The sequence below is a fragment of the Herpetosiphon gulosus genome, from assembly GCF_039545135.1.
GTDB classification, from domain to species: domain Bacteria; phylum Chloroflexota; class Chloroflexia; order Chloroflexales; family Herpetosiphonaceae; genus Herpetosiphon; species Herpetosiphon gulosus.
On the sequence record NZ_BAABRU010000009.1, the window covers coordinates 115,343 to 230,685 of the forward strand.

Consider the following 115,343-nt stretch of genomic DNA (forward strand, 5'->3'; position numbering starts at 1 on the left):
GCACGCGAAGCTTAATTTTTTAGCCACAGATTGCACAGATGGATGCGATTATTCTGTTGTGCCACGTGCTTGAACCCTAACCTCTGAATCCTGATCTCTGAATCCTAGCCCCTGGAACCCTCTGCGCCTCTGCGTTAACATCCGCCCCTTGTAAAAATAGAAAGGGGTCAGGAATGCAGGCTTTGCTTAAACCTGATCCCTGACCCCTGACCACTAGCCCCTAATTTCAGCGATTAACCATAATCACCGGAGCATAGATCGTGGTATTAATTGCCCACTTATAAACACTACCGGAACAGAGATCAGTCGATTTCGTGCCTGTGCCATCATCATCGCTGACCACTCGTAGGTTGGCACTCAGCGGCGCGTTAGCCCACGTATAGTTGAGCGTACGTGAGGCTCCCACTGCCAACGGCTGATCAAGCACAAAAGTTTGCAGCGCCGTATTACCGTGATACAAGGTCAATGGCATGCCAGTTGGAATCGCCAAATTGCCGCTGGCATTCTCCAAGATGATGCTGATTTGCTGATTTTGCTGTACAACCCGTACCAACAAACCATTGTCGCGACACATCGCATACAGCACAACCTCATCGCAGCCTTGGCCTTGATTATCGTCGGTCACACAAACTTTGGTCGTGTAGTTGCCAATTGCGCTAAAGCTATGGCTGGCACTGGTGCTAGTCACTTGGGCCGCCAATGGAATCGTATCAATCGCCCCATCGCCCCAATCGATGCTGGCGGTTTTGGTGTCATTGGCAAATGGGTCGGTCAAGGCCAAATCAAGGGTAAATTGCTGATCATAGATTTGGAACTGATCAGACCCAGCCGCGACGGTCGGCGCAACGTTGCGCACCAGCACCGTGCCATTGACAATGGTTTCAGCGCCATCATCATCAAGAATCTTGACCGCGACTGGACGGGTGGTAGTTCCGTCAAACGAGCGGGCATCGAAACGGGTGATCGCCGTAGTCGAATCGTCAAATGCGCCATCGTTATCGAGATCCCAAGCGACCGTCAATGGATCATACTCGTTGCCAGCATCATCGATCATCACGGCCAAAATGCCGAATTCGCCTTCGTTGACCACCATCGTATTGGTAAAGATGCCAGTTGGAGCCAGATTCGCCACAGTTACATCGACACTGGTTGCATTTACCTCGCTAGCTTCATCGGCAAAGGCAAAGGCTTCCACACTAATTGGCGTACCTGCATCATCCTCGGGGTAAAGAATGTCAACCGTTGCAGTTAATGTTGCACCTGGCTCAAGCGTCAATGCTTCCGGCACATCCAACACATTGCCAATCCGTACCTCAACAATATCGGCCTCGTCGGGCAAATCAAGCTCGATTTGCAGATTATTGGCCGTGGCTGAGCCTTGATTGACAAGCGTCAACAGATATTCGACAACTTCACCTTCATTGATTGCTGTACGATTTGGCTCAATCGTCATGCTCAAATCAGCCACCGCCACAACTTCCGCGAAGCTGTATACAGCGTTATTGTTCAAATCTTGGTCATACGAATCGCTATCAACGGCCACCAAGGTTTCCAGATAGTCACGTTGATTTGGGCCAACCGAAAGCTGAATCGCGAAGGTTTCAGCCTGATCAACGCTCATCATGCCAACCTCGCAATGCACCAACTCAGCTTCTTGAATACAGCCAACATCAGCCGATGCTAGGCTGGTTCCGGCTGGTAAGTAAAACTCAATAACTACATTTGCTGCATCCGAAGGGCCGGTATTGGTGATGGTAGCGGTCAGGGTGGTCAATTCACCAGCATTCACCATTTGATCGTAGTCTACAGTCAAGGCTAAATCCGATAAACGTTCGACGGTAAAAGCCAACTCGCCAACATTATCGATCGCCGAAGTTTCACTATACAAGCTCGTATCGTTGATAACCAATTCGCTAGTATGCGAGATCAGCGTGCCTTCGGCGACCTCGGGCTTGACCTGCCAAGTCAGGGTTGTAGCGCTATTTTGGCTGCCTGCCGCAATAGCGCCAAGGCTACAATTAATGGTTGTCGCAGCGCCATTCGTCGTAACCCCACAGCCATCAGGGTCATCCAGCGTGACCAGGCCATTTGCCAACATCCGATCGATCACGGCAACATCAAGCGCCGGATTCAAGCTGATATTCTTGGGAGCAAGCGTATAGCTGTAGCTTTCGCCAGCCACGATATAGCCGCCAATCAAGCCTTCATAGCCCATCACCAAATCGGTAGCCATGGCATTCGCTTCGACCGTGACATACAACGGTAAGGTTTGGGTATAGCCCTCGCTACTGGCATGCAGCAACACTTCATAGGTTCCAGGCGCAGTATCAATCAACGCGCTCAGTTCAAGGTTGACCAATTGACCAACTTCAGCCGTGGCGCTCGACAAGTTGACAAAGAACAATTCTTCATCGGCAGGCTCTTCGATGCTGAATTCGATTGGCGAAACCCATTCGTTGCCATCAATATTCAAAACGTAGGGCGCAGCAACTTCATGTGGGCGGGCGGCTTGATCTTCAGCAACTTCAATATAGAAGCCAGTGACGGCCAAAGTCAGGGTTTTGGTATAGGCATGCTCGTTATCAAAAGCTAGTAAGGTAATTGGATATTCGCCATACTCCAGATCGATCGTATCGGTTAAGATCAGGCGGGTCTGTTCACCTGGCATAAAACTTGAGCGGGTAAACGACCAATCGACCCCAAACGGTATATCCAGCACATCAACGAAAATCTCATCCTGTTCGCTGAATTGATAGGTTGCATCAATTTCAACGCTAGTGCTATTGAAGTTGGTCAAGGTCAGGTTATCAACGCTGGTACGCAACGTAAAATCAGGCTCATTCACCATCACCGGAATATCGAGATAGTGTGCGGTTCCATTCGATAGGGCCACCAAGGTTACGGTGTAGGTTCCGCCGAGCAAACTAGCGGCAGGCGTGAGCACCACACTCGATTGCACACCAGCCAAGGTCGGGGTTACGATTGGCGTGGTGATATGAGCGGCAAAACCCTCAGGCAAACCAGCAACTTCAATAAATATTTGCTCTGGATACGGATTGATGCTCGAAGCAAGCGTTAAGTTGCTTGTGCCCGCCACTCCCGCATCCAAGGTCAATTCGGTTGGATTGGCCGTGATACTGAATGGCGCAACCAATGGCGTAGCCGTAACGGGAGCAGCTGTCGAGGTTCGGCCAGTGCCTGAATCGTAGCCAATCACGGTTAGCTCATAGCTTTGATTGGCATTTAAGCCCGTGATTGTTTGGGATAAAGCATCGCCAATATCCACAATATAGCTATCTTCATCAAACTGATCGGCTTCATTGCGCACATGAATTTCATAGCCATCAACATCAGGATCGGGATGCTTGGTCCAAGCCAGATCCAAACTACCATAGCCTGGGGTAATCACGCTGGTGGTCGTCCAAGTTGGTTGCCATGTGTGCAATACGCTCACGGTGTTCGGGAAATAGTGGCGGCTTGGCGGATTTTGGCCGTCGTTGACTTCGAGCCACAGATTGTAAACCCCACTCTTGAGCGAGGAAAGATCAAGCGTTTCGTCGGCGTTTTGCAAGCCTTCAGCATAATCAAAGCTAACTAAAGGATACCCACTAAACTTGGTCACCGTGCCAACATCAACCGTAATCGTTTCGGTCGCCATAATCCCATCGGGGCGCATAAAGTTATTAGTTTTGGTATAGCTAGCAGTGTCAGTAATTGTATCTTGGCTAGCGTAAATCGTCGCAGTCGAAGTAAATGGCGTGCTTTGGGTCCAAGTCAAATCAACACTATTATTGCCATCGTTCTGGTTGGTCACGGCCAAATCACTAATCGGAGGGCCATAAACCGTGCCGCTAACATTGATAATAAAATCATAGGCGGGAGCGCGATTCAACACCAACTTCCATTCACCAAGCGCAGCATTAGTCACATTCAGGCTAGTTTGCAGCATTGGTGGTGCAGCAGCATTACCTTCTTGGGTAATTGGGTCGCGAATATCGCGTGGATCAACCAAGGTTTCGCTGAAATTTAGATTACCAGCTGCGTTACTGCCAGTCATTCGCAAGCCATCGGGGCGCACTAAGCTCACCTGAATATCGGTATCATAGCTTAAGCGCAACATATTGATCATCAAGTCGCCAGGGCGGGTCATTTCGACGGTACTGATGATAATTTCTTGGTTGTTGAAGCTATAGTCGTTAAATAACGCTAGATCTTCAGCGCTCAGGCTAGCGCGATTGAGTTGCTGTTGGGCATTCAGATCGTGCAAATATTTGGCGCGGCGCAGTGATGGCGCATCGATCAAACGATAATCATCAACATTGCCCACGCTAAATCGGCCACTGGTATCAACGTAAATTCCATAGTTGGCTCCGGCAATATTGACGCTGGCTTTGAAACCCCAAACATCACCACCGCCGCGCTTGAACTTGCCAAACTCCATGCCTGCGCCAAAAAACAGGTCGCTACCCGGCAGGGTCAAACAAACATCTTGATCATCGAAAGGCCAGGGCATCCAGATCCGCCAGCAGCGATCAACCAATGCGCCACGTTTAACTCCCACCTCGCCATAGATCCGCCCAACCAAGTTGAACGCACCATCTTTCGTCCAAGCGGTCAGTTTCATATTGCCACGAGCAATCACGGCATTAATATTCATTTCGGCGGTAAAGAGGAAGGGCACTGCACCATCGGTAAAGCGCATCTTGGCACTAGCCCGAGCAGCCTCAAACATCGAGAAAATCTTCATCGATGCGCCGATACCAATCTCAAATTTATAGGGGTTTTTGACATATTCCATGGACATATTGCCATCGGCAGTCACGGCGCGGAAGCTACCAATCCCCATTTTGCTCTCGATCGTGGCGCTCATCTCGATTTTGGTCACATTGCTAGTCAGGGTAACCGTGCCTGAAATCCGCGTGAGATCAAAGCCACTTGCGCCTAAAGGAATCGTACATTTAAGCACCACCCCAACTTTGCGCAATTGGAATTCGTTCAGGGCATCCGTCGAAGCGGGGGCGATCCGCATCGCGACGGTTTGATTGCTACCAGCAAAAATCTCGACACTCACGCCCAAGCCACTACAGCCAGCACCGCCCGAATTAGGCAATTTCAATTCACCACCAGCTGCGATGACCCAGCCGTTGCCTTCCTTTTTGAGCGTGCCTTCGAGAGTCAGCGACATGTCGCCAACTTTGATTTCAGGCAGCTTGAATGAGCCGCCACCAATCGAAAAGCCTTCTTTAGATATTTCGATGTTGTAGACCGAAACGGATAGCCCCCCCCATTCTTTGGGAATCGCAAAGGTTGCCTCGCGGGCCTTGACTGTACCATTTTCGATGCTGGCCTCTTTGATCGCCAACTTCATGCCAGCAATCGTCAACTCGAAGCTATCAACGTCGCCTGTTACCTTGCCATCTTTATCGATTCGCACAAGGCCTTCGGCTTCGGCAGTTTGCGAGGCCAGCGTGATTGAGACTTTGCCCGCAAACACAAAGCTATACGATTTATCTTGCTTATAATCGAGGCCGAGCGTGCCCGAAATCGTGACCGAATTGGTTGGGCTAGGCTCACCATTTTGCTTGCCAATCGTAAATCTGACCGGAATTTTGACCGCCGCATCACCAAACGACAGGCCGTTTTCATCAATCACCACTTTAGTTAAGGCAATTTGGGTGCTGCCAAGAATTGGTGGCAAGGTCAAGCTGGCCGAATTGGTCGCGAAGCGTTGAGTATTGAATTCAACATTTTTCAATTCCAGCTTCGAACTAGCCACCGTCAGGGTTAGTTCTTTGAGTTTGCCCGAGAATTTACCCTTTTTATCCCATTTCGCAGCAAATTTAGTTTCCATCTCGCTGCTCTTGATCAACACCTTGAGCGTGCCTTCAAGCTCTAGCTCCATGACTGGGCTGGTAATTGGGTTGGTTACCACAAATTTAACTTTATTTTTGGTAAAGCGAATACTCTCGCCAAGCCCAAAATCTGGTAAATCGGTGGCAACTGCGCCTTCGCCAATCGCCAAGCCCTGCTTGGTAATCGAAACTTTCTTGACCGTGATCGTTAGTTTTTTATCTTCTTTTTTCTTATCGCCTTCCTTAGGTGCAGCAGGCGGATCGCCAGCGGCAGGCGGTTTCGGTTCTTCCTTCTTCTCAGATGGGAAGGTGATCGTAAAACTGGCTTCACTGACTTTCAAGCCAGTATTGGTAATTTCGACTTCCTTCATTTCCAAGTCGTGGCCGGCAATTTTCAACTTCAGCTCTTTGATTGTGCCTTTGACATTCCCTTTCCAGTCAATTTTCAATTCGACCGGAATTTTGCGATCATTATCGGCAACATGCAAATCGAGGGTACTATCAATTTGCAGGCTAAAGCCATCTTTGTTGTCGTACATGATGGTGGCCGAGTTTTTGATAAACGAAATTGCTGGTGTATAGGCTCCAGTTTCGCTCAGCGCCACCGATTGCGCCAACAAACTGGTGGGGGTAAGCGGGTTTGTAGCAGTAATTGGCTTGCCCAAAGGATAAATATTGGGCAGCGGAATTTTAACCCCAACCCCACCAAAGTTGATCGAATTTGAGGTCACTTCGATCTCCGAGATAATTCCGGTTAGCTCACCTAGCTCCTTGGGCATAGTCAAAAGTGCTTGCTTAACTTTAATTTTATCGCCACTGAAGGTTGCATTTTTAACTTTAACCTTCAAGCCTGCAAAATACATTTCAAATTCATTGATTTTGGCTTCGCCCTTACCGCCTGGCTTGATCACCCCCGTCACACGCAAGGTGTTTTTCTTGACCGTCCCAGAAACTGGATTCGTCCCAGTGATTGGGTTCGTGCCAGTCAAAATACTGCTTGGTTGCAACAACGTGGTGGTGGTCATGTTGGTAGTTGGGGTCAAGGTCGAGGTGGTGGTAATGGCAGGCAGCGAAACTTTGAGTTCGGTCATAAAGCCCGCTTCGCCCGACAAAATTGCCACATCGCTAATCACGGCGCTCCCTAAAAGCTGGAAGCCCGCCAACTGCTTGATCGTTGGCGTAATTGTAGGACTTGGCTTGATAAAAGGCTTATCTTTGGTTACATCAATTGTAAAATCGCCCTTGAACAAAGGAAAATTTTCTTGAATTTGGGCAACATTGCCGTAGGTTTCAATAATTGTTGGCGTGCCAACGGCATCCCATTTAATTTTATCGTTGGGGCCGAGGCGAAGATGATAGGTATATTTGCCATCTTTTTTAAAGCCAATTTCGACCGCGCCGCTGGCTTCAGTCTGACCAAAAATAGTCGTAAATTCCTCGGCAGCAATTGCGATCTTGCCAACATCTTGTTGGGTACGATTGGTTGAATTAACTTTAGTGCTAATTTTGGCGGTAGCAGGTTTGGTATCGGGGTTGACAATAAAGGTATCTTTGACCGTCAAGGTACTGATCAAAGCCCCATTGCCCTTCATCAACACAGGCACTTGGTAGGTTTTGCTTTGGTTGACATTCAAATTGCCAACCGCACAAACTAGTTGTTCGCCATCTTTTAATACACAATCATTAACCGAGCCTTGCAAAATACCGTTGGCTGGCAAACGCTGGCTCAACTCGACTAAGGAAGCTGCTTGACCACCAGTATTACTAACGGTCACGGTATAAGTAATGATTGAGCCGAAATTGGTTTGCAACGGAGCCGTAGCGGTAACCACCAACTTGGCATGGGGCGTTTGCACTGGGTTATTCAAGGCTACTTGAGGCTGAATCCGCAAGCCACTAAAATCGGCTTCGGCTTGTTGGCTGGGCAAGTTGGGTACAAATTGGCTGGTAGCTGGGCGACTTGGAATAAAGGTTTGGGATTTAAGCTTAACTGGACTACTTGGGATGGCGGGCACAACCACCGTTTCTGCTGGGTCAAGCGCTGGTTGTGGGGCTGCTTCAACCACAGACGCACTTGGGGCAAACCCTGAATCTGGGGCAGTGGCAGGCATTTGGGCCGCCGCCAAAGCATCAAATTCTTGGGCAAATATACGCGGGTCGCCATCAGGTCGGGCAGTCATCTGCCAGGTTGCACCAATCGCGGCTTGGTTGCTCTCCCACAAATAGGTATCATCCTGTATAGCGGAACTCTGCGTCGGATCGTTGCTGCTTGGCTGCATCGGCAAACCCAAGGCAGCGCGATTCAGATAATAGCTAATTTGCTCCTCGATCGCTTTGTCGCCTGCAATTTCAGGCAAATTACCATTAAACACATCTTGGACGGCTAATAATGCAGCTTCTTGGAACAAATCGGGATCAGCAGCAGCAACCCGTTGCAAATAGGGATCAAGTTGCTCGTTACGGTCACGAATTAAGCCAGTGGCAGGGGATTGTTGGGAAGTTGCTTGATCGCTCGGTGCAGCAGACGATGCGTAAGGATAGACCATCATTTGGAAGGCTAACAGCAAAATCAAACTCATGCTCACGACTCGGGCAAGCTTACTAGTTTCGCGAATCATAGCAACCCCTTTATACAATCACCAAGCACACTCGCTAAAAAAGGCGCACTAAACTACCCAGCAAGCCTTAAAGCTGGCGCTGAAGCAACAACCAATACATAGGAGTGGAAGCAAGCTACACGATAAGCCCAAGCCCTAGGCCTGCCTATAGGCTATTCGTCCTGTCGAACGATTTATCCCCCTTTGGAAGGGAACAGCACTATAATAAAGCGTGGACTAATGAGGCATAGCTAGCTAGCAAATAGGTTATTTTAGCCAGCAAATTGAGGTGTTGTGTATGTTTACGGTCGGCGAATTTGCCCGCATTGCGCAGGTTTCCAAGCGTTTTTTGCGCTACTACGATGAATTAGGCCTGTTTCCGCCAGCAAGCATCGACCACGCCAATGGCCGACGCTACTACAGCGCTGAGCAATTACCAGCCTTGAACCGAATTTTGGTGCTCAAAGATTTGGGCTTTTCGCTCGATCAAATTAAAGATCTCGCCCACGATCAGATCTCTGCTGAGCAGATGCAACAGCTCTTACGTCAGAAAAAAGCTGAGATCGAAGCCCATTTGCGCGAAGAAACTCAACGTATTCATCGCATTGAATCACGCTTGAATGCACTGAATGATTTTGACAAGCCGCTGAATGTGGTGCTCAAGCCAATGCCCAGCCAAAACGTGCTCAGCACCCGCATCGTCGCCGAAAATTTCGAATCAGGCTTGCAGGCGATTCAACAGATTCGTCAACATCTGCCAACCAGCAAACGCTATGGCTTGTGCTTTTGTATCTGTCAAGATAGTACGACCTCAATCTATGATATGGATTTGGAAATTGGCTGTTTTATTGAGCAAACCAAGCATGCACCAATCAAAATTTCGCCCCAATTTGAATTACAGTTCAACCAACACCCCGCCAGCGAACTGATGGCCACCAGCGTGGTACAAGGCCCGCTTGAGCGCATTTTGACCAGCTACGAGCAAATTGGCCGTTGGGCCGAACTAAATGGCTATCGACCAATCGGCATGCCGCGCGAAATTTCGTTGCAACTGCCGCAAACCAGCGATGCCAGCGATTTACTGACCGAAGTGCAATTTCCGATCGAGCCAATTAAATGAGTAAACAATGAGAAGCCTAAAATAGGGCTTGCAGTTAACGTTACGTGAAGATTTAGACTGCTCATGGATTTGATTTTTATCGAGGAAAACACCCATGACAGCTAAAAATCTGGTTTTGGTCACAGGTGGCACGGGCAAAACAGGTCAGCGGATTGTCGCCCGCTTACAAGCCCAGGGCATCAAGCTACGCATTGGCTCGCGTTCAGCCAGCCCCAGTTTCGATTGGAATGATCAACAAACTTGGCCGGAAGCCTTGGCCGATGTGCAAAGCGTCTACATCTGCTACCAACCTGATCTGGCGATTCCGGCTGCAATCGATACAATTCGGGCCTTTTGCCAGTTGGCGGTTGCCAGCGGAGTTAAACATTTGGTGCTGCTCTCGGGGCGCGGCGAACCAGAAGCCCAAGCCTGTGAGCAAGTTGTGCAAACCGCAGGCGTAGCTTGGACGATTATGCGAGCAGGCTGGTTTATGCAAAATTTTAGCGAATCATTTTTTCACGAGCCACTGCTCAATGGCCAAATCTTCTTGCCCGCCAGCGATGTCAAAGAGCCATTTATTGATGCCGATGATATTGCCGATGTGGCGGTGGCCGCCTTGACTAACGTTGAACAACATCAAGGCCAATTGTATGAAATTACTGGGCCGCGCCTCATGACCTTTGCCGAAGCCATTAGCGAAATTGCCCAAGCCAATGGCCGCCCAATCGATTATCAGCCCATTCCGATCGAGGCCTATCTGGAAGCATTACGCGAACAACAGTGGCCTGCCGACATGCTTTGGTTGGTCGAATATTTGTTTAGCCAAGTGCTTGATGGCCGCAATGCCTACACAACCAATGGAGTCGAACGCGCCTTAGGTCGCCAGCCCAACGACTTCAGCAAGTTTGCGCGTGAGGCCGCAGCCCGTGGCGTTTGGCAACTTGCCAGCGTCAGTCGCTAGCGTTTCCGCATTACAACCCTGCTCTCACTGATTGGGAGCAGGGTTTTTAAAGGAGCAGGGTATGACGATTTTGGTAACCTATGCTAGTCGCGGTGGGGCAACGGCAGGAGTGGCCCAAGCGATCGCCAAAGTTTTGATTGAACAAGGTTTACAAGTAACGCTGCTACCAATGCAGCAAGTGCACGATCTGAGCAACTATCAGGCGGTCGTTGCAGGCAGCGCCATTCACAAAAATAATTGGTTGCCCGAGGCACTGACCTTTGTCAAACAGCATCAATCAGCGTTGCAAACCAAACCATTTGCAGCTTTTTTGACCTGCTTGGCCTTGGCAATGACCAAACAGCCTGAAAAAACTCGCACTGATGTAGCTCAATGGCTGCAACCAGTACGTAATTTGGTGCAGCCATGTAGCGAAGGCCTATTTGCTGGCGTATTGGATTTAAGCAAAATCAGTTTGGGCTACCGAATGTTATTTCGCGGCGCAATGCTAGTGCGACGCTGGCGCGAGGGCGATTATCGCAATTGGCCAGCGATTGAAGCATGGGCCGCTGCGCTACCAAGTCAACTAATCTGAAACACAAAGGGATGAAGGGTCAGAGTATTTATTTTAACCACGAAGATCACGAAGAACATGAAGGGCTGAAACCGCGTAGCACACTACGTTATGTTTATCCACAAATTATGCTTTTGCTATCCCTAGTGGGCTATAACATTGACTTAGCGCTATGCTCAATCCTAGCCCCTAGCCCCTGAATCCTGACCCCTATCCACCCTCTGCGCCGCTGCGTTAATTGATCCGATCCTTGATCAATGTTTAAGTCGTGGATCGAGGGCATCACGTAAGCCATCGCCAAGCAAATTAAAGCCCAGCACAGTCAGCATAATCGCGATCCCAGGAAACAAGGCATACCACCATTGGCCAGTACCGACATATTCGCGGGCGGTCGAAAGCATCGAACCCCACTCAGGTCGCGGTGGTTGTGCACCCAGCCCCAAAAAGCCCAAGGCCGCCACACTGGTAATCGATGAAGCCACGCTCAAGGTCATTTGGACCAAAATCGGGGTTAAGCTGTTGGGCAAAATATGCCGCAACAACATGCGCATTCGGCTCACGCCAACCGCCTCGGCAGCGTTAATATACTCTTGATTACGCACACTCAACACCGCTGCTCGGGCAATTCGCCCGAAAATTGGAATTTCGACCACCGCCACTGCCAACATTGCATTGAACAACGGTGGATCAAAAATCGTTTGCAAAATTGGCAATTCGGTAATTTGTTGACTAAATTTATACGAAAACGATTCACGGTTATTGCTAATTGCGGTCAATGCAATTGCCAAGAGAATCGAGGGAAACGCTAGCAAAATGTCCATTAGCCATGTCGCGACTGTATCAATAATGCCGCCGAAAAAGCCCGAAATCAAGCCCAGCAACGAGCCAAAAATTACCGCCAATATCACTGCAAATGTGCCCACCGTCAGCGAAATTGGCGCACCATGCAACACCCGAATAAAGATATCGCGACCTAATTGATCGGTGCCAAATGGCCGTTCAAATCTGCCCCACGGAATATCTTTGCGGGCTTTGTCGATGCTTTTGCTAGCAGCGTCGGCCCGTTCTTCGGCGGTCATCAGCCACGATGGCGGTTGTAGTTTGTTGGCAGTATCACGATTGAGCGTCTGATCGAGCGGTTGCACCAAGGGCGTGATAATCGCAATTGCAAACAGAAAAGCACAAATGACCATTCCCAAACGGCCAACCGTGCTACTAAACAGCCGCCGCCGCGCATCACTCCAAAGCGAACGCGGCTTACGCGAAAGTAACGCTTGATCGCTCGTTGGTTTATTGGTGATAGTTGGTTCAGTTGTCGCCATAATCAACCTTTACAAACAAGTTGCATCCACAACGCCGAGCAGCGTTACTTATATTGAATTCGTGGGTCAAAGAAGCGGTAGGAAATATCGACCAAGGTATTGATTAACACAAATACCAATGAAACGAACATTACGCCACTTTGTACCACCGGATAATCGCGGGCCAAAATGCCATCGAGCAACCAGCGCCCAATTCCAGGCCATGAAAACACCGTTTCAGTCAAAACAGCGCCGCCTAGCAAAAACCCTAATTGCAGCCCAATCACCGTAATGACTGGAATTAAGGCATTGCGTAGGCCATGGCGCAAAATTGTAATCCGCGCTGATAAACCTTTAGCACGGGCCGTGCGAATATAATCTTGATACAGCACTTCGAGCATGGCCGAACGAGTCATGCGGGCGATACTGGCAAGTGGCACAGTTGCCAAGGCAAGGCTAGGCATAATCAAATGCTTAAAAGCGTTCATGGTAATGTCGAAACGCCCAAGCAAGAGGCCATCAAGCAAATACAGGCCTGTGATTGGCTCGAACGAGCCTTGCAAGCTAGTATCAAGCCGCAAACTTGGATCAAGCCATTTCAGTTTGACCGAAAAGAGGTATTGCATCATCAAGCCCAACCAAAAGATCGGGATTGAAACGCCCAGCAAGGCTACAATCATGCTGCTGGCATCGATCCATGAGCCACGTTTGGTCGCTGCAACCACGCCTGTGGTCACACCAACCACCACCGCAATCAACAAAGCACTCAAGGCCAACTCGATCGTCGCGGGAAAACGCTGCTTTAATTCTTTGGAGATCGCTTGGCGGGTTTTGATTGAATCGCCAAAATCGCCAGTAGCAAAATTGGTGATATAGGTAACATATTGGCTTTCAAAGATGTTGCCGCTCTCAAAATTAAGAAACAAGGGGCGATCAAGTTTGAGTTTGGTGCGCAAGGCAGCGCGTTGTTCGGGGGTTGAGCGTTCACCGAGAATGATAATCGCCGGATCACCGGGGATCGTTCGCAGCAGGGTAAAAACCAAGAGCGAAATTCCAAGCAGGACGGGAATAATGCCAAGCAGCCGACGAAAAATATACCCAACCATGCATTCTTCCTTACTATACGCCGCTTGTTAGAGTTAAGTGCTAACAAGCGGCGTAGGCTCGGCTATTGGTTATTTGGTGATTGAGATCGGTGCGAATGATTCGCCACCAGTTGGATTTGGCACCCAGCCTTGCAAGGCTTTTTTAGCTGCCAATACTGGCGGAGCATGCACGATCGGAATCCGGGGCAAATCGGTGTTAATCAACTTGCCAGCTTCTTGGAACAAGCGGATCGACTCGGCGGGTGAGGAAGCACCACCTGCATCGGCCAGCAATTGCCAAACTTGCTCGTTGGTATAACCAGCTTCGTCGGCGTTGCCTGGACCAAAGTGAGTGAACAAGAAGTTGTTTGGGTCGCCATAGTCGCCCGTCCAACCCAACATGACCATCCCATTTTTCAGGCCAGCATCCCAGTTATCGAGATACACACCCCAATCTTCGGTTTTGAGTTCGACTTTGATCCCAACGTCAGAAAGTTGGGCCGCGTAGAGTTCGGCTACCGACTTAGCATCGGGGTAGTAAGGTCGTGAAACGGGCATATACCACAATTCCAAGGGCAATTCAGTACCATCGGTCAAGACCATGGTGCTAAAGCCATCGGCATAACCAGCTTCGGCCAACAAGGCTTTGGCCTTTTCAGGATCATAGGCATATGGTTCGAGGTCAGTCGCACGATATTCAGCCAAGCCATCGGGCAAGAAGTCGTCGGCAATTGAGCCAACGCCGCCATACGAGGCATCAAGAATTTCTTGCTTGTTGATGGCATAGGCAACCGCCTGACGAACCCGCACATCGTCAAAAGGCTTGTTGTTCATGTTCAACGACAAGTAGGCAATGTTGAACGGAGTCAAATCGACTACTTGCAAATCGGCGCTTGAAGCAATTTTATCGCGGCTATCAGCACTCAAGTTGATTGTGAAATCGATTGTGCCAGCTTCAAGCTCGGCCAAACGTTGTGGTGCTTCGGCGATAAAGCGGACAACCACACCTGGCATTTTGGCCTTGTCGCCCCAATAATCTTCGTTGCGCACTAAGGTGATACTTTGACCAGCATCCCAGCGCTCAAACTTGAAGGGGCCAGTTCCAACGCCACCAACTTCAGGTGAGCCATATTTTTCTTTGGCAGCCTTGACGGCATCAGGCGATGAAATCCCGAAGTATGAGGCGGCCAAATAGCTTGGCAACAACGGCACAGGCCGCGTCAACACAAACTTAACCGTGGTTGGGTCAACTGCCACAACTTCTTTGAAGGCACTGTTGGGGTCGCCAGCATAACCACCAAAGATGTCGGGCACGATATTGTATTGTTTGCCTTCAGCACGGAAGCCAAACTCAAAATCGGGCACAAACAAGCGCTGGAAGTTGAACACGACTGCATCAGCGTTGAAGTCGGTACCATCAGAGAATTTAACCCCTTCACGCAGCGTAAACGTCCACTCAGTCGCGTCGGCGTTTGGTTCCCACTTGGTCGCCAATTCTGGTACAACTTCCAACGTACCAGCTTTGAAACCCAACAACGATTCTTGGATTTGGCGGGTTACAATCAAAGCCGTACCCGTGGTTGTATCCATTGAATCGAGTGAATCGGGTTCGCCTGAGCCACCAAACACCAGATACTTATCAGCATCACCCATGGTTGGTTCTTCGGTTGCAGCAGCGGCTTCGGTTGGTGTGGCTGCGGCGGTGTCATCTGTAGGAGCGGTAGTTGGGGCGGCAGTGGGTTCGCCACCAGTAGCGGGAGTTGAGCCAACAGTCGCGGTTGGAGCGGCGGTTTCGCCACAGGCAGCTATCAACGGTATCATCAATACCAAGAGCAATAGCCAGCCAATCGAACGCTTACCCGGTTTACGGAAAGACATGAGACCTCCTTAAGCTATGCGTTCCTAAGATAGTCTTACTCTCGTCATCTCCACTGATACAGAGCGGTGCGGTTATCGTATTATAGGGCAAAATCCATGCAAGGTAAAATCTCGTTAACTTAATTTGGCAATCAACTGGCTCGTTTTTTAATATCTTCTCGGCTCCAGCAGCCAGCTTAGGCTTGAAGTAACGCTTCTTTTGTCGATTAATAGACTGCTACAGTACGCTTGCAGCGCTAGTTGTGATTTACCCGATTTAGCCTATAATACGGGGCAGTTACAACTAGGCACGGATTATTTAGAGCAAATTAGATTGCTCATCCTCAAATACTCCCTCATTAATTCTTTATCAGCCTTATCGAGGTATCAGGTATGCCGATCTATGTTGGACTTTTTCTGATCGCCTTTGCAACCCTGAGCGTAGAAATTTCGCTCTCACGGCTGCTAAGCGTTATGACATGGTATCATTTGGCCTTCTTCGCGGTTTCGACGGCGATGCTGGGAATGACTGCAGGAGCAACAACTGTCTATCTGCAACCAAACCGATTTAGTCGCGAACGTTTGGCTGACTCCTCTGCCAAAGCCTCGTTAGCCTATGCATGTGCTACTCCAGTTATGCTGCTGATTCTTTGTCGTATCCCATTTGATACGGGTTCAACAATCCAGCGGCTGTTGCAGATGGTGCTCGCAACCTTTGCCTGCTCCTTGCCATTTTACTTTTCAGGGATTGTGATTAGTGCGATCTTGACGAAATCGCCATTGCCAATCGGACGACTCTATGGCAGTGATCTAATCGGGGCCGCCTTGGGATGTTTGTTCGTTTTGGGTGGTTTAGCCTTCTTAGATGCCCCAAGTTTCATTTTGCTTTGCGGCGCAATCGGCGCGGTAGCGGCATTAAGTTTTGCTTGGAAAAGCAGCTCATCACGCCTACGTCAACTCTGCTATGGGATTGGAGCTGTCCTCATCCTCGCCGCTGGATTCAATCAATCAACAGGGGCACTCATCCGCCCACTTTATGTTAAAGGTCTCGCCGAAGATTCGACCAACCTGCTTTTAGAAGAATGGAATTCATTCTCGCGGGTTGTCGTCTTTAATCAACAAAACGCCAACCTCGAATATTGGGGAGCCAGTCCAGTCGCACCCCAAAACCTATTGCCCCAATATCAGATGAACATTGATGGCGCAGCGGGCACATCAGTTCGCCAATTTTCATCACTCGCTGATATTGAGCACTTGAAATATGATGTCACCAATATGGTGTATTACCTGCGCCCACAAGGTTCGGCTGCGGTAATCGGGGTCGGAGGTGGCCGCGATCTGCAAAGTGCGATCTTGTTTGGCCATGAGCAGGTCACTGGCATCGAACTTAACCCCATCTTTGTTGACTTGTTGCAAAATAGGTTCAAAGAATTCGCCGGACTCGCCAATCGGCCAGGTGTTTCCTTCGTGGTAGATGAGGCGCGTAGCTATCTTTCGCGCACTGACCAGCGCTATACAACCATTCAGATGTCGTTAATTGATACCTGGGCCTCAACCGGAGCCGGAGCCTATTCGCTCTCTGAAAATGGGCTTTATACGATTGAAGCATGGCAAGTCTTTTTAGATCGCCTGACCGATGATGGTATTTTTACTGTCTCACGCTGGTATTCGTCGGATAACGTTGATGAGACAGGTCGGATTGTCAGTTTGGCAGTGGCCACATTGCAACAGGCCGGAATCACCGATCCATCGCGCCATATTGCCTTAATCGGCTCGGGCAAAGTTTCAACCTTGCTCTTGAGCCGCCAGCCATTTAGCGAGCAAGATATTGCTCAATTACAGCAAGTAACCAGCGATTTACAGTATCGCCCACTGATTATACCGGGTACACCCCCAGAAAATGCGGTTTTACGCAGCATTGTCGAGGTCACTTCGCCTGAGGCACTGATCGAGGCTGTACGCGATCAGCCATTAAATTACACGCCAACGACCGATGAAAACCCCTACTTTTTCAACATGCTGCGCTTGGATCGCATGGATGTGGCGTTGAATAAGACCTCGGTCGATAATGGGGTTATCGACGGGAATTTAACCGCAACCCTCACCTTGGTTGGCCTAATTGTTTGTCTCTTAATCTTCGCCGTGCTTACAATTGTCATGCCACTCATTCTAAGGAGCCGCGCCAAAAACATTGATTCTGGCAAAATCGTTTGGTCAGCGGCAGCCTATTTTTCGCTGATTGGTTCGGGGTTTATGTGCGTTGAAATCGCGCTTATGCAGCGACTCTCGGTGTTTTTGGGGCATCCCGTTTATGCCTTGGGCATTTTGCTCTTTACGATCATTGCCAGCACTGGCGTGGGTAGTTTTTTCAGCGAACGCCTGCCCTTGACGCGCAAACCTTGGATTTTTGTTATGCCAATCGTCACAGCGTTGACAATTCTGATCATTCGGTTTGTGCTCTCAGAAGTTATCGCAGCCATGATCACCGCCCCAATGGCCACCAAGATTACCGTCTCGATCTTGCTGATGTTTCCTTTGGGGCTGCTGCTTGGCCTGTTCTTTCCAACGGGAATGCAACTGGTTCGAGCCAGCGGTGCGACTGAAACGCCTTGGTATTGGGCACTCAATGGCATCTTTGGCGTGCTTTGCTCGGCGTTAGCAGTCCTGATCTCGATTTATTTCGCGATTTCGGTCAACTTTTATATTGGCGTAGTTTGCTATAGCCTGTTGGTGCTGTGTCTGAACCATATGCGCAACCTCAAAGAGGCAAATTCAAGCTTAGTCCAAGAAACAGCAAATTAAGTCTACGATCAGCAATTGCCCATCACCAATACTTTTGCAGCGGCTGGTGATGGGCAATTTAATAGTTACTCGTGGCGCAAGGCATCAATTGGGTTCAGTTTGGCGGCTCGTTGAGCGGGGTAAATTCCAAAGAACAAGCCAACCCCTAGCGAGAAGCCGATCGCGACTCCGACAGTTTGTAAATCAATCGGCGCATCGAGCAAGCCCATTTGGGTTACCACAATTGGAATAATGCTCCCAAGCAGCAAGCCAATCATCCCGCCTGTCATACTCAACACCGCCGCCTCAACCACAAATTGCATCAAAATATGATGGCTACGTGCGCCGACAGCCTTGCGCAAACCAATTTCTCGAGTACGCTCGGTCACACTCACCAACATAATATTCATAATCCCAATTCCGCCAACCAGCAGCGAAATCCCCGCTACCGCCGCCAAAAACAGGGTCATCATTGAGGTGATCGTGGTGAGCGTGCCCAAAATTTCGGCTTGGTTGATCACATTAAAATCATCGGCACTGCCATCAAGTTTGAGATGATGGCGCTCGCGCAGCAGCATGCTCACCCGCGATTGTAGGGCATCAAGATCGCTGGCATTAATCGCCGAAAGTGTAATCGAGCCAACCCGATAGCCATTACCATCAGGAGTGCGGGCGTTAAACAGGCGTTTCTGGGCGGTAGTAATTGGAATATAAGCCCGATCATCTTCCGAGCCAAATGCGCTGCCACCCTGTGGCGTGAGCACCCCAACCACACGCAAACTTTGGTTGTTGATCCGCACGGTTTGACCAACGGCCTGACCATTGCCAAATAAATCTTTGGCCAAGGTCGAACCCAACACGATCACGGTATTTGCGCCTTGTAAATGCTCCTCAGTGATAAAACTGCCCTGTTGCATGGTCAAGTTGTTCACCACTTGAAACGACGGAGTTATGCCAACAATTTGGGCGCTTTTATCCGCCGATTTGGCGACAATTTGGGCATTTGAGTTAAGTTGGGGAGCCACGCCAATCACTGGCAGTTGCAAGGCTTCAATCGCCCGCGCATCGTCCATCGTTAAGTTTTGGGCGGCAGTTGCATTGCCAGGCCCACGATTTTGCGAGCCAGCCGAAATCGTCAGGACGTTCGTGCCAATCGCCTCAATTTCGCCAGTAATCGAGGCGCTGGCCCCATTACCGAGTGCCAGCAGCGAAACCACCGAGGCAACCCCGATAATTACGCCAAGCATCGTTAATAACGAGCGTACTTTGTTGGCCAACAAGCTGCCAAAGGAAATGCGCACCACTTCCCACAGGCTGCCAAGACCACTTGAGCTAGCTTCAATCGGCTGAAACAGAATGTCATCGCTGGCGGCGGGAGCGGGCGTGGGAACAGTTTGCACATCAAGCGTTGTCATCATTGCATCCTTTAATTACGCTGATCGCCAATCAACTGCCCATCGCGCATAGTCAGCACTCGCGCCGCATAGGCCGCCACATCATGTTCGTGGGTCACCAGCACCACCGTAATGCCTTGCTCACGATTCAAGCGCCGCAACAATTCCATAATTTCGATGCTGGTTTTGCTATCCAACGCGCCAGTTGGCTCGTCGGCCAAAATTACCGAGGGACTGCCAGCCAAGGCGCGAGCAATTGCTACTCGTTGTTGTTGGCCGCCACTCAATTCGTTGGGGCGGTGATCGACCCGCTGGCCCATGCCCACCAAATTTAGCGCAGCCATGGCGCGGCGTTGGCGTTCAGTGCCCGCAACCCCACGATAAATCATTGGCATTTCAACGTTGCGCAAGGCCGATTGGCGTGGTAATAAATTGTATTGCTGAAAGATAAAGCCCAATTTTTGGCCACGCACCAGCGCCAAATCGTTGCTTGAAAGCTGATCAACTGCCACGCCATCGAGCACATAGGTTCCTGAGGTTGGCGTATCCAAACAGCCAATCAAGTTCATCACGGTGCTTTTGCCGCTACCACTTGGCCCCATAATCGCCACAAAATCGCCTTTGTCGATGCTAAAACTCACACCTTGTAGCGCCGCTACCAGCACATCACCCATTTGGTAGGTTTTGTGAATATCATTCAAGTTGATCATTAACGGCCTCCGCCGAACAAACCACCATTGCCGCTATCCGAGGCGGCAGTTGGCACAGCGATAATCGTATCGCCTTCGTTCAGGCCGCTCAACACCTCGGTAAACGAGCCATCGCTAATGCCCGTAACAACATCGACTTCACGCACGCCAGCGCCATCGGGCACTTGCACCACCCGCCCGCTACCCTTGGGCAACAAGGCTGAATTTGGCACCAGCAAGACATCGCTTTTTTCGCTGAGAATAATGTTGGTGTTGACGGTCATGCCAACTTTAACCATTGGGTCGTTGCTGGGTACGCTAATTTTGACCCGATAAATCACCACGCCATTCGATACTTCAGCCACAGGTGAGATATAACTGACCGTGCCCTCGGCGCTCCATGCATCCAGCGCATCAATCGTTAATTCAACTTTTTGATTCAGCGTCACCAACGCCACATCGGTTTCGCTCAAATTCAGCTCTACATACAAGCCACTACGATCAAGAATGTGCATCACCACACCGCTCGAAGGGCCACCAGGCACAATCGAAACCGAGGTAATCACGCCAGCGAATGGGGCACGCAAGGTCGCATTATCTCGTTGTAATTGAGCCTGTTTCAATGATTGTTCACTCTGCGAAACTGCCGCTTCTTGAATGGCCAAATCGGTATCAGTTGGCGGGGCTGTCAATTTATCAAGGTTGGCATTGGCTTGATCAACATTGGCTTGGGCTGCCGCTACATCCGCCGCCGTGCCACCTTGGGTCAATTTGCGCAAATTGGCTTTGGCTTGGTCGAGGTTGGCTTGGGCTGCCGCTACATCATCAGCGGTTCCGCCTTGTTTGAGTTTATCGAGGTTGGCTTGGGCTTGGTCGAGCGCGGCCTCAGCTTGGGTAATTTCGAGCGCGGTTGCACCTTTCAGCACCGTTTGCAATTGCACTTCAGCATCACGAACTTTAGCTTCAGCATTGGCAATATCCAAGCCTTCTTGGGTTACTGCATTATCATAGGCCAATTGAGCCGCGTCGAGCTTGGTTTGGGCATCTTGCTCATCGCGCACCGCATTGTTATAGCGATCAACATCAGTTTGATAACCAAAATCATCGGGCTTTTTCTTCCAATTACCATCAGCATCGTGGGTTTCCCAATACACTTGGCTGAGGCTAGTTTGGGCGTTACGCACCGCATTGGCAGCAGTATCACGATCAAGGGCGGCTTGATTTTTGGCCTTCGAAGCATCAGATTTAACTTGCTCTAAGCTTGATTTAGCTTGATCAAGCGTAACTTGGGCGCTGGAAACCTTTTCAGGCTTAGGGCCAGCCCGTAGATCATCAAGTTTGGCTTGAGCCGAACGCACTGAGGCTTCGGCATTGGCCAAATCAGCCGGAGTAGCGGTGCCATTTTTGGCTTTGCGCAATTGGGCTTCGGCATTAGCAACACTGGCTTGGGCCGAGGCAATATCAGCGGCGGTTGCGTTGCCAGTTACAGTTTTTTGCAAATTAGCCTTGGCATTATCAACGCTGGCTTGCGAAGCAGCCAAATCCTCTGGGCGGGCATTACCCTCTTGAGTTTGGCGCAAACGAGCTTGGGCGCTTTGCAAATTGGCTTCTGCTGAAAGCACACTTAATGCCAAATTACGATCATCAAGCTCAGCCAGAATCTGGCCTGCGACCACCTGTTGGCCTTCGCTGACCAAGACTGTGCTAACAATTCCGGTGGTTTGAAAGGTCAAATCAAGGCTTTGCTTGGGGTTGATCGTGCCGCTGCCAAGCACCGACGAAACTAAGCGTCCCCGCTGAATCGTCGTGGTGGTGCTGGCCGAGACAGTTGAAGGGTCATCGCCACCAAAAACAAACGGCATTAAAACCAGCGCCAATAAGATCGCGCCGCTAATGACAAACCATTTATAGCCACGTTTTTTGGGCTGTGCTGAGCTTTCAGCCATTGGAAATCTCCTTATACGACAATTTCTAGCTATACTGTAGTGAATCCCGGCGCGATCAGCATCGATCTTTATTTCGATCATTCATTCGCACGTTTTGGTGAGGCGGCGATCATCCATTTGGGTGATGCCAGTGACCCAAGCTTGGTCAATAGTTAAGTATTGGCTTGTGATCAAAGGCGCTAGCGATGAGCAACAAACTCAAAATCGACCGCGAACAAACCCAATGGCGCAGCAGCACAATTTTGCGCTCACTGCCGATTATGTTAATTCCGATTGCCGTAGCAATCATTAGCGTGCTCTGGCTACGAATGAAACTTCCCGCCGAGCAATTCAATCAGCAACCGCAACGTGATGGCACGCCAATTACCGCAATTGTGGTGATCATTATGTTCGTGTCGGCTCTGATTATTTTTGTGCGTTTAGGCCGACCAACGATCTCAGCCTTTGCCTTGGTGGGCTTTTGGACGCTGATCACTACTAGTTTGGCAGTACGCAGCGGGATCACCAGCTTTTTTCCGGCGCTGTTGGTCTTGCCAATTTGCGCCGCAGGCTTATTGATTGATCGGAGTGCCAGCATTGGGTTGGCGGTATTAGCCAGTTTGTTGGTAACCAGTCTCGCTTGGGCCAAACTTCAAGGCTACGATTTAGCCCGCCAAGCGCCGCCCTCGGTATTTAATCGCTATCCTTGGCTGGTTTCAACCGTCTTTTGGATTACGCTCTTTTGGATGGTCGCAAGCATGACCTGGCTCTTAGCGGGGAATTTACAACGAGCCTTGCAGCAAAGCCGTGCTCATGCCCAAGATTTGGAGCAGTTGCGCAGCCAATTGGAGCAGCGGGTGCAAGCCCAAACTGCCGAGCTTGCCCAACGTACCCATCGCGCAGAAGCATTGTATAACATCAGTAGTGCCCTAGCCCTACCAGCAGATATTACCCAAATATTACCGTTGATTGCCGAGCAAGCCCATCAATTGCTGCATGTCGATTACACATGGATTATGCTCAATCACCAGTGCCTAGCGGCCTATCCTCACGCGGCTGCTCACGAACCAAACGTGCAAATAGAGCCAATTCCAGCTACAAAAGTTATGTCAATATCAAGCAAGTTTGGCGAGCATACCGCCTTGGTGTTGCCATTTCAACTTGAACATGATCAAGTGCTGCTGATTTTGGCAGGCGCAGCAATCGCCCAAGCCAACGCCGATGATCGGGCCTTAGCTGAGGGCTTACGTGATCAAGCAGTTGTGGCCTTGAACAACCAACGTTTATTAGCCCAAGTGCGCGATAAAGCCATGCTCGAAGAACGCACCCGTTTAGCCCGCGATATTCACGATACCTTAGCTCAAGGCTTAACTGGCATTGTGATTCAGCTTGGGGCAACTCAACGAGCCTTGGTGTATAGCCCAAGCGAAAGTAGCACTCACTTGGCTTTAGCTAGCCGCATGGCCCGCGAAGCCTTGGCCGAAGCTCGCGCCTCAGTTTGGAATTTACGTGCACCCTTGCTCGATGCCCATAGCTTAACCAAGGCCATTCAGGAACTCGCGGCCCATCCCATGCGCCCTGATTTACAGGTCGATGTGCAGATTGATGGTCAAGCCCTGCGGCTTGATTTGCACGACGAAACTGCGCTTTTACGGATTACCCAAGAAGCCTTGGCGAATGTGGTCAAACATTCCAAAGCCGAACATGTCAGCATTCAATTGATCTATGGGGCGAGCAGCGTGGAGTTATTAATTCACGACAATGGTACTGGCTTCGATCAGACGATTTTAACCAATCAAATGCAGATGACCAACCACTTTGGTTTGATTGGCATGCGCGAACGAGTAGCGCAAATCGGTGGCAGCTTAGAATTAAGCAATCAGCAAGGGGCAGTCGTTCATGTGCAAATTCCCTACAATCCGCCCCAAACAGTCTTGGTTGAAATGGAGTAACCCAATGATTCGTGTTTTAGTTGTTGATGATCATCCGGTTGTGCGCCATGGTTTGATGGCGATGCTGGGCTGGGAACAGGATTTCGAGCCAGTTGGTGATGCTGCTAATGGTCGGCAAGCAGTTAACGTGATCGAGCAACAACAACCTGATGTGGTGTTACTTGATTTGCGTTTGCCGCACCTGAGTGGCATCGAAGTGATGCGCCACACGCGGGCCAGCGCCCCCAATACCCGTTTTTTGGTGCTCACAACCTATGATACCGACGAGTACATTGGGCCAGCCTTGCATGCCGGAGCCGCCGGCTATTTGCTCAAAGATGCTAGCCCTGAGGAAGTTTTTCGGGCGATTCGTTCAATTCATGAGGGTGGCGCAGCTTTGCAATCGGGCATTGCGGCGCGAGTGCTCAAACGCCTGGCCACCGAGCCAGCCGAAGATGAGCTTTCGCAGCGTGAGCTTGATGTGTTGCAATTGCTGGTACGTGGCGAGAGCAACAAAGCCATTGCTCTTAAGCTCAACATCTCCGAAAACACGATCAAATCGCATGTTAGCCATATTTTCAGCAAGCTCGATGTGCGCAGCAGGGCTGAGGCTGTGGCGGTCGCCTTGCAACGCGGCCTCGTTAAATAGGACAGTCGATAGATGCAGGGGATTGCATTCCCCTGCGTGTCCAGCGAACAAAAGGCTAAAAAAAGGATTATTCAGCTGATTGTGGTGAATCCAACTGATTCAAAAAGCGATCGGTATAGGTTGCTTCGTTGGGGTCAAAATGCTTAGCAGCGCGGGAAAAATAGGGTGTGGTTACCCGCCGCGCAAACTCCAGCAAGCCCTCTTTTTGAATTGAAGTCAAGGCTTCACGGTAATATTCAAAAATATGAGTATTACCCAAACTCCAACCTGCTTGCAAGGCACCAGTTGCCACGACTGCCGAAACATCCAACAACGATTGGCCTTCGGTGCGAGCGGTTTCGCGTAATTGATCAAAGGTATCGGCCAAAGCAGTTGGTTCGGGTAAGCTGCTAGCATTGGCCTTGATCGTTTCCCATGAAGTGCGCAAGGCCGAAACATCAAGCGGCGGTAAATCAACCGCATCGGCAGCAATGCCTGAAGTTCCTTCCAAACTTTCGAGTAAGGCATCAACCGAGTTGATATTGGCTTCAGCTGGCAACAATTGGCGTTGTTGCAACTCGCTCACCAAAGCTGCCAAATAGGTGCGCGTACCGCTCGTTACATCCGAAGCGGCGGCTAAAAGCCATAACGGCGACCAACCAAGGCTCAAAAAGCCGACCAATTCAACCGCGTTGCCAGCTACTTTGCGCTTGGTCAGTTCTTCGATGCTCATTTTTTGGTCGGCATACACATTTGGCACATCGCCAATCAGCTCAATCGTGATCCGCAGCAAGCGATCGAAGGTCACTTGATAGAGCCGCGTATTGCGCAAACTCTTGGGAACGATCACATTGCTGGCTTCGTTGACCAAGCCGCCAACCAAGGCAGCGCCCGCTCGTAGCGTGCGTTCTGGCAACGAAATAACATAATTTAAGGGTTTTTCCATCGACATCTCCTTTGACAGCGCCTGATCTAGGCTAGTGCTAGGACGATTGTTGGCCGAAGTTTGTTTTAGCCGCGCTAATGTGATCCACATGCGAAACCACAACGGCCACGAAGATTTATTTTTTAGCCACGAATTGCACGAATTACACGAAATATGCTTCTATTGCCTAATCCCATCGCCCAACCCCTCATCCCTCATCCCGATTTTGCCTTCTGCCTTTTGGTTTTCCTTATGTTCTATGTGAAATGTTTTCATTGGGTTAATAACCAGTGCTTCCGTTCCCTCACCCCCAGCCCCTCTCCCACTGCGGCGGGCGAGGGGAGCACTCCTGGAGCGGTTCCCCCTCGCCTCGCGGGCGGGAAAGGGGGCTAGGGGGTGAGGGCATGCTGGCTTTTTATGAAATCGCCGAACGCGATCCGTATTGGCGGGCGGGAAAGGGGGCTAGGGGGTGAGGGCATGCTGGCCGTTGTTAACCTTATAATCCATTACAGCTATGTTCGTGCTCTCCCTCATCCTTCCACAAGATGTCGCCACAAAATCTGATAGACATCGGTTGCATGCAAAGCCGCCTCAGGCAACAGGCTTGGTTGGTTGGTCAGCAATAGCGGCGCATGCACCGGATCGCTGCTGATAATGCCATGTGAGCCACGCACCACACTTGGATCAAGCCCAATTACATCCATCAGATAGCGGAACCCAAGCTTTTTCTTGGCTAAGGTTAGGCCAATTTTAGCCATCGGCAAACGTAAATGCGGGTCAACAAACAATTCAGCAGGGTCATAGCCTGGCTTGCGGTGAATATCGACCGCCCGTGCAAAATCTGGCGCACGTTGATCATCAAGCCAGTAATAGTAGCTAAACCAAGCATCGGCCTCGGCAATCGCCACCAACTCGCCCGAACGTTCGTGATCTAAGCCATACTCGCGTTTACCCTCAGCATCAAGCACCTTGGCAATCCCAGGCGTAGCTTCAAGCAAGGCTTTGACTCGCTCCAGATAACTTAAATCGTTGACATAGACGTGGGCAATTTGATGATCAGCCACAGCAAAGGCTTTGCTCACGCCGGCATCGAGTAATTCGCGGCCCAATTCCTCGCGCACTGCAATCAAGCCTGCTGCCCGCAACAGCCGATTAATTGCAACTGGCCGATTAACGCTAGTAATACCATATTCCGATAAAATTACGATCCGCGCATTCCGTTGCTCATAAAAATCCAGCAAATCGCCAACAACTTGATCGATTTCGGCTAATTGGCTAGCACAACGCTCACTATCCGCACCATATTGCTGAAAACAATAATCCAAGTGCGGCAAATAAATTAAACTCAAGGTTGGATTATAACGTTGTTCAACAGTTTTGGCCGATTCGGCAATCCAGCGTGATGAGGCAATTGAAGAATTTGGCCCCCAAAAATTAAATAAAGGAAACTGGCCCAAATCACGTTGCAAATCATCGCGCAATTCGGCTGGCTGGCTATAAATATCAGGTAATTTACGCCCATCGGCTGGGTACATCGGGCGTGGTGTAACTGCAACATCAACCGATGAATACATGTTGTACCACCAGAACAAATTAGCGCAGGTAAAATTGGGATCAAGCGCTTTGGCCGCTTCCCAAATTTTGGGTGCTTGCACTAATTTGTTCGATTGCCGCCAAAATTTGATTTCACATTCATCACGAAAATACCAACCATTACCAACAATTCCATGATCGCTGGGCATTTTACCTGTGAGATAGGTTGCTTGCATGCTACAGGTCACCGCCGGAACGATCGGTTTAATCGAGGCTTGGGCAGTTTTTTGCTGCCATGCGTTTAAACGTGGCGTGTATTGCCCAATCAAGGCTGGGGTCAGTCCAACCACATTAATTACAACGGTTTTATGCATCTTAAGTTCCTTGAATCGAACGCTGCGCCAAACGGGTCAGCCCAAAGGCGGCGATGGCAAATGCACAGGCCCACAAATTGCCTGCCACAATGCACACCAAGGCATCAAACAGGCTAATGCCAGCAATCAGGCGGCCAATTGCTGGGCCGATTTGGCGCTGGCGATAGACCAAACGCATACTATGCAACGACCAACTTAGCAAAGCCACGCTCACCAGAATTGGGCTAAAATCGGGTGTAATCAAGGCGTAGCCAATTGGCAACAGCACACACATTGCTGGCCAAAGTGCCTTCAATTGCGGGCGTAACTCCGATTTGGCAATAAAGGTAAAGCCCATTACATAGCTAAACAATAAGCCAACCGCTAGCCATGCTTGCCACGAAAAGGCTGCACCCAAGGCAGCAATCGTGCTGAGATAGACTAAAATTCGCGTGCCAGCCATCAGAATCGGGCTGATTGGGTTGGTTTTGTGCCACAGATCGTAGAGCGCAATCAGCCCAACCAAACCACTTGCCCAAATCAGGCCTTGCCAACTGACCAAGGCTACACAGGCCAAGCCAATGCCGAATAAGCCGATTGTCAGTAACAAAGCGGACTTGCGGCTCACCCGACCGCTTGGCAATGGGCGTTCTGGGCGTTCGCGTTGGTCAATCGCGTAATCACACCAATCGTTAAAAACCATGCCAGCGCTATAAAACAAACTGAAAGCCAAAGCCAACAGCCAGACCCGCCAATCGCCAAGACTTACGCCCGCCAAAGCCACACCAGCAAGCGTGTTGCTGATCACGGTCGGATTATTGGAGATGCGCATGAGTTCGAGATAGGCCCACCAGCCAGATTTAGCGTTTGAGTTCATGCAACACCCACGCATATTCACGAGCGATCGATTCGGTCAGATCAAGCTTCAATTGACTCGGTAGCACATCCCAGGTATAGGTTTCAATCTCTAAATGCTGGCTGTAGGGCTGTTCGTTCAAGGCTTGCAAACTTTCAAGCAAAGCTGGCTGGGTAGCGTTGAGCAGGCCAAAACTAGCAGTAAAAATCGGTACATGAAAATGAATCCGCCATTCGCAAGCCGCTGGATCGTCAATCGCCGCCAAGGCTTGAGGCAAATCGCGATATTGCTGCAACGAGCCATCGTGGTTGCGCTGAATCACTTGATGCAAATAAATTGCTTCGCTGAATGGCGCTAAGGCGGCGGCGACGGCCTGGCGATTATCATTAAGCGTTACTTGCAAAGCTGAGCTAAGTTGCACTTTGGCAATGCTAATGCCTGCTGCTTGATAAGCGGCGATCACTTGGCGCGGCGCTTCGTAGGCCACGGCGCAATGACAGATATCCAAACAGGCTCCGACATGGCGACGAATCACATTCTGGGCTTCCAGCAACGAGCAATCGAGTCGAGCTGCTAATTCAACAGCGCCAACATCCAACAATTGCCCAACATAGCGAATTAATTCGCTGCTGGTTTCGAGCAAACCATCTGGCTCAGGCTCAAAGGCTAATTGAATCACAATCCCGCGTTGGCGTTCAAGTTGCACCAACGCGGCAACCACCTGCAAGACATGGCGATTCAACAATTCCCACGGCACAGCGGCCAAATCGGCAAACCATGGCTTATAGCTCAAAGGGCTGGTCGAAATCGAGCCGACCATGCCGTTGGGCAACAGTGCCGCTAAAATCTCGATCAGACGCAAAGTGTAGGCCACTCGTTCAGGCTCGCGCCAATCGGGAGCATGCACTTGATCTTTGACTGGTTGTTGGTGGAAGGGATGGTAGGGAAAGCCATTCAAGGTAAACACATACAGATTATGTTGAGTTAGCCATGCTTGAAAATCAGCAAGCGTAATTGGCTCAAGCAATTCGTGGCTTTCCTGGCCCGAAAGCCGCAAACCAATGCCAAAGGCTTGGTCGGGAGCGAGGCGCTGCTTGAGATCAAGCACATGCTGTTGTAAACCAGTCAAGACGGCTGGCCAGCCGTTGGCTGGATGAATATTGGTGCAATAGGTTAAATCGAGTTGAGGCGCTTGATTAAGCTGCATATGCTTCCATTTCTAACGCACAAGGGCGGGCTGCTCAAGCGACGCAAACTTAAATTTGGGGCATTGGCTCAGGAAACGGCAAGGATTGTTATAGACCACCTCGTGAATCCATTGGTTGGAATGGCCACGGCGGCGCATTTCAAACATACAATTGGGAATAGCCAGCGGTTGGCTTGGCCCCCAATCGCAGGCCGAAGCGACACACAAACGCTCAGTACCATAGATTTCGAGCATATCAATCGCGCGGCCTGGCGAAACTTTGGTCATCGGATAAAGCGTCAAGCCCGCCCAAAACCCATGTTCAAGCACCATGCGAATCGTATGTTCCTCAACATGGTCAACCATCACGCGGCTGGGATCGATGCGGCTGTTGCTAGCTAAAGTTTCGACAATCGCCTTCGTGCCTTTGTATTTGTCTTCAAGGTGCGGGGTGTGAATATGAATTAATTGGTTATGTTCAAGCGCTAATTCAACATGATCAATAAAGGTGGCTAGCTCATTGCGGGTCACCCGGTTGAGGCCAATTTCGCCAATCCCAAGCACAGTTGGTTGATCTAAAAATTGCGGAATGATCGCCAAAACTTCGCGAGCCAACTCACGATCTTCGCCTTCCTTGGGGTTTAAACAGAGCCAGGTGTAATGCTGAATGCCATATTTAGCGGCGCGTTGGGGTTCAAACTCAGTCAAATGTTTAAAATAATCGGCAAAGGCACTGGCTGAAACCCGATCATACCCTGCCCAAAAAGCTGGCTCAGTCACCGCAACACAGCCAGTCAAGGCCATGGCATGATAATCGTCGGTTGTGCGCGAAACCATATGCGCATGCAAATCGATGTAATTGATCATTGCTCGCTCTCCTTGGCAGCACCATAGGCACTTTGGCCGTCGCGTTCGGCGCGTAATTCGCTGCTCACATCGCTCAACAACATTTGGATGCATTCAACTCGGCCAAATTCATCGCTATTCAAGGCCTTGAGTGCTTCGCGAAAGGCTTTAATCCGAAAGTCATCGTTGGCGTTATGCTCAACTGAGCGATCAAAGCGATCCAAAAAAGCCGCAATATCTAAAATTTTGGTGCGATGCTCAATAAATTCCAGTTCAATCAACTCACGCTGGCTGCGTGGGCAAGAGCCTTCAATCTGCATAAAATCCTCGCTTTAAGCCCGTTCGGCTAAATATCGAATGGCTTGTTGCATCATTGTTAAATCAATCGTGTGAACATCGTAGGGTTGGCCGATGCCGCGAATCAAGGTAATGGTTAATTGGCCGCCAAGGTGTTCGCGAAATTCGGCCAAACCGCTTAGCAAACTTTGGGGATGTTCGGGCTGTTCAAGCTGGTTGCTAAGGGCTGGATGATACAGTTCAAAACCAACCGCCATTAAACAATTTAACACTCGTTGCCAATCGGCCTCGGCTAAATCACCCTTTAAATAACTGTAGGTACAATCCAAGGCGATGCCAATTGCTACCGCCTCACCATGCCGCAAACTATAATTGCTGAGCTGTTCAAGTTTATGCGCCGCCCAATGACCAAAATCCAAGGGCCGCGCCGAGCCACGCTCAAATGGGTCGCCCCCAGCAATGTGGACCAAATGCAATTCGGCACAGCGAAAAACCTGATCGGCCATTACCGCCAAATCACGTTGCTGTAGGGCAACAGCAGTGCGCTCAATCGTGGCAAAAAAAACGGAATCTTTGAGCAAAGCCACCTTGATTGCCTCGGCGATGCCGCTGCGCCAATCACGTTCGCTCAGCGTTGTGAGAAAATGGCTATCGTTGAGCACGGCATAGGGCGGGGCAAACGTGCCCAAGAAATTCTTTTTGCCAAAGGCATTGATGCTATTTTTGACCCCAACTGCTGCATCGTTTTGAGCCAAAACTGTGGTTGGCACACGAATTAAGCGCACCCCACGGTGAGCCGTCGCTGCTGCATAGCCAACCATATCGATTAATGCGCCGCCACCGATTGCCATTAGATACGAATGGCGATCGATCGCATAACGATTAATTCCATCGTAAACTGCTTGCAATGGCTCAGTGGTATGCTTGATCGCTTCACCACCAACTAAAACTAGGCTTGGCTTAACCAAGGTAAAGGCTTGACTGGCTTGGGCATAGGCTGCAATCTGAGTTAATAGATTTGGGTGATGCTCAGCCACAGCCTGATCAAGCACAACCCAAAGCTTGGGTACACTAGCGCTTGGTGCAAATAATTCATGGAGAATTGGGTTATCCAAGGCAAATAATCGCTGAGTACAATGCACTGGATAGGAATAGCGTACTTCAAATGCTTGCTGGATCGAACGCATAGCCATCTCGCCAACTAGGAGCAACTGCTCAAATAATCAATAGTATTACAATATTCTAATTTTAGCATAGCTCGTAGTAAGACGTTATTTTAGCGAGCGCCAAACAGCGCCGTGCCCACCCGCACAATCGTTGAGCCTTCTTCGATTGCTACCTCAAAATCGCCGCTCATACCCATCGAAAGCTCTGGTAATGGGCGATCAAGCCGCTGTTCAAGTTGGTCACGCAGCTCGCGCAAGGAGCGAAAGCATGGGCGCACCACGCCTTCAACATCATCAGAATAGGGCGCAATCGTCATTAGGCCACGTAAATCGATCAACGGCAATTCAGCGATTGCCCGCACTTCGCCTACAAAATCGAGCCATGCAGGGTTACGCACTCCACCAGCTAGCTCAAACCCATCCTTGGAGCGCTCACCTGAAACATTGACTTGCAACAAAATTGGCAAGGGCTGCGGAATCAGATTAGCTTCTTCATCAACAATTCGATTGAGAATTTCGGCCAACTTCACACTATCGATTGAGTGAATTAATGAAAAAAGCTTGGCAGCACGCCGAGCTTTATTGCGTTGCAAATGGCCGATTAAATGCCAACGGGTTTGGGCCAGGGCTTCGGGCGTTTGCAGGGCAATTTTCTCCTCGGCTTCTTGCACCCGATTTTCACCCACATCGTGAATGCCTGCCGCCAATACCGCATTAATCCGTAGTATAGGATGAGTTTTGGTGACTGCAATCAAGCGCACGCTGGCTGGATCACGCTGGCTGCGCTGGGCGGCTTGGATGATCCGCTGTTGAATCTGAGCGACCTGTTCCAACAATCGGGCGTGATCAAACGGCATGGTGTACCTCGCGTAGACCAATCACAGCGGCAAATCGACCAGTGGCTCCTCGTTCATGGCGATGCGAGAAGAAACGATCATGATGACAAGCAGTACACATATTCATCCGAATCAGGTTAGCTGGTTGAATGCCTGCTTGCAATAACCAATGGGCATTAGCCGCCCATAAATCAAAATGAGGGCGTGGCTTGCCAAGCTGGCGCAACAACATTTGGGCTGAATGTTCAGCAAAGGCCTGTTCAACGGCACCGATCACTGGCTGATCAACTTCATAGCAGCATGGGCCGATCGCTGGGCCAATTGCCGCCAAAATGTTGGCTGGCTGCGAGCCAAATTGGGCTTGCATCGTGGTGATCATTACCTGAGCAATGTTATTAACCGTGCCTTGCCAACCAGCATGGGCCACCCCAACCGCTTGAGCAACCGGATCAAAAAATAGCAGCGGGGTACAATCAGCAAAATTAGCCCAAAGCACCAAGCCTGGTTGATTAGTCACAAGGCCATCGGCAGGTGGTAGGGTTGTTTCACGCTCGATCGCGCCCCGCCCACGCTGCAACTCACCCACCACCGCGACAGTTGTGCCATGCACTTGGCCTGCTAAAATGGCATCATCCAAACGAAAGCCTACTCGGTCGGCAAAGCGCCGACGATTCGCCAAGACTGCGGCAGGGTCATCGGGCCGCGAAAAACCAAGGTTGAGGGTCGCATGCGGTGGGACGCTCACCCCACCTTGGCGGGTTGAAATACCATGGATCAACTCAGGATAACGCAATAAGCGTTGAATTTGCTCAATCATGCCAACCCCCGTGGATTGCTAAGATGCGCTTGCATTTAAGTAGCAACACTGCAAAAAGCGTACTAGCGCCAATCATAACACCAGATAGGCTGGAATTGCGCCACAAAAAAACACCTGTTATGGCGAAAAACCATAACAGGTGGATTGCACGTTGCTAAGCAGCAGCGCCTAGGGGTTAGGCATTGCGGCTTTTCTTCAATTCTTCGACGCGAGCCGAAAGTTGGGCAATTTTGTCGCTCAATTCGTCGATATCGCGCTTTGAGGGAATGTTCATGCGGTTGAGCACTTGTTCAAGCCGCGTTTCAACCCGTGATTCGGCTTCATCGGCGACGTGTTCAACTTCACGCTTGCGGCGTGAGAGCACATCATTCAACAAGGTTTTGGCTTCGCGTTCGGCAACTTCACCACGATCAACCAAGCGACCAACGAATTGTTCCATTTCGTCGCGGGTCATGGCTACAGCGCCAACAGCGGCCAGCATGAGCTTGCGCACACCATCGACAAATGGCACACCACGATCGCTCGCTTCATCCTTGATTTCATTCAAGCTTACTTCGATTTCATCAGCCATTACAAATACTCCTTTGGATTGACCTATCGCTCACCAGTGGTTCCAGTATAGCACCGCGCCAAATTAGCCGCGAAGTGCTTCAAGTCGGCGTTCAACTTCGCGTTGGACAGTCACACGTTTGGCATGGCTGGCCTCGAACAATTTGACATGATGCAATTCGGCGATGCCCAAGCCTTCAAGCTTGGCAATGGCTTCTTCAGCCCGTAAGGCTTCGTAACCAGCAAATGGTTCGCGAATTTCACCATCAACCGTCAGATGTTTAGCAATCGCTTGTTCGATTTCGCGTTGAACCGTCACTCGTTTGGAATGATTGCTTTCGTAGGCTTCCAAAGCAAACAGTTCGTCGAGACTCAAGGTTGGCATCAAGACAATAATTTCTTCAGCGGTCAGGCTATCGTAGTTGGCAACCGGGGCAATGCTGCCATCACTGCCAAGCTCGCGCAATTGAGCGTTAAGTTGGGCAATGCGGGCATCGAGTACGCGCAAGGTTTTGCGTGAAGGAATATTCAAGCCTTCCAAAACATCGCTAACCCCGCGCTCAACCGTTTGGCTAGCATCTTGCACATCTTCGTTCAAACTTTTTTGTTCGCGGCGCAAACGTTCGTTCAAATCTTTCAAATCGCCACGAACCCCAGCGGCAACTTTTTCACCACGCTTGATCAATTTTTTGAAGGTTTTTTCACCACTATCAATGGCCAAACCAGCAACCCCTAAGCCTGCCAACCATGAGCGGCGAGCTACTTTTTGGGCACTTTTAACTTGCTTTTCAGTTGTATCAGCAATTTGGCGAATGATCGTCATAGATCGCTCCTTTTGGGTGATCCAACCACCAGTTGGCAGTTGTCTATAGCACAGGTTGTTGTTTCGATGTCATGACGCGTTGCGTTATTGAGAATATAACACGCCGCGTCATGAATGTCAAGAGCTATGTAGATTGATCTTACGCCAGGGCAATGCTGATTGATAGGTACTAGATTGACTCAAGCACAGCGACCATGCGGTCGATCTCAGTGCGTGTGTTGTAATGGGCCAAACCAACCCGTACCATACCACCTTGCTCAAGCAAGCCTAAGCGTTCGACTGCTCGTAGCGCATAATAATGACCATCCCAAACGCAAATGCCTTCGTTACCAAGGGTTTTGGCAATCGCTTGGGGCATAACTCCAGCCTTGCGGAATGCCACAGTTGGTACACGCAAATGGCCGCGTTCAGGCTCCAAAATGCCATACAACTGCACCCCGTTGAGCGTTTGTAATGCTTGAATCAGATATTGACCAAGGCCTTGTTCAGCTTCGGCAATCGCATGCATCGCGGCCAACAAGACTGCACGTTGACCAACTGTCTCGCCAAGTTGTTGATCGTAGCGCTCCATATAGCCCACGCCTAAGCCACCGAGATATTCCAAGGCTCCGTTGATACCCGCTTGGCCCTCAAAATTTTGGGTGCCAGTTTCCCAGCGGCTAGGCAAGGTTTCGGGGGCAGGCCGCACTTTATAGGCAAACAGCCGCTCAAGATGTTCGCGTTTGGCCCAGAGCACTCCAACATGCGGCCCAAAAAATTTATAGGCCGAACATGCCACAAAATCGGCATCAAGCGCTTTGACATCGCATGGAATGTGGGGCACGCTCTGAACTGCATCAATAAAACACAACGCTCCCACGGCATGGGCTTGTTTGACAATTGTTTGAACATCATTAATCGTGCCAAAGGCATTTGAGGCCCAACCAACCGCAACGAATTTAGTGCGCGGCGAAAGATAACGCTCAAAATCGCTCATCAACAAGGTGCAATCATCGGGATTAATATCCACAAAGTGTACAGTAACCCCACGTTCCTCAGCGGCCAAGAGCCATGGCGTAACGTTGGCATCGTGGTCAAGCATGGTCAGAATAATTTCATCGCCAGCTTGCCATTCACGGGATAGCGAACGGCTAAGCGCAAAGGTCAATGAAGTCATGTTGGCTCCCAGCACAATTTCATCTGGCTCGCCGCCAAGCAAGGCCGCCAAACCTGCATGACATTCATCAATGACAGCATCGGTGCGCTGGCTCGTGATAAAAGCACCATGGGTATTGGCAACCGAACGCCGCAAATAATCGGTCATCTGGCCAATCACCTGTTGTGGTACTTGGGTTCCGCCAGGGTTATCAAAAAAAACTAAGGGTTTCCCCGCGTGAGTCTGGGTTAACGCTGGAAAGTGACTGCGAAATGGCGCTAAATCGACCGTCATGGTAACTCCTTGGCAACTATGCTAGGTCGCTTGCAAGCGGGCTAGCCAGTAAAACAAGCTTTATCATACAAGATCTAGCTAAGGACGATTTTAGGAGCATTCTGTTGGGATGTAAAAATGGGTTAATCCCGCAACCCAAGCGCTAAAAAGCCTAATCTGGACTTGCCAAAAGCCCTAACTATCGGTATACTCAGACTTGGGTTCTCATTTTAGATTAATCCTAAGGAGGAGGTATGCTCCCACGTTCGACCGTGCGGCGCAGCATGGCGTTAATCATTGTAATGATGCTTTTAACGCTCATTGCTGTCCGACCTCAAGCTTCTAACGCTGCCGACCCACCAACCTACTATCCTGAAACCGGTCACTACCTTGGTGGTGGTTTCCGTGATTATTGGAAGGCTAACGGCGGCTTGCAAATTTTTGGCTACCCAATTACTGAAGAATATCGCAACGCACAGGGTAAAACCATCCAATGGTTTGAACGTGCGCGCTTTGAGTTAGCCAGCAATGGCTCGATTGAGTTGGGGCTTTTGGGGCGCGAAGCAACCGTTAATCGGGTGTTTCCACAAATTCCACCTCAAGCCAACGATGCCAACCATCGCTACTTCCCCGAAACCAGCCATATGGTTATGTGGGGTTTCAAAACCATTTGGGAAACCAAGGGTGGTTTAGGTGTATTTGGCTACCCGATTAGCGAAGAGATGGATGAAATTCTCGCTTCGGATAATAAATGGCATACTGTTCAATATTTCGAGCGTGCTCGCTTTGAATTTTGGCCCGACTACCCAGCTGGACAACGGGTTGTTGTCAGCGATTTAGGTCGGCGCTTAGCTCCTCGCGAGTTGACAACACCATTACCACCAGGCAGCCCGCCAGGAAGTGCCCCTCCAGGTGCACCTGGTTTGCCACCGAACAAAGATGCAATTGTTACACCAAGTTCTGGACCAGAAGGCACAACTTTTAGTTTCAATGGTTTTGGCTTTGTTGCAGGTGAAGAAGTGGTTTTGTGGTTGACCTCACCTGATGGGACGGTCTATCCGGCCAACTCCACAACCTATGCTGATATTGATGGTTCATTAACCTCATCGGATATTTACGTCACGATCAACCAGGGGGTTGGGGTTTGGGCTATTACTGCCCAAGGTCGGCTCAGCGGACATGCCAGCATTGGGTATTTTGAAGTTACGCGAGCACCTGAGCAGCCACTTCCCTCCGATTATAACGCACGGGTTGACCCTCGCGAGGGTCGACAGGATACGATTTACAACTTCTATGCAGGAGGGTTTGTTCCAGGCGAAGTAGTTGCGGTTGGTGTACTCAACGAATATGACGAACTCGTAACCGAAGTTCTTGGCGTTTATGCTGATGGTAATGGATCGATTGATTATGCCAATATTCGTTTTATGCCAAATAATTCCTTCGATCCCGGCATTTATCAAATCTATTCAGTAAGCGAAAGTGGGCGTGAGGCATATGCCTTCTTGCGCATGCGCAGCAATAGTGTAACCAGCGTATCAACCTTGAGTATGCGTCAATCAGCAACTCCAAGCGGTTCCTTGAATCGTGGCGACGGGGCAGCAAGCGAAGGTAATCTCGATTTCTTCCAGAAATAGTTAACGAACCTCGCTTGATGATTAATAGGGATGCGCGATTGCGCATCCCTTTTTTGTCGCTTCAGCCCGCAGGATGCTATAATGCTGCTACGGTTCGACCGTACAAATGCAGGGGCTTTTGAATCGAAAGGATCAATCAATGGCTCATCGGGTTACCTTGATTCGTGGTGACGGAACAGGACCAGAACTTGCCGAAGCTACACGCCGGGTCTTAGAAGCTACAGGCGTGGCTTTTGATTGGGATATTCAGGATGCTGGGGTCGATGTGATGGAGCAATTAGGGACTCCATTGCCCGATTCTGTGCTCGAATCAATTCGTTCAACCAAAGTGGCGTTAAAAGCGCCAATTACCACCCCCGTTGGCACAGGTTTTCGCTCAGTCAATGTGGCGATTCGTAAAGAACTCGACCTCTATGCCTGTGTTCGGCCATGTCGTTCCTACCCTGGCGTGCGCTCACGCTTTGAAAACATCGATCTTGTAGTTGTGCGCGAAAACACCGAAGATCTCTACGCGGGGATCGAGTTTGAGCGTGGCACTGATGAAGTGGCCGAATTGCGCAACTGGCTGCTGCAAAAACGCCCAAATGCCTTGATCAAAGAGCCAGGTGGTATCTCGATTAAGCCCATGTCGGTGCCTGGCTCAGAGCGAATTGTGCGCTTTGCCTTTGAATATGCCCGCGCCAACAAACGCAAAAAAGTCACAGCAGTTCACAAAGCCAATATTATGAAGTTCAGCGATGGGCTGTTCTTAGAGGTTGCCCGTGAAGTTGCTAAAGATTATCCCGATATCGAGTTCGATGATCGGATTGTCGATAATATGTGTATGCAGTTGGTGCAAAAACCAGAGCTCTATGATGTGATGGTATTGCCCAATTTGTATGGCGATATTTTGAGCGATTTGTGCGCTGGCATGGTTGGGGGCCTTGGGGTTGCCCCAGGCGGCAACATCGGCGAACATGGCGCAGTTTTTGAAGCGACCCACGGCTCAGCTCCAAAATACAAAAATCTCAACAAAGTCAACCCAACCGCCTTGATCCTCTCAGGCGAGTTGATGTTGCGCCACTTGGGCGAAATCGAAGCCGCTGATCGGCTCAATGCAGCGGTTGCAACGGTGATTGCTGAAGGTAAGGATGTAACCTACGACCTGAAGGATGATCGTAACGACCCAAGCGCGGTTGGGACTGCCGAAATGGCCGATGCCATTATTGCTAAATTGCAAGCCTAATTGGGCTATCACTGGCGATCAGGTTAGGCTGATCGCCAGCTATCCCCATATTTAGAGACTATACCCAAGAATTAATTCAGCTTCATGGTACACTTCATCTCAGCCGACTGTACGCGAAATGGTAGGTAGATGTGCCGTGGTATGATCCACTGTTTGGCATTCTAGAACGTATATGACACAATCAACATGGCCAGCAACATCAGAATTACCTGCTATCCCCAAGGTACGGATCTTGGGCGAAATCGGACGGGGCTTACATAGCACTGTCTATCGTTGTGTGCGCGATGGCCAAACCTATGCCTTGAAAATTCCCCGCCTGAATGGCAACCAATCGCCAACTATGGCAGCGGCGGCATTTCGGCGCGAAGCCAGTGCCTTGGCATTGGTACGCCACCCCAGTTTGCCCGAGGTAATCGAGGTTGATCACTACAACGAGATGCCCTATATCATTATGGAGTTGGTTCAAGGCCAAACGTTGCTTGATTTGGTGGCACTTGGGCCGTTGCCTGAAAGTTTAGTCATTCGGCTGATCAAAGATTTAGCCAGTGCCTTGGCCGCAGTCCATCGCCAAGGCATCACGCACCGCGATATTCAGCCCCGCAATATGTTGATGCAGCCCTCAGGCAACATTAAATTAATCGATTTTGGCTTTGCTAGCCACAATAGCCTTGACCCTGAGCAAACTCATGTGTTGGGCACGCTGCGCTATAGTTCGCCCGAACAAACTGGCTATCTCAAACGCAACGTCGATGCCCGCTCCGATCTGTATGCTTTTGGCGCAGTCTTGTTTGAATGTTTGGTTGGCGTACCACCTTTCAATGCTTCAAATATTACCGATTTGATCCGCCAACATGCCGTCGTCTTAGCACCCGATGTACGTTCGATGGCTCCCCATGTCTCACCTGCGCTGGCCGAAATCGTCGCTCGCCTGCTAGCCAAAGATCCTGACGATCGCTATCAAACAGCCGAGGGCTTGCTCTCGGATATTAATCAAATTGATAGCTTAAATCTCATGTTGGCTGCTGGTCGCCCAATTCGCCTTGGAGCCGATGACCTCTGGACAGGGGCGCTCTACGATAATGATTTGATTGGGCGTGATGCCGAGTTGGCAATCTTACGTCAAGGCTGGAATAGTGCTCGCCAAGGCCATGGCAGCGTCATCGCCATCAAAGGCGCGATGGGTTTAGGCAAAAGCCAATTAGGCCGCGAAATGTTGCATCGAGCACGGTCGCTTGGTGGTTTGACCTTTGGCTCAACCTGCGTCAAAGATTCAGCCCTACCCTACAGTGCCTTGCGCAGCCCGTTTGAGCAATATGTGCATTATTTGGAATTGATGCCCGAAAGCCAGCGCCGCCATGCCGAGGAGCAACTACGCCAATTTGTGCAAGGCTACCAAGAGCTGATGTTGCGCACATTTCCATGTTTGCAACCAATTTTGCCCCACACCAAACAACCTGAATTGGCGACCGATTACGAGCGTTTTAATACGATCTTGGCCGATTTGCTACTTTGGATGACCCGTGTGCATCCTGCGGCTGTCTGGTTTATTGACGATCTGCAAGCGATTGATGATGCCAGTTTTAATGTTGTGCGCCGAATTATCGGACGGATTCAGCAAGTGCCCTTGTGTTTGATTATTTCTTTAAATGATAGTCTCGATAGCCAAATGGTCTATGAGCGACTCACGCTCAATCAGCCCATTCCCATCCAAGAGATTTTGCTGCAACCCCTAACCGATCAAGCTGCTACCCAATTTATTACCAGCTATTTAGGTGGCTATAACGTCGATCAGCAAATTATCAACGAGATCGTCGCTCGCAGTGTTGGCAGTCCGTTTGCCTTGCGCGAATATATCCAAACCCTGTTGGATACTGGGATGTTGCGCTTGGTTAACACTTGCTGGATGATCGACGATCAAAGTTTGACCAAATTGGCGTTGCCCTCGCATGTGGTGCGCTTGGTGCTGAGCCGAATCGATGAGCTAAGCCCCAAAGTGCGGGCAATTCTCGAATTAGCAGCAGTGCTGGGCTTTCAATTTCGCCGCAATAGCTTAATTGAGCTATGGCAAGGTGAGCCAAGCGAAGTCTACGAGGCCTTAACGATTGGCGGACGCAGCCATTTAATCGAGCGCAGCGCATCGGGCCATTATCATTTTGCTCACCAAAATATCTATCAAGTTTTTCTCGAAGGCATTACGCCTGAGCAACAGCAACAATTACATGCCCAAATTGCCAAAAATCTTGATCACGAGCAGCTTGAGCCAGAAGCAATGTATCAATTGGCCTATCACTATGCCCGAGCGAAAAGCAGCGACCCAACATTTTTGGCTCGTGGCTTTACGATTTTGAGCAATGCAGGGCAGGTGGCGCTAGAGAATTATGCCTACGATGAAGCTTATCATTTTTTCGAGCAGGCCTACCAGATTGCCCAAGGCCAATCATTAGCATTTCAGCCGCAACAACATGCCCAATTTGCCCAACTCTGCCTGCGTTTAGGCCAAAATCAAACTGCCTTGGTGCATTTGCAAGCAGCGCTCGAACAAACCAGCGAACCAGATCATCAGGCGCGGTTGCTCACGGCCATTGCCCATATTCACGCTTGGCAACAACAACCACGCGACATTTGGCGCTACTTTGATCAAGCATTTGAGGCATTAAACGAACCAGCCTTAGAACGTTCATTGCTTGGCTTGATCAGTGATATAGGGCGCTCACTTGGCCGCTTGCTCAAAAGTAGTGTGCCATGGTTACAACCAAGCTCGCCCCAACAGCAGCAACGCATCATCATTTTGCTGGAAATCTATGATACGGTGGGAATGTATGCCTACCTGAATAGCCAAATGTTGTTGTTGGTCAGCCTCTTTTTACGCTCGTTGGTTTGGGCACGCCGTGGGCGCACCCGTCCGGCTCGCGTGCGAGCGTTGAGCAACTATGCCAGTATGTGGGCAATGGTTGGTCAGCGCCATTTAGCCAAACGGGCCTTGAATAAAGCTAAAACCATCGCCACTACTCCGACCGCTGATCGTATGTTGCAGGCGCGGGTGGCCTTGTACGAAGGCTTTATTAGCCATATCATTGGCGATGAAGTGCAGGCTGAACGATTACTACGCACAACATTACGTCAACATACAACCACAATCGATTCGCTGGCTTATGGCCATGCCACAGCTGATAGTGTGCTCTTGCTCTTTTTACGCGGCCATGTACTGGAAGCATGGCAATTGGTGCAAGAAACCTTTGAGCGCTTCGAGCAACATAATCATCGCAATGAACAAACCTGGTTTTTAGAATTATGGGCTGCGCCGCTGCTGATTACGCTTGGTTCGACTGCTGAAGCCCAACGCTACCCTGTACCCGACATCAAAGAGCGCCAACAATGGCTCTTGGCTTGGAAAAATCTAGCCGATGCCTCGCAGATGATCGTTAACCTTGAGCAGGGAGATCCAGGCCAGCAAAACGATCAATTATTGCGCCATTTTAATCAGCAACATCGCAATAATCCGCGTTTTATGCCGTTTCATTCGCGCTATATGTACATTTTGCAGGGCTATATCCGCATCGCCCAATTTTTACAGCAGCGCAAACGGGTAACTGCTCGCCGCTTACGGATTGCCGCACGCCAAGCCTTGTTGGTTGCGACAACGCCGATTTTACGCGGCCATGCTTTAGTTATTTTTGCGGCGGCACACGGCTTTGATGGGCGTTTTGCGCAAGCCCTAGAGTTGTTGGGGCAGGCCGAACAGTTAGCTCACTTGCATGATGCTCCTTGGATTTTATATGAAGCCCATCGGATTCGGGCGCATCTGTTTGGCATGCAGCAGCAAATGGCCGCCGCCAAACGCGAAGCCAGTCGCGCCTACACGATCGCCTTTGATCATCAATGGGTTTTGCGTATGCGCAATATCGCCGTGGCCTTTCAGCTGGACGACCCAGAGCGGCTCAATTCGACTACCAGCATTATCAGCGATGATGCGCTACGCCCCGATGATAGCCGCATGCAACGCTTATTGGATGCCTTGCTTTCGGTCAGTTTGGCATGGGCCCAAAGCTACGATCTCGATGAGCAAGCTCAAACTGCGCTCGATTCAGTAATTCGGATTTTAGGAGCAGAACGGGCATTTCTATTCCTGCTCGAAAACGATGATTTACATCTTCGCGCGGCACGTGATGCCTCAAGCAATCCAGTTACCGAGACCTTGCAAGGCTATAGCCGCACAGTGCTAGAGCGAGTTCGCATCACCCAAAAACCTGTGATTGTAACTGGAGCCGATGATGCATTAATTACCAGTAGCGAAAGTGTCACTGCTCACAACCTGCGCAGCGTTCTGGCCGCGCCCTTGATGCTTGATGGGCGATTTTTAGGCGTGGTTTACCTTGATAATCGCTTGGCATGGGGCTTTTTCTCCAGGGAAGATGAAGTTATTCTGCGGGCGATCACCACCCATATTGCCCTTGGCTTAGAAAAATCACGCACTACTCAGCTCGAAATTCACATCAATGCTGAACGTGAACAACGCCGTTTGGCCGAACGGCTGCGCCTACTCTCAACCGTGTTGAATGCTACGCTCGATTTAGTCGATGTGCTCAAATATGTGCTAATTCAGCTTAACTCATTGTTACCCTACTATGGAGCGTGCATCGCCCTACGTGAGGAAAATGAGCTTAAATTTGAGCAAGTTGAAAGCCCCAGCCCAACCTTATGGGTGCGCGGCACCAAAATCTCAATCGACGATGATCCGCTATTCAAGCAACTAGCGACGCTGCGCCAACCATTAATTATCAACGATATCACCCAAGATCCACGCTTCAAAGGCTATGGTGAGCATCCAGCACGTTCATGGCTGGGGCTGCCCTTGTTGGTGCGCGGCGAAATTGTAGGCTTTTTGGCGATCGATCGCGATGAACCCCATGCAATCTCTGAGCATGAGGCCGAATTGGGCATGGTGTTTGCCTCACAGGCAGCGATTGCAATTGCCAATGCCCAATTATTTGGTCAAGTGCAACGCCTCGCGATCACCGATTCACTGACCCAAGTCAGCAATCGTCGCCATTTCTTCGAGTTGGCCGAACGCCAATGGATCTTGACCTGTAGTAGCGACCATCCACTTTCAGCGATGATGCTTGATGTTGATCATTTCAAGCGGGTCAACGATAGCTACGGCCATTCGGTTGGCGATTTGGTATTACGCACGGTTGCCGATATTTGTCGTGCCAATTTACGACCTTCAGATCTGCTTGGGCGCTATGGGGGTGAAGAATTTGCGATTTTGCTGCCCGATACTGATGTTTCGGCAGCCCTGATCATTGCTGAACGCTTACGGATCGCGATCGCCAACCACCCGATTCAGCATGAGCAAGCCAGTATCAACCTGACGGTCAGCATTGGAGTGACGGGTTTAAGCAAAGATGATAACTCGGTTGTCAGCCTGCTTGATCGAGCTGATCGCGGCTTGTACATTGCCAAAGAAACTGGACGTGATCGGGTTACGATGGCCTAGGGCAGTATGCTACAATAGCCCAAGTTTGGTGCATTTGGAGGGTCTGATATGGTGCGTGATATGCTGCACAACTTGCGGCGCGTGCGCTTAGTTGAAGTCCAGTTGCTAATAACCGTGTTGCTGCTGTTTGCCGCTGGCTACATGATGGTGTTTGCTACCGGCCAACGCCGTTTGGAAGCTGATGTTGGCTCGTTGCAATCGTTATTCAGCGTGCTCTGGCCATCGTCGCTGCCGCTTTTGCTCTATCTGGTGGTGAGCGCTGGGCTTTCGTATCGCAACCCCAATGCCGACCAAATTTTGCTGCCCCTGGTGGCGGTGCTTTCTGGTTTGGGCCTACTGTTTACGGCACGGGTTGCGCCAACCCTTGATAAAGACATTTACGGCGATGTTGCATCGAAACAATCGGCCTTCGTGACGGTTGGGGTCATTTTGCTGGTGCTAATGGTGTTTGTCGATTGGGATCGTTGGATCTTTATTCGGCTCTTTCGCACTGGTATGATGGAATGGCTCAAAAACCATCGCTGGACATGGATGTTGCTTGGGGTTGGCTTGATGATTTTAACCTTCATCATCGGGGTTGACCCTAATAATAGCGGAGTTAAAGTTTGGTTTCGCCTGCCTGGTGGCTTTCTATTCCAGCCCGCTGAATTGCTTAAAATTATCTTGGTAGTCTTTTTAGCCTCATATTTGATCGAGCATCGTGAAGTGGTTAATCATGGCTACCGCTTAGGTCGCATCACCCTACCACCCTTGCCCTATCTTGTGCCAATGGGTGGGATTTGGGCGTTGTGTATGGCCTTGATCGTCAAGCAAAGCGACTTGGGTGCAGCTTTGTTGCTATTTGGCATCTTCATTGCGATGTTATATGTTGCTACGGGCAATGGTTGGTATGTTGGAGCCAGTTTCGGGGCATTCGGCATTGGCTCGTATGTAATGTACCAATACATTGGCAAAGTTCAAGAGCGGGTGGCGATTTGGCTTGATCCTTGGTCAGATGCAGCAAACTTAGGCTATCAGATTGTGCAATCGCAATATGCGCTCTCTGCAGGCGGAGTGAGTGGCAGTGGGCTTGGTTTGGGCGCACCTCACTATGTTCCTGCGGTGCACACCGACTTTGCCTATACCGGAATCGCCGAAGAATTGGGCTTGATGGGCACAATTGGAATTTTGATTGTGTATGTGCTGATGATTTATCGTGGCTATCACATTGCGCTCTCAATCCCAGGACGCTTTCGCGGCTTTGAGCAATTGTTGGCAGTGGGCTTAACCACAATTTTGGCAGTCCAAGCCTTAATCATCATCGGTGGCAATTTACGGGTTATTCCATTAACTGGGATTACCTTGCCATTTATCTCATATGGTGGTTCATCGGTCGTTATGAACTTTGTGATTGTTGGCTTGCTGTTGCGCATTTCGACCACAACTCAGAAGCAAACCTAAGCGAGGCCAACCATGAATTGGTTTGTTATTGGCATCGGCGCAGCAATTGCGATCTGTCTGCTAACAATTATTGGCTTTTTTGGGGGCTATCGCTGGTGGCAACAGGTTCGTCCAGTTTGGCAATTGGGGTTAATGCTGTTGATTCCCAGTTTGCTGCTTGGCCTAACCCTGTTGTTGGTCTGGTTTCTGCCATGGCCAATCGAAGAACTTGGTAGTTTGGCGATTGGGGTAACCTTGGGCAGTGGAATCCTCTTAATGACAACCTCCTATTTGGCAATGCAGATCTGGTGGGCCTTCCAACCTGATGAGCCTGCTACTTCAACCGATTCTGATGAACAAACTTGATACAAACAATGACGCGCAGGCTTCAACCAAGTTTGCGCGTTCATTAGGTTGGACCTTGGTGATTAAACTGCTGATCTCATTGCATGTTGGGGTTGGCGATTTTTTGTTGCCGTTGTATGTACAAGCGCTGGGTGGCTCGCCCCAAGTGATTGGCAATTTGGTGGGTTTGGGAGCAGCTTTTGGCGTATTTGCGCGGCTCAGCCTGAGTTGGCTCGCTGATCGTGGGATCATCGGGATTTTGCTGCGTTTGAGTTTGGCGGCCTTAGCAAGTGGCTTTGCAATTTGGAGCTTTGCTGATAGTAGTGCCTGGTTAATGCCTGGTCAAGCATTACTCGCGATCGGGCGAGCAGGCTCAACTCTCTGTTTAAGCCTGCTGATTGCCCAATTAACCAGTCATGGTCAACGTGGCTCAGGCTATGGGCGGCTAACCATGGCCAGTTCGTTGGCAACAATTGTCGGGGCGATCATCGCGGGAATTGGTTTTATTGGCTGGGATGCAGAAACCCGCCAGCAACTACAACAACTCACATGGTTGCAAGCTAGCCTCGACTATTTACCCAATCCAATTCCCCGTGTCGAGCTATTTCATGGCATTTACATAGTGTTTAGCAGTAGCGTGGTTGTAGCAGGAATCTTCAGTCTCCGTTCATGGCCTCATGCAATTCCAGCAAAACGCGGTACAATACAAGCAATATGGCACAGTGTGTTACGTCAGCCAGCAATCCGCAGTCTGTTGCTTGTGCAAAGTTGCATCAGTGCGGGCTATAGTGCCTCGATTCCAATGACCGTGCCGTTATTGACTGATCGTTTTGGGGCAAGTGTGGCGGCGGTCGCTGTGGCCTATATTGTGCCAGGCATTATTTATGCGCTGTTTCCGGCACGCCTTGGGCGCGTTGCTGATCGCATTGGCTATCGACGGGCTGCCAAGCTTGGGCTTGGCGTAAGTATGTTAGTTTACCTAGCAATACCTATCAGCCCACAACTTGCAATCACCGCAATATTTTGGGCTTGTGAAGCGCTGGCATGGAGTTTTTATGTACCAGCTTTGGAAGCCTTACTTGCGGAAAGTGTGATACCACAACAACGCGGCACAGCCTTGGCGATCTATGGAGCGTCAGGCGCATTGACCGCAACTGTGGCAGCACCCTTGGGCGCACGCTTGTATAGCCATTGGATCGCCGCACCCTTTTTATTCTCGGCCCTTTGCCTAGGTATGGCAGCCATGTTTGCTGCCCGTACCCCACCAACTAATGCCGATTATGCTACCATTAAATCTCACAATTGAGGAACCCACCCTGCCCGACTTGACTCCGTTTCCGCAAACTGGCCTCGTTCATTGGACGAGCAAGTTAGGCGTTGAGCTAGCGATTCGCCATATTACGCCTGATGATGCTAAATTGTTGGTCGAATTGTATGGCCGTTTATCGCCGCGCACGCTTGAGCTGCGCTTCGCCACGATTATGATCAACATTCCAATCGAGCGGGTGATCGAAGAATCTGCTCGGTTAGCCACGCTCAATCACGACCACGCCGATGCCTTGATTGCCTTGCTCAACGAAGATGGCCAAGAGCACATTGTAGCGGTCGCACGCTTAGCAGGCGCTGATCATATTCAGGCTGAATTTGCGCTTTTAGTCCGCGACGATTTTCAAGGCCATGGCGTGGGCACGTATATGCTTGATTTGTTGTTTCAAGTGGCCTTAGTGCGCGGTCTACGCTACCTCAAAGCTTCGGTGCTCGCAGAAAATGCGGCCATGCTGCGCTTGATTCGGCGCTCAGGCTTCCCCTACCATATGCACACCTCACACGGCGAAAGCGATGTGACAATCTATCTCGACCCAACGATTAGCGAAGGCGAGATTAATCACCACTGAATCAAGTAGATTGTTAATTATTTTGTTGGGCGAAGCCCGTATAATCTGAATGTTTGACTGAAATCTGCTGTCCCCTGCCGCTGGCACGTGGGCTAGGAGTAGTGCGTTGAATGAGTTTGATTCAGTAGTTGAGGCAATTGAGGCCGGCTGGGAACTCGACGATATTTTGCAGTTGATCGTCACGAATGGTCAAGTATTGCTTGATCTACAGCACGGTTATATTGTGTTATACGAGGCTGAGCAGCTGTGGCTCAAGGCCAATACGAGCAATTTACCCACCCGCGTTTTAGCCCCCACCAGCGCCGAAGCACGAGTTGTAGCAATGGGTCGGGCAGTGGCTTTGGAGCCAATTCAAGCCCTGCCACTTTGGCGCACGCTTGAATTTGCGCTCAAACCTGATGCCCGAGGCTGGCTCAGTGCACCCATTCGCTTAAATGGCCATACAGTGGGCGCGTTAGCCGCATTTGCCGAACCCAGCGACAATGAGCCACTGCGCGAAGCTCTGCGCTTTATGACGGTTTTAGCCGATTTAGCGGCATTGGCATTAGAACGCGGGCAATTTTGGTTACGCCATCAACGCCGTTCACAGTTTATCGCCTTATTGCGCACCATTTCGGGCATCATTCAGCAACAATCATTGGGCGATTTGGCGCATACCATCGCCCACCAACTTTGCGAGATTGGCAATGCCGATTTGGCGTTGATGTATATTCCCAGCCCTGAAACCGAAGAATTTGTGACCCTTGGCCTGAGCGATACACCCTTGGCCTTACAAATTCGCGAACTTGGGCTTGATCATATTCCGTTGGCCAGCAATGCCTTGTTGCATGAATGCTACCAAACTGGCCAAGCCCAACGCCTCGCCTTAACCAACGAACAATGGCCCGAATTGGCTCAACTTGGCGTGCAACAACTCTTGATTGTGCCAATTCACGATACCCACGAGCGGCTCGGCGTAATTGTGTTGGCCAGTTTGCAAGATACCCGTTTCGATGATGATGCACTGAATTTTCTCAATTTTATTGGAGTACGGCTGGGCTATGCCCTAAAAAATGAGAATTTGCTCGAAGAAGTTGTGCAAGCTGAACGCCGCCGCATCAATGAAGACGAACGCAGCAACTTTATTGCATCGGTAGCCCATGATCTCAAAAATGCCCTAACCACGGTGATTGGTACAACCCAACTGGGCATGCGCAAGCTCCGGCGTGGCGACCAAAGCTATAACGAGAAGGCCTTCAACACAATTGCCACTAAATCGCAACAAGCGTTACAACTGATCGAAGATATGGTTGATGTCAGTCGCTTGGAGCAAGGCACATTTCGTTTATTTATCCAAAGCATTGATCTGGTGCAACTGGTTGCCGATGAGGCCGAAGCCGCCCGAGGCTTATCGCAACGCCATACCATTCAATTTAGCAGTAGCCTTGAACATTACGAATTAGCCGCCGATCAACAACGCTTACGCCAAGTGCTGGCCAATTTATTGATCAACGCAATTCGTTATTCGCCCGATGGCGGCACAATTTCAGTGCGTATAATGGATGCTGATCACGCGCCAGCGCCGAGCAACGCCAGCATTAGCAGCGAAAGCGAGCTTGATCAAGCAATTGTAATCAGCGTGAGCGATCAAGGAATTGGCATTCCTGAGCATGAATTACCCTATATTTTCGAGCGCTTTTATCGCGGCCAAGGCTCGACGGTTGCTAGTGGTTCAGGTTTGGGGTTGTATATTAGTGCCGCGATTATGGCCCAACATGGTGGCAAAATGTGGGTTGAATCAAAACTCAACCATGGCACAACCTTTTATTGTTCGTTACCAGCGGCGCGGGTAATGTAATCAATGCTCCTACAATCTCAATCTAAAATTCGACTGGGCGAATCATTCCAAGACCACGAGGCCGATTAACCTAGACAAACCAAAAGCCAAACCTGATTCTTGGGGCATTAAGCTCAGCTACTTCAATCATCTACCCTTGGTTTCCACAACAATATCGATACAGACAAACAATCTTTCAATCATTAACATCCCACAGAGCAAGCATTTGCTCTGTGGGAGTAGGTTCTTTAAAGAATGGGTTTCTTGATTATAAAGAAATGATTTAGATGGCCTTGATTACCATATGTCCCCGCACCTGCTGTCCTTGGATGATAGATTTAGACTGAGCTGGGGATGACCAACTCTGGCCGATTACCTGGCTTTGTTGACCTTGAACGACTATCGAGCTGTATCGTTCGGTTGGCAGATTCACCAATAGATCAATCGTTCCATCTTGGTCGAAGTTGCTACTGAAAATACCTGCAATTGCTTTGGTTTGCCCATTCGCCAAGTTCAACCACAGCGAAAGTCGTTCGCCAGGTTTATAGCCTTTGCCGCGCAAACGCAGTTGGGCTTGCAGCGTTTGATGTTCTACCGTGAGCAGCGTGTTGCGTGGCTGGGCGAGATTCAGAAACAGGGGATTGGCCCAATCCTTGCCATCATCGCGCACGATTCGAATGCTGATCATACCGCTGGTTTCATGTTGGGCAAAAACTAAACGCAACCGTTGCGTATCCTGTGGGCTAATCGGGGCGAAGGCAATCTGCACCTTGCCCGTTGTTTGATCATGGCTGCGAATCCAATCATCTTCACGGGTTGGCTGCGCCTCGCGTAATTGCAGCAACACCGGATCATAGGTCAGTAGTGCGTCACTTGCCCCAAGACCTTGGCCATAATTGGTGGCATAGACATCAATCACAAGCTGATTGCTGGCAGTATCAACGACCTGTTGTCGCCAACGAATATCTGTCTCTCCCGTGTTTATCTTGCTGATTGCAGTTGCGGTTGCGGTTGGTGGCTCTAGGCACGGTGTGGCAATCATGGCAGTTGCACTGGTTTGGGCAATTAATTGATTGGTGCCGCTGATGACTTGAAATAGTTTGCCAATCACCGTATAACTACCAGCAACTGCAGCGGTACCGCCATTAATCGTGATGTTTTTGGTTTCGTTGGCTGCGAGCATGCCCGTAAAGACCGGGCTATCACTACTCGGCGCACCACCATTAACCGCCACTGCATGGGTGATTTGGTAGTCGCCAGCCAGTGCAACCTGTGCTGTCAGCGTAAAATCATCAATAGGGCCGCCAACGGGATAGCAGGCCGCCAGTCCAGTATACTGAACACTCGGTGAACTTTGGCTGTGGGCGGAGATTAATCCGCCCACCAGTAAATACAACATTCCCACTGCACCCAAACACAATCCAATCGTTCGTTTCATCATCAATCCTTTGCTGGCTCAACGCCGATTTATTGCATGACCAATGGCGCAGCAATCCGATGATGCTGGAACCGCAGACGACGCATCGTTGCTGGCGCTTGCACTCGATCGCCTTGCCGTGCCCGCACCATGACCAGCGGATAGACCCACGCTGGTAGCTCGGTTTCATAGCTCCAGGTCGTGCCAGTAACATTCGCCACTTGCCACGTTGCACCAGCATCAAGGCTTACATCCAACGCCGTGGCATTCGTCAATGTGCCACTCATGCTGAAATGCGGTGTCGTGATCGTGCTACATGGCACGATCTGATCATCAATCGTCGCACTAGGCGCAGCACTGCTGTTGATCAAATAGGTTAATCCGCGCAGATCATCAGCGATCAGCACATCAAGGCCACCATCACGATTGAGATCGCCAACGGCCAAAGTTTCAGGTCGATAGCTGGTACTGTAGGGGAGATCGTAGGTTTCGTAGGCCGCCAGCGTCCCATCAACTCGACCACGATAGATCGTCAAGGCTAACCAGCCACTGTTCAGTGCGAGTATATCATTAAATCCATCATGATTAATATCGGCAATCGCTAAAGCTTCCGGTAAATGCCATGCTGGTAACAACTGTGGTGTGGTCGTGATACGACCATCGCTTTGTTGGGCAAAAATATTAATCGCTGCATTGGGGATATTGCCCCCAGCGCTGACCACGAGATCGGCACGTCCATCGTTGGTAACATCGCCAATCGCCACGGCATGGGCTGCAAAGCCTTGATCATCAACCGGTCGATAGTCAGTAGCAAGCAAGCTTCCCCGATAGAGTGAAAACAAATCGAGGTGTTGAGTAATACCACCTGTCCCGCGTAAAGCCGCGAGATCAAGCTGGCCATCATAATTAAGATCACCAAGTGCCAAATCACTCATGCTGCGATTGGCAAACGGCAAACTCAGGCTTGCCTGCATAGGGTTGTTATTTGGTTGTGACCAAATTTGTATCGTGCCGGGCGTTGCAAACGCCAAATCATCACGGCAATCGCTGGTAAGATCGGCGGCGTGCAACGCTTCTGGCTCAGTGCTGATCGTATAGTGTTGGGTCAGTTGCAAGGTTTGGCTAAGCGTGCCGCGCCACAGGCCAAGCTGCTTGGTTGCCGGTTGCAACGCCGCCAAATCAGCCAAGCGATCATTGTTGATTTGGCCAATCGCCAGGCTGCTTGGCTGGCTCGTGAGCGTCGTGGTTTGGACAATTGTCAGGCCGTTGTTCCAGCCCAAGCGCAACAGGTGATTGCCAGCACTAGCACTGGCCAAGGGTTGATCAATTGCGGCAGCACTGGCAGCATCGCCCAAGCCAAGGCTAGCGACTGGCTGCAAAATACCGCTATTGCTGCTAGGTCGGGCTGGCCGTTGGTTTGGGTGAGCCAAATAGGCGGCGGGCATAACCCCCGCTGCACTTTTTGGGTGCAGCGGGCCACGGGCTGGTTGTTGGGCAGTTGTACTTGCGACTGTCACGATGATTAATGTGAGCAGTGTCATTATTTTTATTGGTTTCATGTGGATAAATCTCCTCAATTGAATTTTATCAAACGTTTTTCATAACCAAATCCTGCTGATACATCCAAAACTTTCCGCCAATATAAAATCATATTAACTTCTGCTAAGGCATATACTTTTACTTCAAAATTGAAATCAATACCATCACGGCTTCCACTTACTCCTAGTGCCAGGCTTGCTCCAATTTCTGCTTTATAGACCTTCTCAAGTTCCGATCTTGCAAAGATTCTGGCCCCGATGCTCCCACCGCCACTTATTGATGTGTCTCCATATTTACAGAATTTAATCTGTATTCCTCCCTTTCCCCAAAATTCGTACTTAATCCAAGGTATGGGAGTCGTAAATGAAGGTGTCGTTACTTCATACTCCAATACTGCGCGACCACAAGCATCCATTCTTTTTAATTCTGGATTGTATTGATATTCCAAGCCTCCTGATCCCTCTAATTTTGCCTCTGCATTTAAGTTTTGTAATCCTAATGTTTTAACACCAGGAATCTTTGCAGCCCATGTAAAAGGTGTCGGCGGAATCTTTAATTTCCAAAAGAAACCCGTTAGAAACTCAAATCTTTTCCAATCAGGATTTTCTTTATTACTACCATTGTCTGGATTCTCGCCATTACCCGGATTTGAACCATTACCTGGATTGCCTGGGTTGGTATGATTTCCGCCGTTACCAGGGCTACCATTGCCATTTCCTGTGCTATTGCATGGGATATAAAGATTTTGGCCAAATGAAACACTATAGGGGTTACCAATTCGATTAGCATTGGCAATCCAGCGCCAATCAATGCCGAAGCGTGCGCCGATACCACTCAAGGTATCGCCTGAACGCACAGTGTAGCGTTCGTTACACTGTTGCCCACAATTCGGGCGGCTACTGCCAGCGCTTTGGGCCGATGCATAACTGGATGCTGCATGGCTGGCCGCTGAAACACTACCGATCAATGATGCGGCAGTTACACCAACCTGATGCATGGCGTTGCCTAAACCACTCCCTGCGTTGGGTCGGCTGAGGGTTGGGCTACCACTTGCCACATCAAACAAGCCTAGTGGATCAGTGCGACTGATCGGGTTGTTACGCACATAACTGTAACGGTTGAGCGAACCGGGCATATTCTGATCAGCAGGGAAGGGATCAGCACTCAGCCAGGTGGCGTTCTGCGGGTCGTAATAGCGGTTGCGAGCATAGATCAAGCCGCTGCTATCTTGGCGATGGCCGGTATAGCCATAGTTACTGACCAAATTGCTTGCGCCACTGTCGATCTGGCCCCAATCGCTGTAGCGGGTTGGCAACGTTGCGTTGGGTTTGCCAGCAGCATCGCTATAGCCAATGTAACTGCCCAAGCCTTCAAGATGAGCAAACATGGTCGTGCTATTGCGTTCCACCGCCAGATGCCCCAAACCTTGTGGATGTAGCACAAACCATTGGGTTGGCTGGTTGGCGCTGAATTGGGCGAGCACATTCCACGAATCACCATCATACAGGGTATGTTCGCTGCTCAGTAGCACACCAGCAGCCGACCATTGCTCAAGCAGGGTGCGGCGTTGGTGATGATCGTAGCGATAGCGTTGGATGGATTGGGTGCTGGTTCCAGCAGCATCAAGCATGCTGAGGCTGAGCAAACGGCCTCGCGAGTCGTAACTAAGACGGGTTTGGTATTGGGAGGTTTGGCTACTGATGCGTTGGCCTGCGCCATCATAGCCATACGTCGTTTTGCCCGCGCGTGAGTCGTTAACTTCGAGCAAGCGATCGGCTGCATCGTAGCGCATGGTTTGTGTCCAGTTGCTTGTGCCTTGCGTCGCTTCAATCGCCAGCCGATTTCCGGCTTTATCATAGCGATAGGTGTGGGCTAATTGGCTGGTTCCGGCTCCACTGCGCTGGCTGCGAATCAGCCGATCAATCTGATCATAGTCGTAGCTGGTTTCTTCGATGCTAATCAGCGAACCAAACATCAAGGTTGAAATCAATTCGCGGGTGCGGTTGCCATTCGGGTCAAGCCGATATTCGTAGACCGCGAAGGCTCCATCATTGCCACGATTGAGCACCGCCGTCAAACGACCATCAGCATCGTAGGCCATGCTGACGGCAGCATGGGGATAACGAATATCCAACAAGCGCCCATCCGCATCATAGTTCAATGTGATCGTATGCCCCCGACCATCATCGATCTGGATGGGCCAACCATTCGCATCATAGCGCGTTTGCACCATGCGGCCATCGGGATAGATCACATGGGTGCGACGACCTGCCGCGTCATAGCGCCACTCGACCACTTTGCCCGCCCCATCAACCCCGCGAATCAGGCGATTGAGCCGATCATAGCTGGTGGTTTGTTTACCCGCCGCACTTTCAGCGTGCAGCAGATTGCCAAGCACATCGTAGCTGAGCGTTTCAGCCTGACCAACGCTGAAGGTGCTGGTTGTTGGGCGATTGAGGGCATCGTATTGCGTCGTGATCTGCTGTTGATTAGGGTATTGTTCACCAATACGATTGCCAAGTGCATCGTAGCGATACCGCGTTACTTGGCCCATGGCATTACGTTCTTCAATCACCCGACCGAGCAGATCATAGCTGGTTTGGCGGCGATGGCCATTGGGGTCGAGCGTGATGGTGGGCATGCCGGCAATATCATAGCGGGTTGTGATCGTATTCGAGAGCGCGTCGGTGATGCTCAGGCTTTGGCCCAGCACATCGTACTGGCGGGTCATGGTCTGGCCTTTGGCATCCACGCTGGCGCTAATCCGCCCAAGTGCATCGTAGCGACTGCTGGTTTGGTGGCCTAACGGTGAGGTGGTTTGAATCAGGCGTTGAGCTTGGTCATAGGTGTTGCTGGTGACAAACCCACGGCCATCTTGGCTGGCAATTTGGTTATTGACCGCATCATACCGATAGCGCAGCACCTGACCACCAGGCTTGGTTACTTGGAGCAGATTGCCGCGTGCATCATAGCTGTTGGTCTCCGTATTTCCCAACGGATCACGCATGCGTAGCGTGCGACCAAGGGCATCATAATCCGTCTGCCAACTATGACCAAGCGCATCAATTCGTTCAATTTGGCGTTGCTCCGCATCATAGCGATACTGGGTGACAGCCCCACGCGGATCGGTGGTTTGGATGAGATTCCCCAGTTGATCATAGCGCTGGAGCGTCAGATTGCCCAACGCATCGCTCTGGCGGATGGCTTGTCCAAGCACGTCATAGGTCGTCAACGTGCGATTGCCACGCGCATCAATCACGCTGATCGGTGCACCCGCGCTATCGTAGCTGGTTTGGGTGCGATTGCTCATAGCATCAATGCTGACCAACACGCGGCCTTCAGGATCGTATTGATTACTGCTGATGGCTCCCCGTGGGTCAATTGTGCGCACGACCCGACCTAAAGCGTCATACTCAGTCCGTGTCACTGCTCCATAGGGATTCCGTGTGGAAATCAGGCGATTGAGCAGGTCGTATTCAGTCGTTGTCACATTGCCCAGCGCATCGGTCACGCGCACAGGATTATTGGCAGCATCATAGTCGGTGGTCATTGTTGCACTCAGTGCATCGGTGACCCGAATCGGGGTATTGACTGCATCATACGCGGTTGTTGTCGTAGCACTGAGTGGATTCGTCACCTGAATCGCATTGCCAACTGCGTCATAGGTTGTTGTAGTGACGAAGCCTGCTTCATCTTGCTGGGCGATCACTGAGCCTTCGGCATCATACACGGTCGTGCGGCGCTGACCGAGCGCATCGATCGTTTCCGTGGCACGACCAAGCACATCGTAGATCGTGCTGGTTTTGGCTCCCGTGCGATCGATTGCAAAGATTTGGCGGCCTGCGCTATCGTAACCCCAGCGTTGACGATAGCCGCGTGGATCAATCTGCTCAATCAGCTGGCCTTCGGCATCATAGACCTTCGTCGTCGTATGCCCAAGTGCATCAACCTCCTTGACCGGACGATCCATCGAATCGTAGTTGGTACGCGTGATGGCTCCACGCTCATCGGTTATGGCAATCACACGACCAACTGCGTCGTATTGATAACGAACGCTTGCGCCAACCCGATTGATTGTTTGCACTTGCCGATTGGCCGCATCATACAGGGTCATGCTGCGTTGGCCTAACGCATCGATGATGGCAAGCTGATTGCCAACCAGATCGTATTCATAGCGTGTGCTTGCGCCTGAGGCATCGATCTGCTCAACCATGCGACCAAGCAGGTCGTAGCGCATCGTCGTCGTTGCGCCACGCGGATTGGTTTCGCTGAGCAGGTGATTGCGGGCATCGAATTGCCGGGTTGTTACGCGTCCTAGCGGATCGATCGTGCGGATTTCACGCCCTAAAGCATCGTATTCGTGGCGCGTTTCGCGGCCAAGCGGATCACGCTCAGCAATCAATTGACCAATCGCATCATAGGCATACGACCAGGTATGGCCAAGTCGATTGGTGCGGCTCGTCAAGCGATTAATCGCATCGTAGCCGAAACGGGTTTCCTGATTCAGCGCATCGACCATACGCACCAGATTATCGGTTTGGTCATAATAATAGTCGGTGACGGCCCCCGCAAAATCCGTCTCGCCAATCAAGCGATGGCTGCCATCATAGAATCGACGGCGTTGTTGGCCCAAACGATTGGTTTCTGCAATCAGATTGCCCATGGGATCATAGACAAACGTCTGCTTACTACCATCAGGGTAACGAATGCTGGTCAAACGGCGCTGTGGATCATAGTCGTACTCCACCCGATTGCCGAGGGCATCGATCATGGTCAGCTGATCACCTGCGCCATTGTATTCATAGCGGGTTTGCGCACCAAGGGCATCGGTTTCGCTGAGCACCAAGCCTTGAGTCGAGAAACTGCGTTGCGCAATCCGCCCAAGTTCATCGCGTTCGGCCACGACTAAACCGGTTGGCGTGGTGGTGTAGACTCGCACACCGCCTAAAGCGTGCTGTTGCGCAACCAGCAGATTATTGCTATAGGTGAAAATCGTGGTCGCACCAAGGGAATCGATGTCGCGCAGTTTGTTATTATTCGCATCATACTCAGAGCGCCACACGCCACCTAATGGATCGGTGGTGCTCAACAGATTGCCCTGTGCATCATAGCGATAGTGCCAGGTATGATTAAGCGCATTGGTACGGCTCGTCAGCCGATTCTGATCATCATAGGTATAGCGTTCACGGTTGTTGAGCGCATCAACCCGTTCGATTAAGCGTCCACGTTCATCGTAGCGATCAGTGATTGGGTTGCCACGGGCATCGAGGTAGGTCGTGGTGCGGCTGGCTGGCGTATAATTAAATTGTCGCCAATCGCTCAACCCTTCGCGTTGCTGCTCAACCCGACCTTGGGCATCGTAGCTATTTTCAACCACCAAGCGTCCAGCCCCATCCGTAATCCGGGTAATGCGGTGGTTTTGATCATACTGGTAACTGGTTGATTGATTGGCTTGATTGATCACTTCAACCAAATCGCCAGCTCCATCGTAGCGATAGCGCTGGGTTGCCTGTGGACAACGCAACTCAGTAACCCGTTGGTGCTGCCAGATCAATTGACAGGCTTGACTTGGCCCCTGAATTTCAACTAAACGGCTATCGCTGTAGTGCAGGGTAGTTTGATTACCAAATTGATCGCTGATAGTTTCAAGTCGTCCGTCGGGGTTAAAACTGCGGGTCATCCCATCCTGATCGTGCAGTGTCCAGCGTTGGCTGGTCAAATCGCGGCTCAGGTGCAGATCAAACCCCGTTACGCCGTGGTAGCTGCCATCAGGTGCACTCACTTCGACCCCGTTCGATTCGCCAGTGTCGGGATCGATCACTTCTTGGTAGCTTGTTTGGAAATTGGCATCAAATAATACCTGTTGACCACTGCCTTGGATATAGACCACCGATTCATCAGGCCGCCGGACGAGCCGTTCATCGTAGCTACTGGCCCAGCCCCACCCAAATAACCCTTCGGTATCCACATCAAGGCTATTGAACACCCGTCCGAAGACCAACGACAGGCCCAGATCAATCACGGTTAAATCAGTCCATGCGGAGAAAAAGTTGCCAGTTGAGGTATTAACTGGCTCGCCCACTGCCCCATTATCAGCATGGGGGCCTTGGGTTTGATTATCGAGTGGCGGTAAATCTGATTTGACCAAAAAACTGGTTTCATTTTTGATGCCACTACCCGGCGCGATATAGACCCGATACCAGGTGCTTGCATCGCGAAACATCGCTTTGGCATAGTGCGTCCCGGCATTGGGCATACTCCGCGCTTGTTCGTAGGTATAGCGTTGGCCTGGATTCAGCCGCACATTCTGAACCGCCGGAAAATCGACGCGCCCTTGTGGCCCGTTTACCTGTACCTGTAATTCAGGAATTTGGACGAGGCGCGTTCCAACATTATGCAACGTAAAGCGTGCGGTAACACTATTATTGGGAGCTGGCACCGGATTCGGCGTGATCGTCAAATGCTCAACCGTACGCACCTCGCTATAGTGTGGTGGGGGTGGGGGTGCAGGCGTATAGTTAATCGAAAGGTAGGGTCGTGGATCAAGTTCCTCATTAAATGGGTCGCAATAGTTGCCATGGGTACATGAGCTGGAGGCAAATGCACCTCCAGCACGGGTTTCATCAGTGGCGGCGAATAAAACTCCGCGAGGCGACCCAATATCACTGCTGTACCAACCTTGAACCAGAGACGTTAACCCAAACGTTTTACGGCCACGACCTGCTGAAACGGCTTGAGTACTGTAAAAATCGCCTTGGATTGAGTCGTGATTATCCCAACTGATCGATTGCTCATTCCACGGATCAATGGTCGAATAAATCCGGGTATCATAGGCTCCACCACGTTCATTAATATATTGATAAATCGAGAGTTCAGCACTATCAATATCGCCAGGAGTCACATCGGCTGGTAAGCCGGGCAACTGAAAATTCAGCATAAAGCGACTGAGTAATTTTGGTGGGTCGGTCATTTGTGAGTAGCCTAAAAAGAGGGCTGCCTCTGGCCAGTGTTCAATCCCTGAAATCGCCGCATTATTACTCACATAGGTATCGCCAGCCGGAAAAATTGGGCTAATTGTCGGATCGAGAATCACCGGATACTGACGAGCAGGGTCGTTCAGCCATGTTTGGTTCGGTGTATAAACTAAAATTGACTGATCATCGCCGCCATTTTTGAGCGTCACTGAAACGGCAGTGCTGATTTGCCCCTTGGCATCAATTAAATAGGGCGCACTCAGCACCAAGGCAGGTTTGGCATCGACCCCGTTGATCACAACGATTTGGCCCTGTTGTTCGGCTTCACCATTGGTAATTCGCAAATTGGTACTCAGGGCAAAATTACTAGCTGGTGGCTTGTGAAAGATCACGTCCTCTTTCAGACCTAGGCCAGTTGCCGTATAGCGTAGATCAGCCTGCGGAAATGCATCAGGATAGGTAATCGACTGGTCATCCACAATTGGCGTGTTCAAGTGGGCTTCGCGTGGCGTAAAGCCAACCCGCACCCCAGCATACGCGAATTCAACGAGATCGCGCTGCTGGTTTGCCAAGGTCGTGGTGTCGGCATGGGCAAACCATAGATCGACATCGGTGCCTGCAACTTCATAGCCAGCAACACCCGTATTTTGCTGTTGGGCTGGCTTCAAACTTGGGGCATAGGTAGCCCATGTCCCATCACGATCACGATAATGAATCGGCGTGGCATAAATCCGTGTCTCCCAATGCCCATCGGGAAATGCCAAGACTTTACTGGTAGCAGTGCGATATTGCAGGAGTTCAGTCTCTCGCGCCAGTTGGGGCGTTGGGGTAGCTTTATCTGCTGGTCGAGCACCAACATGGTGGTTACCAAGTTGGGTTGACGGTGAAGCACGAGTTAGTGGTATAAGATTGCGCTGTTGTTCATTAATGGCCCGCTGTTCAAGCAGCTGGAGCCGTTGGTTTTGATCAACGAAAGGAGTCATGGGAAGCACTGTATTTCCCTGATCGGCAGTGGGAAGTTGCCGATTCCCAAGAACATAAGCGCGTGCCTGCGCAAAGCGGCTGGCTGCATCCTCCAAGCTTTGCGCATGTAATCCAGCTCGTGGCAAAAGACTCAGCACAAAACAGCCGAATAGCCCCAACGACCAACGATTTAAACGGTGCATACGATTCCTCCAAACACCATGCGAGCGACGATCCAACGCTGTCTCAATAGTGAAGATAAGAGTGATAAACCTGCCCATTGATTTTAGATGCAATTATGGCGTTTTTTTTCATGGGTACAGCTAGAATTTCCTAGCAAATTAACACAGTTAATTTCTATTCATCACACATCGTTCCTTAGAACTTAACCAACAGTTGTCACAAGTGCGAGAATCTCTAGTTAATCAAGAGAGACGGCTTGGCTAGATTTTTGGCATACCAAAACGGCCAAAGTGATAAATCACCCTGGCCGTGTTTCTGAATCACCAGACAAGAAACGTTTGTAGTTGGTTATGGGGTTAGAATAGAAGGTTCCAGCGGTGCTCAATCAACATTTAGCGGGGCATTTGCCAAGCAACCTGCTGTAAATAGGCGGCCTGTGCATCCGCCAAATCAGTTAAATTGGGTAATGTTTGGGTTGGCGGATTAAACAGGGTAGTGTAAAAAACACAAGCAGTTAAGTAGGCCCCATTTAATGTTGGGTGGCTTTGATCTGACTCATACAGAGCAATCGAGCGATCGTGTTGGCGCACGTGTTGCCAAGCCAAGCCAGCTTGAACTAAAATGGCCTGTTGCCCTGCTGCCTGAGCGTAGGCAGCATTAATCGTCGCTTGTTGTTGAGGTGAGTGTTCACGCGCCCAAGTCACAAATAAAACTGGAGTTGCGCCCGTTTGGCGAATAGTTTGAATCCATCGGCTGGCTGATTGTTGAAAGCGCTGTGGAAATTCAATTGTGCCCATACTTTGCTCTTGGAGTACCACATACGTCCAAGATTTGCTTTGGAGCTTTTGCAAAGCCTCGCCAGCCTGCCAATGATACTCAAGCGTTGCACTGCCTGCCACAACGCTTTCAATCTCAAGGCAATAGCGGGGCTCACCAGCATCAGCCAAATCGGCCAAGAGATCGGGCATATCATGGCCAAATGTATAGCTATTACCGATAAAAAGTAGGCTGACTTGTTGGCAATCACGTTGCGATTTAAGCAATAACCAAGCGCCAAAGCCTGTTGCCACGAGGGCAATTAAGATTACGACTTGACCAAACCAACGCTGCATACCATCCTCCACTGAACGTTTAATCATGCGCATTGACTAAACGTTTATAGGCAATTGAGGTTTCAAGTTGGATTAATATTTTATTATGTATAACAGACTACTCTGAATTTAAATACCTAGAAGTTATATGCAGAGCATACACGAAACCCCTGCCAATCCGCACAAAATGAGGATTGGCAGGGGTTAATTACTTAAGAACGAGAAAAATTTAGCTAGCCAGCCGTTGTTGACGTTGTGCCCACCAACTTTGCGGCCAATTGGTATAACAAATATGTGCGATGATTGCCAAAGGCAAAATCCAAGCAAAGCGCATGGCGGTTGGGCCAGCCAATGGAATAAATAGCACCCATCCATACGATAGCGGAATCGTCCACCATTTGGGGTAAAACAAGACTAAAACAATGTAGGTATAAATGCCGAAAAATGGCGAGGCTAATGCCATCACGGCAATACTTAGCACAATCCGTAAATCACGCTGTTTAAACAGCAAGGGAATCCAAATAAACGGCAATGCAAAGCGCCAAGTATCTAAAGCCGAATAGCGCCACATATGGACTGGAAGCTCTTGCGTATTGCTCAGCCAGCGTACTGGCCAATCGATGCCAAATAGGGCAAAACTCAACAGGGCCATAATGATTGGAGCAACCAACATTCGCGCTAAAACTGGCCAAGGCTGGCCAATTAATAGATAGAGCATCGCTAAGGCCATCACTTGGGGCTTAATTGCCAAAAAGCATAAGCCAATTCCATTAATCAAGGGGTTTTCGTGCTTCAATATCAAATAGATGCCGATGCAGAGATAAATATCGACTTGGCCTAGCCAAAATTGACCAATAACTGCAAATGAGGCTACAATCAATGGATTCACATCCATCGTGTAGATCAGCCAAAAGAGAATTGCAAAGACCACAATATTCCAAATTGGCCAAGCAATAAAGGTATTGGGTAAAAGCATTAATGGCGCAAAAAACCAACGGGCATAATAGGGGTTAAAGCCACAATCATCACAGCCTTTGGCAAAAGGCATATAATACAAATATAAATCACCACCATAATCAACAAAAAACGATATCCCAATATAAAAGAGCACCATAATACTAGAACTAATCCAAGCAATTCTACGCCAATTAATCGTTGGTTGTTGGCTCATCGGTTGGGTCCCTCAATAGCTCATACGGTTTAAACACGAACGCTGTACGTGCCAATCAAACACGTACAGCCCTGAAATAGCATAACTTATGGAACGTTGGCGGTACGTGCTGCCGTTAGCAGATGATACCATTCTTCCCGATTGAGTTCGACACTTAGAGCCTCTTTGGTTGCAGCAATCCGGCTTGGATTGGTTGTGCCAATAATTGGCATAATTTGGGCTGGGTGACGCAACAGCCATGCCAATTGAATCGCCTCGGAGCTTACGCCATATTGCTCGGCCAATTGGTTGACCAAGGCTGCGGTGGCTTTAACATTCGCTGGAGCATCATCCTTGAAATTAACGAGTTGGCCACTAGATAATGGTCCCCATGCTTGCAACTGAATCTTGTGCAAACGACAGTAATCGAGCAGACCAAAGGCGGCATTAAACGGCAAATTACTGCGGTTGGTATCGATCCCTTCGCTGATCAGGTGATGGTGCAATAAGCTCAATTGAACTTGGTTGACGACCAAGGGCTGGTCAAGTGCGGCTTGAGTTAGGGCGATTTGGGCGGGCGAGTGATTGCTAACCCCAAAATAGCGCACTTTGCCACTTTGTTGCAATTGATCAAACGCCCGCGCAATATCTTCTGGCTCGACCAACATATCGGGGCGATGCAAGAGCAACAAATCAAGATGATCGGTGTTAAGGCGTTTGAGGCTGCCTTCGACTGATGCAACGATATGTTCGTAACTAAAATCGTAGCGTTGTGGGGAGCCAGCAGGCTCATCGGCAAAGCGAATACCACACTTCGACTGTAACACGATCCGTTGGCGGAGGCTGGGCTGCTCGGCTAAAAGCTCGCCAAACAGTCGCTCGGATTTACCACGGGTGTAAATATCGGCATGATCAAATAGCGTAATATCCTGTTCGAGCGCGGCAGCTAAGGCCTTGCGCCCAGTTTCATATTCGCTGCTCGTCCATGGTTCGGTGCTCCAGTTGCCACCAATCGTCATACAACCATAGCCAATCGGGGCCATCTGGAGGTCGGTTCGTGAAATGGTATAGATCGGGTTTTTCATCGGAGCATCTCGCAACTAGCCAAAGCCTCGGGCTAGGCCTTGGCACTGCTTTAAAGTAACACATTTTTAAACAGCAACAGCTCCATGAAAAACGCTTCCATGGAGCTGTTGCTGTCAAATAAATTTATTTACCAGTGACGCTGAATCGCTGGCAAATAGATGATCTGCGGTGTTGCGTTGCTGAGTTCTTGAATACAACTGTTGAGTGCATTGACATCGCTCTGGTCAATCGTGCCATCGCGATTAATGTCAGCATGATAATCGTACAATTCATCACCAACACTAGCACCAACCAAGGCTTGTACCGCCGCCAGATCTGCTACGGTCAGGCCGCCAGTGCCATTGGCATCGCAGAAATCGGCTTTGTTGCTGGCATTAACCGTGACTGGAATGCTGAAATCGCCAAGGCTTGAGCTAATGCTGATGGTGGCGGTTTGGCTGCCGTTGCGCAATAAGCTTGGGTTAAGCACTGCCGTGATCGCCAGTGGCGTTGTGCCACTGACCTGGCTGAGATCAAGCCAAGCGGCATCGCTGGAGAGGGTTACCTCGGTTCCGGCCCGACTTAATAAGCTCAAGGCGCGTTGCGGCAACTGAATATCCTGCGCCAAATCAACCTCAAATTCAAGGCTCAGCGGCCAGATATGCAATTGATCAACCGGCGCTGTATCGCCAGTTAAGGGATTACCACCATCCTCAACTTCAACGCTATCAGAGCGACCATCGCCATCGGTATCAGGATTATTGGGATCAGTCTGGCGCAATAACTCGACCCGATAGCTCAAGCCATCACCATCAACATCGCCTAAAGCATCGTGATCGGTCAGAAGATTCAGGCCTAGATCAAGCTCCTGCTGATCGCGTAAGCCATCACCATCGTAATCGGCCAGCACTTCGATCGTGGTGGTGCTGATCGTTTGCAGCCCAGCCGGATTGATCGCGGTCAAACTAATGGTATGTTGACCAACGCTGAGTTGCCGATAGAATTCAGTGCCATGCCCAAGATCACCGTCGCGGTCGCTGAACCAATGGAAACTAGCACTAGCACTCAATACCCCAGTTTGTGGATCGTTGGCTAAGCCCAAGAAACTGATCGCTTGGCTTTCGAGCAATTGGGCATTCGCACTTGGTGCAATAATCGCTGCACTCGGCGCTTGATCGGCAATGCTCAGCAATTCGCTAGTGGCGCTATTGGCATGTAAGCCATCGCTGACCCAGACCCGCAAACGCCCGCTGCTCGTGCCAGCCAATTGTGCCAAATCGATCTCACGGCTGCCGCTGGCGCTGTCACTGGCGATCGCTTGCCAAGTTGCGCCATCATCGGCGCTCCATTCAATCGAAACCGCCAACGGATCACCATCAGCATCGGCAACTTGCCATGCAAAGGCAATCTGTTGATCAGCTGCATAGCGCTGGGCCAAATTACTGCTAATGCTGACGCTGGGAATGTTCGGGCCTGCACTCCACGTCGCTAATTGAGTTTGCTGATGGACTAAATCGATTCGGGTTACACCTTCAGCCTTGGGAATTGTGGCCGAGAATAAGCCTTTGAGTTGATTTGGATCGTGATCGTGGACAATCGGCGTGCCAGGCTCATGGCTATGGGCTGGCACTTGAAAGGTTGCCAGCACACCACGTCGAGCAAGCTCATTGCCCTCAGCATCATATTGCACCAGCTGATAGTTGGTTTGATAATCGAGGCTTTTGGCACTGGTTGCGGGCTTTAATTCAACATGCTCAATCGTGCCAGCAATCGCTCCAGCAATTGGCGAAATGCTGCCTGCAATATGTAAACGCTCTGGCTCGTCGTTGGGCGTTGCCAATCGTTCACGCTCAGGGGCAAATTCATACAGCGGGCGGAGCACACCGAATCGTTCGCGGCGCATAAAACTAACATCGCTTGGCTCAAAAAAGCTATTAGCATTGCCACGATCACAGGCATAACTCAAAATAGCTTTGGGCCGATTCGCCGATGATTCGCTAGTTCCATCCAAAACATTGGGCAATTGTGCGCCACTGATCGGATTAACCATTGGTTCGCTGACACCTGGTTGACGCACTAAGGTTAAATCCTCCGAGAAGATCGTCGGAAGAATGCTGCCACATTTCGCTGGCACGAGATTAGGCATAGAGCGTAGCTCGCCCGTCGTAGAATGATTATCACCACCAGGTGGGCCATAATCGATATAGGTAGGCTGATCTTCCTCAACCATCCCCATCATGTGGCCTAGCTCGTGGGCTAGCGTTTTGCCAATGTTGCCATCGCCAACCCCCCAGCCCAAAAAGCGCGGGTCTTCATCATTACAATCGTCTTGCCCTGCTTGGCTAAGATAATAACCAGCGTTTTCACACTCAGGGTCTGGTGACCAATCGCCATTTTGGCCTAGCCGTCCCATCCCAGCCGCTTTACTCTCAGGATCAACCACACTTGGATGGATCACGCCCATCGCTACCATAATTCGGTCTTTGTTTAATGCGTTATAGCGCAAACGCGTATTTTCAAGCTGCCTGCCAAATTCTTCGAAGGCATCAACATCCTCAACCTTAAACATTCCCGATTCATGAACTGCGCTCGATGGAATGGTAATGCTCGACCTGATTGGGACAATGCCACCAGGAAACACCCGCCAGCGAAAATCTGCTAGGTTTGGTTCGATTGAATCAAGCCATTGATTAATCATGGTGGTACTCATTGTGGCGGGCACAACCGGAACCAACAGCATGCGAATTGGATCGGTTGGGGCAACATCGACCTCAAAACTGGTACTCGTCGCAATGGCACTACGATATTTGAGCAAAACATCAACTGTGGTCGGGCCATCAGCAGGGTAAATAATATTTGGCACATTCAGCGCATTAGCCACATCGCGATAGCTGGCGGCTGGCGGTAGACCAACCGTAGTTGGTAAGGCCGTATACGATACAGGCACAGCATAATCACGTCGATTGGGCTGACCCGCCTGACCCATGCGCACTAGTAATTGATCAATCATCAAGCGATCGGTTGGGCGCAAGGCTTGACTGGTATGCACAAACACCGAGGCCATGGTGGCATTATTCGACCACAATTGCTGACGCTGAGGGTTGTTGCTGTCCATCGGGGTAAAACCGATATAGCCCTGATTCAATTGCACCCGATTAATTCCGACGTTAATCCGGCGCACATCGCCAACTTGGGCTTGCATGCCAGCACAGCTATTTTGCACCCGCAAATTGCCCGATGCATCGCCGCTGGTTACCTGATGTTGTGCTTTAGTTGAGTTTTGCACGCCCCGCCGTGGTGTACCAGTTCCCATACTAATCACAGCATTGGAGTCAAAATTGGCTCCATTAATCGTGATTGTGCCGCCAACATTTGTGCCAGTCGGGAAAATATGTTTGATGGTTGGAAGCGCGCAAAACGCCGGATTGCTGCTCGTGCCAAGGCTAGCCCGTCGCAAGCCGCGCCGCACACTCACGCTCCCACTCAGATTATGTTGCGTGATCACTACGCGAATCAGGGTCGGCGAGACCGAAATCAGCGACGGCGTTGCCCCACCAATCTGTACATCTAAATTCAGGTCGTTGCCAAAGCCCGAGCCAGAAATTTCGACTACCTGACCATAGGCCGCACTGGTTGGCGTAATCTGGCTGATGACTGGAATTTCTTCGGCCAACGGTGGCAAGAATGCTCCACGCACGCTAATGCCACCATCAGGATGGGCAAACCAGACCCGATCACTCTGATCGGCGGCGATTGCCCGCACATTGTTCGAACGAATACCACTGTTGGCCCAATAAAACCATTGCCAAACGTTGGCTTGGGTTTCGACGCTGGCTCCCGCCCACAAACGTCCGCGTTCGTCGTTGGCCAATGGCGCAGCGCGAGTACTGCCTGCAACTGCCACAAAACTATTGGCCGTCAACGATTTGCGCACTAAGCCAGTGGTTGTGCTAGCAATAATGCTGCCGTCAGGGCGTTCCAACAGATCAGTAATTGTATCGCTGGCTGGCAAGCCACCATTGGCTACGCTAAACTCCTGCCATGTCGCCGTAACTGCATCCAAACGAGCTAAACCATTGCTCGTTCCCGCCCACAAGGCGTTATCAGTGCCAACCAACAAGGTGGTTGCATGCGTTGCAGCCAATGGCAAGGCTAGCCGTGTGACCAACCGTTGGCGATCATACAAGCCCACGCCATCGCCCAAGCCCAGCCACATGCGGCCAGTAGCATCAGCAGCAAGGCTATAGACTGGTTCGCTCAGGCTGAGATTTGCTACATCTTGCCAAGCTGTGGTTGGCTGCCAAAGCTGAACGCCATTGCTATGCGCGACCCAAATGCGGCCTTGTTGGTCGGCTTCAACATCGTAGGCGGTGACCGCATAATGTCGCCAAGTCAGGCCATCCGGCTCAAGCACATGCAACATCGTGGCGGTTGCCGCAAACAATCGCCCACGCACCGTCCATAAACGCTCGATTTCAGCACCCAAATCAAATTGGTTCCAACGCGGGGCATGGCTATAGAGCATTTTGTCGCGAGCAGTATAGATTTTTTCGCCAACTGCACTCAGCGCAACCAAACCACTCAAGCCTGTTTTCGCGCCAATTGGCGCATTGACATGGGTAAAATCGCTGGCGCGTAGACTGGCGACTGGGGCTTGACCATCGCGGCGCACTTCAAAGGCGCTCAGGCCATTGTCGCTGCTAAACCAAATTCGGCCATCAGCATCAACATCGACTTGATGGGCGTTGTTGGCATAGGGCAGGTCGAAAATATTAAAGACTGGGCTGGCACTATCGGGCAAGTTGGCGGCTGGATAGCGGCAAACGCCCGTATCGCCAGCAACCCATAAATCGCCATTTTGGCCAATTGCCATAGTGCGAGCCTGAAACGGCAAGGCATTACACAAGACCCCAAAATCGACGACCGCCCAATTGGAATTAACCGTGGCTAGCTTGCGCACTCGATACAAGCGTGGGTAATAATCCTCAGGAGGTAGCTGTGCGCCAAAATTTGAGCGATGCGGGCCACAATTATTGACCAATTGGTTAATCGCCCAATATTCTAAAAAGAGTGGAGTTGAGCGCGGGCTGGTGCGAATTGAGGTGGTTTGCGAACAGCCAGGCCCAACATTCTGGTAGGTGTAGCTACCCAGCGAGCCATTTGGCACTTGATACGAGGCAATCGCCGTGCTACCAATCGTGTCGCGGCCAATCGCTGGCAAGCTATTCGCCAAGGTATGCAGCGCCTTAACTGTGCCATCGGCCATCCAACTGCCATCGTAAATCAGCGTAGAACCGCCATTTTGGCCGCGATAGACGTTTTTGCCAGCGCCAAAGTAGGCCGCGCTGTTGAATGAATCCCAGTTAACGCTGCCAACTGCGGCAGTGGTTGGGTAAAATTGCTGAGTTGGAGCATTGGCTGGCATGCTGGCCGATTCGCTGAAATGCCACATGCCATCGCTATTACCCACCAACAAATTGGCTCCATCGCCATCGATCGACTGAACCGTGCCACCAGCAAAGCCTTGGAAATCCCAACGCCCAAGCTGCACCAACGGCCCATCGCCCAAATAAATTCGCCAAATGCTATTGGTGCCGAAGCCGCCAAACTCGCCGCCACCCAAAATTAGGGCATGGCGCTGGCGTGGCGAATAAACTGCGCTAGCAAATGGTTGAATTTTTGAGCCTGCTGGCAAATAGGCCGCCGCCGTGTTAACGCTATTGGTCGGTAATTCTAAGGGCGTGCGCCAAACTTGCTCAGTTTGGGGATCAAAAGCCACCACGCGATTGGTTGCGCGGCCATTCATCACATAAATTAATTTGCTGCTTGGGTCTTCAAAGCTCACTAAGGCGGTATCAGGCTTGGGCAGTTGAGCAGCAAGGGTCGTTGCGCTAGCGCTTGAATCGGCATTAATCACCAATTCAGTAATCGTAGCAAAATTAGCGCTTGCGTTAGTTCCGCCGATCAAATAGATGTTTTGGGTTGCGCTCGAATATACGGCGTTTGTGGCATAAATTCTGTCTGGCAGAATATTAGCTGATGTAGAGATCGATTCAGTGGCTACATCAAACATCACAATCTGATCGAGCGGGCCAAGCTCGGGGGTATAGCCACCTAAAATAACGATTTTGTTGAGGATTGGGTGGTAGACCACCGCCGCCAAGTCGAACGCCTGCGGCAAGCGTGCGGCCAAGGTGCGTACCGCGCCAGTTTGCGGATTGATCGCATAAATCGTATCGACGGTGGCATGTTGGTTGTTGAGGCTCCCACCAAAAACATAGACCGTATTGTTGGAATCGGCATAGGCAGCACTGGAAAATGCCAGCGGCACTGGCAAATTGCCGCGAATTTGGCTACTGCCATCACCAGCATTAATCGCATGAATCATGGCGCTGGCTGCGCCATCGCGATAGCCGCCAATCAACAAAGCCTCATCGCTGCTGGGCAAATACACGCTGGTAGCGCCATAAATCCGTTGCTCCAAGGTATTAAAATATTGATCAACTGGTGTGGTTGCAGGCAGCGCTGGCGAAACAAAGCCCGAAAACGTGATTGAGCCTTGAGCCACTGCCGCGACATCGCTGATGCTATCGCGCAACGAGCCATTGGTTAAATGCCATTGGGCCAGCAAGCCAGCCGGAGCGAGATCAAGCGTTGAGTGTATATCACGGCGAATGTTGTACTCACCGCGACTGTAATTCCAAACCCGAATTTCGGCCAATTGACCCAGCCAAAAATCGCCTGCATCGTTGCCAATTCGCAGTTCGCGGGCGGTTGAAACCGTACCATCACCATCGAGCGGATAAAACCCCTCGCGCTCGCCATTGATAAAAAATTCGGCGATATATTGCTCGCCATCGTTATCGTAGTAGGTGCTGACCGCCACATGCGACCATTGATTGGCTGGCACAGCAGTGGCACTTTGGGCAAAGCTGGCCGTGCCGCGATGCGCCCGCAAAAAGCCGCTACACAGGCCAAACCAGAGGCCATTGTTATAATTCATGCCTAAAATGTTGCGGCAGCCGGAAGTTGTGGTTGGGTAAACCCAGGCTTCAAGCGACCAATTGCCAGCAAAATTAGGGGTTGCCGCCATTGGCACAGCCGCATAGCTGTTGCTGAATGCGGCGGCTTGGCCTGCATCGCTACTGCTGGCTTGGCTGGTTTGGAGTTGGGCTTCAGCCGCCTGAACTGGTGAAATTTGGGTGGTACGGGGTGGCACGAGCCAGCCAAGCCACAAAATAACGATCATCACGAGATAGAATTTGCGCCAACGCATAAAGCTGCCTCCTTGAACGAATCTCAGATGCAGCTACTCTAGTTGAACGCAGCTCAAAAAACTTGACATTTCCTACCAACTGAACTGAAGAGACATGCATACACGAACTAAACAGTAATGACGATAGCTCTTACAAACACAATGTACCCCTTGTTAAGTAACGGTGCCTAGATCAAAGGATTCCAGTTGAACTAATTGATCCGATCAGCCAAAGCCTCTTTGATAGCAGCACTTGCCCGTAATGCGCCATAGACCTTTATCGATTTGATCGTAGCTTGAGCAAGGGCTGGCGAAATATCATTATCCAAAATCAGCAACCCCACCACTACAATTCGGGCTTGCTCGTTGTTGCGCTGCATGCGCTCCAAGTGCTCACGGTCAAACGAAATCACCCCAATCACTGATGATGTTCGCACAACCGCTTGCTTAATCGCCTCCTCATGGCCAGTCAGTTGGGTTCGAATTGCGGCCCGAAAAAAATCAGTTCGGCTGGAATAAAACCCTTGATCAACCAATAAATCGATTTGACCAAGATCCACCACGCTCAAGTTCATCGATACTTTTTCAATATCTGCCATATAATCCCCATATATTCCAAATGGAATACAACAAGAATACATAGAGAGTATAAACTTGTCAAGCTCTCATTTTCAGGCGAGCATAAAAGCGGTAATCAAACGCTTATGTCAAATTAAATAACTACTATAAAAAACTAGTCAACTAAGCTTTCAGCGAATAGGCTTTTTAGCCAAGATTAAGCACTTTACCCAAACGTATCTAGGTAAATCTGCCAAATTCTTAGGTTGAAACGGGACGAAATTTACCGATTTTAGCGAACAGCTTGGGCAATTTTACTAAACAGCAATTAGGCAGACTATTTATGCAATCTGCACAAATATCAAGCTTTTAAGATCGTGCATTTTGCTGATTCAAGCCTTTATTTGGATCACGTATGCTTGGAGCTAGATAAATTCTTAGCATCGTGTTAACACCCAGTTAGCAAAAAACGGTTTTTGATTGTACGTTTTGTACAAGTGTCCAGCAAAAACCAGCTTCAACCATTCAACACCCACAACCAACCGAGCACAACCAAACGATCCCCAGCGCTGCGGATCATGAGCGTTCAAGCAGTTCAGCGTCCAACATTCAGCACAAATTAGGGAGACCGCGCAGCATGGATATGATTAACGGGGCAGATACCGTTTGGGTGCTTCTCTCAGCCGCCTTGGTTATGTTGATGACCCCCGCCTTAGGCCTATTTTATGGTGGAATGGTTCGCCAAAAAAATGTGCTTTCAACCTTGATGCACAGCTTTTTTATGTTGGCCCTAATTAGTGTGCAATGGGTGCTGTTTGGCTATAGCTTGGCTTTTGGCCCCGATGTTGGTGGCGTAATCGGTAGCCTAGAATGGGCGGGCTTGCGCAATGTTGGGATCGAACCAAACCCAACCTATGCGGCTACGATTCCCCATCAAGCGTTCATGATCTATCAAATGATGTTTGCCGTGATCACTCCAGCCTTGATTTCAGGTGCGTTTGCTGAACGCAAGCGCTTCAAATCCTTCGTGATTTTCTCGCTGGCTTGGTCAACCCTGATTTATGCCCCAGTAGCTCACTGGGTTTGGGCTGATGGCGGTTGGTTGCGCTCATTAGGAGCCTTAGACTTTGCTGGTGGCACGGTCGTACATATCACCTCGGGGGTTTCAGCGCTGGTTTGTGCCTTGGTACTTGGCCGTCGTTCAGGCTATGGCAAAGAAGCAATGGAACCACACGACACCACCATGACCGTGATTGGCACTGCCTTATTGTGGTTCGGCTGGTTTGGCTTCAATGCAGGTAGCTCGCTTGGCGCTGGTGGCTTGGCAGTCTCAGCCTTTGTCAACACCAACTCAGCCGCCGCCATGGCTATGCTGGCTTGGATGACCGCTGGCTGGATTCAACACAAACGCCCGAGCGTGCTCGGTGCTTCGGCTGGCGCAGTCGCTGGTCTGGTGGCAATCACGCCTGCCGCTGGCTTTGTGACCCCAATGGCCTCATTGATTATCGGCTTCTTAGCTGGTGGGATCTGCTACTTCGTGGTCGAAAACTTGGTGCGTGGTCGAGTTGACGATGCGCTTGATGTCTTCGGCGTTCACGGAGTTGGTGGGGTGTTAGGGGCAATTCTGGTTGGCGTATTCGCAACCAAGAGCATCAACCCTGCTGGCGCTGATGGCGTACTCTCAGGTAATTTCAGCCAACTTGGCGTACAAGCACTCACGGTTGGGATTGTGGCAATCTATGCAGCAGGCATGACCTGGGGCATTCTCAAAGTCGTCGATCTCTTGTTTGGTATTCGGGTTAGTGAAGCCGAAGAAGAACAAGGCTTGGATAGCAGTCAGCATGGCGAAGTGGCCTATCGGATGGGTAGCTAGTCGTAATTTTGATAAGGAGTTAGACCATGGAATTTATCATTGCGTTGGTTCTGTTCGTAGCGTTGGTTGCCGTTTGGTTGCGCATGCCCCAAGGTGCTAAGGCTTAATCTGAATCAAATGCGGGCTATGGTTTCGGCCATAGCCCGCATTTGCGTTTAATTGACTTCCTCTTAGCAAAACCCGACTCCTGCTCCCTCAGCTAATTATTGGCACCATTTTCACAGCCTTCTTTGATCACAGCGATTTCGTCGGGCACTTCGACCGCCTCGACTGCGCCGCTGATAAATGGCTCAAAGAAGTTGGCAATAATTGTTTTAGCGGCTTCAATTTCGTTGGCACGTTGCACATCGCGGCGCAATTGGTTGCTAGCATATAAGCCAATGCTAAATTGACCAATCAATTGTTTAAGTTTGCCAAGCGCTTGGCGCTCAACCATAGTTTCGGCACACATATCAACGTAGCGCACCAGCAAATCACGTTTATCGCTTGGCGTTGGCATAAACATGGTCTCGCCTGCCCGCAATTGAGCAATTTGGCGAAAAATCCATGGATTAGCCATTGCCGCCCGACCAATCATCACCGCAGCAACTCCCGTTTGCTCCAACCGCGCCAAAGCCTCGGCTGGAGTGCGGACATCGCCTGAACCAATCACCGGAATCGAAACGGCCTGCACAACTTCGGCAACCCGTGACCAATCGGCATCGCCGCTGTAGCCCTGCACTTTGGTGCGTGGATGCAAGGTAATTGCGGCACAACCAGCATCTTCGGCAATTTTGGCTGTATCAATATAATTCAGCGATTGCTCATCCCAGCCAGCTCGAAATTTGAGCGTAAACGGAATGTTGATCGCTGCATACACCGCTTTGAGCATTTGATGCATTTTAGGCAAATCTTTAAGCAAGGCCGAGCCATGGCCGCCACCAGTGACTTTGGGCGAAGGGCAACCACAGTTTATGTCAATCACATCGGGGCCAAGCTCTTCGACAAAGCGGGCCGCCGTTGCCACCAAATCAGGGTCGTTACCTGAAAGCTGAATCGAAATTGGCCGTTCTTCGGGCAAATAATCCAGTAAGCGATGGCGTTTCATGGCTTTGGGCGAAACGCTGGCAGCGTTGGTCATCTCGGAAACAACCAAGCCACAGCCGCCCAACGACAACACCAACCGCCGAAAAACTGAATCGGTTACGCCAGCCATCGGGGCGAGCACCATGTTTGGGAAAATGCGCATTGAGCCAAGTTGAAATGATTCGGGCAATGCTTGGGTCAAAGTATCAGGCATAAGCTGCATCCATGTAATTTCGTTAATATGACAACAACGCCAGCATCACCCTGACGCTGGCATTGAAAAAGCCGTTTTTTGTATTATACGCCTATTCGCTACGACTAGGATCAGCCAATTCGCGGATAACCCGACATGGATTGCCTGCGGCAAAGACATTCGCCGGAATATCTTTGGTAACCACACTGCCCGCGCCGATTGTGGTGTTATCGCCAATCGTCACACCTGGGCAGATGATTGAGCCGCCGCCGATCCAAACATTTTTACCAATCGTCACCGGAAAACCTAATTCCGGCCCTTTGATGCGTTCGCTGGCGATCAACGGATGACTGGCAGCATAAATTTGCACCGCTGGGCCGCACATCGTGTTGTCACCAATCGTAATATAGTTGCAATCGAGAATCACACAATTGGCGTTGAAAAAGACATTATTACCCAAACGAATATGCGCCCCGTAATCACAGAAAAATGGCGGCTCAATCCAAACGTTTTCGCCAATTTGGTCAAACCACTCACGCAGCAATGCTCGCGATTGCTCTGGCTGACCCGGCTCGATTGAATGAAATTGGCGACTTAAGCGTCGGCTCCGCAGCGAAAGCGCTTGTAATTCAGGATCAAAGGCTGAATATAATTCGCCTGCCAACATTTTCTCACGTTCAGTTTTGCTCATTGTTCAGCATCCTCAAGCCATAAATTGCTTAAATTTTAGCATACTGAAACGTTTTTGAAAATGATTCAGCCCTACGAACGATTAAGCCAGCGCTAAAACACTATCAAAGCCAATCCGTTTGCCAATTGAGCGGGCCAGAGTTGGGGTAAAGGCAGCTCGTACCACCAAGCGGCTAAATTGTACACCTAACCAAGTTCGTGGCACGAAGGTTAAGGCAACTCGCCGTGCCCCTGCTTGTTTGCGCTCGACAAAAGGCCGCATGCGCTGCTCGTAGGCTTGGAAAGCGGCCTGATGATCAGCAGTTTTGGCTAATTCTTCGGCTAGCACATACGCTCCGCCCATGGCTGTGGCTGCGCCTTGCCCCGAAATTAATGTCAAACAATGGGCAGCATCGGCCACCAAGGCCACCCGCCCTTGCGACCAACGTGGCATGCGAATTTGGCTGATCACATCGCAATAAAAAGCACTTTGCTGATTAATCGAATCGATCAATTGGGGGACGAGCCAGCCTGCCTTACGATATTCAGTTTGGAGCATGGCTTTGCGTTGATCAGGGGCTGGCAATTGGGTTTGCTGGATTCGATAGGCCAGCATCATCAAAAAACCGCCACGCCGATCGGGATAAATTGTTGCTTGGCGTTGTGGCTCAATCAACATCGTGGCATTCGCGCCATACGCTTCAAGTTGGGGCACTTTGAAGGTCGCAAAGGTATAGCCCAAGGGGTGAGCAAACTGGCTTTCGGGACCAAACACCATTTGGCGGACTTGTGAATGAATGCCATCAGCGCCGATCACCAAATCAAATTGCTCAACCCGACCATCGTTGAAGCGTACCTCAACATACTCGGCATACTGCTCTAAGCGCACAATTGTGGTGGCATAGCGCACTGGCAGATCGCTAGGCAAGGCATCAGCCAAAACCGCCTCTAATTCAGGGCGCATCAGGTGCAGCATTGGGTGGGGCAAGGCTTCGCGCAAGGGAGCCAAGGGTTGTTTGACGATCGTTTGGCCTTGGCTATTTTTGAGCAGCATCGATTCGACCTGAATTTGACGGCCTTCGAGTTCGGCCAAAATGCCCATGCGCTGGGCTACATCCCAGCCACTGCCACTAAAATCGATGCCATAGCCCTCGTCGCGACGTTGAGCTGCTTGCTCGATAATCGTGGGTTGCTCGCCATGATGCTTAAGCCAATAACCAAGCGTTAAGCCCGCAATCCCCCCACCCACAATCAAAATTCGGCGTTTGTGCTGCATCGTTATATCCTCATCAAAATAATTGACTGACTAGTCGGTATATTATTGAGTATAAATGGGTTTTTAGTGCTGTCAAGAGTGAAATTGGCAGGGTGACCTAATGCGTGGTATTCTGCTGCACCTGAGTGATCAGAAGCAGCTTGAACACAATTGCAACGAATAAATGATGGTATGGCGCATCTGCGTCCTAAGGAGATCTAGATCATGGATGGGTCGATATCCGAAGCCCAAGCAGATATGCGTGAGGGCTATTACAGTGGTGCTGCTGGGATCATGGCTTCTGCGATCGCATGGTCGGCCGCGGCGGGTGTTGCGCTTGCGGGCGAACCCGAACGTTCGATTGTGGTGCTCTTGCTAGGAGGTATGTTGATCCACCCTATCTCGGTGCTGATCTGCAAAGCCCTCGGTTCACGCGGAAGCCATACCAAAGGCAACCCACTTGGTCAACTAGCAGGAGCCAGCACGTTCTGGCTCATCTTCTGTCTCCCTCTCGCCTATGGCTTGGGGCAGCAACGGCCAGCTTGGTTTTTCAGTGCAATGCTGGTGGTAATTGGGGGACGCTATCTTGTGTTTGCAACACTGTATGGCATGCGGCTCTACTGGGTGCTGGGGTTTGCGCTTGTGGCGGCGGCCATCCTGCTCAGCTGGCTATCAGCTGCTGCGCCAATCGCTGCCAGTGCTGGAGCAGCAATCGAAATGGGCTTTGCGCTTGTTTGCTTTGTTCAACATCGCCAGTCATTACGTCGCACAGGATAGCTAGAAGAACCAAGAATGGATGGATAAGGGGCACAGAACCCTCATAGCAAAAATTGACGGTATCAGCAAAAGAAGCAGTCACGCTGTAATTGATACGCGTAACTGCTTCTTTTGCATTATGCGTTTGATCGACGCTGTTACTCTGGTTTTTCGAAAAAGGCTCGCACTTGTTCATTGGCAGTAGCGCGATATTCCGCAATCCGTGCTTGGTCGGCGGCGGCAAGCGCGGCCTGCAAGCGCGGCACATCAAGGTCGGCGATATAGGCTGGGGTTCCTGGCTGCTGTCGCCATGAATCGGCCAAGCTCCCAGCATCAACTGGATCAAACCCAAGCTCATCGACAAGGCGTAGCACCGTTGCGCGTGCTTGTGGCAAATCACCAGCAACCGAAAGCGCAATTCGGTCTGAAGTATCCTTGGGACGACCTTTTTCGCGCAAGCTTTGGGCGGTAATATTATTAAAGGCCTTAACCACTGGTCGGCCTAAATGCTCGGATACCCAGACACTCTCAATTTGCCCATCCTCAATGGCGGCGATCCGTCCATCACGCACAGGATAATAATTGCCAGTATCGACAACTACCACAGCTTGTGAGACTCCAGCAAAGAGATCCTTGGGCAAATCTAGCACTGCTCGTTGGGGAATTGTAATAATGATGATCTCGCCACTGCGGGCTGCCTCCGCAACCGTCACGGCCTGAAAACCTCCTGCTTCGGCCAACTCTCGAATACTTGCTGGCCCGCGTGAGTTGGCAATTACCACTTGGTGACCAAGTGCGGTCAGCTGTTCTGCCAGCGTCCCGCCAATCTGACCAGCCCCAATAATTCCGATCTTCATACAGCTCCTCATAGCTGCGCTACCGCTCAACGGTGGCACAATCTGGTTCCAAAAAAGCATACCACGCATCAGTCGTCTATGCCGCTCAGTAAGCTGCTTTTAACAAAAACTTGACAAATTCATTAAATCTTTATAAAATCTTTATAATTTCAATGAAATAAGTAAGGTTCAAGTCCATAGGCCAAGAAGTGACAATCAATGGAGGAATGTCATGAATGTTGCGTACCGAAGGACGGCCAAGCTCCGAGGAGCATTTTCGCTAACGATCACCCTCGCGCTCCTAGCGGGCATGTTGCTAACACGCGGCACACCAACGCAAGCGGCAGGCAATGCAGACTGTCGGCCTGATGGGATGGCTCCAACCGCTGGAGTCGATACGCCCTACTGTACAATCTACGATACTGCTGGCCGCGAGAAAATGGGCAACGATCATCCCCGTCGGATCATCGGTTATTTTCCCAGTTGGCGGACTGGCACCAATGGTCAGCCAGCCTACCTTGTCAACAATATTCCTTGGAACAAAATCACCCACATCAACTACGCTTTTGCCCACATTCAAAATAGCCGCATCTCGGTGGGCAGCAACACCGCTACCAATCCTTCAATTGGCATGACTTGGCCAGGTGTGGCGGGCGCTGAAATGGACCCAGCCCTACCTTACAAAGGCCACTTTAATCTTTTGACTCAATACAAACGCCAACATCCTGATGTCAAAACCTTGATTTCGGTTGGCGGTTGGGCCGAAACTGGCGGCTATTTTGGCGATAACGGCGATCGGGTTAGTGATGGTGGCTTTTTCAGTCTAACCGTCAATGCCGATAATAGCGTCAATACTGCTGGCATCAATACCTTTGCCGATTCAGTCGTGGGCTTTTTACGCGGCTACAATTTCAACGGGGTCGATATTGACTATGAATATCCAACCTCGATGAAAGATGCTGGCAACCCGCTCGACTGGAGCTATTCAAATTCACGCCGCGCCAGCCTGATGAAGGGCTATGTCGCGTTGATGAAAACCCTACGCGAGAAACTTGACGTTGCTGGGGCCGCCGATGGCAAATATTACATGCTCACGATTGCTGCGCCCTCATCAGGCTACCTGCTACGTGGCATGGAAACCCATCAAGTCAACCAATATCTCGATTATGTCAATGTTATGTCATATGACTTGCATGGTGCTTGGAATGAGTATGTTGGGCCAAATGCCTCGTTGTATGATGATGGTAAAGATGCTGAATTAGCGGCGGCTGGGGTTTACACCACCTCACAATATGGCGGCATCGGCTATCTCAACACCGACTGGTCGTATCACTACTTCCGTGGCAGCATGCCCGCTGGCCGAATCAACATCGGCGTGCCTTACTACACCCGTGGCTTTAAAAATGTCAACGGTGGCACGAATGGTTTATGGGGCACAGCCGTTGGCTCGAATTGTCCAATTGGCTTGACCAAGTGTGGCGATGGGGCACGGGGCATCGACAATATTTGGCACGATACTGAAAACGGCCAAGAAGTTGGGGCTGGCGCAAACCCAATGTGGCACGCCAAAAACCTCGAACAAGGGCTTGCTGGTAGCTATATTAGCCAATTTGGCCTGAACCCAGCCACCGATCCTGAAGATCGCTTGACTGGCACGTATGTCCGTAATTACAGCAGCTCATTGGTCGCTCCATGGCTTTGGAATAGCCAAAAACGCGTGTTTCTCTCAACTGAAGATGAACAATCGTTGGGTGTCAAAGCTGATTATGTGGTCAACAAAGGTTTAGGCGGGATCATGTTCTGGGAGCTTTCGGGCGACTACGACTGGCACGCCGATCGCAACAATGGCCAAGGCGAATATTTCATGGGCGACACCATGACCAGCTTGCTTTACGACAAGTTCCGAAACGCCCCAGCCTATGGAGCCAACAAATCAAACCGCACGCTGCCAAGCAACTTGTTGGATATCAAGGTCGATTTCACCAACTGGCCAATTGGCGATAATAACTATCCAATTAGCCCCAAAATGGTGATTACCAACAACTCAAATGTGACCATCCCAGGCGGGGCAACCTTTGAATTCGATTATGGCACATCAGCCCCTAACAATGCTAAGGATCAATCAGGCTTTGGCTTTACGGTCACCAGCAGCGGCCACACTGGCAATAACGTCGGTGGCTTGCGTGGCGATTTCAACCATATCCAATTCAAATTCCCGGGCTGGCAAAGCTTAGCTCCTGGCGCAAGCGTAACGATTGATTTCGTCTACTACCTGCCAATGAGCACGCCATCCAACTGGACGGTCAACTTTGGCGGCACGACCTATGGCTTGGTCAGCGATTACCCACGCGGCAATAATGTGGTTGCTCCAACCCCAACTGTTGGCAACCCAACCAACACCGCAGTTCCGCCAACCAGCACGCCACGCCCGACCAATACGCCAGTTGGCCCAACCGCGACTCCAACCCGCACACCGATCGCGACTGCCACCAACACACCTGCGCCAAGTGCCACCCCAACCCAACCAGGCACGTGTACTGCGCCAGCGTGGGAAAGCAACAAAGTCTATCTGCGTGGCGATCTTGTTTCATACAACAACCATCACTGGTTTGCCCAATGGTGGACCCAAAATGAAACGCCAGGCAATGCCCAAGTTTGGCTTGATCAAGGCCTTTGTGGCGGTGGCAACCCAACCAACACCCCAGTGGTTCCACCAACCAGCACACCACGTCCAACCAACACGCCAGTGGTTCCGCCAACCAATACGCCAGTTCTGCCAAGTGCAACTCCAACCAATACGACTGGAGTGCAACCATGGGCAGCCTATGTTAGCTATGCTGCTGGCGCGAAAGTCAGCTACAACGGCCTAACCTATACCTGTCTGCAACCACATACATCATTGCCGGGCTGGGAGCCAAGCAATGTTCCAGCGCTCTGGCGAGCCAACTAAGTTTCGCCATCGTTCAACCAACACCCAGCTGCGATCTAGGCCATCGCAGCTGGGTGTTGGCTTTTTAGCACAAAAAACCACGCTCGCACTAGGCCTTCGCGAGCGTGGTTTGCTGCTGTGTGAAACGATAGCGTTGAGCTAGTTTGGCCGAATCGTTGGGGTCGGCAAACTTGGTGGTGGCGTTGGTGGCATAAAAGGTGTACGGGTTGGCAATGGTGTTGGCATCGAATTGCTTGGCGGTGGTGTCCGCGTAGGCAATGACGTGTGAGTTGGTGGTGGCGTTGGGCACACCACCGTACCACATGGGCCAGGCGTTGCTGGTGGTGGAATGGTTGGTTCCACCGGATTACATGGGTAGCCATTTGGCACACAGGTTGGCGTTGGAGGGAATGGTGTTGGCAATGGCCCACCTGTTGGTGGCGGCGTTGGGCATACAACCGTACCACATGGGAAGGGGGTTGCGGTTGGAGTTGGTGGTAGTGTTGGCTGTGGCGTTTCGCAGACCGTGCTATCACATGGGTTTGGTGTGCGCGTTGGCAATGGCGTTGGGCATACAACAGCATTGCATGGCCGCGGCGTGTTGGTTGGCACTGATGGCTGCGTAGGCAATGGCGTTGGGTATGGTGCTACCACGGTTGGTTCTGGAATAAGCGGCGTAGCGGTTGGCCAAGTTGGATTACATGGATTGGTTGTGCTTGGCTCACAGGTTGGTATAGCCGTTGGTGGGCCTTGAGTTGGCACAAGCGTTGGCCAAGTTGGATTACATGGATTGGTCGTGCTTGGTTCGCAGGTTGGCAAGGCAGTTGACGGAACTTGGGTCGGCACACGAGTTGGCGGCACACTTGGCCCACAGCTGCCAGTGCTGTTTGGCACACAGGTTGGTGGAATCTGCGTTGGCACGCGGGTTGGCGGCACACTTGGCCCACAATTGCCAGTGCTGTTTGGCACACAAGTTGGTGGAACCTGCGTTGGCACACGGGTTGGCCAGGTTGGATTACAACCATTTCCGGTTGAGCCTGGAATGCAGGTTGGCCGTGGGGTTGGCGGCACACTTGGCCCACACGGATTAGTTGTGCTTGGCACACAGGTTGGCGGCACTTGCGTTGGCACGCGGGTTGGCGGCACACTCGGATCGCAACTATTGGTCGTGCTTGGCACACAGGTTGGCCGTGGGGTTGGTGGCACACTCGGATCACACGGATTGGTCGTGCTTGGTTCGCAAGTTGGCCGCACCGTGGCCGCCTGAGTTGGCTGTGGTGTGCGGGTGGTTAATGCCGCTACTTCGCCATTATTGCCAGTCTCGACGGGTTTGACCGCCCACACTCCCCCAACAACCAACAGCAGCAGGCCCAAGGCAAAAGACCACATCACCATGGTTTTTGATCGAATCATCGTGGTTACTCCAAGTTTGGCACGGATCGTCCGCACCTGTTCGGTCGTAAGTTGCAGCGTGGCGATTGGCAACTGCTCCAACAATTGGCTGGTTGTTTGTTGCCGCAGCAACACCTGACGACAAGTAGCACATTCAGCAACGTGGGTGTTTACCAATTGCCATTCTTCCTCAGTCAGGTGTTGCCAATCGCTGAGGAGCGGCTGAAGATCATGACACTTCATGGCCACGTTCCTCCTCGTATAAATGCCGAAAACGATCACGGGCCCGTGATAATCGTTTGCGGATTGCGCCTAATTCTTCACCATTCAATTTGGCGACTTCGGCTGGGCTACAGCCAGCGTAGTGCACCATCAACAGTACTTCAGCATCTTGCGGCTTGAGTTTGGCTAAGCAGCCACGAATTGCCTGAGTTGTTTCGACATGCTGATCGAAATTGTTGGTTTCTGGTTGCCAGCTGCGCATAAACCAACTCCACCGTCGCTGCCGACGCAGATGATCTAATGCAAGGTTGCTGGCGATCCGAAAGAGCCAAGCTTGGGGAATGGCGGGCAAGAGCGTTGGATCAAGCACCTTGATCGCGCGGAGGAAGGTTTCTTGTACCAAATCGGCTGCTTGTTCCGGCTGCCCCACAATTCGCGTCAAATAGCGAAACATGGCATCGTGATGGTCATCAAACCATTGGCTAATGACTTGCGTCACTGCCGTTTCACGTTCAGTTGTGTGCACATATGGAATAATCATAGGCTGCTTGCCCCGGCCGTAGCATGCTGTCTGCAATTAATGACGAACAGCCTGCCCAAAACTGGACAGGCTTCATCGAAATTGCCCAAAATTGCCCAAAATTATCACTGGAACCGTTTTCGCAAACTTTTTCGTAAGGTTGAAGCTCTAGAGTGACGCTAGCAATTGATTATAGTACTGAGGTCATAGCCCTGAATGAGTGACTTGAAGTTGTTTACCCATGATTATCGGCCAACCTTGTGGCATAAATTGAACCAAACCCAGCCAATTGTAGCGATTTTCTTCCGCAATTTAGCCTGCACGATGTGTCAAGGAATGCTGCGTGTCCTCGAAGGCTATCACGATCAATTCCGCCAATTTCAGGCTCAACCAGTGGTTTTAGCCAAAACCAATCCCGCCAGTTTAGCAGGCTTTATCCAACATTTCCGTCCGCAATTTCCCATGCTCAGCGACCCCTCCGGCGATGTTTTTCGCGCTTATAGCAATGCCAGCGAACAACTCGAATTCCAAGGTGGAATTTTAGTCTTACCACCACGCTCAATCACCGCCGTCTTTCGCTTTGTGCCCCAAGGCCTTGAGCAACAATTGCCAATCAATGAGCTTATGGAGTGTATCAAAACTCTGAATTACTATCGTTCAAGCATCACGGCCTAGTAGTTGGCGATATTGGCGGGGATTCAGGCCGGTAATCTGCCGAAATTGGCGCGAAAAGGCACTATGATCAGCATAACCACAGCTAGCTGCAATCGCTGCAATTGAGCTATTACCCGCCAGCAGCTTGATACTGGCATCAATTCGGGTTTTAATCAGCAGTTGCTTGGGAGTTAATTCAAAAATCTGTTGAATTGCCCGTTCGTATTGGCTCAGGGAAAGCTGGGCAATGGTTGCCAATTGTTGAATTGAGCGAACTTCGCCAAAATATTCAGTTAAATATTCCACCGAGCTAGCTACGCGCCGCCACGTTGGGGCATTGCGATTGGGGCTGCGCAAATCGCGCGAAATACCAACCAAGCCCGTAACAACGCCGTTACGGTCGCGCAACGGACGTTTATGGGTCACACACCAACCCACACGTAAATCGGGGTAAATATGCACTTCTAAGCGATGATTCAGCGCAACCCCAGAGCGAATCACTTGCTGATCTTGGCTGGCATAGCTGGCCCCCAGATCCAACGGAAACACTTCCTCGGGCAAACGCCCAATTAATTCCTGCTTGCTACAACAACCACAGCGCACTCGCAGCGTTTCATTGACCATCTGATAACGCCCCGAATGATCCTTGCAGAAAAACACCACATCAGGCAAAAGATCAAATAACGCCATTAGTTGGACCACATCTGGATATTCAATTGTGCAAAAATCCGCATGCTGCATAGCCTAATTGTACAAGACAAATCGCCCCAAACGCGCTATTGTAGTTGTTAGGGGCGAGGGGTCAGAGGTCAGGCAGTTTTAACGCAGAGGCGCAGAGGGTTAAGGCTTTGGGCTTCAGGCTATTGGCAATCAGAACATACAGTGGCATTTCAACAGCGTGCCCTAACCCCCTCTCCCGCACGCGAGGCGAGGGGGAATCACCGTATCATAACGGTTGGAACGCCCCTCGCCCGCCGCAGTGGGAGAGGGGTTGGGGGTGAGGGAAGGACGAACTAAGAGTCATGTCAAATCATGTTAATAAGGAGCAACAATGCGCCTTGCTATTGTCGATTCGCATACTGCTGGCGAACCAACCCGCATCGTGATTGCTGGTGGCCCCGATCTTGGCGGCGGAAGCGTTGCCCAACAACGCGACGTACTCACCCGACACCACGATTGGCTGCGCTCAGCGGTCGTCAACGAACCACGCGGCTCGGATGTGTTGGTTGGGGCGATCTTGTGTCCACCTAGCGATCAACGTTGTTGTACTGGGGTAATTTTCTTTAATAATGTTGGCTATTTAGGCATGTGCGGCCATGGCACCATCGGCTTGGTAGCAACCCTCGCCCATCTTGGCAAAATTGAGGTTGGCGAACACTTGATCGAAACGCCCGTTGGGATTGTGAGTGCCACCTTGCACGCCGACGGCCAAGCAACGATCGAAAATGTGCCAAGCTATCGTTATCGCGCCAATGTTCCTGTCGATCTGCCAAATCATGGGCGGATTAATGGCGATATTGCTTGGGGCGGCAATTGGTTTTTCTTGGTCAACGATCATGACCAAGATTTACAATTGACCAATGTGGAGCAACTAACCACATTTAGTTGGCAGATTCGCCAAGCGCTCGAAGCAGCAGGCATCACTGGCGCAAATAATGGGCTGATTGATCATATTGAATTATTTGGGACAGCCGCCGAGGGAGCCAACAGCCGTAGTTTTGTGCTTTGCCCAGGCAAGGCCTACGACCGTTCGCCCTGTGGCACGGGCACAAGCGCCAAATTAGCCTGCCTCGCTGCCGATGGTAAGCTAGCTCCTAATACGCCTTGGGTCCAAGAAAGCATCATCGGCAGTCGTTTTCAAGCCGAATATCGCCAACACGAACAGGCGATTATTGCCAAAATTACGGGTTCGGCCTTTGTCACGCTCGAAGGCCAGTTGATTTTGCACGAAGCTGATCCATTTCGCTGGGGTATTCAATGAGCAGCGTGATCATCGTTGGCGGCGGAATTGTCGGCTGCGCGGTAGCCTTGGAGTTGACGCAAGCAGGCTGGCACGTCACGCTGATCGAACGCGATTGCCTTGGCAGTGGCGCGACCGCCGCTGGCATGGGCCATATTGTGGTGATGGATGAGGGTGAGGCTCAATTAAAGCTCACCTTATTTGGCCAGCAGCTTTGGCAAGCGCTCACCACCGACCACCCACAACAACACGAATATCATGCTTGTGGCACATTGTGGGTCGCCACCGATGTCGAAGAATGGGCTTTGGTGGCTGAAAAAGCAGCGGTTTATCAGCAATATCAGATTGCCTGCGAAATTCTGGATGAAACGGCGCTCTATGCCCATGAACCAGCGCTACGAGCAGGCTTGGTTGGTGGTTTACTGGTTCCCAACGATAGCGTGATTTATCCACCAAAAAGTGCTGTTTATTTGTGGCAACAGGCTGAAAAACAGGGAGCCACATTGGTTTATGGCGAAGTTAGCACGATTCAAGCCAATTATGTTCAATTAAATGATGGTCGCCAACTTAGCGCCGAGGCAATTGTGGTTGCTAATGGCCAGCGCTGCATCGAACTATTGCCCGAATTGCCAATTCGTGCCAAACGCGGCCAGTTGGTAATCACCGAGCGTTATCCTGCGCTAATCAAGCATCAATTGGTCGAATTGAGCTACATCAAAAATGCGCATGCCAGCAGCGGCGCTTCGGTGGCCTTCAATCTTCAGCCACGCCCCAACGGCCAACTGCTGATCGGCTCATCGCGCCAATTTGATCGCACCGATCGCCAGATCGATCAGCCATTGTTAAGCCAGATGTTACGCAAGGCGATCGACTATGTGCCAGCCCTCGCCGATGTGCGTTGTCTGCGCACATGGACTGGCGTGCGGGCGGCCTCGCCTGATGGTTTGCCGTTGATCGGCCAACACCCTGAGCGTTTAGGGCTATGGTTGAATGTTGGACACGAAGGCTTGGGCATAACCACCGCCTTGAGCAGCGCCCGTTTATTGGCCGACCAAATGCTTCAGCGCCAATCGCAGCTTGAGATCCAGCCCTATTTGCCGCGCAACTTGCAGCAGGAGCAGCCGCAATGAAGCAGATTCGCATTTCAATCAATGGTACAGAGTATCACGTAGCTGAGCACAGCAATCTAGCAGCGGTGCTTATGGATAAGGCTATTGCCAATCGGCGCTCGGTCACAGGCGAGCCTCGCATGGCGGTTTGTGGTATGGGCAGTTGTGGCGAGTGCCGCGTGACAATCAACCAGCAAGCGCATCAATTGGCATGTTTGCAGCAATGTTACGAGGGCATGGAGGTGGATTGTGAGCCTTAATGTCGTCATCATAGGGGCTGGCCCAGCCGGATTGGCCGCAGCTTGGAGTGCTAGCCAAAGCAACGCCAAGATCACACTAATCGATCAAGCTGATCAGGCGGGGGGGCAGATTTGGCGCGGTGGCCAGAACTATGCTCCAAAACGTTATCAACATTTGTTTGCTCAGCAGACCACACTGCACTATTACAAATCAACGCAAGTGCTTGGGGCAAACGAGCAACAATTGTTTTTAGCCACACCCCAAGGGCCGCAACAACTACGCTATGATCGGCTGATTTTGGCCAATGGCGCACGTGAATTATTCTTACCGTTTCCAGGTTGGACACTGCCTAGAGTGGTAGGAGTGGGTGGCTTGCAAGCGTTGGTCAAGGGTGGCTTGCCGATTGCTGGCAAACGGGTTGTGGTTGCTGGCAGTGGGCCGTTGTTAATTGCAGTTGCCAGCCAATTAAAGCAACGCGGTGCAATCATCAAAGCCGTAGTTGAACAAGCACCTGCTAGCCAATTGTTACGCTTTGGGCGGAACTTGGTTGGCTATCCAACAAAAATGTTGCAAGCTGCCCAAATTGCCCAAGCTTTAGCCAACACGCCATTTTATGTCAATACATGGGTCACGGCGGCTGAGGGTGAGGGAGCAGTTCAATCGGTTCAATTAAGCAATGGCCAACGGATCGAATGCGATTATTTGGCCTGTAGTTGGGGCTTAATCGCCAACACCGAGCTAGCCCAACAATTTGGTTGTCGCCTTGAGCAACATTTTGTGCAAGTTGATCGCAGTCAACACACCAGCCGCGACCATGTGTATGCAGTTGGCGAACTAACGGGTATTGGCGGCGAAGATAAAGCCGTGATCGAAGGCCAAATTGCTGGTTTTGTGGCAACTGGCAATTATCAGGCGGCCAGCCAATTAGCCCAGCAGCAAGCCCAAGCATGGCAATTTAGCCAGCAATTAACCGCAAGTTTCGCCCTACGCCCCGAATTACGTCAACTTGCCCAAGCAGAGACACTTGTTTGTCGTTGCGAAGATGTGAGATTGGCGCAATTGCAAAACCAACCAAGCTGGCGCAGCGCCAAACTACAAACTCGCTGCGGCATGGGCATCTGTCAAGGGCGGGTGTGTGGTGGGGCAACTCAATATTTATTCGGTTGGAGTCAAGATAGCGTGCGATTTCCAATTCATTCGGTCAGCGTCGCCGATTTAGTTATGGAGTCAGTATGAGCATGTGGCATGGAGTTATTCCGGCAATCACCACCCGTTTTAATCACGATGGTAGCGTTGATCATGGATTTTTGGCCGAGCACTGTGCTTGGATGTTGGATGCTGGCTGTGTTGGAATCGTGCCGCTTGGCTCGTTGGGCGAGGGCGCAACCCTCAGCACCGCCGAAAAACAGGCAATTTTACAAACCTGTGTCAAGGTGGCTGGCTCGAATCCGGTCATTCCAGGTATTGCAGCGCTCTCAACTGCCGAAGCCTGCCAGATGGCCCAAATCGCCGCAGCCGAAGGCTGCTCAGGCCTGATGGTACTGCCGCCTTATCTCTACTCGACCGATTGGCGCGAAATGCAAGCCCATATGAGCGCCGTAATCAGCGCCACCGAGCTACCCGTGATGATCTACAACAATCCCGTGGCCTATCGCACCGATTTTGTGCCCAGCCAAATTGCTGAATTAGCCCAACGCCATGCCAATGTGCAAGCAGTCAAGGAATCGAGCACCGATGTGCGGCGGGTGACGGCGATTCGGGCCGAGCTTGGTCAACGCCTCGAAATTTTAGTTGGAGTTGATGATGCAATCGTTGAGGGCATCGCTGCTGGGGCAGTTGGCTGGATCGCAGGCTTGGTCAACGCTTTTCCGCACGAATCGGTTGAACTATTTCAACTAGCCCAAGCTGTCACTGCAGGCCATGGCGACCGCGCCCGACTCGAAGCGCTGTATGCCTGGTTCTTGCCATTGTTGCGGCTCGACACCGTGCCAAAATTTGTTCAATTGATTAAACTCACGCAGGCGATGGTTGGCATGGGCAGCGAAACCGTGCGAGCACCACGGCTTGAGTTAGTTGGAGCCGAGCGTGAAGCTGCCGTCAGCGTGATTGAGCAAGCTTTGGCTCGGCGGCAGGAGTTATGGCCATGAAACCAATTTTAATCAACGGCGAATGGCAAATTGGCGATTATGTTGGTAGTTTTCATGCGACCAACCCAACCACCACCCAAGCTTTTGCGCCTGAATATCCGATTTCGGGGCGCGGCGATTTAGAATTAGCCTTGAGCGCTGGGGTTGCCGCCTCGCGTGAGCTAGCCCAAAGTAGCCCTGAGCAACGTGCCAACTTTCTCGAAGGCTACGCCGATTTGATCGAGGCCAAGCGCCAAGAACTCAGCGCAATCGCCCATAGCGAAACTGGCCTGCCAATCGAGCCACGGTTGAACAGCGTCGAACTACCACGCACGGTCAATCAATTGCGCCAAGCGGCTCAAGCAGTGCGCAACCACACTTGGGAGCTGGCAACAATCGACAGCAAAGCCAATATTCGCTCGCTATATGGCAGTTTGGCAGCACCAGTCGCCATTTTTGGGCCGAATAATTTCCCGTTTGCCTATAATGCGATTGCGGGCAGCGATTTTGCCTCGGCGATTGCTGCGGGGAATGCAGTAATCGCCAAAGGCCACCCGAGCCACCCAGCCACCACCGAATTACTGGCCGAATTAGCACATCAGGCAGTATTGGCGGCTGGTTTGCCTGCAGCGAGTGTGCAATTGCTGTATGGCTTGCCCGATGAATTAGGCTTGGCGTTGGTCAGTCATCCTTTAATTGGGGCGATTGGCTTTACTGGCTCGCGCCGAGCGGGGTTGGCGCTCAAGGCCGCCGCCGATCAAGCAGGCAAAGCCATTTACCTAGAAATGTCGAGCATCAATCCTGTTGTGATGTTAGCTGGGGCCGTGACTGAGCGGGCCGAAGCGCTGGCCGCCGAATTTGCTGGCTCGTGTACCTTGGGCGCTGGTCAATTTTGCACCAACCCTGGCTTATTAATTTTGGATCACTCAGCGGCCAGTGCTGATTTTATCGAAGCTACCAAGGCCCATTTTAGCCAACACCCTAGCCTGACCCTGCTCAACCATGGCGTTCTGGCTGGGCTTGAACAGGGCATCGAGCATTTGCAAGATGCTGGGGCGCAAGTGCTGGTTGGTGGGCATGTGTTGGATGATGGTTATCGTTATGCCAATAGCTTGCTCTATGTTGCGGGCAATAGCTTTCTGGCCAATCCCCAAGCACTCAGCCATGAAGTCTTTGGGCCAGTCAGTTTGATTGTTGAATGCGCCGACCAAGCCGAGGTGTTGCGGGTGCTCGATTGTCTTGAGGGCAATTTGACAGGCAGCATCTATAGCAGCAGCAACGGGGCGGATGAAGCGTTCTATCAAATTGTTGCCGAGCGCTTACGCTCCAAAGTTGGGCGTTTGCTCAACGACAAAATGCCCACGGGCGTGGCGGTCAGCTCAGCCATGAACCATGGCGGGCCGTATCCAGCCACAGGCCATGCAGGCTGGACGGCAGTTGGCTTTCCCGCGACAATTCGGCGGTTTGCCGCGCTGCACTGCTACGACAACGTGCGCGAATCGCGCTTGCCAAGCATTCTGCAAAACGCTAATCCTCAGGGAATTTGGCGCTTGGTTGATGGCCAGTGGAGTAATGCTAGCATTGGTTAGCATTTAATCGTATTGCCACTCTTCCGTCCTTTTAGAGGAGCTTTTTAAGGATCGTTTATCGTATTTGCTCGGTCTTTTCGTGCCCTCACCCCCGACCCCTCTCCCACTGCGGTGGGAGAGGGGAGAGCCAACGATCATGATTGATGGTTCGCCCTCGCCTCGCCTGCGGGAGAGGGGGCTAGGGGGTGAGGGCACGAACATTGACGGCGAATTTCACCGCGTCTTTGCTAAAAACCTAACCTCTCATTTCCAACAATCGCTCCCCCGTCATTCCCTTCGTGCTCTTCGCGGTTCCCATCAGCCTGATCCCTGATCCCTGATCCCTAGCCCCTAACTCTCAGCAACCCATCATTGCCAGAGCCAAGCTCAGCATGCTAGACTGACAGCAGTTTTGCCAATAGGAGCATTGCTATGGCTACATCCAAACCCCAATTATCACCACTTGTTCGTATCATGTTTGTCGTTGTTGCCTTGGTATTGGTCGCTGGCGTTTCACTGTTGATCGCCCCAAGTTTAGTCGGGCCGCGTTGGCCATGGGCTTTACGGCCATTTGCGACTCGTTTTTTAGGCGCAGTGTATGCCGCCGAAATGGTGGCGGTGCTCTTTACCCTTGTGATCAATGATTGGTCGGTGGCGCGACTTACGATTCCCCAAGCAGTCACCTTCACCACGGTTGTCACTGGCGCATCGCTGGTCTGGATCAATAATTTCGATTTTTCACGCGTAATCGTTTGGCTGTGGTTCATTATCTACACCCTACCGACCTTGGCCTTAGGCTGGTTTTGGTGGCAATATCGCGCTTGGCCAGCGGTCAATCCTCAGCCATTAGGTATATTACGCCCCATCCTATTAATTGAGGCCGCTGTTTTAGGTGGTTATGGCTTGACCAGCATGATTGCCCCCGATTGGGCCACAGCGTTTTGGCCATGGAAAATCGATGCGTTTCATGCCCAAATTTATAGTGCCTTATTTATGACCGGAGCAATTGGAGCATGGATTGTAGCAGGTGGCGGCAATCGCTATGAACTGCTGACCCTCGGTTGGAGCCAAGTCGTCCTAGGGTTGGGGGTAATTGCGGCCTTAGCCATCGTCGATTTTGGCCCAGACAACCTGAGCGTGCCATGGGCAAGTATCGGAACAATTATTTGGGCGACTAGTTTTGGGTTAATTGCGCTAGTTGGGGGAGTTTTAATTGGGCGTGGAATGCAACAACGGAGCTAATTGGGCGGGGACACTTCCCCCCGCTTCCCTCGGGCTCGACAACCTCAAGCCCGCGCTACGCCTCGTCGTGCATTGTACCACAACTCTTGGTTGCCTGTGCTTGCAGCCTCAAGTATAATATTGATTATTGTTCATTCGGTGTGCGCAGATAGGGGAGATCTGCCAATCCCCGCCGATCTTAATTGTTGAAGCTCAGGAGATCACACTATGTCTGCGTTTCCTTTACGTGAATTTGCTTCGACTGCTCAAGCATCCGTTGATAGTGGGCCACAATTTCCCAACGAACCAACGTCAATTGACGAAACTGGGCTTGGGATGGGTTTTATTGCCGATCTTGTTCTTAAAGTTATTTATTTCAATGGCACCATTAGCGCCCAGCGGATTTCTGAACAAACCTGCCTACCCTACCTCAACGTCATCGACAAAGTATTACAATTTCTCAAAATGAGTGAATATGTCGATATTGTTGGGGCTGAACAAGGCTTCGGTGAACGAGCATATCAATATGTCACCACACTTCAAGGCTCGCGCAAAGTCAACGAAGTATTAGAGCGCTCACAGTATGCTGGCCCAGCCCCTGTGCCGCTAGCTTCCTACATCGAGATGGTCAATCGGCAGTCTATCGGCGGCATGACTATCAATCAACAACGCATCCGCGAAGCCTTCAAAGATCTGGTGATCAACGAAGAAATGCTAGATAAAATTGGCCCTGCTGCCAACTCTGCCCGCTCGTTATTCCTGTATGGACCACCAGGTAATGGCAAAACCACCATCGCCGAAGGCATCTCGCGAATTATGGGTGGCTCGGTCATGTTGCCCTATGCAGTTGAAATCGATGGTCAAGTGATCAAGCTCTATGATCCACTTAACCATAGCATTTTAACCAAGCCCGAAATGCGCCAAGATGATACGCCCGCCCCCTTCGGCGCGGTTGCTACGACTGTGCCACCTGCACCCGATCGGCGTTGGCTCCACTGCAAGCGCCCACGAGTGATGGTTGGGGGCGAATTGATTTTGGAACAACTAGAATTAATTTTCGATCCAATTTCCAAAGTCTACGAAGCACCCTACCAAATGAAAGCCAATGGTGGCTTGTTTCTGATCGACGACTTTGGGCGGCAACGCTGTCGGCCTGAAGAATTGTTGAACCGTTGGATTGTGCCACTCGAAAAGAAAATCGACTTTTTGGCCCTGCAAACTGGCAAAAAGATCGAAATTCCCTTTGATGTGTTGATCGTCTTTTCGACCAACCTTGATCCCAAGGGCTTGGTTGATGATGCCTTCTTGCGGCGGATTCGCCATAAAATCGAGGTTGCCAACCCAACTCCCAACGAATATCGCGATATCTTCCGAATCGTTTGCAAAGCCAAAGGCGTGCCCTACAGCGATGATGGCTTGCGCTATTTGATTCAGGAACATTATTTCAAAGTTAACCGTGAGTTGCGCTGCTGTCACCCACGCGATTTACTTGATCAAGTGCTTGATGAAGCCAAATACCGTGGTCAACAGCCCCAAATGAATAAAGAACTTTTGGATCGGGCTTGCGAAGCCTATTTTGTCAAAATGTAGTGAGGTCAAGTTATGTCACTTCTCAAACGTCTTGGAAGCACGCCAACAAGCCCAGAGCCAACTCCTCCTGCTCAGCCAGTTCAACCAATGGCTGGCGAACAACCAATGCCTGAATATCGCTCATCATCGTTAACGCCACTGAGCCCGCCACCACCACCAGCACCATCATCGCCACCAATGCCTGGTGGCAACCTGAGTGCTTTGGCTGGCTCTAGCTCTGGGTTAAGTGGCGGTACGATCAACACTAGTGGCTTTTTAGTGCTCGCTGATCGTGATGCCCATCGCAAAATGCTCGAGCTTTCGCTCTGGATTGTCGATAAAATTCAGGCTTCGGTCGGCTCGCAAACCCAACTACAACGCAACGAAGATTCCGAGCGCCTGATTCAAGAGCGCTTTACCACGTTTGTGCGTCAATCGAGCACCAATCTCGACCAAGATGGCACCAAATTGCTCTATCAAATGGTGCTCGACGAATTATTTGGCTTCGGGCCACTTGAGCAACTGATTCGCGACGATACAATTACTGAAATTATGGTCAACAGCGCCACGGTGGTGTACGTTGAGCAAAAAGGGAAATTAACCCTTTCGCCAGTCATTTTCGCCTCGGAAGACCATGTGCTCAAAGTGATCGACCGGATTATTCGACCACTTGGGCGGCGGGTTGACCGCAAATGGCCTATGGTCGATGCCCGTTTGCCTGATGGTTCGCGGGTCAATGCCATCATCCCGCCTTGTGCAATCGATGGCTCATCGCTGAGTATTCGTAAATTCTCCAAGAAAAAACTCCAAGTCAGCGATTTGATCAATTATGGCTCGATGACCAAAGAAATGGCCGACTTCCTGAATGCTTGTGTGGTCAGCGCCATGAACTTGATCGTCTCGGGCGGTACTGGTTCGGGTAAAACGACGCTCTTGAACGTGCTTTCCAACTTTATTCCCGATCACTACCGAATTTGTACGATTGAAGACTCAGCCGAACTGCAACTTGGTAAAGATCACGTTATTCGGCTTGAATCCAAGCCTGCCGATGTTGATGGCTCGGGCTTGGTCACCATTCGCGACCTTGTGAAGAACTCGCTGCGGATGCGCCCCGACCGCATCGTGGTCGGGGAAATTCGCGACGGCGCGGCGCTCGACTTGCTCCAAGCGATGAACACTGGCCACGACGGCTCAATGTCCACTGTCCACGCCAACACCCCACGCGACGCAATTCGCCGTTTGGAAACCTTGGCGTTGATGTCGGGGCTTGATTTACCAGTCGCGGTTATTCGCGAACAAATTGCTTCGGCGGTGCACGTGATTGTGCAGCAAGCCCGTTTGCGTGACGGCTCACGGAAAGTTGTGGCGGTAACTGAGGTTCAAGGTATGGAAAGCGGTCAGGTCGTGCTACAAGATATCTTCATCTTTGAAGACCAAGGCACTGCGCCCGATGGCAAAGTGCTAGGTGTGCTGCGGCCAACTGGCACACGCCCACGCTTTACCCCAGTGCTCGAAGCCAAAGGCTTCAAATTGCCTCCATCAATCTTCGGCGCAACCTTCCCCGGCATGCGGCGCTAAATCGATAGCTAGTTTTATTCAGCAACCCGTAGGACGTTAAATCCTGCGGGTTGTTTGGCGTTCACAGGGTGTGCTATGATCGGTAGTAACAATCATTCATAGCAAGGGGGAGCGTAATGGCTCGACAAACCTGGATACGCCGAAGTGGAATTGTGGCTAGTTTGGTGCTAGCATTATGGGGTTGTGGTGAATATATCGCCCCAGCCACCAAACTCACGATCAATCCTAATGCCGACTCAGGTGCTTACTACCCAGCAATCTATGTTGATAACAACGATCTTCGGCACTATGCTTGGGCCGAATGCCAAGCAGGCAATGGCTGCGATTTGATTTATACGCGGATGCGTGGCTCAAGTGAATTGTTGCGTCAAACAATTACTATCACCAATTCAACTGCCTCACTGGTCTACCCAAGCCTAACTGCCGATAACACTGGCACAATTCATTTGGCCTACCTCAGTAATCAACCAGTTCCTGCCAGGGGTGATTCAACTTATCGCTATTATGCCGTCAACGTCAGCCCCGATGGGTCTACCGTCAGCCAAGCAGTCGATTTGCAAGGCGAGAGTATTAATAGTAGTTTGATCAGCCCAATTGCGGTGCGCAACAACGACGGCTCAAGCATTGGGGTGCTTTATACAATGCTCGACAGTAATCAACAAACTTTAGTCTATCGCCAAATTATGCCCAGCCTGAGCCAACCAGTCGCGATTGAGACAGTTGCCAGCAATATCATTCTGACCCAACCACGGATCAGCATTGATGCTAATAATACGATCCATGTGGTTTATGGCAAGCGCTCGCCAATTGTGCCACCGCGCAACAAGCAGGGCGGCGATCCAACCCTCGATGAAATTCGCTATGCCCATGGAACCCTGATTGGCATGACCGCCCGCACCATCGATAGTTATACCAGCGCCTCAGCCAGTATTCCATTTGTGTATGATTTGACGCTGACTGACAAAGCCTATGTGACCTATATCAAACATCCCAGTGTTACGCTGCGTGGTATTCCCACCGATAGTCTGCGCAGCCACAATGCCACCGATAACCTCACTAGCGATTTGGTATTGCCATCGGTGCTTGAACCATGGAATATTGGCGAAATTAGCACAGTTAGTAGTGGTTCAGGCCGCCCAACTGTCTATTTTGTTGGCACCAATAATACCTTCAGCGATGCCTTTGCCTTTGATGTTTGGCAATACGATGCCCAAGCGAGCGCTGGAATTAACCTGAGCAATACGCCAAATCAATATGAAAACAACCTGACCAGTAGTCGTTTCCATGCACTTGATCTGGTTGCCTGGCAAACTGACAGCTTTGGAAGCAGCGGCTGTACCACCCAAATTGTCAGCTATCGCAGCGATACTGAGCAAACCAATGTTGCTGAGCAATTTCTCAATCCATTGGGTTGTACGCCAAGTGTGCTACAAATCAGCACAGGCGACGAAGTTGCAGCAGGTGTGTGGATTTCGGTAGCTCGCAATGATCCAACCCTCAATGTTCCAGCAACTGCATTTAATAGTTATGGCACATTTTTACCGATCGCTCGCCGCTAAAATGCTGTAATCGGGCCAAAGGATGAGTTAACAATCAGCCTCATGCCGCTGCATAGAATTGGGCTATTCGCCGATACTAGGCTCAGCAAGCAAAAATATCACCTTGAGGAGCATATGCAAGCAGTAGCCCAATATCTTAAACGTCCAGCAACCTTGGACGATATTCCAGCAGCAACCGCATTAATTAATCGTTGCTCAATAGAAGAAGCCAACGTGATCGAAATTGATGAAGCTGAGTTAGGGGTGGAATGGCAGGATTCTCATTTTAACCTCGCCACGGATAGTCTGACGATTTGGGATGGCGAAACATTAATCGGCGTAGTTGGGGTATTTAGCGACGAACCATACGTCCATGGCTATGGCTGGACACGGGTGCATAGCGATTATGCCGCCGACAATATTCAACCACAATTGTTGGATTGGCTCGATCAGCGCGTCAGCCAAAATATTGCCAAAGCCCCAAGTGATGCTGCGGTTAGTATTTACCATAGTGCACTCAGCACCAATCACGTAGTCGCCCAGAACCTGAGCAATCATGGCTACAATCTGGTACGCCATTTCTGGCGTATGGTGATTGAGTTGGCTGATTACACACCGCAGCCCGTGCAATTACCCGAAGGTTTGATTATTCGGCCATACGATCCAGCAACCGAATTGCCAGCCCTAATTCATGCAGTCCGCGATTCGTTTCGCGATCACTGGGGTTATGTCGAATCGCCATTTGAACAAGACCTCAAACAATGGCAAGAGATGATTGCCCGTGAACCAAATTATGATCCGAGTCTCTTTTTCATAGCCTGCGATGGCGACCAAATTGCAGGGGTTGCCATGTGTTGGAAGCACATCACCGAAGACCCCAAGATGGGTTGGGTTGGCACGCTAGGAGTTTGTCGGCCATGGCGACGTAAAGGCTTAGCTAAAGCCTTGCTCTACCACGCCTTCAACGAATTTAGCAACCGTGGCCAAGCGCGAGTTGGTTTAGCGGTCGATTCCTCAAGCCTGACCGGCGCAACCAAAGTCTATGCTGATGTTGGAATGAAACCAGTGCGTCAGTTTGACCGCTATCAAAAAGTGCTACGACCTGGCATCGAACTGGGCACTGAAACCGCCGAAGCCTAATAAAGTAGATCCATCTCGAAACTATAGCGCTATCACCAATTGTCCTTTAGGGGGTCCAAGGGGATGAAAACCCCTTGCGTTCCCCGCCTTGAGGCGGGGCGGAGGGGTGGTGATCACAAATAATCGATTAATGTCGCTAAAACCACACCCTAAATCTCCATTTCAGCCAACCGCCATAGTAGTATACTGTGGTGGTTGGCGTTTTTTTAGGAGCAACAGCATGGCCCATTTTATGCTAGAAATTACCTATACCGTGCCGCTTGAGCAAATTGAAACTAAATTAGCCGAGCATCGGGCATTTTTGCAAACAGGCTACGATCAAGGCTGGTTGCTCTGTTCTGGCCCGCAAAATCCGCGCATCGGCGGGATTGTAATTGCCCGCGCACCATCACTTGCAGCCTTGCAAGCCTTATTTGCCAATGATCCCTATCAGATTGCCAATTTTGCTGATTATCGTTTTGTTGAGTTTAATCCGGTTAAATTTCAACCATGGCTCGAAGATTGGGTCAACGGCAGCGTTGAGTAAAACATTTGGCTGGTTAGAATATTAAGTTCAACCAGCCAAATTCAATTAATCGTTCAACAATGGCTCATCGGCATGCACCGCTGCCACCGCTGGCTCATCGCCACGTTGATAGGCAAAGGCCATGCGCGGCGTATTATGCGCCCAGCCAAATTCGCCTTGGGCATTCAACACGATACAGCCCGCCAAGCCTTGCACCCGCCGTTCCAAAAAGGCGATATTGGCCTTGGCTGCCTCATGCGGGGTAGCAGTCCGCAACTGATCAGTCACGCTTTTGGCAAGACAAACCTTCATAATCGATTCACCCCAACCAGTCGTTGAGCAACCGCCAGTTTCATTATCGGCATACAAGCCACTGCCCACCAAGGGCGAATCGCCAACCCGCCCCGGCAATTTATTGGGAATCCCGCCAGTTGAAGTAGCTGCGGCAATTGTGCCAAAACTATCGAGCGCCACCGCCCCAACTGTATCATGTGCCGAATGAAAGGCATCGCGGCCTTTATATTGGGGATTGGCCTGCTGCTCTTGCCAGCGCTGGCGCTCGCGCTCCACCACTAACTCCGCCGGATCGCACAACTCCGCGCCATGCTCGATCGCAAATTGTTCAGCACCATTGCCCACAATCAAGACATAATCGCTTTCGAGCACTTGACGAGCAACACTAATCGGATGGCGCACCCGTTGGACTGCGGCAACCGAGCCAGCCCGCATACTTGACCCATCCATAATCCCTGCATCCAATTCAACTTCGCCAATCGCATTGAGAAACGAACCCACCCCAGCATCAAATGTCGGGTCATCTTCGAGCACCCGCACCGCTGCCTCAACTGCATCAAGCGCAGTTCCCCCTTGCGCCAACACAGCCCAACCAGCCGCTAGTGCTGCCAAACAGCCTTGTTTGTGAGCCTCAACTTGATCATCAGGCATATTCCAAGCCCCACCATGGACAATCAGGGCGATCATCGCTGCTCCTTTGCTGCGAAGAATGAATGCTTCAATGTTCAGTATTTTAATCGAATTTTTGAGAGTAGGGGTCAGGAGTTAGGGGTCAGGGGTCAGGCTAGCCTAATCATCATAATCTGTTCCTAGCCCCTACTTCATCACCCTCGTCCTTCGTAGTTAAAACTCTCTGCCCCCTGAATCCTGGCCCCTAGCCCTACTTCATCGCCATCAAAATTTGCCATTGGCTGGTTTCATCGAATGGCACGATTGGCAAGACCGCATCGCCAAAGACTGCTTGCAAGCGCAACCCAGCTCGTTGTACCTGTTGCTGCCATTCAGGGAAGGTATACAAACGAATGCGCTCGCCTGGGTGCACGGCTTGGCCACCATCTGGCTCAATATAGCGATAGGCAGTTTCGATTGTGCCGGTGGTTGGGCTAAAGTGCGATTCACGTAGCACATAGCCCGGCCCAACTTGATGCCAACCGCGCCGATAGTGCTGCATATAGCTACTAATTTGATAAGGATTAATGCATTGCAACACCAGCCGTCCCTGCGGCACAAGGTGATCAGCCAAATCATTCAGCAGTTGCTGATGCTCAAAATCGCTGAAAAAGCCCAATGAGCTATTCATAATCAGCACCACATCGTACATACCCAAATCGTCAAGTTTGCGCATATCGCCTGCAATCACCCGGGCAGGCAATTGCTCAGCAGTGATTTGGGCGCTAAGCTGATTCACCAACGGCGTTGCTAATTCAACTCCATCAACGTGATAGCCACGCCGCGCTAGGCCCAGCAAATGCCGCCCATTGCCACACGCCAAATCCAAAACGCGCATATCGGGGGTTAAATTCAAAATCATTTCCAGAAAATCAACTTCATTGTTGGTGAGGCTTGCGGCAACGTCGGAATAGGTCGCAAACTCGTGAATTTGAAACAATTCTTCCCACCACATCCGCTGTTCATCCATTGCCAACCTCGCTTATAATCTACAAACAATGCCAGTGATTGAGGGTCGCATATGTTGCCAGAAACACTTATCCAACAGATGAGCCATGGCTGGGTTCACGCCCCGATTGCCTCGCTGATTTATCATCGCAGTGGCCGCGCCGAATTGCTCAACCTTGCCGGAATGGAGTTATTGCAATATCAACCGGAAGAGGCTGCCCTAGCTCAACAACATTATAATCTGCATCGAGACCCTTCACTCCAAGCGCCGCTCACCAAAAGTGCTATTGCCTCGGCCTTTGAGGGCAAAAAAACCCGCATCGGCGAGTTGGATTATGAGTTGCTGAATGTGCATGCGCGGCCTTCTGGTAAACATATTGTGGCACGACTCAATCTGGCTCCACTACGGGTCGAAGCCAAAACAGGCGAGTATATTGTGGCATTTTTTACCGATATCACGCCCCAAGTGACTATGCGCCGCGAACTCGATAGCCGCAAGCACGAAATTCAACAGGCGGAGCAACAACAAGAAGCGCTGCGGGCCGAAATCGAAGCCCGTTCAGCGCCAGTTGTGCCAGTGTTGCCAGGCATTTTGGTGCTGCCCTTGGTTGGTGCGATCGATTCACGCCGCGCCGAATATGTGCTGAATTGTTTGCTCGAAGCTGCCTCCGAGCATAGCGCCGATACGCTCTTGCTCGATGTTACGGGCATTCCGGTGGTCGATACGGCTGTGGCAAATTATCTGCTGCAGGCGATCAAAGCGCTCAAATTGCTTGGCACCGACACCATTGTGGTTGGCATTAGCCCTGAAATTGCCCAAACCTTGGTGCAATTGGGCCTACGGCTGGAAGATATAACCACTCGCGCCGATTTGCAAAGTGGCTTGCAGACCGCCCTTCGTCGCCAAGGCCAAATTATTCTTGCTCGTTCGTGAGGTGCGCCCATGGCTTCTAGCTTAAATACACTCATTCGCAGCAGCGCTTGGTCGGTTATGTCAATCGGTTCAGCTATTTACGACAAAACGGGCAAGGCGATTTATACCAACACTGCCTTGCGCCGAATTTTCAATCTCAGCCCAGCTGAAATGGTTGAGCTGCAAGAAAATTACAATCTATTCGATGATCCTTCCTTGGCGACTCCTGAGCTACAAGCCGATCTGAAACGGGCTTTTGCTGGCGAAGAAGTCTTTTTGCCAATTTTAGATTATGTGATTGTTGATTCCCACGGCCAGCCGAGCAACCGCCATTTAGCCGCACGCTTTTTGCTCAAGCCTGTCGGCGATGCCACGCCACCGGAATATGTGGTGGGCTATTTCCACGATGTCAGCGAAGCGCTCGAATTAGAAGCTCAAATTAGCGCTCGACGCGACGAAATCGAACGCATGAGCCAGCAAGATTCGTTGCTCAAGGCCGAAATTGCCGCCCGCGCTGTGCCAGTTGTGCCAATTTTGCCAGGGATTTTGGTCTTGCCCTTGGTCGGCGGAATCGATCCAATGCAAGCTGACCAGATTATCACCGCCTTGTTGCAAGCTAGCTCACGCAGCAATGCTGATACTGTGATCTTGGATTTAACGGGCGTGCCGGTGGTTGATACTGCCGTGGCAAACTACATTTTGCAGGCGATCAATGCACTTAAATTGCTTGGCACTGAAACAATTGTAGTCGGGATTAGCAACGACATTGCCCAAACTATCGTGCAATTGGGCATTCGGCTGGATATGATCGCCACTCGCGCCGATTTGCAAAGTGGCTTAATGGCCGCGCTCGAACGCCAAAACTTGACGATCGAGTCGATCTAACGTGCTATAATCGCTGCATTAGGCATGGTCAAGTTGGTTACGCCATAGCGTAGCCTTTGTGGATAGGAATTCTGGTTTTGAGCTTCATTCTGTTGCTTGATGAGGATCGGGCGTTTTCGGCCACGCTCGCTCGTACTTTAGAGATGGCCAGTTATCGGGTGATGCGCGAATGGACTGAAACCAGCGCTCGCGAGGTTGCCCGTACCCAACAGCCCGATCTCATTTTGCTCGATCTTGAGCTGGGCCGCGAACAAGGCTGGGCTTTGCTCGATGAGCTGGTAAGCCTAGGCTTGCGGGTGATGGTGATGTCACATCGTAGCAGCGCCGAGGATATTGCTCGTGGCCTGCGTGCTGGCGCGACCGATTATATTACCAAGCCCTACCGCACCGAAGAATTGCTAGCACGAATTGCGATTCGCTTGCGCCAAGCGCCACCGCCAGCTTTGCAACGCGCCGATACCCGCATACCCAAACTGGCCGAGCCAGCCATCGAAACACCTGTGGTTGCACCAGCAGTTGAGGTTGAAACGCCAACCCTGAATATTCCGCTTGGGCAACGCCTACGCCAAGCCCGCAAACTGCGCAATATCTCGCTAGTTCAAGCCAATTTGGATACCAAAATCCAAATGTATTATATTCAGGCGATCGAAGAAGAGAAATATGCCTTGCTGCCGCGTGGCGCTGCCGCCGAAGAGATTGTGCAACGCTATGCTCAATTTCTCAGCGAAGATCCCGATCAGGCCTTGGCCGAGTTCCGGCGTTTGCACCATAGCGATGTTGAAACCCTGCGCAATTTGGGCGGCCAGCCCGTGCGCTATCGACGGCGCGTTTCGTGGCCGTTGGTGTTGAGTTTGGTTGCGTTGCTCACCTGTGGTCTCGCTTCTGGCGCGATTGCCTTGATCTTCCCTGAAGAAACCCGCAATGTTACCACCAATGTGCGGGCGATGTTCAGCGACCCAACCGCCACGCCAACACTCACGCCAACCCCAACTGCTACGCCTAGCCCTACACCGACGCTCACGCCAACCGCTACGCCTAGCCCTACGCCAACCCTAACCCCCGAACCAAGCCCAACCCTTGATCCGAATGCGCCCACGGCGACACCATAAGGAGTTTGTATGTCAATTAAAGCTGATCGCTGGATTAAGCGCATGGCTCAAGAGCATGGCATGATCGAGCCATTTGTTGATGGGCAAGTGCGCGGCGGAGTCGTTTCGTATGGCTTATCGTCGTATGGCTACGATATTCGAATTGCTGATGAATTTAAGATTTTCACCAATGTTAATTCGGCAATTATCGACCCCAAAAACTTCGATCCGCGCTCGTTTGTCGATGTTAAAGCTGATGTGTGTATCATTCCACCAAACTCGTTTGTGCTTTGCCGCACGATCGAATACTTCCGCATTCCGCGCAATGTGTTGTGTGTTTGTGTCGGCAAATCGACCTATGCCCGTTGTTTTAGTGGCGATACACGAGTTGCGCTGGTTGATGGCACCAACCCAACCTTGGCCGAAATGGCCAAACGTTCAGAGCAGGGCGAGTTATTTTGGGGCTATAGCATTGGGCCAAATGGCCGAATTATCGTGACCCTGCTAGAGCAACCGCGCTATATCGGTCGCGATAGCTTGCTAGAAATCACGCTTGATAATAATCAGACCATTCAATGCACACCCGATCATGAGTTTATGCGCCGCGATGGCACGATGGTGCAAGCAGCAAATCTACGCCCAAATGATTCATTGATGCCATTGTATCGCCAACTTTTTCGCGGCTATGAGATGGTCTATCAATTGATTAATGGCCATTATTTCCCAACCCATCGCCTAGCCGATGAGTGGAATATTCGCCATAATATTTACGCCGATCAAGCCAATACCCATCGCCAGCTGCGCCAACCAGCAACTTCTCAATCGATCTACACGTTAAATGATCAGCGTAATCAAACGAACCAGCAGCATTATCGCCAAGCGCTACCTATACAAAACTCACAGCAACCAGTCAATCACAAAATCACCGCGATCAAGGAATTGGCTGGCACGCACGATGTTTATTGTTTGTCGGTGCCTGAGGCTGGTAATTTTGCGCTTGATGCAGGGGTTTTTGTTTCAAATTGTGGTCTGATCGCGAATGTAACGCCCTTCGAGCCTGGTTGGGAAGGCTATGTGACAATCGAAATTAGCAATACAACGCCCTTGCCAGCCAAAATCTATGCCAATGAAGGGATTGCCCAAGTGTTGTTTTTCGAGGGTGACGAGTTGCCAGAAGTGGCCTATGACGATCGTTCGGGCAAATATCAAGGCCAAACTGGCGTGACCTTGCCACGAATTTAATTCATTAATTTGGCCATTTTAATAAATCAGCATACAATACAAACAACCACCATGTTCGTGGTAGCGAGGAAGTGAATACTTTATGCTGGTAACAGGTGTTGATTTAATCGAGATCGACCGGATCAATCAAGCAGTATCACGTTGGGGTCAGCGTTTTGCCCGTCGGGTTTGGACTGAAGCAGAATGGTTGCGCTGTCGTGATAGTGCTCAGTCGTTAGCGGCACGTTGGGCGGCCAAGGAAGCCGCCGCGAAAGCCCTCGGTGTTGGCCTCAAAGGGATCGGCCACCCTGCATGTGCCGTCGCATGGCGTGAAATCGAAGTTGCTAACGACACTCAAGGCAAGCCAATGTTGCGGCTCCACGGCGCAGCCCAACAACGAGCCAACGAACTAGGCATTCGCCATTGGTCAGTCAGCCTTTCGCATAGCGGCGATCAAGCGATCGCGTTTGTGGTGGGCATGGGCTAGATCAAACGGATCGTAAACTACCACGCCCTTTGTGGGCGTGGTTTTAGGTTGTAATGGATACCCCCCTAGCCCCTCCTTTCAAGGGTACATTGTTCACCAGCATTGCGGATCACCACCCTTCCGTCCCGCCTCAAGGCGGGAAACGTCGGGGGCTTTAATCCCCCGACACCCCCTCAAGGATATGTGGTGGTGAACAGGCATCCACCGATGAACTACGGGATTGGTGGTTCACAACGGAAAACGACTAAAAACCTTCCCTTGTAAGCTAGCCCCGCTCCCGCCGCAGTGGGCGAGGGGTTGGGGGTGAGGGAACTCGGCTAAAGGCTAATTGAACTCAGTTGCTTGATAATCGCTACGGTTTTGATGCTGACCGTGATCACTTGTTTGAGCAGGCGTACAATCGCCTCAGGATCATCAAGGTCGTTGGGATCGCTGGTGATGCCGCTGCGCTTGTCGGTGCTCACTTGATATTGGTCAATCACCCATTCGAGCGCCGAGCGGTTGCCCAAGCGATAGTCGTAAACTTCGGCGGGAATGCCTTCAAGCGTCAAGGCTTGGTTGTAGTTGATTGCGCTTTTGTCGCGGCTTAATCGCATTTTCTCGACCCGCCATGTCCATGGTACAGCGCGATTTTCGCTGTGCTTGAGTTTATATTCGGGTTGTTGTTCGTAGTTCAGGTGCAATTCGGCCAATTGGCGACCTGCCGCGCTTAGTTGTTCGATTTCGCTTGGCGCAAGCAATGGGATGCGCGGTAGCTCAAGTTTGAGGTTGGCAGCATAGCGCTCACGATAGCTTGGCACGTGCAATAACCCATAGACGTAGTAGAAAATCGCCCATTTATCGAAATTGGGGTTGCCAGTATGCGTTTGAAAATGCTGTAATGCCCAATCGCTAATGTTCTCGCGCCGATTGCTGCCATCTTCGTCGTAAATGTAGAATGGGAAGCACTGAGATCCACCTTGAGGTTGCATTTCAGGGATGAGATTAGTCATTAGTGTATACATTGGTATTTCCGTACCAGTTTTAACTTGAATCAAAAGATTCTCTGATTCTTGTAAAGATGAGGGGAATATTTTATATTGACTATATCTTCTTTGATTAAGAATCGAATCAAAATATAAGAACTTTTTTACAAAAGGACGATAGAAAGATTTCCTAATTTTATTCTTATCAAAATTGATATCTACATTTTTGATTAAAGCATTTTTTAGCAAATCTGTCCACTTTATTTTAGTTTCATCATTATTAACAAAACTATCAACATCAGGTTTATTATTTTTTAACCAACGGAGCTTTTCATAATCATAAAATAATAGCATATTCTTGATATTTATTTCTAGAGCTTCTTGGTTAAAGTTGTATGCCCAAGCATCGCGATTGGTTGAAACGCCCAAACTATAAGTATTGAAAATCGTCGATTCTGCGCCAACGCTGCCAGAGCGAGCCTCTTTGCTGCCAATTGGTACAAATGTGGCGAAATCGTCGCTCATGCCCTCGGTGATCCATGTGCCATTGTTGGTAGGCTGCAATTGTTGCCAAGCAATCGCCCGATAATCGGCGTGCTGGTTGAGATAACTATATTTCTCACCGCGCCGCCACCATTCATCCAAACGGGCATAATGCAACTCGGCCTGTTGGCGCTGGGGATATTTGGCGCGATTACGAATCAATAAGGTAATGGCCACGCTTACCTGAATGCCAAACACATTGTGGGTTGTGCCCGAAAGCTTGGGATTTTTGCGCACATTGCCGCCCAAATCGAGCACATAGATGCTGGTAAAATCCTTCAGCAACTCCTTGCGCATGCCATCGAAGGCAATTTGCTCGACAAACGAGCCATTGCTGACATAGGCAATCACCCCATCGTTATCGCCGAGGCGATCGGTAGCCCAACGAAAAAAGCGCGAATACATATCATAGAGCTTGGTTTGCAACGATGCTTTCGACGATTTGGCATAGGTTTGGCGAATTCGCGCATCGACATGCGGATATTTACGATTTTTATTATTATCATTTTCATTTTGCTGGCCGACGTTATAGGGTGGATTGCCAATAATCACAAAAATTGGTGCATCTTGCTGTTGTTGCACCCGTTGAGCATTTTCGGGCACAAACATCGAAGCTTGGCGCTTATTGGCTTCCATCTCTAAAGTATCGGCAAAACAAATGCCTTCAAATGGCGCATAATTCTGGGTGCGATCATAAAATTCATGTTCAATATTTTGGGCCGCGATGTAATAGGGCAACAGCAAAAGTTCATTACAATGCAACTCATGGCGATATTTATGCTCAAGCGTGCTATTTTGCAATTGATTCAAAATTTCGAGCATAAACGTACCTGTGCCAACGCAGGGATCGAGCACATGTACCCCTTTATCGCTCAAACTAGAATCGAATTGATCGCGCAATAATTGCTCGACTGACGCAACCATCCAGCGCACAATCGGCGCAGGCGTATAGACAATCCCGTGCGTATCGGCGATATCAGTGGAATAGCCTTGGAAAAACTGCTCATAGACCGTATTTAAAAAGGTTGACTTCTCGCTATAATCGCTGATCGTTCGGGCCGAATTTTCAATCGCCTTATAAAAATAATCGAGGCTAGCCAAAAACTTATCGCGGCTAAATGCGCGTTTGGTTAATACCGCAATTACTTTTTCCAATTCGGCGGCGATTGCATTACGGCGCACAAAATCGGGGTTATCGAAAACCGAGCGAAAAATCCGTTCAGTCAACAAATGCTGAATCAACATCTCCTCGACTTGCTGCTCACTGGTTTGGGGGTTGAGCGAACTTCGACACAGCGCCACAAAACTATCGAACGCCAGTTTAAAATCGCGGCTATGCTTTTGCTCGTTGGCAATAATTTCGGCGACACTGGCGGCCAAATCAGGAATTTCACGCCGAAAGCGAGCGACCGCCAAGTGAAAATCATCGACTTGTGGCTCGGTATAACTAAAAAATGCTTCGAGCAAGCGCACCAACTGGCGGTCATCGTGCATATCGATGCTCAACACCCGCTGATTATTTTGGTATAACACCGCTTGGCGGCTATTTTCAAATAAACTATTTTTGGTGGGATAGCCTGCGCGGAGCTTATTGCTAATTTCGCGTTCCAAATCATCGGCGGGATCTTTAGCTTCCCAAATGCCACGGCGCAACTTGAGGCTATCGCGCAGTTCGCCATCGAAGCGCAGCGCTTTGCGCGAACCGAGGGCCAGAGTTTGCTCAGCAACTAGGGTCATACCCCAAGCGCGGCCAGCCTCGCTCAACAAATTTTGAAAGGCATTGCGAATCGCACCTTCGTTGAGACCACCAGCCTTCATCACCCGCGCCAATTCAGCACGATAGGTATTCAGCACCTTGGGGGCAATCGTTGGCATAACAACTCCCTATTCACTACGCACACTTGTACGATTATAGCATAGGGCGATGTCGGATGTTTGTGCTTTTTAATAACTTTCGCGCTGATGCAAGCCATGCTCAACTGCCAACAAAGCTGCTTGGGTTCGATCAGCGACATCGAGCTTGGATAAAATGGTGCTAACGTGGTTACGAACCGTGCCCTCGGAAAGCCGCAATTGATCGGCAATGCTGGCATTGGTGTGGCCTGTGGCAATCAAATTGAGCACTGCTAGCTCGCGCTCAGTCAAACGGCCAGTTAATTGGCTGGCTGGTGGTTGATTGCGCGAGTTGGCAACTTGGCTCAGCAGGCGGGCAGTCACATTGGGGTCAACATAGGCTTTGCCCGAAACTGTGCCACGAATCGCGCTGACCAAATCGATATGGGCCATATCCTTGAGTAAATAGCCTGCCGCACCAGCCCGAATTGCCTCAAACAACCACTCATCATCATCGTAGGTAGTCAACACTAAGATTTTAACCAGTGGCTGGGCTGCGCTAATTTGGCGCGTAGCCTCGATGCCATTCATAATCGGCATTTTCAGATCCATCAAAATCAGGTCTGGTTGCCAATCTGCGCTAAGTTGCACCGCCTCACGTCCATTGCTGGCGACTGCAACCACCTCAAGATCAGGCGCGAGATTCAGCATAATCGACAGGCCATCGCGCACAACCGCCTGATCATCACAAATTAATAGTTTGATCATTGCTCAACCTTTTGTTGTAAAGCGTAATTCGACCAACGTGCCCAGCCCAAACTTGCTACTGATGTTGAGTTGGCCGCCCAACTCAGCCGCTCGCTCATGCATGCCTGCGATGCCAAAATGATCAGCGCCCACAATCAATGTTGGTTCAAAGCCACAACCATCATCGCGCACTGTCAAACTTAATTCAGCCCCAACGCTGCTTAATTGGATACTCAAGTGTTGGGCATTGGCATGGCGAATCGCGTTGCGAATTGCCTCTTGGGCCACACGATAGATGCAAGTTTCAAGTTCAAGCGCGAGTGGCGGTAGCTTTGGCGTAATAGTCAGCTCAAGTTCAATCTGAGTTGTACTCGCCAATTGTTCAGCCAACTGCTGGAGCGCCAACACCAAGCCCAAATCATCCAACGGGCGAGCGCGAAGGGCTTTGAGAGCCAAGCGGGTTTCTTGCAAGCCATGGCGGGCGGCTTCGAGCGCCGAATCTTGCAGCTTATGGCTGGTGGCTGGCTCAATTTCACGGTAGAGTTTGGCGGCTTCGAGCTGCACAATCAAGCCGCTTAGGGCATGGGCTAGGGTATCGTGTAACTCGCGGGCGACACGGTTGCGCTCACGGCTGATTGTTAAACGTTCTTGAGTGCCGGCATAATCACGTAATTGCTCATGGGCTTGGATTAACGCCGCATTTTGCAGCCGCAAACGTTGTACCAAAGCTGATAGCGCATAGCCAAACACCAAAAACGTGCTAGTTTGAACAATTGTGATTGCCACCGCTGAGCTAAACCGAGGTTCGCGCAGCAAAATTGGCAATAAAATTAATGCCCCGGTTGCAAAACAAAACCAGACCACCTGCCGCCAAGTATATTGCCAAGCCACAATCACCACTGCCACACATAGCATCGGGCACAAACGCATCACGACTAAGCCTGGCTCGGTAGTAATTGGGCCAGGCCCGCTGGTAATTAATGGGGTCAACAGAATTGGCACAACCGAAATCAACCCAATAATCAAGGGCATAAACACCCGCCCCAAACGCTGTTGCGCTACATCCCAAGTTGCTAAACCAAAAACCACTCCCGCCAAGGTGATATGAATCGCATAGTAGAACCATGGCAAGGGGCTCGTATCAGGGCGCGACATCAACGAAACCCAATCAAGACCCGTTAAAATCAAAAAATAGCTAATCCAAAGCAAGGCCACACTTTGTAGGATGCGTTTGATCGATAGGCCACCACTGAATTGCTCAGCTTCATCGGCATGATTGAGGCTGGGCAGAGCTTGGGTTTCTGCTAGTGGCAGACGTTTGGCAGAATCTTGGAATAACATAGGCGTTCCTTGCAGTGGTGGCGGGTTATCTACTTCTCGTCGGAAATTGATTTCGAGTGATTTGGTATTCAATCCGTTCCCTCACCCCAACCCCTCGCCCACTGCGGCGGGCGAGGGGCATTCCACCAATTATGCCAGGACGCTTCCCCCTCTCCTCGCTTGGCGGGAGAGGGGGCTAGGGGGTGAGGGCATTCCAACCGTCGCAAAAAATCTATCAACCCTCAGGCCATTATAGCATGGCGGTTTGCGCCCTAGCAGTGCCAAATGTCACCATCCGCATGCCCCAAACAATGACAAATGTCATCCCCCTACTTTGGTCAAATAATGACATTTTGCACTCAAAAATTAATCAGCGACCGTGTATACTCCGCAAACGTTATCAGCCTTACACAATCGTGCTGCCCAAATTGGGCTAGTTTTGCCACATTTGCCTTAACTTGGTGGCTGTTAGTTGTGTTGCGTCTCTATCACGGCTTTGGAGGTTCCATGCATATTCGATCATCGCGCTCGTTGATTGTCCGAGCAACTTGGCTAGCGCTATTGGCGCTGCTACTCAGTCCGTTTTTGCTTGGCTGGCTTGATCAGGCTGCAACGCCGCAAACGGCGATCGAACGCGCATGGGAATTGGCCGGAGCCAGTGGCAGCTATCGTTATCAAGCGAATATTGAGCAAACAACCTATCCAGTTGCCGCGATCACCAGCGCTGGCCGCGAACCGCAAATCGATCGTTTGGCGCTCGAAGGCCAAGTTGATGCAACCACCAATTATCTCGAAATGCAGCTTTGGAATAGTGCCGATCGCAATCCAGCTAAAGCCCATTCGCTGCGCCTGCTCGAGGGCAAGGTTGAACAACGCCAAGGGCTGGGTCCATGGCAAGCAGGCGATCTGCAAGATCTCAACGGCATTGCCCCTAGCGGCAATTTGCTAAGCTTTTTGATCGGGGCTGACGATGTGCAATTACTGGCCCAAGAATCCCGCTCGTTTGATACAGCCGCTGGAGCAGCCCTCGATTTAACCTTAACTTACGAGCATTATGGCTTTACACTCGATGGCATACGTTTGGCCGAAAAACTTGGGCCAATGCTGGAAGCTCAAATCCGCGCAAGCCGCAATGTTCCGGCCCATGTGGTGCTCGATGCTGGGCGAGCCTATCGCGATATGCAGGGCCACGGCGAAATTTGGATCGACCAAACTGGCCTGCCCCGTCGGATTGCCTTAACCCTCGAATTTCCGGCGCAATCAGGCCAAGGTCGCTCGACAGCGACGATTGTTGGCGATTATAGCGGGTTTGATCAGAGCCGTTTAGCCTTGGCAACCACGCCATTTAGCGCCAACCCAATCAATTGGCTCAGTTTTCGATTAACTGAGCAATTGCCAGCTTTGCGCTTGCTCGTGTTGCAAATGGTAAGTATTGGGCTGGTGCTAGCGCTGATTGGCTGGTGGATGCGGCGCTTGCACAACCGTAAAATTCATGCCTTCACCGTGGGTTTGGTGATTATTTCACTGCTCACAATGCCTTTGTTCCGTGCTGATCTCACGGCGGCCTTTGCTGCCGAACAACAAACCGAGCAGGCTAAATACGATCAACAACGTGCGCAGCATGAAGCGTTGAGCGAGGCCGTTGCTGCCCAGCAAACCAGCAATTGGAACCCCCACCAAAATCCGCGTAGCACGCAACCAAAAGCGGCGCTGCCCGATGCCGATTTAACGGCGTTGTTGCAAGCCCGCCCAGAATTGGCGTTGCCAAGCATGCTGGCCTCAAGCGATCCGACCGATAGCGATGGCGATGGCTTAACCGACTACGATGAAGCGATTTGGGGGGCTTGCCCAAGTGCCAGTTCCAGCAGCGCTGATTGTATTGGAGTCGCCGACTCGACCGATAGTGATGGTGATGGGCTGAGCGATGGGATTGAAGTTAATCAACTTGGCACCTTGCCCGACGAAGCCGATAGCGACGGCGATTTGCTTGATGATCAATTGGAAGTCGCCGGGTTTAGTTTTGGTGGCACGCAATGGTATCTCGATCCCTATGCCAGCGATAGCAATAGCGATGGCTTGACCGATGGCATGGAGTGTCAAGTCTGGGTCGAAATTTCCAGCGATTATGATCCAACGGCAGCCTGCCCCGATGCTGATGCTGATGGCACACCCGATGTGTTTGACCTTGATAATGATAATGATGGGGTCAACGATGCGGTTGATAATTCGCCCAATGGCGTGATTGCCCAAACCTTCAACGGCGATACACCACTTGAACTAAGCATTAATCAACTTGAAACTGACAAGCCGGTCTATGTTGATTTTCAAATTACCCCAACCAATGCCGACCATCTTGATTATTTTGGCACAGTGCTCGATTGGCCAACTGGCGATAGTGCAGGCCAAATTCAGCGCCACTTGGAAACCAACTTTGCCAACACCGAAAATCTGACCTTGCGCAGCAGCGATACCAACGCTGCCAATGGCGATGTTCGGCTTGTGCCAATGCTGCAAATTCGCATGCCCTACACCAGTGGCCACTACGCCAATTTGCCAATCAATGCCAGCTACAGCGGGATTGATCGTAGTTTGGAGATGGCGGTTGATAACTGGCTCGATAGTAGCGCCATTGATCGTTATGATCTGAGTGTTTACGATTCAAACAGCGGCGATGGCGACCTTTTGGCCTATCTGCCAGTCAGTTATGTTTCCGATGAAAGCGATGGTGGGGTGGTTGGCTTTGCGGCGCGGATGTTCTATCAACCAAGCCAAGGCAGCAACGGCCTAGCAACCTGGGGCGCAGCCCATGAAATTCGGCTGGTTTGGTTGGTCGAAATGTTGACCGATAGCTGCACGGATGACACCGACCTCAGCACCTGCGAAGATAGTTATGCGATCATCCAGACCTATTACGATGAGTGGAAATTGGCTGGCCTGACCGTAACCGAGGAGCATGGCACCGATACCGCAATTGTCTACGAAAACCCGACTGAGGATACCAATCTCGCACTCGATAGCGATTTGTGGGTTGCCAGTTGGAACATGAGCAACAGCTTTTTGCGCGGTCGCGATTGCTCAAGCATCAATGGGAGTGGCACATGCACCAGCAACGGCAGCCGCGATGTGACGATCAGCAATTTGGCCAGCAGCATTGATGGCTGGGCAGGCGGCGCGGCCAATCATGGCTTGGCTGTTCAAACGTTTAGCTATAGCCACAACGACGATTATGTTGAAGATTTGACGATCACGCGCACCGCTGAATTGCTTGATAGCGTGTTCACGCCCTATGCCAACCAAACCAATCCAACCTTGCTGTTTGCCAGCGAACATCGCAGCCGTTCGGTCAATGTTGATGACAGCACAATCAGCAGCGCGGCAGTTAGCCTAGATTTTGATGCCGATGCTGTGCCGTTGGTGACCGCAGCCAGCATGAGTTGGGCACCCTATCAATATACTGATGGCGTTTGGGGCAATTACGATCCTGAGCAATATTTGTTGCTGCTGAACACCCTGATGACCAGCGACGAATTTTTTCAAGGCGATGGCTCAAGTACAAGCCTCGATGAAATTAGCGGCAAGCAAATTTGGGGCCAAAGCTATTATGCCGCCTTATTACAAGGCCTCTCGGAGAGCATCGAAAGCGATGGGGATCTGCTTTGGACGGAAAGCATTGAAGTTCCCGAAAGCGTGTATACTCCAGGTTGGCCTTCAGCAACGCCCAAAGGCTTTACCTTTATTGGTTCGGCCTACCTCAATACGATCATCGAATCGGTGAGCAAATTTGCCAAATACAAAGCCATGGGCTACAGCGGCTATAGCTTCTGGAGCGTGATCAACCATGCCTACAAAAAGGGCTTTACTCAATATACCTTTTCCTTTGAGCGCTTGCTGCAAAACAAAAAGAGCCTGGCGTTGCATGGCCTGATTGGGGTAACCACAATTGGCTTGGCAGTTGGCGCAACCTTGTTTGCGGTTGGCTACCTGACTGGCGATGATACAACCTTCCAAGCGGGCTTGTATATTCTGAACGCGGCAACGATTGTTGGGGTTGGTTTGTATATCGCCAATATGATGCATAAATTTTATACGCTCTACCAGAGCGGCATGGGCGTGACCGCGATTCTTAAATCGACAACCATGGCTAATTTTAAGGCGGTGGGTAAATTAGGCTTGGTGCTCGGTACAGTTGTGCCATGGATCATCTTCCTCTCAACATCGGGCAGCGTGCTTTGGAAAAT

75 protein-coding genes (1 of these 75 cut by a window edge) are annotated in these 115,343 nt (G+C 50.7%); 36 read left to right on the plus strand and 39 right to left on the minus strand.

What is annotated here, in order from left to right; translation table 11 throughout:
• Positions 1–226: 226 nt before the first annotated feature.
• Positions 227–8,470, minus strand: a complete 8,244-nt coding sequence (locus tag ABEB26_RS13740) for a PKD domain-containing protein (protein WP_345722597.1) — start codon at positions 8,468–8,470, stop codon at positions 227–229.
• A 277-nt stretch (positions 8,471–8,747) separates the two neighbouring features.
• Here ABEB26_RS13740 and ABEB26_RS13745 point away from each other — a divergent pair, with 277 nt between their 5' ends.
• From ABEB26_RS13745 to ABEB26_RS13755, 3 genes are all read left to right on the plus strand, one after another.
• The gene (locus ABEB26_RS13745; protein WP_345722598.1) at positions 8,748–9,569 is read left to right on the plus strand and encodes a MerR family transcriptional regulator; all 822 of its coding nucleotides are present in this window, start codon (positions 8,748–8,750) and stop codon (positions 9,567–9,569) included.
• 94 nt (positions 9,570–9,663) lie between these two features.
• Positions 9,664–10,509 carry an NmrA family NAD(P)-binding protein gene (locus tag ABEB26_RS13750; protein ID WP_345722599.1) on the plus strand — a complete coding sequence of 282 codons (846 nt, stop codon included), beginning with the start codon at positions 9,664–9,666 and terminating at the stop codon, positions 10,507–10,509.
• Between the two features lie 61 nt (positions 10,510–10,570).
• Positions 10,571–11,083: a flavodoxin domain-containing protein gene (locus tag ABEB26_RS13755; RefSeq protein ID WP_345722600.1), complete on the plus strand. Its 513-nt coding sequence runs from the start codon at positions 10,571–10,573 to the stop codon at positions 11,081–11,083.
• Between the two features lie 233 nt (positions 11,084–11,316).
• On the opposite strand, the gene ABEB26_RS13760 is transcribed toward ABEB26_RS13755, so the two are convergent.
• The 3 genes from ABEB26_RS13760 to ABEB26_RS13770 form a co-directional block, all read right to left on the minus strand.
• Entirely contained in the window at positions 11,317–12,384 is a 1,068-nt protein-coding gene (locus ABEB26_RS13760) for an ABC transporter permease (RefSeq protein ID WP_345722601.1), read from the minus strand.
• A 44-nt stretch (positions 12,385–12,428) separates the two neighbouring features.
• Positions 12,429–13,469 carry an ABC transporter permease gene (locus ABEB26_RS13765; protein WP_345722603.1) on the minus strand — a complete coding sequence of 347 codons (1,041 nt, stop codon included), beginning with the start codon at positions 13,467–13,469 and terminating at the stop codon, positions 12,429–12,431.
• Between the two features lie 69 nt (positions 13,470–13,538).
• Positions 13,539–15,326, minus strand: a complete 1,788-nt coding sequence (locus ABEB26_RS13770) for an ABC transporter substrate-binding protein (protein ID WP_345722605.1) — start codon at positions 15,324–15,326, stop codon at positions 13,539–13,541.
• A 372-nt stretch (positions 15,327–15,698) separates the two neighbouring features.
• On the opposite strand from ABEB26_RS13770, the gene ABEB26_RS13775 reads away from it, so the two are divergent.
• Complete coding sequence (locus ABEB26_RS13775; protein ID WP_345722606.1) at positions 15,699–18,107, plus strand: spermidine synthase family protein; 2,409 nt, start codon at positions 15,699–15,701, stop codon at positions 18,105–18,107.
• 65 nt (positions 18,108–18,172) lie between these two features.
• Here the strand turns inward: ABEB26_RS13775 and ABEB26_RS13780 are convergent, their stop codons facing one another.
• From ABEB26_RS13780 to ABEB26_RS13790, 3 genes are read right to left on the minus strand one after another with little or no spacing between them, the layout of a single operon-like run.
• The gene (locus tag ABEB26_RS13780) at positions 18,173–19,504 is read right to left on the minus strand and encodes an ABC transporter permease (protein ID WP_345722607.1); all 1,332 of its coding nucleotides are present in this window, start codon (positions 19,502–19,504) and stop codon (positions 18,173–18,175) included.
• A gap of 8 nt (positions 19,505–19,512) precedes the next feature.
• Positions 19,513–20,190, minus strand: a complete 678-nt coding sequence (locus tag ABEB26_RS13785) for an ABC transporter ATP-binding protein (RefSeq protein WP_345722608.1) — start codon at positions 20,188–20,190, stop codon at positions 19,513–19,515.
• On the minus strand, positions 20,190–22,115 hold the full coding sequence (locus ABEB26_RS13790; protein ID WP_345722609.1) for an efflux RND transporter periplasmic adaptor subunit: 1,926 nt from the start codon (positions 22,113–22,115) through the stop codon (positions 20,190–20,192). Before ABEB26_RS13790 ends, ABEB26_RS13785 begins: the two co-directional genes overlap by 1 nt.
• A 185-nt stretch (positions 22,116–22,300) precedes the next feature.
• On the opposite strand from ABEB26_RS13790, the gene ABEB26_RS13795 reads away from it, so the two are divergent.
• A complete protein-coding gene (locus ABEB26_RS13795) occupies positions 22,301–24,046 on the plus strand; it encodes a sensor histidine kinase (RefSeq protein WP_345722610.1) in 1,746 nt (581 codons plus the stop codon).
• Positions 24,047–24,050: 4 nt separating this feature from the next.
• The gene (locus ABEB26_RS13800; protein WP_345722611.1) at positions 24,051–24,674 is read left to right on the plus strand and encodes a response regulator; all 624 of its coding nucleotides are present in this window, start codon (positions 24,051–24,053) and stop codon (positions 24,672–24,674) included.
• Between the two features lie 67 nt (positions 24,675–24,741).
• Here the strand turns inward: ABEB26_RS13800 and ABEB26_RS13805 are convergent, their stop codons facing one another.
• The 12 genes from ABEB26_RS13805 to ABEB26_RS13860 all read right to left on the minus strand — a co-directional run bounded on the left by ABEB26_RS13805 (position 24,742) and on the right by ABEB26_RS13860 (position 36,269).
• Positions 24,742–25,599, minus strand: coding sequence for a hypothetical protein (locus ABEB26_RS13805; protein ID WP_345722612.1), 858 nt, complete (start codon positions 25,597–25,599; stop codon positions 24,742–24,744).
• Positions 25,600–26,108: 509 nt separating this feature from the next.
• Positions 26,109–27,485, minus strand: coding sequence for an alkaline phosphatase family protein (locus tag ABEB26_RS13810; protein ID WP_345722613.1), 1,377 nt, complete (start codon positions 27,483–27,485; stop codon positions 26,109–26,111).
• Position 27,486: 1 nt separating this feature from the next.
• A complete protein-coding gene (locus ABEB26_RS13815) occupies positions 27,487–28,341 on the minus strand; it encodes a UbiA family prenyltransferase (RefSeq protein ID WP_345722614.1) in 855 nt (284 codons plus the stop codon).
• Positions 28,325–29,527, minus strand: coding sequence for a metabolite traffic protein EboE (gene eboE / locus ABEB26_RS13820; protein ID WP_345722615.1), 1,203 nt, complete (start codon positions 29,525–29,527; stop codon positions 28,325–28,327). The genes ABEB26_RS13815 and eboE overlap by 17 nt, the downstream gene beginning before the upstream one ends.
• Positions 29,528–29,539: 12 nt before the next feature.
• Entirely contained in the window at positions 29,540–30,370 is an 831-nt protein-coding gene (locus ABEB26_RS13825) for a TatD family hydrolase (protein WP_345722710.1), read from the minus strand.
• Entirely contained in the window at positions 30,370–30,672 is a 303-nt protein-coding gene (locus ABEB26_RS13830) for a hypothetical protein (protein ID WP_345722616.1), read from the minus strand. Before ABEB26_RS13830 ends, ABEB26_RS13825 begins: the two co-directional genes overlap by 1 nt.
• A 12-nt stretch (positions 30,673–30,684) precedes the next feature.
• The gene (locus ABEB26_RS13835) at positions 30,685–31,842 is read right to left on the minus strand and encodes a 3-dehydroquinate synthase (RefSeq protein WP_345722617.1); all 1,158 of its coding nucleotides are present in this window, start codon (positions 31,840–31,842) and stop codon (positions 30,685–30,687) included.
• Between the two features lie 83 nt (positions 31,843–31,925).
• A complete protein-coding gene (locus tag ABEB26_RS13840) occupies positions 31,926–32,672 on the minus strand; it encodes a YggS family pyridoxal phosphate-dependent enzyme (RefSeq protein ID WP_345722618.1) in 747 nt (248 codons plus the stop codon).
• A complete protein-coding gene (gene pgeF, locus ABEB26_RS13845; RefSeq protein WP_345722619.1) occupies positions 32,662–33,468 on the minus strand; it encodes a peptidoglycan editing factor PgeF in 807 nt (268 codons plus the stop codon). The genes ABEB26_RS13840 and pgeF overlap by 11 nt, the downstream gene beginning before the upstream one ends.
• 175 nt (positions 33,469–33,643) lie before the next feature.
• Positions 33,644–34,039, minus strand: a complete 396-nt coding sequence (locus tag ABEB26_RS13850; protein WP_012189099.1) for a phasin family protein — start codon at positions 34,037–34,039, stop codon at positions 33,644–33,646.
• A 63-nt stretch (positions 34,040–34,102) separates the two neighbouring features.
• Positions 34,103–34,840, minus strand: coding sequence for a phasin family protein (locus ABEB26_RS13855; RefSeq protein WP_345722621.1), 738 nt, complete (start codon positions 34,838–34,840; stop codon positions 34,103–34,105).
• Positions 34,841–35,009: 169 nt separating this feature from the next.
• Positions 35,010–36,269, minus strand: a complete 1,260-nt coding sequence (locus tag ABEB26_RS13860; protein ID WP_345722622.1) for a cysteine desulfurase-like protein — start codon at positions 36,267–36,269, stop codon at positions 35,010–35,012.
• A 233-nt stretch (positions 36,270–36,502) separates the two neighbouring features.
• Here ABEB26_RS13860 and ABEB26_RS13865 point away from each other — a divergent pair, with 233 nt between their 5' ends.
• From ABEB26_RS13865 to ABEB26_RS13900, 8 genes are all read left to right on the plus strand, one after another.
• Positions 36,503–37,882, plus strand: coding sequence for a hypothetical protein (locus ABEB26_RS13865; RefSeq protein WP_345722623.1), 1,380 nt, complete (start codon positions 36,503–36,505; stop codon positions 37,880–37,882).
• 139 nt (positions 37,883–38,021) lie between these two features.
• Positions 38,022–39,107, plus strand: coding sequence for an isocitrate/isopropylmalate dehydrogenase family protein (locus tag ABEB26_RS13870; RefSeq protein WP_345722624.1), 1,086 nt, complete (start codon positions 38,022–38,024; stop codon positions 39,105–39,107).
• Between the two features lie 172 nt (positions 39,108–39,279).
• Positions 39,280–44,604, plus strand: a complete 5,325-nt coding sequence (locus ABEB26_RS13875; protein ID WP_345722625.1) for a diguanylate cyclase — start codon at positions 39,280–39,282, stop codon at positions 44,602–44,604.
• 48 nt (positions 44,605–44,652) lie between these two features.
• Positions 44,653–46,044, plus strand: coding sequence for an FtsW/RodA/SpoVE family cell cycle protein (locus ABEB26_RS13880; RefSeq protein WP_345722626.1), 1,392 nt, complete (start codon positions 44,653–44,655; stop codon positions 46,042–46,044).
• Positions 46,045–46,056: 12 nt separating this feature from the next.
• Positions 46,057–46,389 (plus strand): hypothetical protein, encoded by a 333-nt coding sequence (locus tag ABEB26_RS13885; RefSeq protein ID WP_345722627.1) that lies wholly within the window; start codon positions 46,057–46,059, stop codon positions 46,387–46,389.
• On the plus strand, positions 46,376–47,674 hold the full coding sequence (locus tag ABEB26_RS13890; RefSeq protein WP_345722628.1) for an MFS transporter: 1,299 nt from the start codon (positions 46,376–46,378) through the stop codon (positions 47,672–47,674). Before ABEB26_RS13885 ends, ABEB26_RS13890 begins: the two co-directional genes overlap by 14 nt.
• The gene (locus ABEB26_RS13895) at positions 47,649–48,263 is read left to right on the plus strand and encodes a GNAT family N-acetyltransferase (RefSeq protein ID WP_345722629.1); all 615 of its coding nucleotides are present in this window, start codon (positions 47,649–47,651) and stop codon (positions 48,261–48,263) included. Before ABEB26_RS13890 ends, ABEB26_RS13895 begins: the two co-directional genes overlap by 26 nt.
• Positions 48,264–48,369: 106 nt before the next feature.
• The gene (locus tag ABEB26_RS13900) at positions 48,370–50,100 is read left to right on the plus strand and encodes a sensor histidine kinase (RefSeq protein ID WP_345722630.1); all 1,731 of its coding nucleotides are present in this window, start codon (positions 48,370–48,372) and stop codon (positions 50,098–50,100) included.
• A gap of 262 nt (positions 50,101–50,362) precedes the next feature.
• On the opposite strand, the gene ABEB26_RS13905 is transcribed toward ABEB26_RS13900, so the two are convergent.
• The 8 genes from ABEB26_RS13905 to ABEB26_RS13940 all read right to left on the minus strand — a co-directional run bounded on the left by ABEB26_RS13905 (position 50,363) and on the right by ABEB26_RS13940 (position 72,315).
• Positions 50,363–51,520, minus strand: coding sequence for a hypothetical protein (locus tag ABEB26_RS13905; RefSeq protein WP_345722632.1), 1,158 nt, complete (start codon positions 51,518–51,520; stop codon positions 50,363–50,365).
• Positions 51,521–51,546: 26 nt separating this feature from the next.
• Positions 51,547–53,055 (minus strand): FG-GAP repeat domain-containing protein, encoded by a 1,509-nt coding sequence (locus ABEB26_RS13910; RefSeq protein ID WP_345722633.1) that lies wholly within the window; start codon positions 53,053–53,055, stop codon positions 51,547–51,549.
• A gap of 14 nt (positions 53,056–53,069) precedes the next feature.
• On the minus strand, positions 53,070–61,175 hold the full coding sequence (locus ABEB26_RS13915; protein WP_345722634.1) for an RHS repeat-associated core domain-containing protein: 8,106 nt from the start codon (positions 61,173–61,175) through the stop codon (positions 53,070–53,072).
• Between the two features lie 372 nt (positions 61,176–61,547).
• Positions 61,548–62,267 carry a hypothetical protein gene (locus ABEB26_RS13920; protein WP_345722635.1) on the minus strand — a complete coding sequence of 240 codons (720 nt, stop codon included), beginning with the start codon at positions 62,265–62,267 and terminating at the stop codon, positions 61,548–61,550.
• A 208-nt stretch (positions 62,268–62,475) separates the two neighbouring features.
• Positions 62,476–63,417 (minus strand): glycosyltransferase family 87 protein, encoded by a 942-nt coding sequence (locus ABEB26_RS13925; protein ID WP_345722636.1) that lies wholly within the window; start codon positions 63,415–63,417, stop codon positions 62,476–62,478.
• Positions 63,418–63,503: 86 nt separating this feature from the next.
• The gene (locus ABEB26_RS13930) at positions 63,504–64,481 is read right to left on the minus strand and encodes an aldo/keto reductase (RefSeq protein WP_345722637.1); all 978 of its coding nucleotides are present in this window, start codon (positions 64,479–64,481) and stop codon (positions 63,504–63,506) included.
• Positions 64,482–64,609: 128 nt separating this feature from the next.
• Positions 64,610–71,737, minus strand: a complete 7,128-nt coding sequence (locus tag ABEB26_RS13935; protein ID WP_345722638.1) for a LamG-like jellyroll fold domain-containing protein — start codon at positions 71,735–71,737, stop codon at positions 64,610–64,612.
• A 191-nt stretch (positions 71,738–71,928) separates the two neighbouring features.
• Positions 71,929–72,315, minus strand: a complete 387-nt coding sequence (locus ABEB26_RS13940; protein WP_345722639.1) for a CopG family transcriptional regulator — start codon at positions 72,313–72,315, stop codon at positions 71,929–71,931.
• Positions 72,316–72,911: 596 nt separating this feature from the next.
• On the opposite strand from ABEB26_RS13940, the gene ABEB26_RS13945 reads away from it, so the two are divergent.
• Positions 72,912–74,147 carry an ammonium transporter gene (locus ABEB26_RS13945; protein WP_345722640.1) on the plus strand — a complete coding sequence of 412 codons (1,236 nt, stop codon included), beginning with the start codon at positions 72,912–72,914 and terminating at the stop codon, positions 74,145–74,147.
• Positions 74,148–74,346: 199 nt separating this feature from the next.
• Here ABEB26_RS13945 and dusB read toward each other — a convergent pair whose 3' ends face one another.
• The 3 genes from dusB to ABEB26_RS13960 all read right to left on the minus strand — a co-directional run bounded on the left by dusB (position 74,347) and on the right by ABEB26_RS13960 (position 77,350).
• Positions 74,347–75,435 carry a tRNA dihydrouridine synthase DusB gene (gene dusB / locus ABEB26_RS13950; protein WP_345722641.1) on the minus strand — a complete coding sequence of 363 codons (1,089 nt, stop codon included), beginning with the start codon at positions 75,433–75,435 and terminating at the stop codon, positions 74,347–74,349.
• 82 nt (positions 75,436–75,517) lie between these two features.
• Positions 75,518–76,096 carry a sugar O-acetyltransferase gene (locus ABEB26_RS13955; protein ID WP_345722642.1) on the minus strand — a complete coding sequence of 193 codons (579 nt, stop codon included), beginning with the start codon at positions 76,094–76,096 and terminating at the stop codon, positions 75,518–75,520.
• An 81-nt stretch (positions 76,097–76,177) separates the two neighbouring features.
• Positions 76,178–77,350, minus strand: a complete 1,173-nt coding sequence (locus ABEB26_RS13960) for an FAD-dependent monooxygenase (protein ID WP_345722643.1) — start codon at positions 77,348–77,350, stop codon at positions 76,178–76,180.
• A gap of 204 nt (positions 77,351–77,554) precedes the next feature.
• Here ABEB26_RS13960 and ABEB26_RS13965 point away from each other — a divergent pair, with 204 nt between their 5' ends.
• A complete protein-coding gene (locus ABEB26_RS13965) occupies positions 77,555–78,106 on the plus strand; it encodes a DUF7010 family protein (protein WP_345722644.1) in 552 nt (183 codons plus the stop codon).
• 137 nt (positions 78,107–78,243) lie between these two features.
• Here the strand turns inward: ABEB26_RS13965 and ABEB26_RS13970 are convergent, their stop codons facing one another.
• The gene (locus ABEB26_RS13970) at positions 78,244–78,942 is read right to left on the minus strand and encodes an NADPH-dependent F420 reductase (protein ID WP_345722645.1); all 699 of its coding nucleotides are present in this window, start codon (positions 78,940–78,942) and stop codon (positions 78,244–78,246) included.
• 211 nt (positions 78,943–79,153) lie between these two features.
• Here ABEB26_RS13970 and ABEB26_RS13975 point away from each other — a divergent pair, with 211 nt between their 5' ends.
• Positions 79,154–81,871 (plus strand): chitinase C-terminal domain-containing protein, encoded by a 2,718-nt coding sequence (locus tag ABEB26_RS13975; protein WP_345722646.1) that lies wholly within the window; start codon positions 79,154–79,156, stop codon positions 81,869–81,871.
• A gap of 138 nt (positions 81,872–82,009) precedes the next feature.
• Here ABEB26_RS13975 and ABEB26_RS13980 read toward each other — a convergent pair whose 3' ends face one another.
• Positions 82,010–83,485, minus strand: coding sequence for an anti-sigma factor family protein (locus tag ABEB26_RS13980; protein WP_345722647.1), 1,476 nt, complete (start codon positions 83,483–83,485; stop codon positions 82,010–82,012).
• Positions 83,472–84,005 carry an RNA polymerase sigma factor gene (locus tag ABEB26_RS13985; protein WP_345722648.1) on the minus strand — a complete coding sequence of 178 codons (534 nt, stop codon included), beginning with the start codon at positions 84,003–84,005 and terminating at the stop codon, positions 83,472–83,474. Before ABEB26_RS13985 ends, ABEB26_RS13980 begins: the two co-directional genes overlap by 14 nt.
• Before the next feature lie 195 nt (positions 84,006–84,200).
• Between ABEB26_RS13985 and ABEB26_RS13990 the strand changes: the two genes are divergently transcribed.
• A complete protein-coding gene (locus ABEB26_RS13990) occupies positions 84,201–84,659 on the plus strand; it encodes a redoxin domain-containing protein (protein ID WP_345722649.1) in 459 nt (152 codons plus the stop codon).
• On the opposite strand, the gene ABEB26_RS13995 is transcribed toward ABEB26_RS13990, so the two are convergent.
• On the minus strand, positions 84,642–85,328 hold the full coding sequence (locus tag ABEB26_RS13995) for an AraC family transcriptional regulator (protein WP_345722650.1): 687 nt from the start codon (positions 85,326–85,328) through the stop codon (positions 84,642–84,644). The genes ABEB26_RS13990 and ABEB26_RS13995 overlap by 18 nt on opposite strands.
• 361 nt (positions 85,329–85,689) lie before the next feature.
• Here ABEB26_RS13995 and ABEB26_RS14000 point away from each other — a divergent pair, with 361 nt between their 5' ends.
• From ABEB26_RS14000 to ABEB26_RS14055, 12 genes are all read left to right on the plus strand, one after another.
• Positions 85,690–86,619, plus strand: a complete 930-nt coding sequence (locus ABEB26_RS14000; protein ID WP_345722651.1) for a proline racemase family protein — start codon at positions 85,690–85,692, stop codon at positions 86,617–86,619.
• Positions 86,616–87,728, plus strand: a complete 1,113-nt coding sequence (locus tag ABEB26_RS14005; protein WP_345722652.1) for an NAD(P)/FAD-dependent oxidoreductase — start codon at positions 86,616–86,618, stop codon at positions 87,726–87,728. Before ABEB26_RS14000 ends, ABEB26_RS14005 begins: the two co-directional genes overlap by 4 nt.
• A complete protein-coding gene (locus ABEB26_RS14010; RefSeq protein ID WP_345722653.1) occupies positions 87,725–87,967 on the plus strand; it encodes a 2Fe-2S iron-sulfur cluster-binding protein in 243 nt (80 codons plus the stop codon). The genes ABEB26_RS14005 and ABEB26_RS14010 overlap by 4 nt, the downstream gene beginning before the upstream one ends.
• On the plus strand, positions 87,957–89,183 hold the full coding sequence (locus tag ABEB26_RS14015; protein WP_345722654.1) for an FAD-dependent oxidoreductase: 1,227 nt from the start codon (positions 87,957–87,959) through the stop codon (positions 89,181–89,183). The genes ABEB26_RS14010 and ABEB26_RS14015 overlap by 11 nt, the downstream gene beginning before the upstream one ends.
• Positions 89,180–90,094 (plus strand): dihydrodipicolinate synthase family protein, encoded by a 915-nt coding sequence (locus ABEB26_RS14020; RefSeq protein ID WP_345722655.1) that lies wholly within the window; start codon positions 89,180–89,182, stop codon positions 90,092–90,094. Before ABEB26_RS14015 ends, ABEB26_RS14020 begins: the two co-directional genes overlap by 4 nt.
• Positions 90,085–91,662: an aldehyde dehydrogenase (NADP(+)) gene (locus ABEB26_RS14025; protein WP_486348311.1), complete on the plus strand. Its 1,578-nt coding sequence runs from the start codon at positions 90,085–90,087 to the stop codon at positions 91,660–91,662. The genes ABEB26_RS14020 and ABEB26_RS14025 overlap by 10 nt, the downstream gene beginning before the upstream one ends.
• A gap of 411 nt (positions 91,663–92,073) precedes the next feature.
• Positions 92,074–92,883, plus strand: a complete 810-nt coding sequence (locus tag ABEB26_RS14030) for a hypothetical protein (RefSeq protein ID WP_345722657.1) — start codon at positions 92,074–92,076, stop codon at positions 92,881–92,883.
• A 207-nt stretch (positions 92,884–93,090) separates the two neighbouring features.
• Positions 93,091–94,452, plus strand: coding sequence for an ATP-binding protein (locus ABEB26_RS14035; protein ID WP_345722658.1), 1,362 nt, complete (start codon positions 93,091–93,093; stop codon positions 94,450–94,452).
• Positions 94,453–94,464: 12 nt separating this feature from the next.
• Positions 94,465–96,009: a TadA family conjugal transfer-associated ATPase gene (locus ABEB26_RS14040; protein ID WP_345722659.1), complete on the plus strand. Its 1,545-nt coding sequence runs from the start codon at positions 94,465–94,467 to the stop codon at positions 96,007–96,009.
• A 116-nt stretch (positions 96,010–96,125) separates the two neighbouring features.
• Entirely contained in the window at positions 96,126–97,568 is a 1,443-nt protein-coding gene (locus ABEB26_RS14045) for a PDIAV motif-containing lipoprotein (protein WP_345722660.1), read from the plus strand.
• A 114-nt stretch (positions 97,569–97,682) separates the two neighbouring features.
• Positions 97,683–98,687, plus strand: a complete 1,005-nt coding sequence (locus ABEB26_RS14050; RefSeq protein WP_345722661.1) for a GNAT family N-acetyltransferase — start codon at positions 97,683–97,685, stop codon at positions 98,685–98,687.
• A gap of 220 nt (positions 98,688–98,907) precedes the next feature.
• Entirely contained in the window at positions 98,908–99,213 is a 306-nt protein-coding gene (locus tag ABEB26_RS14055; RefSeq protein WP_345722662.1) for a YciI family protein, read from the plus strand.
• A gap of 45 nt (positions 99,214–99,258) precedes the next feature.
• Here ABEB26_RS14055 and ABEB26_RS14060 read toward each other — a convergent pair whose 3' ends face one another.
• Both ABEB26_RS14060 and ABEB26_RS14065 read right to left on the minus strand, forming a co-directional pair.
• Entirely contained in the window at positions 99,259–100,173 is a 915-nt protein-coding gene (locus ABEB26_RS14060) for an isoaspartyl peptidase/L-asparaginase family protein (RefSeq protein WP_345722663.1), read from the minus strand.
• A gap of 193 nt (positions 100,174–100,366) precedes the next feature.
• Positions 100,367–101,125, minus strand: coding sequence for a class I SAM-dependent methyltransferase (locus ABEB26_RS14065; protein WP_345722664.1), 759 nt, complete (start codon positions 101,123–101,125; stop codon positions 100,367–100,369).
• 51 nt (positions 101,126–101,176) lie between these two features.
• Between ABEB26_RS14065 and ABEB26_RS14070 the strand changes: the two genes are divergently transcribed.
• The 5 genes from ABEB26_RS14070 (at position 101,177) to acpS (ending at position 105,697) form a co-directional block, all read left to right on the plus strand.
• Positions 101,177–102,037, plus strand: a complete 861-nt coding sequence (locus tag ABEB26_RS14070; protein ID WP_345722665.1) for an STAS domain-containing protein — start codon at positions 101,177–101,179, stop codon at positions 102,035–102,037.
• 9 nt (positions 102,038–102,046) lie between these two features.
• Entirely contained in the window at positions 102,047–102,901 is an 855-nt protein-coding gene (locus ABEB26_RS14075; RefSeq protein ID WP_345722666.1) for an STAS domain-containing protein, read from the plus strand.
• 77 nt (positions 102,902–102,978) lie between these two features.
• Positions 102,979–104,010 (plus strand): response regulator, encoded by a 1,032-nt coding sequence (locus ABEB26_RS14080; RefSeq protein ID WP_345722667.1) that lies wholly within the window; start codon positions 102,979–102,981, stop codon positions 104,008–104,010.
• Positions 104,011–104,019: 9 nt separating this feature from the next.
• Positions 104,020–105,231, plus strand: coding sequence for a dCTP deaminase domain-containing protein (locus tag ABEB26_RS14085; RefSeq protein WP_345722668.1), 1,212 nt, complete (start codon positions 104,020–104,022; stop codon positions 105,229–105,231).
• An 82-nt stretch (positions 105,232–105,313) separates the two neighbouring features.
• A complete protein-coding gene (acpS, locus tag ABEB26_RS14090) occupies positions 105,314–105,697 on the plus strand; it encodes a holo-ACP synthase (protein WP_345722669.1) in 384 nt (127 codons plus the stop codon).
• A gap of 317 nt (positions 105,698–106,014) precedes the next feature.
• Here the strand turns inward: acpS and ABEB26_RS14095 are convergent, their stop codons facing one another.
• The 3 genes from ABEB26_RS14095 to ABEB26_RS14105 all read right to left on the minus strand — a co-directional run bounded on the left by ABEB26_RS14095 (position 106,015) and on the right by ABEB26_RS14105 (position 111,126).
• A complete protein-coding gene (locus ABEB26_RS14095; RefSeq protein WP_345722670.1) occupies positions 106,015–109,080 on the minus strand; it encodes a type ISP restriction/modification enzyme in 3,066 nt (1,021 codons plus the stop codon).
• Positions 109,081–109,149: 69 nt separating this feature from the next.
• Positions 109,150–109,806 carry a response regulator gene (locus ABEB26_RS14100; RefSeq protein ID WP_345722671.1) on the minus strand — a complete coding sequence of 219 codons (657 nt, stop codon included), beginning with the start codon at positions 109,804–109,806 and terminating at the stop codon, positions 109,150–109,152.
• A 3-nt stretch (positions 109,807–109,809) separates the two neighbouring features.
• Positions 109,810–111,126, minus strand: coding sequence for a sensor histidine kinase (locus tag ABEB26_RS14105; protein ID WP_345722672.1), 1,317 nt, complete (start codon positions 111,124–111,126; stop codon positions 109,810–109,812).
• 486 nt (positions 111,127–111,612) lie between these two features.
• Here ABEB26_RS14105 and ABEB26_RS14110 point away from each other — a divergent pair, with 486 nt between their 5' ends.
• On the plus strand, positions 111,613–115,343 hold the 5' end (the start) of the coding sequence (locus tag ABEB26_RS14110; RefSeq protein WP_345722673.1) for a LamG-like jellyroll fold domain-containing protein. Its footprint extends 9,337 nt past the window's final position; the window shows 3,731 of its 13,068 coding nt (coding positions 1–3,731); its start codon is at positions 111,613–111,615; its stop codon lies off the right edge, out of view.

Excerpts from the sequence above, each read along its gene's own strand:
- ABEB26_RS13740 (WP_345722597.1), bottom strand. The coding sequence starts at position 8,470 with ATGATTCGCGAAACTAGTAAGCTTGCCCGAGTCGTGAGCATGAGTTTG.
- ABEB26_RS13745 (WP_345722598.1), top strand. The coding sequence starts at position 8,748 with ATGTTTACGGTCGGCGAATTTGCCCGCATTGCGCAGGTTTCCAAGCGT.
- ABEB26_RS13750 (WP_345722599.1), top strand. The coding sequence starts at position 9,664 with ATGACAGCTAAAAATCTGGTTTTGGTCACAGGTGGCACGGGCAAAACA.
- ABEB26_RS13755 (WP_345722600.1), top strand. The coding sequence starts at position 10,571 with ATGACGATTTTGGTAACCTATGCTAGTCGCGGTGGGGCAACGGCAGGA.
- ABEB26_RS13760 (WP_345722601.1), bottom strand. The coding sequence starts at position 12,384 with ATGGCGACAACTGAACCAACTATCACCAATAAACCAACGAGCGATCAA.
- ABEB26_RS13765 (WP_345722603.1), bottom strand. The coding sequence starts at position 13,469 with ATGGTTGGGTATATTTTTCGTCGGCTGCTTGGCATTATTCCCGTCCTG.
- ABEB26_RS13770 (WP_345722605.1), bottom strand. The coding sequence starts at position 15,326 with ATGTCTTTCCGTAAACCGGGTAAGCGTTCGATTGGCTGGCTATTGCTC.
- ABEB26_RS13775 (WP_345722606.1), top strand. The coding sequence starts at position 15,699 with ATGCCGATCTATGTTGGACTTTTTCTGATCGCCTTTGCAACCCTGAGC.
- ABEB26_RS13780 (WP_345722607.1), bottom strand. The coding sequence starts at position 19,504 with ATGATGACAACGCTTGATGTGCAAACTGTTCCCACGCCCGCTCCCGCC.
- ABEB26_RS13785 (WP_345722608.1), bottom strand. The coding sequence starts at position 20,190 with ATGATCAACTTGAATGATATTCACAAAACCTACCAAATGGGTGATGTG.
- ABEB26_RS13790 (WP_345722609.1), bottom strand. The coding sequence starts at position 22,115 with ATGGCTGAAAGCTCAGCACAGCCCAAAAAACGTGGCTATAAATGGTTT.
- ABEB26_RS13795 (WP_345722610.1), top strand. The coding sequence starts at position 22,301 with ATGAGCAACAAACTCAAAATCGACCGCGAACAAACCCAATGGCGCAGC.
- ABEB26_RS13800 (WP_345722611.1), top strand. The coding sequence starts at position 24,051 with ATGATTCGTGTTTTAGTTGTTGATGATCATCCGGTTGTGCGCCATGGT.
- ABEB26_RS13805 (WP_345722612.1), bottom strand. The coding sequence starts at position 25,599 with ATGGAAAAACCCTTAAATTATGTTATTTCGTTGCCAGAACGCACGCTA.
- ABEB26_RS13810 (WP_345722613.1), bottom strand. The coding sequence starts at position 27,485 with ATGCATAAAACCGTTGTAATTAATGTGGTTGGACTGACCCCAGCCTTG.
- ABEB26_RS13815 (WP_345722614.1), bottom strand. The coding sequence starts at position 28,341 with ATGAACTCAAACGCTAAATCTGGCTGGTGGGCCTATCTCGAACTCATG.
- eboE (WP_345722615.1), bottom strand. The coding sequence starts at position 29,527 with ATGCAGCTTAATCAAGCGCCTCAACTCGATTTAACCTATTGCACCAAT.
- ABEB26_RS13830 (WP_345722616.1), bottom strand. The coding sequence starts at position 30,672 with ATGCAGATTGAAGGCTCTTGCCCACGCAGCCAGCGTGAGTTGATTGAA.
- ABEB26_RS13835 (WP_345722617.1), bottom strand. The coding sequence starts at position 31,842 with ATGGCTATGCGTTCGATCCAGCAAGCATTTGAAGTACGCTATTCCTAT.
- ABEB26_RS13840 (WP_345722618.1), bottom strand. The coding sequence starts at position 32,672 with ATGCCGTTTGATCACGCCCGATTGTTGGAACAGGTCGCTCAGATTCAA.
- pgeF (WP_345722619.1), bottom strand. The coding sequence starts at position 33,468 with ATGATTGAGCAAATTCAACGCTTATTGCGTTATCCTGAGTTGATCCAT.
- ABEB26_RS13850 (WP_012189099.1), bottom strand. The coding sequence starts at position 34,039 with ATGGCTGATGAAATCGAAGTAAGCTTGAATGAAATCAAGGATGAAGCG.
- ABEB26_RS13855 (WP_345722621.1), bottom strand. The coding sequence starts at position 34,840 with ATGACGATCATTCGCCAAATTGCTGATACAACTGAAAAGCAAGTTAAA.
- ABEB26_RS13860 (WP_345722622.1), bottom strand. The coding sequence starts at position 36,269 with ATGACGGTCGATTTAGCGCCATTTCGCAGTCACTTTCCAGCGTTAACC.
- ABEB26_RS13865 (WP_345722623.1), top strand. The coding sequence starts at position 36,503 with ATGCTCCCACGTTCGACCGTGCGGCGCAGCATGGCGTTAATCATTGTA.
- ABEB26_RS13870 (WP_345722624.1), top strand. The coding sequence starts at position 38,022 with ATGGCTCATCGGGTTACCTTGATTCGTGGTGACGGAACAGGACCAGAA.
- ABEB26_RS13875 (WP_345722625.1), top strand. The coding sequence starts at position 39,280 with ATGACACAATCAACATGGCCAGCAACATCAGAATTACCTGCTATCCCC.
- ABEB26_RS13880 (WP_345722626.1), top strand. The coding sequence starts at position 44,653 with ATGGTGCGTGATATGCTGCACAACTTGCGGCGCGTGCGCTTAGTTGAA.
- ABEB26_RS13885 (WP_345722627.1), top strand. The coding sequence starts at position 46,057 with ATGAATTGGTTTGTTATTGGCATCGGCGCAGCAATTGCGATCTGTCTG.
- ABEB26_RS13890 (WP_345722628.1), top strand. The coding sequence starts at position 46,376 with ATGAACAAACTTGATACAAACAATGACGCGCAGGCTTCAACCAAGTTT.
- ABEB26_RS13895 (WP_345722629.1), top strand. The coding sequence starts at position 47,649 with ATGCTACCATTAAATCTCACAATTGAGGAACCCACCCTGCCCGACTTG.
- ABEB26_RS13905 (WP_345722632.1), bottom strand. The coding sequence starts at position 51,520 with ATGATGAAACGAACGATTGGATTGTGTTTGGGTGCAGTGGGAATGTTG.
- ABEB26_RS13910 (WP_345722633.1), bottom strand. The coding sequence starts at position 53,055 with ATGAAACCAATAAAAATAATGACACTGCTCACATTAATCATCGTGACA.
- ABEB26_RS13915 (WP_345722634.1), bottom strand. The coding sequence starts at position 61,175 with ATGCACCGTTTAAATCGTTGGTCGTTGGGGCTATTCGGCTGTTTTGTG.
- ABEB26_RS13920 (WP_345722635.1), bottom strand. The coding sequence starts at position 62,267 with ATGCAGCGTTGGTTTGGTCAAGTCGTAATCTTAATTGCCCTCGTGGCA.
- ABEB26_RS13925 (WP_345722636.1), bottom strand. The coding sequence starts at position 63,417 with ATGAGCCAACAACCAACGATTAATTGGCGTAGAATTGCTTGGATTAGT.
- ABEB26_RS13930 (WP_345722637.1), bottom strand. The coding sequence starts at position 64,481 with ATGAAAAACCCGATCTATACCATTTCACGAACCGACCTCCAGATGGCC.
- ABEB26_RS13935 (WP_345722638.1), bottom strand. The coding sequence starts at position 71,737 with ATGCGTTGGCGCAAATTCTATCTCGTGATGATCGTTATTTTGTGGCTT.
- ABEB26_RS13940 (WP_345722639.1), bottom strand. The coding sequence starts at position 72,315 with ATGGCAGATATTGAAAAAGTATCGATGAACTTGAGCGTGGTGGATCTT.
- ABEB26_RS13945 (WP_345722640.1), top strand. The coding sequence starts at position 72,912 with ATGGATATGATTAACGGGGCAGATACCGTTTGGGTGCTTCTCTCAGCC.
- dusB (WP_345722641.1), bottom strand. The coding sequence starts at position 75,435 with ATGCAGCTTATGCCTGATACTTTGACCCAAGCATTGCCCGAATCATTT.
- ABEB26_RS13955 (WP_345722642.1), bottom strand. The coding sequence starts at position 76,096 with ATGAGCAAAACTGAACGTGAGAAAATGTTGGCAGGCGAATTATATTCA.
- ABEB26_RS13960 (WP_345722643.1), bottom strand. The coding sequence starts at position 77,350 with ATGCAGCACAAACGCCGAATTTTGATTGTGGGTGGGGGGATTGCGGGC.
- ABEB26_RS13965 (WP_345722644.1), top strand. The coding sequence starts at position 77,555 with ATGGATGGGTCGATATCCGAAGCCCAAGCAGATATGCGTGAGGGCTAT.
- ABEB26_RS13970 (WP_345722645.1), bottom strand. The coding sequence starts at position 78,942 with ATGAAGATCGGAATTATTGGGGCTGGTCAGATTGGCGGGACGCTGGCA.
- ABEB26_RS13975 (WP_345722646.1), top strand. The coding sequence starts at position 79,154 with ATGAATGTTGCGTACCGAAGGACGGCCAAGCTCCGAGGAGCATTTTCG.
- ABEB26_RS13980 (WP_345722647.1), bottom strand. The coding sequence starts at position 83,485 with ATGAAGTGTCATGATCTTCAGCCGCTCCTCAGCGATTGGCAACACCTG.
- ABEB26_RS13985 (WP_345722648.1), bottom strand. The coding sequence starts at position 84,005 with ATGATTATTCCATATGTGCACACAACTGAACGTGAAACGGCAGTGACG.
- ABEB26_RS13990 (WP_345722649.1), top strand. The coding sequence starts at position 84,201 with ATGAGTGACTTGAAGTTGTTTACCCATGATTATCGGCCAACCTTGTGG.
- ABEB26_RS13995 (WP_345722650.1), bottom strand. The coding sequence starts at position 85,328 with ATGGCGTTATTTGATCTTTTGCCTGATGTGGTGTTTTTCTGCAAGGAT.
- ABEB26_RS14000 (WP_345722651.1), top strand. The coding sequence starts at position 85,690 with ATGCGCCTTGCTATTGTCGATTCGCATACTGCTGGCGAACCAACCCGC.
- ABEB26_RS14005 (WP_345722652.1), top strand. The coding sequence starts at position 86,616 with ATGAGCAGCGTGATCATCGTTGGCGGCGGAATTGTCGGCTGCGCGGTA.
- ABEB26_RS14010 (WP_345722653.1), top strand. The coding sequence starts at position 87,725 with ATGAAGCAGATTCGCATTTCAATCAATGGTACAGAGTATCACGTAGCT.
- ABEB26_RS14020 (WP_345722655.1), top strand. The coding sequence starts at position 89,180 with ATGAGCATGTGGCATGGAGTTATTCCGGCAATCACCACCCGTTTTAAT.
- ABEB26_RS14025 (WP_486348311.1), top strand. The coding sequence starts at position 90,085 with ATGGCCATGAAACCAATTTTAATCAACGGCGAATGGCAAATTGGCGAT.
- ABEB26_RS14030 (WP_345722657.1), top strand. The coding sequence starts at position 92,074 with ATGGCTACATCCAAACCCCAATTATCACCACTTGTTCGTATCATGTTT.
- ABEB26_RS14035 (WP_345722658.1), top strand. The coding sequence starts at position 93,091 with ATGTCTGCGTTTCCTTTACGTGAATTTGCTTCGACTGCTCAAGCATCC.
- ABEB26_RS14040 (WP_345722659.1), top strand. The coding sequence starts at position 94,465 with ATGTCACTTCTCAAACGTCTTGGAAGCACGCCAACAAGCCCAGAGCCA.
- ABEB26_RS14045 (WP_345722660.1), top strand. The coding sequence starts at position 96,126 with ATGGCTCGACAAACCTGGATACGCCGAAGTGGAATTGTGGCTAGTTTG.
- ABEB26_RS14050 (WP_345722661.1), top strand. The coding sequence starts at position 97,683 with ATGCAAGCAGTAGCCCAATATCTTAAACGTCCAGCAACCTTGGACGAT.
- ABEB26_RS14055 (WP_345722662.1), top strand. The coding sequence starts at position 98,908 with ATGGCCCATTTTATGCTAGAAATTACCTATACCGTGCCGCTTGAGCAA.
- ABEB26_RS14060 (WP_345722663.1), bottom strand. The coding sequence starts at position 100,173 with ATGATCGCCCTGATTGTCCATGGTGGGGCTTGGAATATGCCTGATGAT.
- ABEB26_RS14065 (WP_345722664.1), bottom strand. The coding sequence starts at position 101,125 with ATGGATGAACAGCGGATGTGGTGGGAAGAATTGTTTCAAATTCACGAG.
- ABEB26_RS14070 (WP_345722665.1), top strand. The coding sequence starts at position 101,177 with ATGTTGCCAGAAACACTTATCCAACAGATGAGCCATGGCTGGGTTCAC.
- ABEB26_RS14075 (WP_345722666.1), top strand. The coding sequence starts at position 102,047 with ATGGCTTCTAGCTTAAATACACTCATTCGCAGCAGCGCTTGGTCGGTT.
- ABEB26_RS14085 (WP_345722668.1), top strand. The coding sequence starts at position 104,020 with ATGTCAATTAAAGCTGATCGCTGGATTAAGCGCATGGCTCAAGAGCAT.
- acpS (WP_345722669.1), top strand. The coding sequence starts at position 105,314 with ATGCTGGTAACAGGTGTTGATTTAATCGAGATCGACCGGATCAATCAA.
- ABEB26_RS14095 (WP_345722670.1), bottom strand. The coding sequence starts at position 109,080 with ATGCCAACGATTGCCCCCAAGGTGCTGAATACCTATCGTGCTGAATTG.
- ABEB26_RS14100 (WP_345722671.1), bottom strand. The coding sequence starts at position 109,806 with ATGATCAAACTATTAATTTGTGATGATCAGGCGGTTGTGCGCGATGGC.
- ABEB26_RS14105 (WP_345722672.1), bottom strand. The coding sequence starts at position 111,126 with ATGTTATTCCAAGATTCTGCCAAACGTCTGCCACTAGCAGAAACCCAA.